This is a genomic window from Neoactinobaculum massilliense (assembly GCF_900604955.1).
In the GTDB taxonomy this organism is placed as follows: Bacteria; Actinomycetota; Actinomycetes; order Actinomycetales; family Actinomycetaceae; genus Neoactinobaculum; species Neoactinobaculum massilliense.
On the sequence record NZ_UWPE01000002.1, the window covers coordinates 173,014 to 288,356 of the forward strand.

77 protein-coding genes, 3 rRNA genes, 1 pseudogene and 1 riboswitch (2 of these 82 only partly in view) are annotated in these 115,343 nt (G+C 62.9%); of the genes and pseudogenes, 32 read left to right on the forward strand and 49 right to left on the reverse strand.

All coding sequences use genetic code 11. The features are described 5' to 3' along the window. The 6 genes and pseudogenes from EIH27_RS07105 to EIH27_RS07130 all read right to left on the reverse strand — a co-directional run. Positions 1 to 785: the 5' portion of an aminotransferase-like domain-containing protein gene (locus EIH27_RS07105; protein ID WP_124040296.1), read on the reverse strand. The gene continues 505 nt to the left of window position 1, outside the view; only the first 785 of its 1,290 coding nucleotides appear in the window; it begins with the start codon at positions 783 to 785; its stop codon lies beyond the left edge, outside the window. Between the two features lie 254 nt (positions 786 to 1,039). Then, complete coding sequence (locus EIH27_RS07110) at positions 1,040 to 1,336, reverse strand: hypothetical protein (RefSeq protein WP_124040297.1); 297 nt, start codon at positions 1,334 to 1,336, stop codon at positions 1,040 to 1,042. Between the two features lie 323 nt (positions 1,337 to 1,659). Beyond that, positions 1,660 to 2,586, reverse strand: a pseudogene (gene trxB / locus EIH27_RS07115) (thioredoxin-disulfide reductase); the annotation flags it as partial. Positions 2,587 to 2,849: 263 nt separating this feature from the next. Beyond that, on the reverse strand, positions 2,850 to 4,940 hold the full coding sequence (locus EIH27_RS07120) for a protein kinase family protein (RefSeq protein WP_124040299.1): 2,091 nt from the start codon (positions 4,938 to 4,940) through the stop codon (positions 2,850 to 2,852). Positions 4,941 to 5,068: 128 nt separating this feature from the next. Then, positions 5,069 to 7,276 (reverse strand): DUF6049 family protein, encoded by a 2,208-nt coding sequence (locus EIH27_RS07125; protein WP_124040300.1) that lies wholly within the window; start codon positions 7,274 to 7,276, stop codon positions 5,069 to 5,071. Next, positions 7,277 to 7,804, reverse strand: coding sequence for an NUDIX hydrolase (locus tag EIH27_RS07130; RefSeq protein ID WP_124040301.1), 528 nt, complete (start codon positions 7,802 to 7,804; stop codon positions 7,277 to 7,279). A 59-nt stretch (positions 7,805 to 7,863) separates the two neighbouring features. On the opposite strand from EIH27_RS07130, the gene EIH27_RS07135 reads away from it, so the two are divergent. The 8 genes from EIH27_RS07135 to rrf all read left to right on the forward strand — a co-directional run bounded on the left by EIH27_RS07135 (position 7,864) and on the right by rrf (position 20,258). Beyond that, positions 7,864 to 9,372: a CCA tRNA nucleotidyltransferase gene (locus EIH27_RS07135; protein WP_241153023.1), complete on the forward strand. Its 1,509-nt coding sequence runs from the start codon at positions 7,864 to 7,866 to the stop codon at positions 9,370 to 9,372. 26 nt (positions 9,373 to 9,398) lie between these two features. Continuing rightward, positions 9,399 to 10,739: an MFS transporter gene (locus EIH27_RS07140; protein WP_124040302.1), complete on the forward strand. Its 1,341-nt coding sequence runs from the start codon at positions 9,399 to 9,401 to the stop codon at positions 10,737 to 10,739. 128 nt (positions 10,740 to 10,867) lie between these two features. Next, positions 10,868 to 12,142, forward strand: coding sequence for an AI-2E family transporter (locus EIH27_RS07145; RefSeq protein ID WP_124040303.1), 1,275 nt, complete (start codon positions 10,868 to 10,870; stop codon positions 12,140 to 12,142). 36 nt (positions 12,143 to 12,178) lie between these two features. Then, positions 12,179 to 13,708, forward strand: a complete 1,530-nt coding sequence (locus EIH27_RS07150) for a transglycosylase domain-containing protein (protein ID WP_164461639.1) — start codon at positions 12,179 to 12,181, stop codon at positions 13,706 to 13,708. Positions 13,709 to 13,741: 33 nt separating this feature from the next. Then, entirely contained in the window at positions 13,742 to 14,473 is a 732-nt protein-coding gene (locus tag EIH27_RS07155) for a hypothetical protein (protein WP_124040305.1), read from the forward strand. Between the two features lie 725 nt (positions 14,474 to 15,198). Then, positions 15,199 to 16,742 (forward strand): 16S ribosomal RNA (locus EIH27_RS07160). Positions 16,743 to 16,953: 211 nt separating this feature from the next. After that, a 23S ribosomal RNA gene (locus EIH27_RS07165) occupies positions 16,954 to 20,060 on the forward strand. A gap of 80 nt (positions 20,061 to 20,140) precedes the next feature. Then, a 5S ribosomal RNA gene (rrf, locus tag EIH27_RS07170) occupies positions 20,141 to 20,258 on the forward strand. The 16S, 23S and 5S rRNA genes sit together here, the layout of an rRNA operon. A gap of 209 nt (positions 20,259 to 20,467) precedes the next feature. Here the strand turns inward: rrf and EIH27_RS07175 are convergent. Beyond that, positions 20,468 to 21,931: a GuaB1 family IMP dehydrogenase-related protein gene (locus EIH27_RS07175; RefSeq protein WP_124040306.1), complete on the reverse strand. Its 1,464-nt coding sequence runs from the start codon at positions 21,929 to 21,931 to the stop codon at positions 20,468 to 20,470. A 1,135-nt stretch (positions 21,932 to 23,066) separates the two neighbouring features. On the opposite strand from EIH27_RS07175, the gene EIH27_RS07180 reads away from it, so the two are divergent. From EIH27_RS07180 to rplI, 7 genes are all read left to right on the forward strand, one after another. Further along, a complete protein-coding gene (locus EIH27_RS07180; protein WP_124040307.1) occupies positions 23,067 to 23,849 on the forward strand; it encodes a hypothetical protein in 783 nt (260 codons plus the stop codon). Next, positions 23,846 to 25,333 carry a hypothetical protein gene (locus EIH27_RS07185; RefSeq protein ID WP_124040308.1) on the forward strand — a complete coding sequence of 496 codons (1,488 nt, stop codon included), beginning with the start codon at positions 23,846 to 23,848 and terminating at the stop codon, positions 25,331 to 25,333. Before EIH27_RS07180 ends, EIH27_RS07185 begins: the two co-directional genes overlap by 4 nt. Before the next feature lie 2 nt (positions 25,334 to 25,335). Then, a complete protein-coding gene (locus EIH27_RS07190; protein ID WP_124040309.1) occupies positions 25,336 to 25,995 on the forward strand; it encodes an ATP-binding cassette domain-containing protein in 660 nt (219 codons plus the stop codon). 747 nt (positions 25,996 to 26,742) lie between these two features. Continuing rightward, complete coding sequence (rpsF, locus tag EIH27_RS07195) at positions 26,743 to 27,030, forward strand: 30S ribosomal protein S6 (RefSeq protein ID WP_124040310.1); 288 nt, start codon at positions 26,743 to 26,745, stop codon at positions 27,028 to 27,030. 15 nt (positions 27,031 to 27,045) lie between these two features. Then, positions 27,046 to 27,633 (forward strand): single-stranded DNA-binding protein, encoded by a 588-nt coding sequence (locus EIH27_RS07200; RefSeq protein WP_124040311.1) that lies wholly within the window; start codon positions 27,046 to 27,048, stop codon positions 27,631 to 27,633. Between the two features lie 266 nt (positions 27,634 to 27,899). Then, positions 27,900 to 28,136, forward strand: coding sequence for a 30S ribosomal protein S18 (rpsR, locus tag EIH27_RS07205; RefSeq protein ID WP_124040312.1), 237 nt, complete (start codon positions 27,900 to 27,902; stop codon positions 28,134 to 28,136). A gap of 12 nt (positions 28,137 to 28,148) precedes the next feature. Then, a complete protein-coding gene (gene rplI, locus EIH27_RS07210) occupies positions 28,149 to 28,598 on the forward strand; it encodes a 50S ribosomal protein L9 (RefSeq protein ID WP_124040313.1) in 450 nt (149 codons plus the stop codon). A gap of 225 nt (positions 28,599 to 28,823) precedes the next feature. On the opposite strand, the gene EIH27_RS07215 is transcribed toward rplI, so the two are convergent. Then, entirely contained in the window at positions 28,824 to 30,164 is a 1,341-nt protein-coding gene (locus EIH27_RS07215; protein WP_124040314.1) for an MATE family efflux transporter, read from the reverse strand. Positions 30,165 to 31,106: 942 nt separating this feature from the next. Between EIH27_RS07215 and dnaB the strand changes: the two genes are divergently transcribed. After that, complete coding sequence (dnaB, locus tag EIH27_RS07220; protein ID WP_164461649.1) at positions 31,107 to 32,441, forward strand: replicative DNA helicase; 1,335 nt, start codon at positions 31,107 to 31,109, stop codon at positions 32,439 to 32,441. 254 nt (positions 32,442 to 32,695) lie between these two features. On the opposite strand, the gene EIH27_RS07225 is transcribed toward dnaB, so the two are convergent. The 4 genes from EIH27_RS07225 to speC form a co-directional block, all read right to left on the reverse strand. Then, on the reverse strand, positions 32,696 to 33,388 hold the full coding sequence (locus tag EIH27_RS07225) for an HD domain-containing protein (protein ID WP_241153024.1): 693 nt from the start codon (positions 33,386 to 33,388) through the stop codon (positions 32,696 to 32,698). A gap of 725 nt (positions 33,389 to 34,113) precedes the next feature. Next, a complete protein-coding gene (gene thiD / locus EIH27_RS07230) occupies positions 34,114 to 34,947 on the reverse strand; it encodes a bifunctional hydroxymethylpyrimidine kinase/phosphomethylpyrimidine kinase (protein WP_124040316.1) in 834 nt (277 codons plus the stop codon). Positions 34,948 to 35,036: 89 nt separating this feature from the next. Further along, positions 35,037 to 36,413 carry a putrescine-ornithine antiporter gene (potE, locus tag EIH27_RS07235; RefSeq protein WP_206424913.1) on the reverse strand — a complete coding sequence of 459 codons (1,377 nt, stop codon included), beginning with the start codon at positions 36,411 to 36,413 and terminating at the stop codon, positions 35,037 to 35,039. Between the two features lie 49 nt (positions 36,414 to 36,462). After that, a complete protein-coding gene (speC, locus tag EIH27_RS07240; RefSeq protein ID WP_124040317.1) occupies positions 36,463 to 38,634 on the reverse strand; it encodes an ornithine decarboxylase in 2,172 nt (723 codons plus the stop codon). A gap of 951 nt (positions 38,635 to 39,585) precedes the next feature. Here speC and EIH27_RS07245 point away from each other — a divergent pair. Beyond that, a complete protein-coding gene (locus tag EIH27_RS07245; protein ID WP_124040318.1) occupies positions 39,586 to 41,949 on the forward strand; it encodes a glycogen/starch/alpha-glucan phosphorylase in 2,364 nt (787 codons plus the stop codon). A gap of 179 nt (positions 41,950 to 42,128) precedes the next feature. Here the strand turns inward: EIH27_RS07245 and adhE are convergent, their stop codons facing one another. From adhE to fbaA, 4 genes are all read right to left on the reverse strand, one after another. Further along, on the reverse strand, positions 42,129 to 44,861 hold the full coding sequence (gene adhE, locus EIH27_RS07250; protein WP_124040319.1) for a bifunctional acetaldehyde-CoA/alcohol dehydrogenase: 2,733 nt from the start codon (positions 44,859 to 44,861) through the stop codon (positions 42,129 to 42,131). Between the two features lie 173 nt (positions 44,862 to 45,034). Next, complete coding sequence (locus EIH27_RS07255; protein ID WP_124040320.1) at positions 45,035 to 45,343, reverse strand: alcohol dehydrogenase catalytic domain-containing protein; 309 nt, start codon at positions 45,341 to 45,343, stop codon at positions 45,035 to 45,037. Between the two features lie 243 nt (positions 45,344 to 45,586). Next, positions 45,587 to 46,816, reverse strand: a complete 1,230-nt coding sequence (locus EIH27_RS07260; RefSeq protein WP_124040321.1) for a tetratricopeptide repeat protein — start codon at positions 46,814 to 46,816, stop codon at positions 45,587 to 45,589. 82 nt (positions 46,817 to 46,898) lie between these two features. Next, positions 46,899 to 47,921, reverse strand: coding sequence for a class II fructose-bisphosphate aldolase (fbaA, locus tag EIH27_RS07265; RefSeq protein ID WP_124040322.1), 1,023 nt, complete (start codon positions 47,919 to 47,921; stop codon positions 46,899 to 46,901). Positions 47,922 to 48,359: 438 nt separating this feature from the next. Here fbaA and EIH27_RS07270 point away from each other — a divergent pair, with 438 nt between their 5' ends. Continuing rightward, positions 48,360 to 49,196 carry an SIR2 family NAD-dependent protein deacylase gene (locus tag EIH27_RS07270; protein WP_124040323.1) on the forward strand — a complete coding sequence of 279 codons (837 nt, stop codon included), beginning with the start codon at positions 48,360 to 48,362 and terminating at the stop codon, positions 49,194 to 49,196. A gap of 139 nt (positions 49,197 to 49,335) precedes the next feature. Here the strand turns inward: EIH27_RS07270 and EIH27_RS07995 are convergent, their stop codons facing one another. Both EIH27_RS07995 and EIH27_RS07280 read right to left on the reverse strand, forming a co-directional pair. Then, positions 49,336 to 49,998: a TrmH family RNA methyltransferase gene (locus EIH27_RS07995; RefSeq protein ID WP_420892149.1), complete on the reverse strand. Its 663-nt coding sequence runs from the start codon at positions 49,996 to 49,998 to the stop codon at positions 49,336 to 49,338. Positions 49,999 to 50,672: 674 nt separating this feature from the next. Continuing rightward, complete coding sequence (locus EIH27_RS07280) at positions 50,673 to 51,476, reverse strand: SDR family NAD(P)-dependent oxidoreductase (protein WP_124040324.1); 804 nt, start codon at positions 51,474 to 51,476, stop codon at positions 50,673 to 50,675. Between the two features lie 237 nt (positions 51,477 to 51,713). On the opposite strand from EIH27_RS07280, the gene EIH27_RS07285 reads away from it, so the two are divergent. Continuing rightward, positions 51,714 to 52,535 (forward strand): exodeoxyribonuclease III, encoded by an 822-nt coding sequence (locus EIH27_RS07285; RefSeq protein ID WP_124040325.1) that lies wholly within the window; start codon positions 51,714 to 51,716, stop codon positions 52,533 to 52,535. A 115-nt stretch (positions 52,536 to 52,650) separates the two neighbouring features. Here the strand turns inward: EIH27_RS07285 and EIH27_RS07290 are convergent, their stop codons facing one another. After that, positions 52,651 to 53,424 (reverse strand): HAD-IIA family hydrolase, encoded by a 774-nt coding sequence (locus tag EIH27_RS07290; RefSeq protein ID WP_124040326.1) that lies wholly within the window; start codon positions 53,422 to 53,424, stop codon positions 52,651 to 52,653. A gap of 398 nt (positions 53,425 to 53,822) precedes the next feature. Here EIH27_RS07290 and EIH27_RS07295 point away from each other — a divergent pair, with 398 nt between their 5' ends. Then, a complete protein-coding gene (locus tag EIH27_RS07295; protein WP_124040327.1) occupies positions 53,823 to 54,623 on the forward strand; it encodes a serine hydrolase domain-containing protein in 801 nt (266 codons plus the stop codon). 89 nt (positions 54,624 to 54,712) lie between these two features. Here EIH27_RS07295 and EIH27_RS07300 read toward each other — a convergent pair whose 3' ends face one another. From EIH27_RS07300 to EIH27_RS07340, 9 genes are all read right to left on the reverse strand, one after another. Then, positions 54,713 to 55,543: an energy-coupling factor transporter transmembrane component T family protein gene (locus tag EIH27_RS07300; protein WP_124040328.1), complete on the reverse strand. Its 831-nt coding sequence runs from the start codon at positions 55,541 to 55,543 to the stop codon at positions 54,713 to 54,715. Continuing rightward, on the reverse strand, positions 55,536 to 57,434 hold the full coding sequence (locus tag EIH27_RS07305) for an ABC transporter ATP-binding protein (RefSeq protein ID WP_164461640.1): 1,899 nt from the start codon (positions 57,432 to 57,434) through the stop codon (positions 55,536 to 55,538). The genes EIH27_RS07300 and EIH27_RS07305 overlap by 8 nt, the downstream gene beginning before the upstream one ends. Position 57,435: 1 nt before the next feature. After that, positions 57,436 to 57,993, reverse strand: a complete 558-nt coding sequence (locus tag EIH27_RS07310; protein WP_124040330.1) for an ECF-type riboflavin transporter substrate-binding protein — start codon at positions 57,991 to 57,993, stop codon at positions 57,436 to 57,438. Between the two features lie 242 nt (positions 57,994 to 58,235). Beyond that, positions 58,236 to 59,096 (reverse strand): SAM hydrolase/SAM-dependent halogenase family protein, encoded by an 861-nt coding sequence (locus tag EIH27_RS07315; protein WP_241153025.1) that lies wholly within the window; start codon positions 59,094 to 59,096, stop codon positions 58,236 to 58,238. A 151-nt stretch (positions 59,097 to 59,247) separates the two neighbouring features. Further along, on the reverse strand, positions 59,248 to 60,825 hold the full coding sequence (locus EIH27_RS07320) for an amidase (protein ID WP_124040331.1): 1,578 nt from the start codon (positions 60,823 to 60,825) through the stop codon (positions 59,248 to 59,250). Positions 60,826 to 60,939: 114 nt separating this feature from the next. Beyond that, positions 60,940 to 63,708 carry an ATP-dependent chaperone ClpB gene (clpB, locus tag EIH27_RS07325; protein WP_124040332.1) on the reverse strand — a complete coding sequence of 923 codons (2,769 nt, stop codon included), beginning with the start codon at positions 63,706 to 63,708 and terminating at the stop codon, positions 60,940 to 60,942. Positions 63,709 to 64,134: 426 nt separating this feature from the next. Then, positions 64,135 to 65,643, reverse strand: a complete 1,509-nt coding sequence (locus EIH27_RS07330; RefSeq protein ID WP_124040333.1) for a flotillin family protein — start codon at positions 65,641 to 65,643, stop codon at positions 64,135 to 64,137. Further along, a complete protein-coding gene (locus EIH27_RS07335; protein WP_124040334.1) occupies positions 65,644 to 66,135 on the reverse strand; it encodes a hypothetical protein in 492 nt (163 codons plus the stop codon). It lies immediately after the preceding gene. 96 nt (positions 66,136 to 66,231) lie between these two features. Further along, entirely contained in the window at positions 66,232 to 67,320 is a 1,089-nt protein-coding gene (locus EIH27_RS07340; RefSeq protein ID WP_124040335.1) for a Cna B-type domain-containing protein, read from the reverse strand. A gap of 286 nt (positions 67,321 to 67,606) precedes the next feature. On the opposite strand from EIH27_RS07340, the gene EIH27_RS07345 reads away from it, so the two are divergent. Together EIH27_RS07345 and EIH27_RS07350 are read left to right on the forward strand one after the other, a co-directional pair. Beyond that, positions 67,607 to 68,740: an Fpg/Nei family DNA glycosylase gene (locus EIH27_RS07345; protein ID WP_124040336.1), complete on the forward strand. Its 1,134-nt coding sequence runs from the start codon at positions 67,607 to 67,609 to the stop codon at positions 68,738 to 68,740. Positions 68,741 to 69,043: 303 nt separating this feature from the next. Further along, positions 69,044 to 70,195 (forward strand): hypothetical protein, encoded by a 1,152-nt coding sequence (locus tag EIH27_RS07350; protein WP_124040337.1) that lies wholly within the window; start codon positions 69,044 to 69,046, stop codon positions 70,193 to 70,195. An 8-nt stretch (positions 70,196 to 70,203) separates the two neighbouring features. On the opposite strand, the gene EIH27_RS08000 is transcribed toward EIH27_RS07350, so the two are convergent. After that, positions 70,204 to 71,391, reverse strand: a complete 1,188-nt coding sequence (locus tag EIH27_RS08000; RefSeq protein ID WP_241153026.1) for a glutamate--tRNA ligase family protein — start codon at positions 71,389 to 71,391, stop codon at positions 70,204 to 70,206. Beyond that, complete coding sequence (locus tag EIH27_RS07360) at positions 71,385 to 72,815, reverse strand: C1 family peptidase (protein ID WP_124040338.1); 1,431 nt, start codon at positions 72,813 to 72,815, stop codon at positions 71,385 to 71,387. The genes EIH27_RS08000 and EIH27_RS07360 overlap by 7 nt, the downstream gene beginning before the upstream one ends. 622 nt (positions 72,816 to 73,437) lie before the next feature. Here EIH27_RS07360 and ybaK point away from each other — a divergent pair. Then, the gene (gene ybaK, locus EIH27_RS07365; protein WP_124040339.1) at positions 73,438 to 73,947 is read left to right on the forward strand and encodes a Cys-tRNA(Pro) deacylase; all 510 of its coding nucleotides are present in this window, start codon (positions 73,438 to 73,440) and stop codon (positions 73,945 to 73,947) included. A 167-nt stretch (positions 73,948 to 74,114) separates the two neighbouring features. On the opposite strand, the gene EIH27_RS07370 is transcribed toward ybaK, so the two are convergent. From EIH27_RS07370 to EIH27_RS07380, 3 genes are all read right to left on the reverse strand, one after another. After that, positions 74,115 to 75,431, reverse strand: coding sequence for a C1 family peptidase (locus EIH27_RS07370; RefSeq protein WP_124040340.1), 1,317 nt, complete (start codon positions 75,429 to 75,431; stop codon positions 74,115 to 74,117). A gap of 373 nt (positions 75,432 to 75,804) precedes the next feature. Beyond that, positions 75,805 to 77,982, reverse strand: coding sequence for a YhgE/Pip domain-containing protein (locus EIH27_RS07375; protein WP_124040341.1), 2,178 nt, complete (start codon positions 77,980 to 77,982; stop codon positions 75,805 to 75,807). Continuing rightward, positions 77,982 to 78,869 carry an ATP-binding cassette domain-containing protein gene (locus EIH27_RS07380; protein WP_124040342.1) on the reverse strand — a complete coding sequence of 296 codons (888 nt, stop codon included), beginning with the start codon at positions 78,867 to 78,869 and terminating at the stop codon, positions 77,982 to 77,984. Before EIH27_RS07380 ends, EIH27_RS07375 begins: the two co-directional genes overlap by 1 nt. Positions 78,870 to 79,039: 170 nt before the next feature. Here EIH27_RS07380 and EIH27_RS07385 point away from each other — a divergent pair, with 170 nt between their 5' ends. Continuing rightward, the gene (locus EIH27_RS07385; RefSeq protein ID WP_124040343.1) at positions 79,040 to 79,798 is read left to right on the forward strand and encodes an HNH endonuclease family protein; all 759 of its coding nucleotides are present in this window, start codon (positions 79,040 to 79,042) and stop codon (positions 79,796 to 79,798) included. 210 nt (positions 79,799 to 80,008) lie between these two features. Here EIH27_RS07385 and EIH27_RS07390 read toward each other — a convergent pair whose 3' ends face one another. Next, the gene (locus EIH27_RS07390; protein WP_164461641.1) at positions 80,009 to 83,230 is read right to left on the reverse strand and encodes an ExeM/NucH family extracellular endonuclease; all 3,222 of its coding nucleotides are present in this window, start codon (positions 83,228 to 83,230) and stop codon (positions 80,009 to 80,011) included. A gap of 515 nt (positions 83,231 to 83,745) precedes the next feature. On the opposite strand from EIH27_RS07390, the gene EIH27_RS07395 reads away from it, so the two are divergent. Further along, positions 83,746 to 84,912: a methyltransferase domain-containing protein gene (locus EIH27_RS07395; RefSeq protein WP_124040345.1), complete on the forward strand. Its 1,167-nt coding sequence runs from the start codon at positions 83,746 to 83,748 to the stop codon at positions 84,910 to 84,912. Between the two features lie 165 nt (positions 84,913 to 85,077). Here the strand turns inward: EIH27_RS07395 and EIH27_RS07400 are convergent, their stop codons facing one another. Together EIH27_RS07400 and EIH27_RS07405 are read right to left on the reverse strand one after the other, a co-directional pair. Beyond that, a complete protein-coding gene (locus tag EIH27_RS07400) occupies positions 85,078 to 86,868 on the reverse strand; it encodes an ABC transporter ATP-binding protein (RefSeq protein ID WP_124040346.1) in 1,791 nt (596 codons plus the stop codon). 748 nt (positions 86,869 to 87,616) lie between these two features. Next, positions 87,617 to 89,224 (reverse strand): MFS transporter, encoded by a 1,608-nt coding sequence (locus EIH27_RS07405; protein ID WP_241153027.1) that lies wholly within the window; start codon positions 89,222 to 89,224, stop codon positions 87,617 to 87,619. Positions 89,225 to 89,625: 401 nt separating this feature from the next. Here EIH27_RS07405 and EIH27_RS07410 point away from each other — a divergent pair, with 401 nt between their 5' ends. The 4 genes from EIH27_RS07410 to EIH27_RS07425 all read left to right on the forward strand — a co-directional run bounded on the left by EIH27_RS07410 (position 89,626) and on the right by EIH27_RS07425 (position 94,666). Beyond that, positions 89,626 to 90,612, forward strand: coding sequence for a 1,4-dihydroxy-2-naphthoyl-CoA synthase (locus EIH27_RS07410; RefSeq protein WP_241153028.1), 987 nt, complete (start codon positions 89,626 to 89,628; stop codon positions 90,610 to 90,612). Next, entirely contained in the window at positions 90,605 to 92,014 is a 1,410-nt protein-coding gene (locus tag EIH27_RS07415; RefSeq protein ID WP_124040349.1) for an AMP-binding protein, read from the forward strand. The genes EIH27_RS07410 and EIH27_RS07415 overlap by 8 nt, the downstream gene beginning before the upstream one ends. 424 nt (positions 92,015 to 92,438) lie before the next feature. Continuing rightward, complete coding sequence (locus EIH27_RS07420; RefSeq protein ID WP_124040350.1) at positions 92,439 to 93,602, forward strand: RodZ family helix-turn-helix domain-containing protein; 1,164 nt, start codon at positions 92,439 to 92,441, stop codon at positions 93,600 to 93,602. A gap of 317 nt (positions 93,603 to 93,919) precedes the next feature. Then, positions 93,920 to 94,666 (forward strand): hypothetical protein, encoded by a 747-nt coding sequence (locus EIH27_RS07425; RefSeq protein ID WP_124040351.1) that lies wholly within the window; start codon positions 93,920 to 93,922, stop codon positions 94,664 to 94,666. A 263-nt stretch (positions 94,667 to 94,929) separates the two neighbouring features. On the opposite strand, the gene EIH27_RS07430 is transcribed toward EIH27_RS07425, so the two are convergent. The 4 genes from EIH27_RS07430 to dnaK form a co-directional block, all read right to left on the reverse strand. Continuing rightward, the gene (locus EIH27_RS07430) at positions 94,930 to 95,532 is read right to left on the reverse strand and encodes a heat shock protein transcriptional repressor HspR (RefSeq protein WP_124040352.1); all 603 of its coding nucleotides are present in this window, start codon (positions 95,530 to 95,532) and stop codon (positions 94,930 to 94,932) included. A 223-nt stretch (positions 95,533 to 95,755) separates the two neighbouring features. Continuing rightward, complete coding sequence (locus EIH27_RS07435; RefSeq protein WP_124040353.1) at positions 95,756 to 96,754, reverse strand: DnaJ C-terminal domain-containing protein; 999 nt, start codon at positions 96,752 to 96,754, stop codon at positions 95,756 to 95,758. Positions 96,755 to 96,988: 234 nt separating this feature from the next. Then, positions 96,989 to 97,723 (reverse strand): nucleotide exchange factor GrpE, encoded by a 735-nt coding sequence (locus EIH27_RS07440; RefSeq protein ID WP_124040436.1) that lies wholly within the window; start codon positions 97,721 to 97,723, stop codon positions 96,989 to 96,991. 2 nt (positions 97,724 to 97,725) lie between these two features. Further along, positions 97,726 to 99,591 carry a molecular chaperone DnaK gene (gene dnaK, locus EIH27_RS07445; RefSeq protein WP_124040354.1) on the reverse strand — a complete coding sequence of 622 codons (1,866 nt, stop codon included), beginning with the start codon at positions 99,589 to 99,591 and terminating at the stop codon, positions 97,726 to 97,728. 698 nt (positions 99,592 to 100,289) lie between these two features. Between dnaK and EIH27_RS07450 the strand changes: the two genes are divergently transcribed. From EIH27_RS07450 to EIH27_RS07460, 3 genes are all read left to right on the forward strand, one after another. Next, entirely contained in the window at positions 100,290 to 101,420 is a 1,131-nt protein-coding gene (locus EIH27_RS07450; protein WP_124040355.1) for an ROK family protein, read from the forward strand. 266 nt (positions 101,421 to 101,686) lie between these two features. Continuing rightward, on the forward strand, positions 101,687 to 102,190 hold the full coding sequence (locus EIH27_RS07455) for a general stress protein (RefSeq protein ID WP_124040356.1): 504 nt from the start codon (positions 101,687 to 101,689) through the stop codon (positions 102,188 to 102,190). Positions 102,191 to 102,370: 180 nt separating this feature from the next. Continuing rightward, positions 102,371 to 103,714 (forward strand): DUF4921 family protein, encoded by a 1,344-nt coding sequence (locus EIH27_RS07460; RefSeq protein WP_241153029.1) that lies wholly within the window; start codon positions 102,371 to 102,373, stop codon positions 103,712 to 103,714. Between the two features lie 227 nt (positions 103,715 to 103,941). Here the strand turns inward: EIH27_RS07460 and EIH27_RS07465 are convergent, their stop codons facing one another. From EIH27_RS07465 to kdpA, 9 genes are all read right to left on the reverse strand, one after another. Continuing rightward, positions 103,942 to 104,904, reverse strand: coding sequence for a GNAT family N-acetyltransferase (locus EIH27_RS07465; protein ID WP_124040357.1), 963 nt, complete (start codon positions 104,902 to 104,904; stop codon positions 103,942 to 103,944). A 280-nt stretch (positions 104,905 to 105,184) separates the two neighbouring features. Beyond that, the gene (locus EIH27_RS07470) at positions 105,185 to 105,811 is read right to left on the reverse strand and encodes an ABC transporter ATP-binding protein (RefSeq protein WP_241153030.1); all 627 of its coding nucleotides are present in this window, start codon (positions 105,809 to 105,811) and stop codon (positions 105,185 to 105,187) included. Then, positions 105,804 to 107,564, reverse strand: coding sequence for an ABC transporter permease (locus tag EIH27_RS07475; RefSeq protein ID WP_124040359.1), 1,761 nt, complete (start codon positions 107,562 to 107,564; stop codon positions 105,804 to 105,806). The genes EIH27_RS07470 and EIH27_RS07475 overlap by 8 nt, the downstream gene beginning before the upstream one ends. Positions 107,565 to 107,573: 9 nt before the next feature. After that, complete coding sequence (locus tag EIH27_RS07480; RefSeq protein ID WP_124040360.1) at positions 107,574 to 108,629, reverse strand: thiamine ABC transporter substrate-binding protein; 1,056 nt, start codon at positions 108,627 to 108,629, stop codon at positions 107,574 to 107,576. A 38-nt stretch (positions 108,630 to 108,667) separates the two neighbouring features. Further along, a riboswitch (TPP riboswitch) is annotated at positions 108,668 to 108,767 on the reverse strand. 106 nt (positions 108,768 to 108,873) lie between these two features. Continuing rightward, positions 108,874 to 109,572, reverse strand: coding sequence for a response regulator (locus EIH27_RS07485; RefSeq protein ID WP_124040361.1), 699 nt, complete (start codon positions 109,570 to 109,572; stop codon positions 108,874 to 108,876). Further along, entirely contained in the window at positions 109,569 to 112,238 is a 2,670-nt protein-coding gene (locus EIH27_RS07490; RefSeq protein WP_124040362.1) for a sensor histidine kinase, read from the reverse strand. The genes EIH27_RS07485 and EIH27_RS07490 overlap by 4 nt, the downstream gene beginning before the upstream one ends. A gap of 6 nt (positions 112,239 to 112,244) precedes the next feature. Further along, a complete protein-coding gene (gene kdpC, locus EIH27_RS07495; RefSeq protein ID WP_124040363.1) occupies positions 112,245 to 112,847 on the reverse strand; it encodes a potassium-transporting ATPase subunit KdpC in 603 nt (200 codons plus the stop codon). Between the two features lie 43 nt (positions 112,848 to 112,890). Beyond that, on the reverse strand, positions 112,891 to 115,128 hold the full coding sequence (gene kdpB / locus EIH27_RS07500) for a potassium-transporting ATPase subunit KdpB (protein ID WP_124040364.1): 2,238 nt from the start codon (positions 115,126 to 115,128) through the stop codon (positions 112,891 to 112,893). Beyond that, on the reverse strand, positions 115,128 to 115,343 hold the final stretch of the coding sequence (gene kdpA / locus EIH27_RS07505) for a potassium-transporting ATPase subunit KdpA (RefSeq protein ID WP_241153031.1). Its footprint extends 1,443 nt past the window's final position; the window shows 216 of its 1,659 coding nt (coding positions 1,444-1,659); its start codon lies beyond the right edge, outside the window; its stop codon occupies positions 115,128 to 115,130. Before kdpA ends, kdpB begins: the two co-directional genes overlap by 1 nt.

Sequence of the window (115,343 nt, forward strand, 5' to 3'; positions counted from 1 at the left end):
AGTGCCCATCCGATTCGAAATCCCGGTGCAAAGGTCTTAGAAAAACTGCCGAGGTATACCACGCCGTCGGGATTGAGTGACTGTAACGCGGGGAGTGGATCGCCGTCGAATCCAAGTAGTCCGTACGGATTATCCTCAACGATCAGTACGTGATGGCGCTGGCAAATCTCAACGATCTGCGGCCGTCGCTCCGCGCTCAGTGACACGCCCGCCGGATTATGGAAGTTCGGGATTGTGTAGAGGAATTTAATGGGACGACCCTCGGCCTCAAGCTTCACGATGGTCGATTCGAGTGCCTCCGGAATGAGTCCGTTTGCGTCGAGTGGCACGTGAACCACGCTGGCCTGATACGTTCGGAACGTCCCCAGTGCGCCAACGTAGGAAAGCGCTTCCGCCAGAATTACGTCGCCGGGATTAATGAAGATTTCTGTGATGAGATCGAGCGCCTGCTGGCTGCCGGTTGTAATCGTGATGTCATCGGGATGGCCGTGAATACCGTCCGGCCGCATGACCTCGGCAATCATTTCGCGTAGCGATTCCTCGCCTTGGCCACCGCCGTATTGCAGGGCGGCGGTGCCGTGCTCGCGTACCAGCTTGGCCATCATGTTCGCTAGAAAGTCGAGCGGAAGGCCCGCAATATTGGGCATACCGCCTGCCAGTGACACCACCTCCGGCCGGCTTGCCACGGCAAAGAGACTTCGGACCTCCGATTGCAGCATTCCCAGTGCGCGATCCGCGTACACGTTGTACCACGGGTCCATTCGCGTTGCTTGAGTGCGAGACATGCTCCTCCTTTCCGAGAACACCTTGGAAATCCTGCCACAGCTGGTGACACGGCGGGTGGAGCAGCCGTACCTCGGAATATGGGGAATGGTCGGAAAATCTACGTATGGTACGACGCCGCTGCGCTTACGTAGTAAATTTACCGGGGTTGTTCGTGGAAGAACTCTGTGGTGGAACCAGGCTGGATGTGAAGGGTTTCGTTTTCCCGGATTTACCTGGCTGGTTTCCGGGGGCCTCGCGTCAGACTCTTTACCGACTAATCCGTTTCGGGTTTCCCAGCGAAAACCGCAAGCAGTTTCCGGCGAATCTCAAGTTTGGGCATCATGCCCTCAAAACGCGCGCACTCGTTTCCCTGCTCGTCCAACGCCACGATGGTGGGTACCCACCGCAAGGTGGGAATAACAGCGGCAAGAGAGGGGTCCGCGGGAGTATCGCCCGGCTCGGTGCCCTCGATTGTCTCAGCGCCACCAAGGTCAATCGCCGCACCCGCAATTTTCACGCCGGGCGCAAGGCGTGCCATATCGATGAGTGTCTCTTCAAAAATACGACTCATGGGTGCCGTAGGAGGGGACCAGGCTGCGCCGAAGAATGCCAACGTATAGTGCGGCCGCGTTTCAGAGGATTCGGCCGCACCAGACAATGACTCCTGCTTTACTCGGCCGAATTTCCAGTGCTGGCAGCGGCACTATTGGCGGATAGCGCCGTATCACCAATGACGGCGCTATCCGGCTGGGAGGCATTGTCCTTTGCCTGCCCGTTCTCCGCCGTCTGCGTATCGCTCGCCGCCGGTGTGCCACCCGTTGTCTGCCCGTCAGCAGAGTTCTGCCCGTCAGCAAGGCTCTGTCTCGCAGCGAGGGCCAGCGCCGACTGCTGCTCAAGATAGTGCTGCGCGTCAAGAGCTGCGCGCGCACCGGTACCCGCGGCGGTGATGGCCTGGCAGTACACGTGATCTACCACGTCCCCGGCGGCGAATACGCCGGGCAGGGAGGTGGCCGTGCCGGGTTCCTGCACCACGATGTAGCCGTGATCATCCAGCTGCACCTGGCCGCCCAGAATGTCCGTGCGAGGCTCCTGACCGATGGCAACGAATACGCCGCCCACCGGCAGGGTGTGCTCTTCGCCCGTCTGGGTGTCGCGTAGCACCACCGCGTTGGCCGAACCACCATCTTCGCCCAGGATATCCACCACCTGGGAATTCCAGTGCATTTCCACTTTCGGGTCCGCCAGCAGCCGGTCCGCCATGATTTTGGATGCGCGGAGCTCATCCCGCCGGTGAATGACGTGCACCTTGCTGGCGAAGCGGGTGAGGAACAGGGCGTCCGTGACGGCCGAATCGCCCCCGCCCACCACGGCGATCTCCTGGTCCTTGAAGAAGAAACCATCGCAGGTGGCACAGTAGGAGACGCCGCGGGCGGAGAACTGCGCCTCGCCATCCAGGCCCAACTTCCGGTACGCGGAACCGAGCGACAGAATGACCGTGCGGGCGCGATATACGGCGTCGTCATCGGTGCGCAGCACCTTGACGTCACCCTCCAGTTGGAAGTCCGTGACGTCCTCGTAGATCATTTCAGCGCCGAATTTTTCGGCCTGCTCCTGCATCTTGGTCATGAGGTCGGGGCCGAAAATGCCCTCGGGGAAGCCCGGGAAGTTCTCCACGGTGGTGGTGCGCATAAGGGCGCCACCGGCGTCGATTGCACCGCCGATCACCAGGGGATTGAGGCCTGCGCGCGCGGCGTAGAGGGCCGCGGTCCAGCCCGCCGGGCCGGAGCCAACAATGATGACATCCCGAATTTCTTCGCTCATGGCTTCCTTTCCTTCGGCACCGGGTATTCCCGGCCCTATTCGACGCCGCACTCGAGCGCCGTCGCTTACGCAACCATATTTGACCGGCCGGTATTCTGTGGCATTCAACGTTAGAAGCGCGCTGCCCGCAACGTGCGTCGCTAACAGTGCGGGCGCCGCTGGTAGCGCGGGCGGCTAGCGGCGGCTGGATACTTTCCGGCGAAGTGACGGCCGGCGCAAGCAGCCGGCCTCATAAGCAGCCGCTCACGCGACGCACGGCCATCCTACTTAACCGTGATCTCCGAAATATCCAGCTGGTACTTGCCCTCGGCATTGGTGGGCAGGTCTGTGACCCAGAGAATAATTGTGTCTGTGGTAATCGGGCTGGAGGCGGTGAGGGTGGTGTCCCCATTCATCGACCCCTCGGCCAACACGGTGCCAGCATTGGGCGCGTCTGCGGTGGTGTCACGCCACTGGATATTTCCGCCGCTACCCTGCACACCCAGCGTGACCGAGCTGACCTGCGCCGGCGCGCTGAGCTTGATCGCGAACCCCATGCCTTCCTTGACCAGGCCGAACTTGGAGTTACGCAGGTAGTAGTAGGTGGAATACACCGTACTTGGATCGCCGTCCACCAGGAGTCCCGCCGTCCCGGGCGAATCCTGGTTGGGATCCGTGGTGAGCGGGTTGAGTACCGTTGCCGATGCGATCGACGCCGTCGCGGCCGCGGTAGGTGAAGGCGTTGCGGAGGGCGTATCCGACGCCGCACTGGTTCCGGGCGCCGAGATCGTGGGTTTCGTAATATTCGGCTGCGCAAGCGGACGGAGCAGTGAGGTCACAGCCCACACGCCGAGCAGGACCACCAGCAGAATCGAACCGACCAGCACAATCCAGGACGGGTTGAAGAGACGTTCGCCGCGTGCATTCTTCGGATAATCGCGTTTGTTGGGGCGGGCAGGATGCGTGGGGCGTGCGCCAGAAGCTGCGGGCTGACTTGCACCCATGCGTTCAGCCACGGGCTTGCGGGTGGGGTGGGTGGCTCGGTCCGACGCCGTCGTACGAACGGAAGCGGGCTGTCCTCCAGGTGTACCCGCGTGCGAATCAGCCGCACGGTTGGGTGCGGAGGCCGGGCTGGATACGGATGCGGTGACCGGCGTGAACACGGCCGTGGGCGCGCCAGTGGCGTCCTCGGTATCGGTGCGCTGATTTTGTGCTGCACCGTCGTGAGTGGCGGCCGAGGCATTCGCGCGATCTTGGGTGCCGGGGGCAGCCTCCGCTGGAGTGGTGCCTGCAGCCTGAAGCGTGTCAGCTGCGCGAGTCTGGATAACGGGTAGCTGCGCGGTGTGTACGGGACTATCCGTGGTGTGCCAATGCGGATGCAGGTCCACCGGTGCCACGGGGACGATACCCAGTTCCGTGTCCGGGTTGCCCGCGCTGCCGCCCACTGCGGGAAGCACCGGCTGGGACATAGATTCTGTGGCGCTGGAATCGGTACCTGCCGCGCCATCGTCCGCATCGTCAGCAGGCTGGCCGGCAGCGGATTGGGCCTTCCTCGTCTGTTCTGCCAGCGCCTCCGCCCTCCCCGCGGCGGCTGCCTGCTCCGCCGTGAATCCAGGCCAGCGGTTCGGGTTGAGCCGCGCCGCGCGTGTCTCGGCAATGACGGCGGGATTTACCGCCTCCCAGGGGGCCAGGACGCGCACCACCTCACCCGGGGAGAGGAGACCTAGGGCGGACCTGGCGCGGTCCATGAGCACGGTGGCCGCACCGGACAAATTTATGTCCGCGGCTTCCTTCAGGACGTTTTCGCTGGTGTGGCCCACCACGAGGGAGGCGAAGAAGGTGGCGAGGCCCTGTGCTTCCGCTTTATCGGCTTCCGCGAAGGTCAGGCTGGATGTGTCCACGCCCGCCAGGACGGCGCGCATGCCCACCCCATCCAGATATACCTCGCCCTGATCGCCAACACGCACCAGGGTGGCGTCCATGGCCAGGTGGCGAATACCGCGCACCGCAATGGAAGAAATAATGGAGGCCACCTCGCCGGTCACGGCGGCTGCCTGCTCCGGCGCCATCGGCTGGCCGCCGGTGAGTGCGGATAGCGGGGTGCCCAGCGGTAATTCGGTGACCACAAAATCGGCGCCGACGGAAAGAATCTGGACCACACGTCCGTCGTCGATGAGGGAGGCGCGCCGCGCGGCATCCAGCACCTCAGCGCGCCGCGGTACATTGCCGAGCGCAATGATACGCACGGAGCGATCCAACACTTCGTCCACGGCGTACCACTGGGTGACTTCGGGTAGCCCGTACTGCTCGGGGAACAATTCGACCAGCTGGTAACGGCTAGCCAGTCGATCCCCCACGCGTCCGATGGTATCCACGCGTCCTCCTTCAATTCGCGGCCATCATACCGACAACGGCACGCGCGGGTGTGTATTCCGTGCGACGCCGGCCGAGATCTCCTGGGCATCACCGCGGGGCGTGCAGCTGGAGGGAATGGCTCGCTGAACTAGAGGGTGGCGTTTCGCGGTTCAAGCGGAGCGGTGGACACCGGCTGTGAACGACGGCCCTTCCGCATGGACTGCACTACGCCGAATACCAGCACGCCGGCCACAATGACCGCGCCAACAAGCATGCCGGTGGACTCCCAGGTGGAGCGCACGCGTACCGTGATTTCCTGGCTACTCCCTAGTTGCTCCCCGCTACTGTTGCTCACGCTGCCGCGCACGGTGAGATTGCCGGAGCCGGCCGCGCGAATGGGGACGGAGGCGCTCAATGTGGAGGCGGGCGGAACGGTGAGCGTAACCGAATCCTGCGGGTCAATACGGAGGTCCGGGGCCGTGAGCGTCACGTTGACCGTCACCGGCATCGGTAAGAGGTTGCGCACATGTACCGGTAACTCGGTATTTTCGGCGATGACGTTGATGGGGGAGGAGGGGCGTACGGACACGGCGGAGGTGAGCCGGCGGCCCTCGACGACGACGGCGTTGCGGAGCTTGCCGCGGGTGGCGGTGGCGTCCCGAAGTGTTGTGGCGAGGGTGCGGTAGAGCGAGGCGTCGTTCGGACCGGTAATCACGGCCGGGTCCGCAAGGATGCTCGCCATTGCGGCGACGCCGGCGTGGGCATTCGCGACCGATTGCTGCTCGGTGGCCGTGGCCTCGCCGCTCTGAGCGGATGTGGCCGGTAGCGTTAATTCGCTGGTCGCTTCACTGTCCAGCAGTTCGGAGACGGTGGACGGCTGGATCCAGGGAGCGGACATGAGCGCCGCGATGGTGGCGCTCATGGATTCGGCGGAGAGCGCCGAATCCGCGCCGGCGCTGGCCGGCGCGTCCGCTCCCCATACGCGCTGATCGGGCCGGTCAACGGTGAGCAGTTGAGCCCGCTGGTCATTGGGCCGTTCGAGATATGCGGACGCGGAGAGCGCCAGCACCATCTGCCGCGCATCGAGTGCGCTGAGTGTCACCTTTGTTCCATCGGCGGTGAGCTGCCCGGCAAGCGCGGCCGACATCTGCGGATCCGCCACGAGAGCGTCCGTGGATGTGCTCGCTGCCGGCGTGCTTGCGGTGCTGCCGGCCGCCGGAGTAGTCGTGCTGTTTGCCGTGCCTGTTGCCGCCTCGTCCGTCGTCGTCCCGGAATCTGCGTTTCCATTGACAAGGCTGTGCGCGTCCGGCGTCCACCACATGTTTTGCGTGTAGGTGCCCTGATTCGCGCCGATAATCACGGCTTTCGTGCCCGCCTGAGTGGCTGCGGATACCGTGGCCGCGTCAGCATTTTGCGGCAGCAGCGCCACATCCGTGCGCCCCGGAATGCTTCGGGCAGCCGTCGCGGCGATCGTGGTGGCCGACGTGAGTAGTGTCCCGTTACCCGCGTGCGTGAGGGCTGCCGCATCGGCGTCGCCGGCGGGAAGGTAGAGCACCTCATTCGTATCGGAGGTGGCGAAGGGGACTAGTGCGGCACGGTAGGGCGAATATGTGTCGGTACTGCGCCCATTGCGGGCCGTTTTTCCACTACCGGACGCGGTGGTGGCAGTAAACAGGGGATCCACAGCCGCCGTGACTCCGGGCTGGGTGAGCGTGGACAATAAATCGGTGAGGCGGCTGGCCGGTTCACCGGACCACGCCTCGCCCTCCGCTGCCTGGTTGACGCCAGCCCACGTGCCGGGCAGAGCGGACAATTCTGCGGCCGATGGCACTACAGGCACCACCACGCCCGCACGTGTGGGCGTGACAGACGTGGGTGCGGCCACCACCACGGAACGATCAGACACCGCCGTGCCCTCCGCCAGTACGGTCACCTGGATACCGTGGGGACCCCACGATTGCGTTGACCACCGCAGATCAGCGCGGGGCACGGTGAAGCTAAGCGTGACGGATTTTCCGGCGGGAACTTTCCTATCGCTGGTTTGCTGTGCCACCGTGGCGAGTTGCGCGCGCCCATCCGCTAGGAAACGCAGCAGGGCCGTGCGGTTTGAGGGCACGCGCGGCTGTGCCTCCAGGGTGGCGGAACTAAGCGTGACCGGATCCCCGCTACCGTTGTGCACGGTAGCCGTGACAGATAAATCCTGGTCCGGCTGCAAAAGCGCATCCCCCACGGAGGTGACGGTGACCGTGAGACTGCCCGTATCCGCCCGCGCGGGCACGGCCATGAGGCCGGCACCCGGTGCGGTGACAAACAGAAGAATCATCGCGGTGAGGGCCAACAGCACGCGGCGTGACATTTAGTCCTCGCCTCCCAGGATCTGCAGTGCGGAGGCAATAATGCGGCGCTCATTGGGGTAGGCCAGGCGTCCACTCACCCTGTCCAACCGCACCCATTCGGCGCGTTCAGCCTCATGATCCGGATCGTTGTCCACCGTGATGGAGCCGGAAAGCGCCTCCATAAGAAAATGGTGGACCACCTTGTGGACGCGGTGATCCGTACCGGAGAACCAATAATCAATGGAGGCGAGATGCATGAGCACGCGCCCCGTAATGCCGGTTTCTTCCGCCACCTCGCGTACCGCCGCCTCCCGCGCGGTTTCCCGGCCCTCCAGGTGGCCTTTTGGCAGGCACCACTCCAGCCGGCCTCCCCGGTTACGCCGGGCGATGACAGCCAGGTAGGCGCGGCCATCCTTAACGGCGACTACTACGCCGCCGGCGCTCGTTTCATTCACTACGGGTAGGGCGTGACGGCGCTCCCGGGCGCGCCGGGACCTACCGGCGATCTTCCCCGCGAGGTTCGAGGGGAGGAGAGCATCTTGAGACATGCCTCAAACATAACAGGTGGACCCGGGCCTACCCGGGAAGGTTGTGGCACCCTGGGAAGGTGACTTCGGACTTCAAACCCAACCGTAAGGCGGCACTACTGCTCTCCGGGCAGCGCACACTGTCCGCCCTCCCACCCGCAATCAGTGAACTGGGACACCTATTTCATGATGCCGGGTTTGAGCTTGCACTAGTGGGCGGGCCCGTACGAGACGCCTTCCTCGGGTTGCCCATTCACGATTTCGACCTCACCACATCCGCTCGTCCCGAGCAGACCCAGGCGCTGCTGGCCCAATGGGGCAATACGTGGGATGTGGGCCGCCAGTTCGGCACCATCGGGGGCGGGCGCGACGGCCTCACCGTAGAAATCACCACCTACCGCCGGGACACGTACACGATCGGCTCCCGTAAGCCGGAGGTGGATTTCGGCGATTCCCTGGAGGGGGATCTTACCCGCCGCGATTTCACCGTTAACGCGCTGGCCGTGCGGCTCCCCGAACTCACCCTGGTGGATCCCTGCGGTGGCCTTGATGACATGGTGGAGGGTCTGCTCCGTACGCCCGTCACCGCCGCCCAGTCCTTTGATGATGATCCCCTGCGCATCATGCGCGCCGCGCGCTTCGCCGCCCAACTGGGCTTTGACGTGGCGCCGGACGTCATGTCCGCGATGGGAGATTTCGCCGAGCGGCTCACGATCGTCTCCCAGGAGCGGATCCGCTCCGAACTGGAACGCCTCATGATTTCTCCGGCGCCCCGCCGTGGCATTGAACTGCTGGTGTACACGGGTGTGGCGGACATTGTGCTCCCAGAAATCTCCGCCCTGCAGCGCACCGTCGATGAGCACGGCCGCCATAAGGACGTCTACCAGCACACGCTGCAGGTGCTCGATCAGGCCATCGCGCTGGAGGATGAGGAGGTGCCCGCCCCCGATTTCGTCCTCCGTTTTGCCGCCCTCATGCACGACGTGGGGAAGCCCTCCACGCGCCGGTTCGAAAAGGACGGCACGGTCACGTTCCGCTTCCATGATGTGGTGGGCGCCAAGATGACATCCGCGCGGATGAAGGCGCTGCGTTTCGATAAACAGACCACCAAGGAGGTATCGCGCCTGGTGGAGCTGCACCTGCGCGCCTACGGGTTTGGTGAGCAGGGGTGGACGGATTCCGCCGTGCGGCGTTTTGTGCGCGACGCCGGACCGCTGCTGCCCCGGCTTCTTCGGCTCATTCGCGCGGATATTACCTCCCATAACCGCCGTCGCGTCACCGTGCTGCAGGCCGCCAATGATGAGTTGGAGCGCCGCATTAAGGAGTTGGCGGCCCAGGAGGAACTGGACAAGGTGCGCCCGGAACTGGACGGTAACCAGATCATGTCCATTCTGGGCCTGAGGCCCGGGCGCGATGTGGGCGAGGCCTACAAGTACATGCTGGCCCTGCGCCTGGACGAGGGCGAACTGGGCGAGGAGGAGGCCACCCGCCGTCTCAAAGCCTGGTGGCAGGAACGCAAGGAACCGCGGGACGCAGCGGCGGACGGCGTCGAAACGACGTCGGAAAACCGGAACGAAAAGCGTAAGTAGAACCGGACCTAAGGAGGGGTGGGCGCATGAAACTGGTTGGTGACCTCAAGTACCTGGCGCAATCGCAAGGTTTCCTCAAGCTGCTGGGCGTGCGCCTCGTCTCCCAGTGCGCGAACGGACTGTTCCAGGCGGGCCTGGCCACCCTGTTCTTCTTCAACCCCTATAGGAGTGCGGACGTCAACGGGGTGGCGCTGGCGCTGGTGGTGATGCTGCTGCCCTTCTCCATCATCGGCCCGTTCACCGGCCCATTCATTGACCGCTGGTCGCGCCGCAACATCCTCATGTGGGGGAACGCGCTGTGCGGGGGCATCACGCTCCTTATCATCGGCGCGGTGGCGGGCAACATCATGTGGGCCCAGTACGTGCTGGCCCTCACCGGCCTGGGCATCACCCGCATTATGCTTTCCACGCTTTCCGCCTCCCTTCCGGTGGTTCTCCGCTCCAAGGAGCGGCTCCTCGTGGCGAACTCCCTGGTACCAACATTGGGCGGCGTCTCCACGGTGGTGGGTGCTGTGCTCGGCATTCTGCTGCGGCTGGTTCTTCCCACGCCGGCGGCCCAGAACCTGGGCTCACTCGCCCTGGCGCTCGTCATCTACCTCATCTCCGTGTGGGTGGTGAAGGCGTGGTTCGCCGAGCGCGCCCTCGGCCCCGAAACCGTGAAGGGCGGCAGCTTCGGCCACGCGCTCGCGGAGGCAGCACGGGATCTGGGCGAGGGGCTGCGCTACCTGTGGCGCCGGGGCACGCCGTCGGCCGCGCTCACCACGATGAGCCTGCACCGCTTCGTGTACGGCATGGAATTCATTACCCTTATCCTGGCGGCACGCAATCTCTATACGGAGCCGACGGACGCGGATCATGGCCTGGCCCTCGCTTCCACGCTGTTTGGGGCCATCCTGCTGGGCCACGCGGTCTCGATTGTGCTCACGCCCATCGCGCACGAGCGCATCGCCCCCTACCAGTGGATCCTTATCTGCCTGGTGGGCGGCACGGCGGGTCAGCTCATTCTGGCACTCACCACAAACTTCACGGCCGTCATGGCGGGGCTATTTATCTTCGGTATCGGTGTGCAGGGCGCCAAGATCGCTGTGGACACGATCGTTCAGAGCGACACGGCGGATGCATTCCGCGGCCGCGCGTTCTCCATCTATGACGTTCTCTTTAACGTGGCCGAATGCGTTGCCGCCGGCGTGTGTGTGGCCGTGCTGCCCACCGTGGGGCTCTCTCGCCCGGTACAGATGGTACTGGTGGTGTTCGTGTGGGCGGTTGCGGCCGGGTATTACGCGCACATCCGCGCTCTCCGCAACGTCCCGCGGGCTGTGCTCCCCGAGGAGTACGACGCCGCCCGCGCTGCCAGCACGCTCGCGTAGGTGGTTGTTGGGACGACGCCGCCCGCAGACGCCGCTGTCCCTCACCGTGGCCTCCGTAATGTGAGGTGGTGGAAAAGCGTTCCGCGACTCCCAGCCACCTGGCAGACTTGCGGAGTAAGGGGGTAGAAATGGCGAATTCGGAGGCCAAGTATCCTGCCGGTCTGCGCATCCTGGTGATCCTGGCGTTGGTGACCGTCATTGGTTTTGGGCTGTATCAGGTACGCGACTGGGTGGCACCCGTGTTTCTCGCACTCACCCTGGTACTGACGGTGCGCCCGATGCACCGTGGGCTTATGCGTCATCATGTGCCGCACTGGGTATCCGCTGTGCTCACGCTACTGCTCATCGCGGTGGTGCTCATTGGAATCATGACGCTCACCATGTGGTCCGTGACCGGCTTCCCGGCGCTGGTGGAATCCTATTCGGACCGCTTCGAAGGCTACATGGCGGATGTGTTCGCCTGGTTGGAATCGCTCGGCCTCTCCTCGAACAGCGTGGAGGATCAGGTAATGAATGCGTTGAGTCCCTCCACCATTGTGGGTGCACTCACGCAGTTGCTCACCTCCGTGATGAACGTGGGCTCCTTCGTGGGCGTGCTGGCGTTTGCCCTATTTTTCCTCACCATCGATTCCCTCCGCACCTCCCAGCGGTTCTCGCTTGCCGGCCACTTTGCGCCGGATCTCACCGCCTCGCTGGCGCGCTTCGAGGGTGCCGTGCGCGAGTACTGGATTGTGGCCACCGTATTTGGCGCCGTGGTGTCTGTGATCGACTACTTCATCCTGGTGATTCTCCACGTGCCGCTGGCGGCCGGCTGGTCCCTGGTAGCGTTCGTCACGAACTACATTCCTAATGTGGGCTTCATCGTGGGCGTGCTGCCACCCGCACTGGTGGGGTTGCTTCACTCCGGCTGGAGTACGGCCGTGTGGGTGATTGTGCTGTACACGGTGGTCAACGTGGTCATTCAGGGGCTTGTTCAGCCAAAAATTGTGGGCGACGCCGTGGGGCTATCCACCATCGTCACTTTTATTTCCCTGGTGTTTTGGACTACGGTGCTGGGGCCAATTGGATCCATCCTTGCCGTGCCGCTCACGTTATTCGCCAAGGCACTGCTGGTGGATTCTTCGCCCCACACGCGGTGGTTGGATGCCTATCTGGCGGGTGAATCGGATGTGGCGAAGCGGTTGCGCAGCGGCCTTTATGAGGGTCTGCCGGCCCTCAGTGCGGCTGGCGACGCGGTGGATACGGCCACGCCGGTGCCCGCGGACGCAGCGGCAGCGGGGGCCACGGCGGCGCGAGGCCGAGTGCGGAACGCAACGGCACGGGCGGGGACGGGTGGTTCGACGTCGTCGTCGCACGCCGTGGAGACGCCACCCACCCTAGGGACGCCGCCTACCCAAAACTAAGGCGCGTGGGATACCATGCCGGTTCCAGGAGGATACATGAGCAAAAAATCCGCGCGCAGGCGCCAAAAACCGAATAGGTGGTGGAACTATCCGCGGCCGAACCTGGGCCCGATCCACCGCTGGATTCCCTCGTGGCGCATAGTGCTGGCGGGGATTCTGGGACTGGTGCTGGCCGGGGTGGTGGCCTTCGTGACGCTCTACCTCACCATTTCTATTCCCAAGCCCGAAGCCTTCGCCACGGCGGAGCGAACCACCGTGTACTACGCGGATAAGTCGGAAATGGGGACGTTCTCGGAATACAACCGCACCTCCGTTTCGCTCGACACCCTTCCCGACCATGTGGCAAAGGCGCTGGTGGCCTCGGAGGATGCCACGTTCTACACGAACAATGGCATTGACCTGCGCGGAATTGCACGTGCGCTGGTAAATAATGTGAAGGGTGGCAGCACGCAGGGTGGTTCCACGCTCACTCAGCAGTACGTGGAGAACTACTATCTGGGTTCCACTCACTCCTACTCGGGGAAAATAAAAGAGGCAATCCTGGCGCTGAAAATTGACCAGAGCCAGTCCAAGGATCAAATTCTCGAAAATTACCTCAACACCATCTATTTCGGCCGTGGCGCCTACGGCATTGAGTCGGCCGCACAGAGTTACTTCGGCGTTCACGCCTCGGAGCTGTCCACCGAGCAGGCGGCGCTCCTGGTGGGAATTATCCCGGCGCCCTCGGCGTGGGATCCGGCGGTCAACCCGGACCGCGCCCAAGCGCGCTTTAACCGTGTCATTTCCCGCATGGTGAAGCAGGGCTATCTCTCCCAGAGCGACGCGGACGGGATGAGCATGCCCTCCACCATCACCTCGGGCAGCACCGGTAACAACCAGATGTCGGGCACGAAGGGGTACCTGCTGGCCTACGTGCGCCAGGAACTGGTGGACACCGGGCAGTTCACGGAGGCCGAGCTGGATCGCGGTGGCCTCAAGATCTACACGTCCTTTGATCCGAAACTGCAGCAGTACGCGCAGGAAACAGTGGACAACCTTCCCTCCAGCCGCCCGGACAACAACTACGTGGGCATGATGTCCGTGGACCCCCGCAACGGCGAAATTCTCATGATGTACGGCGGGGCCGACTACATGACGCGGCAGCGCAACACCATGACGCAGGATCGAGCGCAGGCGGGTTCCACGTTCAAGGCGTTCGCGCTGCTTGCGGCCATGAAGCAGGACATTTCACTGTATTCGCGCTGGGATGGAAATACGCCGCTCACCATCGGTGGCATCAAGGTACAGAATTACGACGGCGTGTCGCGCGGCAGCGTCAACCTCCTCACGGCCACGCAGCACTCCATTAACACCGCCTTTGTATCTCTCAACGAAGCCGTGGGCCCGGCCAATACGAAGGCTGCGGCCATTGAGGCTGGCATTCCGGCTGATACGCCGGGTCTGGATGAGAGCCTAACGAATGTGCTTGGTTCCGCCTCTCCCCGTGGCATCGACATGGCGCAGGCCTACTCCACGTTCGCCAACGGTGGGGCCACCGTGCCCAATCACGCGGTGGTGAAGGTGTAGAATAAAGACGGTAAGGACATTTATGACGCCTCCGTGACCGCTGAACAGAAGGTGGATAAGCAGCAGGCGCTTGAGGTGAACAAGGCCCTGGAGATGACCAATACCTCCGGCGGTACGGGCGCCGTGGTGGCGCGTACGCTCGGGCGGCCATCGGCCGGCAAGTCTGGTACGTCATCCGGCCCGTGGTCCGCGTGGTACGTGGGTTATGTGCCGCAGATGCTCACCGTGGTCAATATGTTCCAGGTGGGGCCCAATGGGGAAGAACAGAAACTCACCCCCTTCGGGCGCTATCCCTACGCGATTGGTGGCAACACATATCCGGTGGACATGTGGGCGGAGTACATGGTGAAAGCCACCGCCGGTATGGAGGTCATGGACTTCGAGGAGCCCGCATCCACCAGTGGTTCGACAACACCGAGCTACGGTTACCAGGCGCCGGTTCAAGAGGCTACGCAGGCTCCGGTTACAGAAGCGCCGACGGCGGAGGCCACCGAGCCGGTGGTACCCGAACCAACCAGCGAAGCCACGCAGCCGGCGGTGCCCGAGCCCACGAAGGACGTACCCGAGCAGCCCGCCCCGGCCGCCACCGAAAACGGACACGGGAGCAGTACTGGGAATGGGTCCGGCAGTGGATCGGGCAGTGGATCCGGGAATGGATCTGGAAACGGCTCTGGCGCCGGTAGTAATTCTGGCGGTGAGGCCGGTGCCGCAGCGGGCACCCGCTATGGCAACAACGGGAGCGGCACAAACAGCGGTGTGAATTAGTCCGGACGCTACGGCACCAGTGGATACGGCTGGCCGAACGACCGGTGGTTTGATTCCACCTGGCCGTAGAGCTGTGTGGTGCTGCGGTGGTGCTGGTCGGTGCCGCCTTGCCGTAACGCGGGGCTGTAGGAGGCGGTGCAACGCAAAGTAGCGGTGCAACGCAAGGCGACTGCACAGAGAGGTGCCGCAATGCGAGGCGGCTGCGCAGAGAGGTGCCGCAATGCGAGGCGGCTGCGCAGAGAGGTGCCGCCGTGTCATAACGCGTGCTGTGCGAGGCTGTGGCGCGGGGCTATGGCACGAGGTAATAACACGCCGGTGCTAACACGATGCCGTGCGGGTGGTTTCTCGGTGGTGTGGTGGGTGGATGGGTTTGTTCATTTTGTGGGCAGGCTTGTTTTCGTATTGTGGAATGTTTTGGTTTAACTTGTGATTAGTGGCATGGGTTTGTGGTGTTGTGTGGTGGTGGGGGTGGTGGGTATGCTTGTGCTTCGTCGCCTTGTGGTGGTGCTTGGTTTTCTCCCTTTGGGGGTGGCTGGGTGGTGCTGTGGGGTGGTGTTTTCTCCTTCCTGTGTGCTTGGGGTTGTTCTGGGTGTGTGGGGTGTGGGGGTGGTGGTTGAGTGCTTGATAGTGTGTTGACTTTTGAGAGTAAGAACAGGCTGGCTGTGCTCCTTTTTGTGGGGGTTGGTTGGTTTGTTGTTTTTGTGAGTCGTTTTGGCTTTCTGGTTTTTGTGGAGAGTTTGATTCTGGCTCAGGACGAACGCTGGCGGCGTGCTTAACACATGCAAGTCGAACGGTAAGGCGCCTCAACTTGTTGGGGTGTACACGAGTGGCGAACGGGTGAGTAATACGTGAGTAACCTGCCCTTCCTTTTGGGATAAGCCTTGGAAACGGGGTCTAATACTGGATATTCTGCGTCCCACGCATGTGGGGTGTTGGAAAGGGTTTTTCTGAGGGGGGATGGGCTCGCGGCCTATCAGCTTGTTGGTGGGGTGATGGCCTACCAAGGCGGTGACGGGTAGCCGGCCTGAGAGGGTGACCGGCCACATTGGGACTGAGATACGGCCCAGGCTCCTACGGGAGGCAGCAGTGGGGGATATTGCACAATGGGCGGAAGCCTGATGCAGCGACGCCGCGTGGGGGATGACGGCTTTCGGGTTGTAAACCTCTTTCGCTGGGGAACAAGGCCTTGAGTGTTCTTGGGGTTGAGGGTACCTGGATAAGAAGCGCCGGCTAACTACGTGCCAGCAGCCGCGGTAATACGTAGGGCGCGAGCGTTGTCCGGAATTATTGGGCGTAAAGAGCTTGTAGGCGGCTTGTTGCGCCTGCTGTGAAAACTTGGGGCTTAACCCTGAGCGTGCAGTGGGTACGGGCAGGCTAGAGTGTGGTAGGGGTGATTGGAACTCCAGGTGTAGCGGTGGAATGCGCAGATATCTGGAAGAACACCGATGGCGAAGGCAGGTCACTGGGCCATTACTGACGCTGAGAAGCGAAAGCGTGGGGAGCGAACAGGATTAGATACCCTGGTAGTCCATGCTGTAAACGTTGGGAACTAGGTGTGGGGTCCTTCCACGGGGTCTGCGCCGTAGCTAACGCATTAAGTTCCCCGCCTGGGGAGTACGGCCGCAAGGCTAAAACTCAAAGAAATTGACGGGGGCCCGCACAAGCGGCGGAGCATGCGGATTAATTCGATGCAACGCGAAGAACCTTACCAAGGCTTGACATCTACTTGGACATGCCAGAGATGGTGTGGCCCTTTTAGGGCGGGTAGACAGGTGGTGCATGGTTGTCGTCAGCTCGTGTCGTGAGATGTTGGGTTAAGTCCCGCAACGAGCGCAACCCTTGTCTCGTGTTACCAGCGGTTTGGCCGGGGACTCACGAGAGACTGCCGGGGTTAACTCGGAGGAGGGTGGGGATGACGTCAAATCATCATGCCCCTTATGTCTTGGGCTTCACGCATGCTACAATGGCCGGTACAGAGGGTGGCGATACTGTGAGGTGGAGCGAATCCCTTAAAGCTGGTCTCAGTTCGGATTGGGGTCTGCAACTCGACCCCATGAAGTCGGAGTCGCTAGTAATCGCAGATCAGCAACGCTGCGGTGAATACGTTCTCGGGCCTTGTACACACCGCCCGTCACGTCATGAAAGTCGGCAACACCCGAAGCTCGTGGCCTAACCCTTGTGGGGGGAGCGGTCGAAGGTGGGGCTGGTGATTGGGACGAAGTCGTAACAAGGTAGCCGTACCGGAAGGTGCGGCTGGATCACCTCCTTTCTAAGGATTGAAACCATGATGGGCTGCTTGGTGTGGCCTGTGTTTGTGTGGTTTGTGTGTGGATGCTCTCTGGTCTTCATGCTGTCAGGTTCTGGGTTACTGGCCCTGTGACTATCCATGTGTGGATGCGCGCGTTATGTGTGTGTTTGTGCGTGGTGTTGGTGTGGTGGTTGTGAATTGTATAGTGGACGCGAGCATCTTTAGATTTTGTTTGTAGGTTGTGTTGGGCGTTCGGTGGATGCCTTGGCATGATGGGCCGAAGAAGGACGTTGTAGCCTGCGATAAGCCTCGGGGAATTGGCTAGCGAGTTTTGATCCGAGGGTGTCCGAATGGGGAAACCTGGCTGGGGTGATGCCTGGTCGCTGCCTCCTGAATTGATAGGGGGGTGGTGGTAACGCGGGGAAGTGAAACATCTTAGTACCTGCTGGAGTAGATATTCCGTGAGTAGTGGCGAGCGAAAGCGGAGGAGCCTAAACCTAGTGTGTGTGTTGAGCCGTCGGGTGGTGCATGCTGGGGGTTGTGGGACGTGTCTTTATCCTGACCGACGTTGGGGTGCGTAGTGATAAACCTGGGTGATAGGTGAAGGGTCTGGGAAGGCCTGCCGGAGAGCGTGAGAGCCGTGTAACTGGAATTGCCTGGGCTGCGTTGATGTGTTCCCGAGTAGCACGGGGCTCGTGGAATCTCGTGTGAATCTGCCATGACCATGTGGTAAGGCTGAATACCTGTTGTGACCGATAGCGGATAGTACCGTGAGGGAATGGTGAAAAGTACCCCGGGAGGGGAGTGAAATAGTGCCTGAAACCGGGCGCCTACAATCCGTCAGAGCTCCTGTGTGGGGGTGATGGCGTGCCTATTGAAGAATGAGCCTGCGAGTTAGTGATGCGTGGCGAGGTTAACCCGTGTGGGGTATCCGTAGCGAAAGCGAGTCTGTTAAGGGCGGTAGTTGCGTGTTCTAGACCCGAAGCGGGGTGATCTACCCATGGCCAGTGTGAAGCATGTGTAAGAGCGTGTGGAGGCGCGAACCCACTTCAGTTGAAAATGGAGGGGATGAGCTGTGGGTAGGGGTGAAAGGCCAATCAAACTCCGTGATAGCTGGTTCTCCCCGAAATGCATTTTGGTGCAGCGTGTTGTGGTCTGCCTTGGAGGTAGAGCGACTGGATGGTGGACGGGCCCTGTCGGGTTACTGATATCAGCCAAACTCCGAATGCCAGGGACAGGTAGCAGCGCAGTGAGACTGTGGGGAATAAACTTCATGGTCGAGAGGGAAACAGCCCAGACCGCCGGTTAAGGCCCCTAAGTGTGTGCTAAGTGGGAAAGGATGTGGAGTTGCTGTGACAACCAGGAGGTTGGCTTAGAAGCAGCCATCCTTGAAAGAGTGCGTAATAGCTCACTGGTCAAGTGATTCTGCGCCGACAATGTAGCGGGGCTGAAGTACACCGCCGAAACCGCGGCAATGATCATCATCCTTGTGGTGGTGTTGGGTAGGGGAGCGTCGTGTTCGAGGTGAAGCAGCCTGGTGATGGGTTGTGGATTGGACGCGAGTGAGAATGCAGGCATGAGTAACGAGAGGCGGGTGAGAATCCCGTCCGCTGTATGACTAAGGGTTCCAGGGGCAGGCTTGTCCGCCCTGGGTTAGTCGGGTCCTAAGGCGAGGCCGTCAGGCGTAGTCGATGGGTGACCAGTTCATATTCTGGTACCGGTAGAGAACCGTCCGTGTGGTCCGTGTTGATGCTAACCACCCCAAACTGTCTGTCCTGTGCAGGATTTTTCTTGTATGGGTGGGCGGGGCGGCGTGGGGTCCGAAGTACGGGTCGCAAGCGTGGTAACAGGTGTGACGCAGAGTGGTAGTTCAGCGTGTCTTATGGCTTGGCACGTTCAAGGGTGTGGCCCGTTTTCTAGGTAAATCCGGGAGACGTGTGGGTGAGGCCTGATGAGGACCCAGTATATGGGGTAGTGAATGATCCTGGGCTGCCGAGAAAAGCATCGACGCGAGGTTTGAACCGCCCGTACCCGAAACCGACACTGGTGGTCTGGTAGAGAATACTAAGGCGTGCGAGTGAATCATGATTAAGGAACTCGGCAAAATGCCCCCGTAACTTCGGGAGAAGGGGGACCTGAGACTTGGCATGCCCCGTGCGGGTATGTGGGGTTGAGGGTCGCAGAGTCTAGGGAGAAGCGACTGTTTATCAAAAACACAGGTCCGTGCGAAGCTGTAAGGCGATGTATACGGACTGACGCCTGCCCGGTGCTGGAAGGTTAAGCAGACTGGTGAGCACTCCTTGTGGGTGTGAGGCTGGGAAGTTAAGCCCCAGTAAACGGCGGTGGTAACTATAACCATCCTAAGGTAGCGAAATTCCTTGTCGGGTAAGTTCCGACCTGCACGAATGGCGTAACGACTTCTCCACTGTCTCGATCATGAACTCGGTGAAATTGCATTACGAGTAAAGATGCTCGTTTCGCGTAGCAGGACGGAAAGACCCCGGGACCTTTACTATAGCTTGGTATTGGTGTTCGGTACGGCTTGTGTAGGATAGGTGGGAGACGGTGAAGCAGTCACGCTAGTGGGTGTGGAGTCATTGGTGAAATACCACTCTGGCCGTGTTGCACTTCTAACCTCGACCCGTGATCCGGGTCAGGGACAGTGCCTGGTGGGTAGTTTAACTGGGGCGGTTGCCTCCTAAAAAGTAACGGAGGCGCTCAAAGGTTCCCTCGGCCTGGTTGGTAACCAGGTGGTGAGTGTAAGTGCACAAGGGAGCTTGACTGTGAGACAGACATGTCGGGCAGGTACGAAAGTAGGAACTAGTGATCCGGCAGTGGCTTGTGGAAGCGCTGTCGCTCAACGGATAAAAGGTACCCCGGGGATAACAGGCTGATCCTTCCCAAGAGTTCATATCGACGGAATGGTTTGGCACCTCGATGTCGGCTCGTCGCATCCTGGGGCTGGAGTAGGTCCCAAGGGTTAGGCTGTTCGCCTATTAAAGCGGTACGCGAGCTGGGTTCAGAACGTCGTGAGACAGTTCGGTCCCTATCCGCTACGCGCGTTGGAGAATTGTGAAGGGCTGTCCCTAGTACGAGAGGACCGGGATGGACGAACCTCTAGTGTGCCAGTTGTTCCGCCAGGAGCACGGCTGGTTAGCCACGTTCGGGAGGGATAACCGCTGAAAGCATCTAAGCGGGAAGCCTGCTTCAAGATAAGTTCTCCTACCAGCCCTGTGGGGTTGGGTGAGGCCTCCTAGAGATGATGGGATGGATAGGCCGGAAGTAGACGCCTTGTAAAGGGTGGAGCTGACCGGTACTAATGGCCGAAAACCTACACGATTCTTTCTTGTTGTTCGCGTCTACTATACGATTCACGGCCCCCACGCCTAGTCGGCAGGGTTGTGGTGATCCATGCTTGTGGCGGTGGGCATGGCTGTGGGGGAACGCCCGGTCCCATTCCGAACCCCGTAGCTAAGCCCGCAACGCGCTGATGGTACTGCACTCGATAGGGTGTGGGAGAGTAAGACACCGCCGCCCACAAACCCCAGAGGGGGGTGCTCATGCGAGCACCCCCCTCTTTTTCACACCCACACCCCAAAAGGGGCGGGGCATCCGGTAGACAAGACCGTAGACACAAGACCCACGAGCCCAAGGGCACGGAAACCAGGAACCAGGACCACCGGTTCCCACACGCCCTGAAACACGAAAAGCGGGGCACTACCACGCGCCCCGCTTCGCCGTCGTACTCATGCCCACGACTGATGGAGCGGACGCCCTTCCTGGTACCCGGATGGGTTCTGGAGCCCGATCACGGCTCGCTCGCGGAACTCCGTGAGGCTGGCGGCGCTTGCATAGGTGCAGGAGGAGCGGATGCCGGCGGTGAACGCGTCCAGCAGATCCTCGACCGAGCCGCTACCGCGCAGGTACATGCGGGACGAGGAGATACCCTCGTCGAACAGCTGCTTGCGGGCGCGGATGAAGGCCTGCTCGGCGGAGGTGCGGTTGGTGACCGCGCGCTTGGATGCCATGCCGAAGCTTTCCTTGTAGCGCCTGCCCTGTTCGTCCACGAACATTTCGCCCGGAGACTCGTTCGTGCCTGCAAACATGGAACCGATCATCACGTTGGAGGCACCGGCAGCGAGGGCGAGGGCGGCGTCGCGCGGGTGGCGTACTCCGCCGTCGGCCCAGACCCGGGCTCCAAGCTTGCGGGCCTCATCCGCGCACTCCACCACGGCGGTGAACTGTGGCCGCCCCACGCCCGTCATCATGCGGGTGGTGCACATGGCCCCCGGTCCGACGCCCACCTTGACGATGTCCGCGCCGGCCTCGACAAGATCCCGGACGCCCTCGCGGGTCACCACATTGCCGGCCACAAGCTTCACCCCGTCTGCACCCTCGAACTTGGGGCCGATCACCTCACGAGCCTTGCGGACGGCGTCGATCATGCGTTCCTGGTGGCCGTGGGCCGTGTCCATGACGATCACATCCGCGCCGGCCTCAATGAACGCGCGCGCCTTGCCGGCCACGTCCCCGTTAATACCGATGGCCACGCCGATGCGCAGCTGGCCCTTTGCGTCCAGGGCGGGTGTGTAAATGGTGGAACGTACCACGCCGGTCTCGGTAATGACCCCTGCCAGCGTGCCATCCTCATGTGTCACGACGGCCACGTGGTGCGGTGTCTCGTGCAGCTGCGTGTAGAGGCCGGCGGGATCGCCATGCGCCTCCTGGTAGGTGACGCGCGGGAAATCGGTGGCGTACAGGCCACCGATTGCCGTGAATGCATCCGTGCCCTGGATTTCCTTCTCGGTGACGGTGCCCAGGGGCTTATTTTCTTCGTCGACGACGACGGCCACCCCGTGCGCACGCTTCATGAGTAGCGCACGTGCCTGCCCGGCCGTGTGGCGGGGCGTGAGGGTAAGTGCTGTTTCAATGAGCGGATCCCGGTTCTTCACCGAGGTAATCACCTGCACCAGGCGCTCACGGGAGAGATCCTGGGGGAGGATGGCAAGCCCGCCGCGGCGCGCCATGGTTTCCGCCATGCGGCGTCCCGTCACGGCCGTCATATTCGAGGCGATGAGCGGCGTGGTGGTTCCAGTGCCGTCATCGGAGGAGAGGTCAACGTCAAAGCGTGAGCGCACGCTGGAACGGGACGGGAGGAAGAAAACATCCTCGTACGTCAGGTCCACGGTGGGAGTGCTGGTGAATCTCATGGTGTCCTTCATTCGATGGGCGTCGCCACCCTCCGGCTTGTCGCCCACGCGTGACGGAGAACCCACACAAATGCCGGGTGCGCATCTCTGCATTCGCCCAGCTCTTACTTTCCTATTATCCGCGCGGTGGCGGGCTGGCGCCAGGACCGTCCGCCATTCGAGAAGCGGGAGCTTGCGGTGTGGATGCGGGTGTTGGGGGGGGGCGGCGGGGAGGTGTGGGGTGGCCTGGAGTGTGGGCGCCGGAGGTGTGGGTGCGGATGCTTGCGGTGTGGATACGGGCGTTTGATCTGTTGGGTCTCGTTTCCGCCTTAAAGGCCTTTAATGTTGTTTGGAAGCCTTTAATTCTGGCTTTGGTGAGCCTCATTCGCATTCACAGGCCTTTAGTGTTCTTTGCAGGTGGCTGGTGCACCTGCAAAGAACACTAAAGGCCTTCTAACTCGGGTGGTGGGCGCAAGCTTCCAACCCGTGCGGCGTCGAAACTTCTTGACCATCGCGGAAATATATATGTATAATAAATACACATTCGTAAAGGTGCGAAGATATTAATAGTGTGATGTAAAGAGTTAGAAGGGTGGTAGCACTATGCCACGCAAGGCTCGCCGTTTTCTTGCACTTTTCGCCGCAGCAGGCGCTCTAATTGCTGTATCAGCGCCCGCCATTGCTAATACAACCTATTCTTCATATAGCACCACTGTTGGATTTGGTGTCAGGCCCTACGGCTATTCTGATTATCAGACGAAAGCTGTTGGAGGAGCGACAGGGACGCTCAAGTCTTCTAATGTTGGCGGGAGCTATGTACTCTCCGCTCGGACCAACTCTTCCAAAAGGGTTGGAACATGGACTGGATATACGGTCAGCGATGGTACAAAGCATGAATTACTGAATTCGCATACTGCCGGAGAGAAGGTGCGTTTACAGTTGAAGAATCGCCCACAGACCACGGTTTCTGTCCAGGCAAGTGGGACGTGGAGAGCGTATTAAGAATAGGTGCCGCAGGCGTGAAAACGGAATGCGATTTGCGCGTGCGGCGCCCATATTAGAGTTCCTTTAGTGTGGCCGGATTGGTCAGTATGGCTGGACCCATAACTAACGACGGCCGGCTCTTTTGTCTATTTGACGCGGTGGAGGTCTCCGGATGAAAATCGATATTCGCCTGATTCATGCGACCGTACGCACCACTGTCTCGTATCCCTCCTACTGGCTCACCTGTTTAGCTCTGATTATTTTGTGGCCCGGCATGGCCTTCTTTGGGCAGAGTTCTGTTGCCTACGATCAGTGGCAGCAGTACTACTACGACGGGAGTGGCTTCGTCGGACTATTCTTTCCGCTCTTTGTCACGCTTCTTGTGCAAATGCCATTGCTTGATGAGTGGTCAAACACCTATTTTCTTCCGACCCGAACGCGTATAGGTAGTTGGCATTACCTGCGTGCGAAGGTTTTTGCGGTTGGCCTTGTGGCGGGCGCGACGATGGCGCTGCTGGTAGTGCTGGCATTTGTACTCGCCAAAGTGACATTCAAGCCGGTGAATCCGCAGGGACTTCTCGATCCGCCGGATCTCTCTCGCTACCAATTCGGGCAGCTATGGGAAAAGTCGGCGCTAGCTTACATAGTGGTGTTTGCCCTATGGGTGGGGATCGTAGCGGCGAGCGAAGCAATTCTTGCGGTGGTTGCGGCAGCCATCATCAGCAACAAGCTCATCGCAATTGCGGCGCCTTTCCTCGTTTTGTTCGTTGTGAACCTCATCGTGCAAATACTCGGTCTCGAGGAGTTTCAGTTACCGCCGCTTCGCACAAACATTACCCAGCAGCCGATGTGGATGGAGTTGCCGGGCTGGTTCTTCATCATGCTGCTGGGCTGCCTGGGCCTTTGGCAAATCCGGAAGTCCAATTACTCCACGCCGGGGCTGGTGCGCTCATGAAGCGCCTCGCTCCCTATCGCCCGTCGATGTGGGTGCTTGGTATTTATGTACTGCTCCTCCTCATAGAGACCGGGTATCAGCGCTTTGTTCCGCATTCCGGTGGTGCGGTACTGCATTCGTACTGGGAGCATGCGCTGACGTATCTCCACTACGGCTACGTCGTGGCATACGTGGTCTTTCCGTTAGCAGCGTGGTGTGTTCTTAGTCAGCTACGGCGCGCACGCAGCACCGAACAGATGATTCGATACCCCACCCGGACCAGGTGGGCGCTGGCTCAGGGCATCAATTCCCTCGGGTGGAGTCTCCCGCTCGTGGCGCTCTTGGCGGTGGCAACGTTGGGCGTTGGGATCGGGTTGCCCTTCCAGTGGGAATGGCCGGATGCCGCGTATTCTGACGAGATTCGTGGAACCGCACCGTGGCTGGCAGCGCATTTTCCGTCGCCGTTTCTTGAAATGCTATGGACCCTTATCGCCATTGTGCTTGTACTGGGTGGATTGACGATCCTTGTTGCCCTCGCAACTGCCTGGACCGAGTCGGAGGCGTGGGTGGCGCTGGCTGTTTTGCTGGTTCTGGCGTGGACATTCGCCACGTTTGGAACCGAGTCAGCTGTCATTTCGATCCTTAGCCCCCTCGCCTACGCGTTGCCGTGCGCATTGGCCGGCATATTTCCGCTTGGAATTTTCAGTGGCCCGGTTATCTTTGTCGCTACTATTGCGCTCATCAGCGTCTGCGTGACCATGCTCGAAGAACGATTCCAGGAGCAGTCCCGGAAACCAAGAAGAGAATTGTCTCCTCTCTTGATGTCGGGGATTGGCGGCGTGGCGCTGCTGGCGATATCCGCGTTCTTGCAGCCACAAACTAGCCCCGGCGAGACGATAGGGGAATTACTAGCTGGGTCCGGCTACGAGTTGTTCTCGGTACTTCCGTACGGCATCGGTGCACTACTGGTAGTTGTTCCCGCTCTAGTTGTCGCGAAAAACCTCACCGAGTCGCTGGAGACGCGCCGGTATCAGGAGATGATCCGTGTAGGGAAGCCGGCGTATTGGCTCCTCGGCGAGTTGCGCCGCACAGTACCGGCGATACTCATGTATTCGATTTCTCTCGGCGCGACGGCTGCGATATTGACGTGGCTAAAGTCCGGTGGAATCACAGCATTTGTTCTTGGCCTCGCGGCGCTTTGGTGCGCTGTGCTCGCGATACAGATCGAGGTGCTAGTGGTGGGTATCGTGGCCACCGTTGTTGCGATGCGGCGTAGTGCAGGTGGGGGATACGCGCTTCTCGGTTATCTGCTCCTGGCGGTACCTCTTGGACAGGCCTCCTACTTCATGCCGGCCGGCCAGTCCTCCGCCTTGCGAATCATGGATGAGGATTCCCAGGTTCTTAGTATGAGTGCGCTGCCCCTGGTGGCAGTACTGGTGTGGCTTCTGGCCATTGCTGGAATTACATGTTTCATCATTAACCGCACCCGCGGAGAACTGGAGTAACTATGAGCATCATTTCGCTACGCGGCGTGGAGAAGTCCTTCCATGGGCGCCCGGTGTTTACCGACGTGAACCTGGACGTAGAGGAAGGGACCGCCGTCGCCCTGCAGGGGGAGAACGGATCCGGTAAGTCGGTACTGTTGAAGATTATGTGCGGCTTTGTTGCGCCCGACGCCGGTACGGTCACGATTGACCCGCGGTACCTGAGTAAGGGACGCACGTTTTCTGAGGGCTTCGGAGTGTTGATCGATCGGCCGGGATATATTCCGTTATTATCGGGGCTGGATAATTTGATGAGCCTGGCGCGCATTCGGAACAAAATTGATGAGCGGAAGGTGCGCGCGACCCTCGAACTGGTAGGGCTGGATCCCGATCTGCCCCAGAAGACGCGCTATTACTCGCTGGGAATGAAGCAGCGGCTGGGTATCGCGCAGGCCATTATGGAGGATCAACCAATCCTGCTACTCGACGAGCCGTTTAACGCCCTCGACGTGGATACCGTAGCGGAGTTCCGCTCGCTCTTTCGCCGGCTTGTTGATAGTGGGCGCACGCTTGTTCTGACCAGTCACAATCAGGACGACATCAATGCTGTTGCCGACGTCGCCTACAGGTTCCGCAGGGAGCATCTAGAACTGGTGCCTGCCCTGGGTGAGGAAGAGAAGTAGTCGGATACGCCGGGTTGGCGGTCCACTTGCCGGTGTTTAAAGGCCTTTAGTGCGGTTTGAAGGTCTTCAATTCTGGCCCGTCCATTGTCCACTTGCGGTTTAAAGGCCTTTAATGCTGTTTGGAGGCCTTTAATTCTGGCTTTGGTGGGTCCCATCCGTATTCGAAGGCCGTTAGGGTTCTTTGGGGGTGGGTGGTGCACCTGCAAATGACACTAACCACCTGCAAACGCGACTTGGGCCTGTCAACCCACCGCCCACTTGCGGTTTAAAGGTCTTTAGTGTGGTTTGGAGGCCTTTAGGTCGATTCACGGCTGGGCGGATCCTGCTGTGCGCGGGTGCTGCCATGTGTTTGAAGGCCATTGATGCTGTTTGGAGGCCTTTAATTCCGGCTTTGGTGGCCTCCATCCGTATTCGAAGGCCTTTAGTGTTCTTTGAAGGCGGCTGGTACACCTGCAAACGACACTAACCACCTTCTAACTCGGGTGGTGGGTACAGGCTTCCAACCCGGGCAGTAGCTACAAGGCGCCCGCGAGGTGAACCTCTTGGGAGGCTAGGCGTCGGGCGCCTGCCGCCAACCACGCGGTACGTGCGCCGTATCGGGGCATCGGCAGCGGCGTCGTACTTCACTGGAAAAATGGCGAAAAACCCGCGTAAACTAAATGATTGCGTCTGCAAAACGGGACGCATCGCATAACCCTCCTGCCACGGAGAGCCCGTGGCCGTTTAGACCAAAGGAGGTGGGTACATATGCGTGACTACGAGATGATGATGATCCTGTCCACCAACGTGGATCAGCGAAACATCAAGCAGGTAGTTGACAAGATGCTGCAGGTTGTTCCCGCTGAAGGCGGTGCCGTAGCGAATGTCGATATTTGGGGCCAGCGCAAGCTCGCATACCCCATCAAGAAGCAGAGCGAAGCCATTTACGTGGTGGTGGACATGAGCACCACGCCGGCTACTGCAAAGGAACTTGACCGTCAGCTCGGCCTCAACGAGTCCGTGCTGCGCACCAAGCTGCTGCGCAAGGAAAAGTAAAGGCTGGAGGTAACCATGGCTGGTGAACCGATTCTGACCGTTGTCGGCAATCTGACGGCGGATCCCGAACTGCGTTTCACAAACGCGGGCGTGCCGGTCGCGAGCTTCACGGTGGCCTCCACGCCTCGGAAGAAGAACCAGCAGACGGGTGACTGGGAAGATGGCGAGCCCATGTTCCTGCGCTGCTCCGTGTGGCGGGATTACGCGGAAAATGTTGCGGAATCCCTCACCAAGGGCACGCGCGTGATGGTAACGGGCCGATTCACGGTACGTTCCTATCAGACGAACAACGGGGAAACTCGGCAGTCCCTTGATCTGCAGGTGGATGAAATCGGCCCCTCTCTCCGCTACGCCAAGGCTCAGGTCACGAAGACCTCGGGCGGCGGGCACGGCGGCCAGGGTGGACGCGGAAACTACGGCGGGAACTACGGTGGTGGTTCCGGCAACTTTGGTGGCAACGGCGGCTACGCGAACGGTGGTAACGCGGGCGGGAGCTACAACTCCGGCGCCTCCTACACCGCTCCTCAGGGCGGCTCCGCCAATGACCCGTGGCAAACCGTGCCGCAGGGTGGTTCCGCGATCGACGACTATCCGCCGTTCTAAACCCGGGTTTTAGCCGAACTGGATTCGAACTGGATTTGGTCATTCTGTCAGTCCCGTTTTAGGCGGCCCTCGTTCTAGCCGGTTTTGCTTTAGCTGGTTCTTGCTGAGACGGTCCGCCGTTTAAAAGCGGACGGGTGGGTAGGCCAGTGCTCGGCGGCCGGTGAGGGTCTCGGCTCGAATGGCCGGACCGTTTGCGGGTTCAACAATTCCGGCAGCACATAACTGCTGCGCTGCATATCGACATAAAAGCTTAAAGGAGAACAACAATGGGTAAGCGCCAACTGCGCAAGCCGAAGCGTCACATCACGCCTCACAAGCCCATCAAGGTGGGCCACATCGATTACAAGGACACCGCGACGCTGCGCCGTTTCATCTCGGACCGTGGCAAGATCCGCGCCAGCCGCGTGACCGGCGTGTCCGTTCAGGAGCAGCGCAAGCTCGCTCGTGCCATCAAGAACGCCCGTGAAATGGCGCTCCTGCCCTACACGTCCAACCACCGGTAAGGAGGCACCGCAATGAAGCTCATTCTGACTCATGATGTTGAGCGCCTCGGCCAGGCCGGCGAGGTTGTGACCGTCAAGGACGGTTACGGCCGCAACTACCTGCTTCCGCAGGGTTACGCCACGCTGTGGACCAAGGGCGCCCAGAAGCAGATCGACGACATCGCCGAATCCCGTCGCCGCCGTGCCATCGCCACCCTCGAGGAGGCGCAGGCTCTGCGCGATCAGCTGCAGGAAGGCGTTATCGAGATTGCCCGCAAGGCCGGGGAGAACGGCCGCCTGTTCGGTGCCGTCACCACGCGCGACGTGGCCGCCGCCGCCAGCGAACTCACGGGCAAGTCCGTGGATCGCCGCACCATCAATCTGGATTCCACCATCAAGTCCATCGGCGCCTACACCGCTAAGGTGAAGCTCGCCGACGACGTCGTGGCCAACCTCCGGATTTCGGTTACGGCTCTGCGCTAGGGCTAGTAGCGGAAGGGCGGCGGGGTTATTCCCCGCCGCCCTTTTGTATATCCAGGATTGCCGATAGGCCCGGGATCCGGATCTAGGCAAGCGGGTCGCGTGGTTGGCCCGGGCGGCCATTCAGGTCGCGGTGCTCTATGAGAGACGTACGCTAGGTGATCTGCCGCGTGGTGATGCTCGACCAGCCGGCGTGGTAGTGCTTGACCGGCAGTCTGGTACCGGGCCTTACGCCCCGAGACGAATCCAGGCGTCCCCGCGGGCGCGCAGATAGGTGGTGAGAGCGCGCATGCCCAGGAACACTCCGGCATAACCGGCCCACACGGCTAGGAATCCGCCAACCGTCGCGGATCCTGCCCCGGCGATCCACACCGCCAACCAGGTGGCAGGTACGTAAACCGCCAGTGAGCCGGCCATTAACCAGGCGAGGGCGACGGCGTCGCCGGCACCGATGAGGACGCCGTCCAGAATGAATGCAACCGCGGACACCGGCATGCACGCGGCGGCCAGCCACGTACCGACGGTGGCGAGATGGAGAACACCGGCGTCGCTACTCATGAGGTGGGGAATAAACGGCGCGAGCACCGCCACGCCCACCCCGAGCACCACACCCACCATGAGGCCGCGGGCCAGGCACCGGGACAGTACATCTCGCAGGTGGCGCCGATCACCCGCCCCGGACGCCTGCCCCACAAGGATCTGCGCGGCCATGGCGAGCGCATCCATGCCGTAGGTGGCGAAATTCCACACGGTCATGGTCACCTGGTTGGCGGCCAGCGCTGCCACCCCGAGCTGTGTGGCCCCGGCGATCTCCACCAGCAGCGCCGCGCGCAGTATGACGGACCGCGCCAGCATCGGCACGGAGGAACGTAGCGCACGCAGTACGCCGAGCCCGCGCGGGGCGAGGGAGGCGCCGTCGTGAAGGGCATGCCTGCGCACCGTCCACCCCAACCACACCGCCATGAACAGTTGCGCGGTGGCCGTGCCAATGGCCGCCCCGCCGATCCCCAGTCCCACCGGGTAGATAAAGACGTAGTTGACGGGCACATTCACCAGTGCGCCGGCGACGGCTGCGCGCAGCGGCGTGCGGGTGTCCGCCAGCCCGCGCAGCGTGCCCGTGGCCGCCAGGACCACGAGCATGCCGGGCAGGCCCACCGCCGAAATCCGTAGGTACGCAGTGGCCTGCGCGAGGGTGGCTCCACTGGCGCCAAACGCGGCCAGGAGCGGCTGCGCGCACACCGCCAGCGCCACGCCCAGCACCACGCCGAGCACGGCCCCTAGCCACATGCCGTCGATCCCATTTTCCAGTGCGCGCCTCGCGTTGCCGGCACCCACCTGCCGCGCGGTGGCCGCGGTGGTGGCGTAGGAGAGGAAAATGCACAGCCCCACCACGGTGGAGAGAATGGTCGACGCGAGCGAGAGACCCGCCAGCGGTGCCGTTCCCAGCTGGCCCACCATGATGGAATCCACGGCCAGCAGCGCCGGTTCCACCAGCAGGGCGCCGAGCGCCGGCCATGCCAGTTCCGCAATACGGCGGTCAATCTGGGTTTTCTGGGCATGGGTAAGCACGCCGGGAGGCTATCACCGTGCGCGGAAGGGTTCTGTGTTGCGGTCGACGCCGTCTGTGCCCCGTTGTTTACCCGGTTTCTTTTCGGTTCTTTTTCCGACGCCGGCGGCGCGAGTGCTACCCGGTTGCGTTTCCGCCGCCTGTGTGCGTTGCCTGGTTTCATTCCCGCCCCGGCGTGCGTATGGCCCGGCGTGCGTGTCTGGCCGGTTGCCTTCCCGCCGTCCGTATGCGTGTTGCCCGGTTCCGCGGTGGGTGGGCTGTGACGTGTGGTTGGTTTTGCTGGGTGGATGGGCGTTGGCTGTGGGCGCGTAACAGCCCGTTTCGGTATTCGGCGTGCTGACTGCGGGTGCTCACCTGTAGCACTACTTCGCGCTGCACGCTACCTGCTATCCCCAGCGACGGGTCGCATCGCCTCCGGCTGTGGATGAACGGCGGGTAAACGACAGGCAAAATTGGTCCCTGTTATGCACAGGTGTGGACAAAGTTGGGGACGAATTGACGCCACTTTGAGGGTTGTGCACGGGAATGTGGAGAGACGGTGGCGGAGTTGTGGATAACTGCGGCTGTTATCCACAGTTCGTGCACGGTTTTTCCACGGGCTGCCCGGCATATTTCCACCGGTTCTTACACAGCTCACTATGACGAGCGATACATCTGTGGATTGCGATTTGCGACCATAGAGGATGTAGGTCCACATGGATCTAGCCGCGCGGGGAAGGGGCCTAGTTCGCGCTGCGGGCGGCTCGCCTAAAGGGGAAGCCCCGCGGGGAAGGGATGTAGCCGCGCGGCGAGGAATCTTTCGGGGCGTGCGGGGAGTCGGCGGGCAGTCTCGCGGCGAGGAGTCGAGGTCACGGGTACGATGCCTCATCTAGGCATTGCGGCGAGGACTGAGAAGACTTGGCGATGAAGGGAGAATTGTTGTGACCGTGGTGAGCAACGGCGGAATGACGGGTTCACAGTATGAGCGCACCCCGCCGCAGAATGTTGATGCGGAGATTTCCGTGCTGGGCGGCATGCTGCTGGCCAAGGATGCAATTGCGGACGTGGTGGGCCTGCTCAAGCCGGACGATTTCTACCGCGCTGCCAACGCCACGATCTACCAGGCAATCCTCAAACTGTTCAGCGCGGGGGAACCGGCGGATGCCGTCACGGTGAGTGCCGAACTCCAGAAAAATGGTGACCTGGAACGCGTAGGTGGGCTCCCTTACCTCCACACGCTGGTGGCCTCCGTCCCCACGGCGGCCAACGCCGCCTACTACGCGCAGATTGTGCGTGAGCAGTCCAAACTTCGCTCGCTGGTGGAGGTGGGTACGCGTATTGCCCAACTCGGCTACACCACGGACGGGGCGGACGTGGACGGCCTCATTAATATGGCGCAATCCGAAGTGTTCGCCATCTCTGAGAATGAGGAGGAAAGCCAGGCGGCTATGATCTCGGATATCTTCCCGGATCTCTATGACCAGCTGGTAGCCAATGAGAAACGGGATAACGGTCTGCAGGGTCTCTCCACCGGCTTTCCCGATCTGGACCAACGGCTCAACGGGCTTCGCCCCGGCCAGATGATTATTGTGGCGGCGCGCCCCGGCGTCGGAAAATCCACCCTGGCCATGGACTTCGCGCGCCAGGCGGCTCTCCATGACCACAAGCCTGTGGCCTACTTCTCCCTGGAAATGAACCGCATGGAGCTGGTGCTGCGTCTACTCGCGGCGGAATCGGGCGTATTCCAGGACCGCATGATCAAGGGTGAAATGACCGCCGAGGACTGGGAGCGGGTGGCCACCACCATGGACAAGGTGGCCGATGCGCCGCTGCTGGTGGATGATTCCCCGAACCTCACGCTGGCGGAGATTCGTGCCAAGGCGCGCCGTCTCAAGCAGCAGAGCGACATTCAGATGGTCATCATCGACTACCTGCAGCTGCTTTCCTCGGGTGGCAAACAGGTGGAGTCGCGCCAGCAGGAGGTGTCCGAGTTCTCCCGTTCCATCAAGCTTCTGGCTAAGGAGCTGGAGATCCCGATCATCGCCGTGGCCCAGCTCAACCGTGATTCGGAGAAGCGCAACGACAAGCGTCCCCAGGTGGCGGACCTGCGCGAATCCGGCTCCCTGGAGCAGGACGCGGACGTGGTGCTGCTCATCCACCGCGAGGATATGTACAACGACGATTCGGAAAAAGCCGGCCTGGCGGAGGTCATCATCGGCAAGCAGCGTTCCGGTCCCACCGGCACCGTGGAGCTCGCCTTCCAGGGGCACTACGCCCGTTTCGCGTCACTGGCTGAGTAGGGATTTGTGGGGGTGAGGTGCGTGCGGCGCGAGTGGTACGACATCGTTCGCTCCGGCTACCCGCGAAGCCGCGGCCCGCGTGCACACCACCCGGCCCGACATCCCGCACGCCACCCGGCCCGGCCCCGCACGCCACCCGGCCCGGCCCCGCATGCCACCCGGCCCGGCATGAAGCTGCAGTGGACCCCGTACAGGGCCGCGTGAAGCTACACCAGACCTCGCACAGCACCGCGCGCCGCGGCGGGGGACCGGCGTTACTTCCGGTGACGATGATGCGTGCGGCGCTGCTCATAGGGCAGTCCGGCGCGCATCTCCCGCTCCAACTGAGCAAAGTAGGCTTCCTGGCGCTCGAGTGCTTCCACCCAGAGGCGCTGGGCTGAGCGGGTGGCGCATTCGTAATGGCCTTCGCGCTTGAGCCGCTGCCGGTAGGAGACGCAGAAATCCAGCTGGTGCTGGAGTGTCATCCGGTCAAAACGGCGGTAGACGAGCGTGTCGTGGATGCGGTAGGCGGAGAAACGGTCAATATTGTCGCAGTCGCCTACGGAGCGGGCCAGCATGCTGGGCTCGTGCGCGTAGTCCTCAATGCCGCGGTAATCCGGAGATTCGGGCGGGTAGTTCCAGCGCCCGTCCGTGTGCATGGCGATACCCTGGCAGATCTCTTCGATCGCCTCCGTATCCAGCCCCTGCTTCTTGAGGAAGGGGCGCACAATCTTTGCGCCCGCCCGCCCGTGATCCACGTGCCAGGTGGAATCAAATTTGCCTATGTCATGTAGCAGGCAGGCCAGTTCCAGCCGATCCGCGTCCAGCCCCTCGGAGAGCGCCACATTGCGTCCGATTGCTGCCACGCGGAGGCAATGCCGGTAACGGTAGATGCGCTTCGCACGCGGCACGTCCGTGTGAGACATATGCTCGTGCACAAATTCTGTTGCAGCCTCAAGAACGGACAATAGGACCTCCCAAACTATGCGGGGCTTGCCCGCTCGCGCCTGGCGCGATACCACCCTATCTATACCGAATATTGGGGTGGCCCGCCATCGTGCCCGTTACAGGTTTCTGCCAGCCTCGACGACGTCGAACGCCACGCCCGGTTGGTAGCCTGTACGCCGCGTATTGTCTGGGCTACCGTGCGGTCCAGGTGGTACGTGGGCAGTGCGCGTTGCCCGGGCAAGGCCCAGCCGAATCGCCCGCGCCTTGCCGTACCGCCTGGGCAAGGCCTGCGTCAAACCGCCGACTCCTTGCCGCCTACCATTCGCCCAGCCGGCGCCCAATAGCGGTGCGGCGGGCGGCGAATATGGAACGCGGTTCGTAGTGAATGGCAGCGCGGCGGGCGGCGTGCGGGCCGCGGTGGTATCAACGCACTCACCTGGGGCACCGCCCCGCGCTGCTCGTGGCGAATGCGGAACACGGCCTGTTGCAGACAGTGCGGCCGATGCCGAAAACACCAGTCAGGACGGTGACTCCGGCGGAACCGTGTCCTTCCGCCAAAAACCTGCCGCACTGTCCGTACCGCGCGCTCGGCCAGTGCCAAGGGAGCGGACGCTGGTGATCTGGCCGCACCACTCGCTCGGACGGTGCTCTATGACCCGGGCGGCGTTCTACTACGCAACTTGTGCGACGTCGTACCGTGGGGCAGCGTGACCCGGGCGGCGTCGTACAAATTCACCCAAAAGCGCTAGCTCAGTGTTTCGGTGGTGGTGGGGGCGGGGGTGCCTTCGGTGTAGGCGCCTTGGTAGATGGTGTCGAAGGGGGTGTGGGCGGAGACGCGGTGGAGGATGCCGATGGTGACCATGTCCTTGGCGATCTTCACGGCCTGGTGGATGTTTTTGCCCTTGGCGAGTTCCGCGGTGATAGCAGCGGCCAGCGTGCACCCGGCCCCACTCACCTTCTCCCGCCCAACCTTCTTCGCACGGTAAATAGTGGCGGCCTGGCCATCCCAGAGCACGTCGACAGCGTCCTCACCGGGCAGGTCCACCCCGCCCTTGGCTACCACATAGCGGGGGCCCTGGGCGGCAATCCGCTTCGCCGCCTCGACCAGCTCCTCCACGGTAGTGATGCTGTCCATGCCGGAAAGCGTCTGGGCTTCAAACAGGTTGGGAGTGGTGACCGTGGCGAGTGGCAGGACCTGGGTGCGGAGCGCGTTATCCGTGTCCAATGCCTGGCCGGGCTCCTGTCCTTTGCAGATGAGGACGGGGTCGAGGACCACGTTGTCCCATTCCTGGGATTTCAGGGCGTCGGCTACCACGCGGATGGTGTCCGGGTGGCCCAGCATCCCCACCTTCGTGGTGCGGATTGTTTGGGAACGGAGTGCGGCCTGGATTTGATCGTGGATCACGGTGGGCGGGACGGGCACGAACCGGTGATTCCAGTTGTTATCCGGGTCCATGCTCACAATGCAGGTGAGTGCGCCTGAACCATAAACGCCCAACTGCTGGAACGTCTTCAAGTCCACCTGATAGCCCGCACCACCCGTCGCCTCAGAACCCGCAATAGTAAACGCAAAATACATGATCTTCTCCTCATTGAGACAGATTTATAAGATGCACGGGGTACCACCCACAAGAATGGTGATACCCCGCACTTAAGCATATGTTTCAGCTAAGAAGTCACTTCGGGCACGGCCGCCTTACCCACCTCCCTTTGTTTCTCCAAACGAGGCGCAATCCAGCCAAATACTAACCAGCCGAAGAATGTAACCAAGGCGCCGCCCATCATTGCAGACTCTCCAGCGGTATACATCGCATAAAGGCTGTAAATACCGGCAACGGTCGCAATAATATTCACAACCCGAGCCTCGTGAGCGGGAACATGCGCCCGCCTTTGTACAATCATTACCGACGCCATACAAAGAATATAAGGCACGACGTTTGTAATCACCGCAAGATTAACCAGCACTTCAAATTGCTTCGACAGTGTCGGGCTAATTGTCATAAGCGATAGTAAGGACTGGATAACCGTGATTGTCACCATTCCAGCAATAGGAGCGCCCGCCTTTGTCTCCTTTGTAAACAGATGTGGCATCATCTTCGCTCTTGCAAGCGATCGGGCAACCTGGGCAATAGTGAACTGCCAAGCAAGTAACGAACCAAAACAGGAAATTACCATAAGTACCAGAACAAATTTACCTGCCACCGGATTCAGCATTTCACTGAATACCAACCCGAACGGACCATTCGAATTGGCGAGTTCCTGATACCCAGTAATTCCGAACATAACATTCGTACTTAAAACGTAAAGCACTGCTGCACCGATACAACCACCCATCACAGCAATCGGGACATTGCGCTCCGGATTCTCAACGGAATCCGAATTTGCTGAAGCAGATTCGATTCCCAAGAATGCCCACAATGTCATGGAAATTGACGAGCTAATAGCAGTGAAAGAATCGAGGTGATGAGGATTCCAAGCATGCGCCCACATTTGAGGGTCAAACCAGAACCACCCAATAATTGATATTCCAACTACAGGAATAATCACACCCCAAATCGTCACCGTCGATAGCCGCCCAGTAATCCGCGCTCCTCCAAAGTTGAGCACCGTGGCGAGCCACAATGTAGCAATTGCTAGAACACCAACGATCAGCGGACCATTTGCAATCTTTCCGGTATCTACATCAGCAAGCGACAGAGCATACCCAACAGCCGATACTGCAATTGCAATATTTGCAATGATTAGAGATACAAAGTATGCAAAATTGGCAAGGAAATTACCACTCTTTCCGAACGCGTACTCTGAGTAACCTCCCATCCCCCCTTCTTTTTTTGAGTACCTTCCAAGCCGGGCGAAGGCATATGCAAGCAAAGTGGCACCGCCCGCCGTGACCACCCACGAGAGAATAGAGATCGTGCCTACCTTCGCCAACTGCGTAGGTAGCATGATGATCCCTGATCCCATCATGTTAATCATTGTTACTACCGTCAATTGAACGACGGTCATCTTCTTCTTTGCCGGTTGCGGCTCTGAAACTGCGTCCATTCAAGATCCTCCATGTCGGACGTCACCAGGCATAAATCGCCCGACTTAATTACTTCTCTCGAATAACGTAGCCATAGGCCCGCTGTGACCCATCGCTCTCAGTACGAAGATGAACTCCTTGAAGCTCCGGGGCGAAACCTGGCAGCAGGTTAATGCCTTCTTCCAAGGCAAGGAAGTATTTCAGAGCTGGATTCTGCCAGCGTTCACCTGGAAGTACACATACGATCCCCGGAGGATACGGCAGGGCACCCTCAGCAGCAATTCGTCCCTCAGCTTCAGCGATTGGGATGAAATCGACATGACCGCGAGTAAACTCAATGTTTCCTTCCGCAGGCGTTAGAACAGCTTCAGGGAAGTACTTTTCACGGAACATATCCTTTTGTAGCTGGGCTACTTGACGGCTCTTGTAGAAATCATGCATTTCCTGGCAAAGCTGCCTGATACTGTATCCATGGTAGCGTTCCTCATGGGCAGCATAGATCTCGGGCAGCACCTCCTCAAGAGACGCATCGTTATCGACTAGTTCTTCAAATCGCACTAGGGCCGCCACAAGATTTTCCATCTTCGGCATTGACTCTGCCGGCGTCATCAAGAACAGAATTGAATTCAGGTCATTCTTTTCCGGAATAATATTCTGCGTACGGAGATAATTTGCCAAAATTGTGGCCGGGATACCAAACTCTTCATACTTAAACGATCCAGGGATATTAACTAAACCGGGCGTCGTAAGCATAAGCTTCATCGGATCAACAAAGTATTGACCGTCCACATAAGCGTCAAATCCGTGCCAACTCTCACCTGGCTTAAACTCGAAGAAGTCACGATTGGACATAATCTCTTCGGTCGAAGCATCCTCCCAACGCACACCATTAACTTCCGGCGGAACAAATGGCCGAACAAGGTGGCAATTCCGCAAGATTAGCTTGCGCGCTTCAATTACGACACGCATCGCTTCGGCCCACATCTTCTCGCCGTTGCCATTAGCATGCATCTGCGCATTGACATCTAGTGCCGCAAACAAAGGATAGAACGGGCTGGTCGATGCCTGCATCATGTATGCGTTATTAAACTGGTCAAAGTTGCAGTACCTATCCTGCCCCTTGATATGGCTATCCTTCTTATGAATCTGCGATGCTTGAGAGAACCCTGCCTGCTGCTTATGGACCGACTGGGTCACAACAATACCCGGATCTTCCGGGCCAAGCTCGAGCTTCATCGGGGAGGAATCCGCCATAATCGGAATCCACTGCTCATAACCAACCCACGCCGAATCGAAGATTATGTAATCGCAGAGTTTCCCGATCTTTTCGACTACCTGCCGCGCGTTGTAAATCGTACCGTCATATGTACCCGCTTGAATGATAGCAGCACGGAAGGGACGCTTTTCCTTTCCTGCGCCCTTCTTAGCTTTCTCTGCACGCTCACGGAGGTATTTCTCATCAAAGCAGTGTGCATCAATACCACCAATGAGACCAAAAGCGTTACGCGCCGTTTCTAGGTAGACCGGAATGCCGCCAGCAATCATCAACGCGCCATGTTCGGCAGACTTGTGATTGTTGCGGTCAAACAGAACCAGATCACCAGGAGAAATGAGAGCAGTCATCGCAACCTTATTTGACGACGACGTGCCATTTAAAATGAACCAGGTGTTATCGGCGTTAAAAATCTTCGCGGCATTTTCGGTCGCCTGCTTAGGTGCACCCTCGTGAATCAGTAAATCGCCCATCGAGACATCGGCGTTGCACAGATCCGTACGGAACAATTGTGGCCCATAGAAGTCATAGAAACGACGACCCGCAGGATGACGGCGATAGAATTGCCCGCCTTGATGACCCGGACAATCGAACTGAGAATAGCCCCGATCGTAGTATTTGGTTAATGCCCCGAAGAACGGCGGCAAGACTTCATTGTCGTACTTTGATGCCGCGGTATCTAACTGACGAGTAAAGAATTCTTCCTGAAGCGGATCATATGTAAGTACTCCCGTCAGCCCAGGAAGCTTCTCCAGAGTCCCCCCCGCTGTCATAAGGAACACGGGAATCTTCCATCCCTTATCAGTAACTCGCTTAAACCATCCCGCTTCAACGTCAGCATCGTCAAGCACGACGACTGCCACGTCAGTTAAGTCAGTCTCACTCAGCTTTTCAACTTGATGCTTCGTAGGAAGCGCCTTGCCCGCCTCAAGCAAGGCGTCGCTATAGGCAATTTTTCCATCGATCATTGTTATACGCCCGGCGAAAGCCAGCCCTTTCATATATTGACCACAAATGTCAATCTTTCTTCCTAACCCTTAAAATCAGGAAGGACTCCTCCATCAGAGTCGTCTTTAACTATGACGCAAGCCTCAAAAAGGTTCATGGGCTGAACGTCCACACTTTCACACCTTTTCAGTGGTATAGAACGAAGTCGATTCTCTCGCAGCAAATACAACTCTAGGAGACGTAGCACGGGCATTAGCAATTCACCGCATAACGAATGCGGCCCAAGTCCTACCCCACACGTTATTCTTTAGCAGTTACCTTGTGAGAGCCGTCTCCTTACGAGAACAATCGATCTACTTTTACCCCATGTTTTCCGCCTCATCTCGAGCGACAATAGCCAGCCGGTGATTGCAACCTACGTGATACTCGGTTCCTAAATCCATCGCATTTGTACAACGCTGACCAGGGAAAATCGTACAGATCCGCTACTTACCAGCCGGTACAGCGCCGTAGATCCAGTTAATCGGTGACGCAGTCGTCCGTATTCTCCTCAAATGCTCACCAACGGTGCGCCACTTTTCCATGTTCCCCTCCAAACGCTAACTACCTCAGACTTTTCAGCCGCCCCACCGCCGTCGTACGGAAACGGCAGCACCACCGCCTGGCACGTCTCCCCCGTGAGCACTGGCCCAGGCGCCCCAGAGCCGGATCACGGCGGCTACTCCCACGCCGCACAGAGTGAGATCCCGGCTACTCCCACGCCCGCTTCGACGTCGTAGCAAACCAAACCGCCACCAGGCCGGCCTTCCCACCAGCCCACCCCGGCGTCGTACGACAACTCAGATCCGCTCACGCAACCCCTCACCCGCCGAAACCATTAGGCTGGTGCCACACGCGTGCCCGGCGTCACAGCATGGCATTCGGGCACGTTCCCCCGCGCAGCCCGCGCGTCCTTACCAGCAAGGAGACACATGTCCACAATCGATCAGCCGCTCGGCGCATTTACGCAGGCGAATTCCGGCGCCTCGGCGGCCGGTTCCTCCCCCAACGATTACTGGTGGGGCCTCTCGCAATTGGTCATGAGCAAGCTCGGTACGAACTGGGAGCATACCCGCGAGCGCTACAACGCCACGCGGCGAGGTTCCTACTTCTCGGCGGAATTCCTCATGGGCCGGGCGCTCCTCAACAACCTGGTGAACCTGGGACTGGTGAATGAGGCTCGGGACGCACTGGCCGCCTACGGCCTCGACCTCACGGAGGTGCTGGAGCAGGAGCCGGACGCGGCGCTGGGCAACGGCGGACTGGGCCGCCTGGCCGCATGCTTCCTCGATTCCACCGCAGCCATGGACCTGCCCGTCACCGGCTATGGCATCCTCTATCGCTATGGTCTGTTCAAGCAGTCCTTCCGGGACGGCTTCCAGCATGAGGAGCCGGACCCCTGGATGGAAAACGGCAACCCCTTCGTGATCCGGCGCGCATCCGAACAGCAGCTTGTGCACTTCACAGACATGACCGTGCGCGCCATCCCCTATGACATGCCCATCACCGGTTACGGCACACACAACGTGAACACGCTCCGCCTGTGGAAGGCGGAACCGCTCGAAGAATTTGACTATGACGCCTTCAATTCGCAGCGCTTCACGGACGCCATTATTGAACGGGAGCGGGTGGGCGATATCTGCCGCGTGCTCTACCCCAATGACACCACCTATGATGGCAAGGTGCTGCGCGTGCGCCAGCAGTACTTCTTCGTGTCCGCCTCCCTGCAGCACCTGGTAGCCACCCACCTGGCCGAGCACGGCGACCTCGCCACATTTGCGAACTTCAACGCCATCCAGCTCAATGACACCCACCCGGTACTGGCCATCCCCGAACTCATGCGCATCCTCATGGATGAGCACGGCTTCGGCTGGGACGAGGCCTGGGAGATCGTCACCCACACTTTCGCCTACACTAACCACACGGTGCTGGCCGAGGCACTGGAAACCTGGGAGCAGTCCATTTTCCAGCAGCTCTTCCCGCGCATCTGGGACATCGTGGCGGAAATTGACCGCCGCTTCCGCATTGACCTGGCGGGGCGCGGCTTCGACCAGGGGAAGATCGATTACATGGCGCCCGTTCATGACGGCCGCGTCCACATGGCCTGGATCGCCTGCTATGCAGCATTCTCCATCAACGGTGTGGCCGCCATTCACACGGAGATCCTCAAGCGGGACACCCTCCATGACTGGCATGACGTGTGGCCGGAAAAGTTCAATAACAAAACGAACGGCGTGACTCCGCGGCGCTGGCTCAATAATTGCAACCGGCGCCTGGCCGGCCTGCTCACGGACGTACTGGGAAGCGACGCCTGGGTCAAGAACCTGGACCTCCTGGCCGGCATCGAGGACCACGCTACCCCGGACGTGCTGCGCCGCCTCACGGAGATCAAGCGCGCCAACAAGGAGGATTTCGCCACCTGGATCAAGGCGCGCGACGGCGTGGACGTACCGGTGGACGCCATCTACGACGTTCAGATTAAGCGTCTCCACGAGTACAAGCGCCAGCTCCTCAACGCTTTCTACATTTTGGATCTCTACTTCCGCCTCAAGGACAACCCAAGCCTGGATGTGGTGCCACGCCTGTTCATCTTCGGCGCGAAGGCCGCCCCCGGATACAAGCGCGCCAAAGCCATTATCAAGCTCATCAACGAGGTGGGCCGCCTGGTGAACAATGACCCGGACACCCGGAGCAAAATCCAGGTCCTGTTTGTGGAAAACTACAACGTCTCGCCCGCGGAGCACATTATTCCGGCCGCCGACATCTCCGAACAGATTTCCACGGCCGGCAAGGAAGCCTCGGGCACCTCGAACATGAAATTCATGATGAACGGCGCCCTCACGCTCGGCACCATGGACGGCGCCAACGTGGAGATCGTGGACGCTGTGGGCCGCGAAAACGCCTACGTGTTCGGCGCACTGGAGGAGGAACTCCCGGAGCTCAAGCGCAACTATCATCCGCGCGACGTCGTAGCCCAGACTCCTGGGTTGCAGCGCGTAGTAGACGCGCTCACGAACGGTACTTTGGACGACGCCGGTACAGGCGACTTCCATGATCTGGTGGACTCCTTGCTCAACGGGTCCTCGTGGGAAGAACCGGACGTGTACTACGTACTGGGCGATTTCGCGTCCTACCGAGAGGCCAGGGATCGAATGGCCGAGGATTACCGCGACGTCGAAGAATGGGCGCGGAAGGCATGGATCAATATCTGCCGCTCAGGGCGTTTCTCCTCGGATCGCACCATCCGGGACTACGCGAACGAGATCTGGCACCTGGCACCCATGCCGGTGGACTAGGAGCTCGGATCGGCATCGCGGCGGGGCGACTGCATTCCCGCTCGGGGCGGTCAGGCTTGATCCCTCCGCAGAAACACAGCCGCCCCGCCGGGAAACACAGCCGATCGCGTAGTGGTTTGTAGCAGGTAGTTGTGGGGCGGCCCGAGGGCCGCCCCACAACTGTTTACTGCAGCGGACTCTTACTTAGCGGATTTCGCACCCACGCCGGCCGTGGCCCGGCGCTTCGCGCGCATCGCTTTACCTTCCTCCTGCGACACACCGTAGTAGGCCGCAATCGCAATGTCCTTCATATCTTCGATTTCGGGAACTCGCGGATTTGCGGGCGTGCACTGGTCCTCGTAGGCGTGATGACCGATTTTATCGAGGTTGCTCCAGAAGAAATCTTCATCTACGCCGGCATCCCGGAAGGACGCGTCCATGCCCAGCCGATGATCACGGTAGTTTTCTACCGCCCGCGCCAGTGACTCCACACCCTCCTCAGGAGTTGCGGCCTTGAGGCCGAAGAGCTTCGCCAGATTCTGGTAACGCTCGGGGGCCACATACTGGGAGTATTTCGGCCAGCACGTTGATTCGGATGGCACCTGGCCGTTGTAGCGAATGATGTAGGGCAGCAGAATGGCGTTCGTATGGCCGTGGACCAATCCGCACAGGGCACCGATAGTGTGCGCCATTCCGTGGCACATGCCAAGGAACGCCGAACCGAACGCCATCCCCGCCATGGTTGACGCGTTATGCATATGCTCTTTCGCCTTGGTGCATTCAGCACCCTCGGGCAGATTAACCGATGGGTCAAGGTTCTCCCACACGAGTTTCGCGGCATGAAGAGCCATCGCATCAGTGAAATCGTTGGCATAAGTGGACACATACGCCTCAAATGCGTGGGTAAGCGCATCAAACCCGGAGTCGCACGCGAGCATCCGCGGCTGGGTTGCCGCGAGAACCGGGTCAACGATCGCCACCGATGGGGTAATCGCGTAGTCCGTAATCGGATACTTGTACCCCGTCTTGTGGTCGGTAATGACCGCGAAAGGCGTCACCTCAGAGCCGGTGCCCGACGTCGTCGGAACGCAAATGAGCTGGGCTTTCTCACCGAGCGCAGCAATCTTGAACGCGCGCTTACGAATATCGAAGAACTTTTCCCGAATATCGGAAAAAGCGATGCCCGGGCGTTCATAGAGCAACCACATAATCTTGGCCGCGTCCATTGGACTTCCACCGCCCACGGCGATAATCGTGTCCGGCTGGAATTCTTCGCGCATCATTTTCGCGCCGCGTTCCACCGTTTCCACGGATGGTTCCGGCTCCACATAGTCAATGACTCGAATGGTCACGCGGTTAGGACGAGCTCGCAGCTGATCAATAATTTTGTCAACTATGCCCAGCTTCTCCATCGTCTTGTCGCATACGATCACAACTCGTTCAATACCGACCGTCGAGCGAAGGTACTTAATCGCGTTCGGTTCGAAGTACGTCTTTGGTGGAATCTTGAACCACTGCATATTGTTGTTTCTCCGTGCCACCCGCTTGATGTTCACCAGATTTCCTACCTGTACATTGCCCGAAACCGAATTACGCCCATAAGAACCGCAGCCAAGAGTGAGAGATGGAGCAATTGCATTGTAAATATCGCCAATACCGCCCAGCGATGACGGCTGATTCCAGATAATGCGTCCGGCATGCATTCGTAGCCCGTATTCGCGTGCAAGCTCATGCGAATAGGTATGAATAACAGCGGTGTGGCCAGCCCCCTCAAGAAGCATCTGCTCACACATTTGGAAACCGGACTCCTGGTCTTTGCAGGTAAGAAGAGCATAAATTGGTGCAAGCTTCTCCTTTGTGAGCGGCTCCTGGTTCCCCACCTCCTTGCACTCCGCCACGAGGACCGTCGTGTCCTCCGGAACCTCAAACCCCGCTGCGTGTGCCAAGAACTGGGGCGACTTCCCGGGCACATTCGACCTCAGCTTTGGCGCCGGAGCCCCCTCATCGGCATAGGCCTCCACTCCGAACACGTAGCGTTCCAGCTTCTTCTTTTCCTCCGCGTTCACGAAGTAGGCCTTGCGGCGCTTCATCTCAGCAACAAGGCGGTCGTAGATTTCTTCACGCGCAATAATCGCCTGTTCCGTCGCGCAGATCATGCCGTAATCGAACCGTTTGGACGTAATCAAATCGTTGACACAGCTCTTGATATTAACATTCACGTCAATATAGGCCGGCGCGTTTCCAGCGCCAACTCCCAGGGCAGGCTTTCCTGAGGTGTAGGCGGCCTTCACCATTCCGGGCCCACCCGTCGCAAGAATTGTTGCTACACCGGGATGCTTCATGAGGAGGTTCGTTGCTTCAATGGCCGGATGCTCGATCCACTGAATGCAATTCTCCGGCGCACCTGCCTTCACCGCGGCGTCACGCACGATACGTGCCGCCGCAGCTGAGCACTTCTGGGCACTCGGATGGAATCCGAAGATAATCGGATTGCGCGTCTTAAGAGTGAGCAGAGCCTTAAAAATGGTGGTTGAGGTCGGATTCGTTACCGGGGTAACGCCCGCAATTACACCAACCGGTTCAGCGATTTCATCGATGCCCGTAACGTCATCAGATGAAATAATCCCGGCGGTACGCAGCTTCGCAATATAATTCGTCACATGCTCGCAAGCGAATATATTTTTCGTCGCTTTATCCTCCACAAGACCGCGCTGGGTCTCGTCGACTGCCATCTGGGCGAGCGTCAAGTGCTCGTGTAACGCAGCAATCGAGGCCTTACCAACGATATAGTCCACTTGTTCCTGGTTAAGGCGCTCAAATTCTTTAAGAGCCACCTGTCCCTTTGCAACAAGTTCGTCTACTTCCTGGGCAGGAGTAGGTACAGCAGCGGAAATATTTTCGTGAGCTGGCTGAGCTGTCGGGTGTGAACCCATGTGTCCCTCTCTTCTTTGTAATGTGCCCACTATGGCCAACGCCTTTATTCGGTTATTCGGCGTGGACGGCATGGGGCACTCGTCTTATTCAAGTTCTCGGACGTCTCATAGGCGTCAAGGATGCAATCAAAAGTGAAGCGGTGCGTGACAAACGGCGAGGCGTCAAGCTGCTTCTAGGCAACCGCCTTGAACAGTCTGCCAAGCGCGTCCATGCTTGCCAGGCCCGTGGTCACCGTATTGTTCTCAATCCACAGGTGATTCATGGGGAATTCCGCCGGGCTGACATGCACGCCCACGCCTTCGTGGCCGAGGACGCTACCCGGCGTCACCTCGGGCGTATCTCCCTTGAGAGTATGCAGATCCGTGCCACAGATCGTGGTGGCAGACATCTTGACGATGCCGTCCGTTGGGTGCCGGATCTGAGGATCCGGCACCTTTTCCCGAGCCTTCTTACCCGGGCCGTGATACACCAGCGCCTTCATGGGATCTCCTTTGCTTCGCAAATCATCTCTGATTCATTTCGAAGCTACCGGCGAGGCCCACGGCGCGATGGTTCCAACGGCCTACAAGACGTAGGGCCCTCGCGGCGCCAGAAATCCTGGGGAATTGTGGGGGTACTAGGAAATAGCCGGCAGGTTGACCGGGTACTAGGAAGCAGCTAGCGAGGTACTAGGAAATAGCCAGCAGCGGGTATTAGAAAGCAGCCAGCAGGTTAAGACGCGGCGTTACGCGCCGGCCACCGCCTTCAACTTGGCAGCAAACTCAGCCAGATCCTCTTGCGCGCGCGTGGTCAACGCAACAACTGCCCGCTCTTGTGACGTGGACGTATCAGAAGCGGTAGCGCCAAATGCCGCGCCGGCCACGCTTTGTTTCCCCGCGGTGGCACGCTTCCCCGCGCTCGCCTGGCCCTCCGCACCGGCCTGGCCGTTTTCGTCCGTAGGATCCGCCTCCCCTACGGACGTGAGGAATTGACGCAGGGCGCGGACGGCGTCGGAAAAGTAATGCGCAGCCTTTTTTGTTTCACCCAACTGGGCATACAAATCCCCCACCAGGCCGGTGGTGTGCGCGGCGGGGACATCCTCACCGGCCGTGCGATACGCGGCAACGGCCGCCTTCATCGGCGCCACCGCCTCCGCTACCTGACCGCCCCGGGCCAGGGCCACCGCCTGCTGATGCCGATAGGTGCCGCGTGCTTCCTGAGATTGCGCCGTGGTGATATGCGCCGCCTCGAGCACGGACACCGCCTGCCCATAGGCCGCCGCCGCGTCCTCCCAACGCTCCCGCGCCGCTAGAGCACGTCCAATCCCAAAGTAGCAATCCGCCACATTCTGCGGATGCGCGCCACTGCGCTGATAGATGGCGGCGGCGCGCTGGAGAGCCTCAGCGGCACCGGCGGCATCGTCCGCATCAAGCAGTGCCGCGCCAAGATTTTGATAAATCGGTGCGTAGGCACCCTCCTGGGCTCCCGGCAGACTCCGTGCCACCGCGAGCGCCCGCTTGAACTGCTGGGCGGCCGTGACCGGATCCCGCTGCGCGGCGTATGAAATACCCAGGTTGAAGTGGGCATTCGCCTCCTGCACGTGGTCGCCGAGCGCTTCATATTGGGAGAGGGCGTCCTCCATGACGGGGATCGCGAACGCGTGCCGGCCCTCGGTGGCGAGCATAAATCCGTACATCGCCGTGGCATTGGCCTTACGCGGGGTGGCCGGTTCCTTCGTGTAGGCATCCAGCGCACGTTCAAGGAAACGCTCCGCCGGCGCCTTGCCGAGCTGGGCGCCGATCACCGCGGCCGCGTGAAGCGCCTGCGCATCCCGCACGCCCTCCAAATCCGCACCCGCCAGTTTCTCTGCATCCGCATATGCGCGGTTTGCCTGCGTTATATTTCCGCGATCCAGCGCGTCAAAACCAAGTTTCAGCTGCGTTTCCGCCTGAGCGATTTCATCCTGAGTGGCCACCTGCCCTACTGTACCGGGTTGGTGCCGGCCTTCCGGAAACCGGGGACAGCCTTCCACACTCTGGAGGCTGCCCCAGCCGCCCCTACTTCATGCGGTGCCCGGCGGACCCAAGCTCCTGGGTGGCCTCAACAACACGAGCAGCCATGCCGGCCTCTGCGGCCTTCCCCCACGAACGCGGATCATATTGCTTCTTGATGCCCACCTCGCCGTCGACCTTGAGCACGCCCGAATAGTGCGTAAACATCCAGTCCGCGACAGGCCGGGTGAACGCGTACTGGGTGTCCGTGTCCACGTTCATCTTGACCACACCATTCTTCACGGCCGTGGCGATTTCTTCCGGGGAGGAGCCGGAGCCACCGTGGAACACCAGGTCAAACGGATGATCCTTACCGTACTTCTTACCCACTACCTCCTGGATTTCGCCAAGCAGCTCCGGGCGCAGCTTGACGTGACCCGGCTTGTACACGCCGTGCACATTGCCGAACGTGAACGCTGCCGTATAGCGGCCCTTCTCACCAAGGCCCAGCGCCTCAACCGTCTGGAGCGCATCCTCCGGCGTGGAGTAGAGCTTGTGGTTGATTTCGTTGGACTCGCCGTCCTCTTCACCACCCACAACACCAATTTCCACCTCAAGGATGGTGCCTGCCTTCTGGGAAAGTGCCAGCAGTTCCTGCGCAATCTCCAGATTCTCCTTGAGCGGCACCGCCGAACCATCCCACATGTGGGACTGGAAATAGGTTTCCTCGCCGCGCGCACGCTGTTCAGCCTCAAGTTCAAGCAGGGGGCGCACCCAGCTGTCCACATTCTGCTTGGCGCAGTGATCCGTGTGCAGCGCCACCGTCACGTTATAGTTCTTGGCGACCTCACGCACATACTGCGCCAGCGCCACAGAGCCAGACACACGATTCTTTACCGAAGGACCGGACAGATATTCAGCCCCACCCACGGATACCTGAAGAATGCCGTCAGATTCCGCCTCCGCAAATCCACGCAGCGCCGCGTTCACGGTTTGAGAGGACGTCACATTGATGGCCGGGTACGCAAAACCTTCGCTCTTCGCGCGGTCAAGCATGGCATCGTACTGTTCACGGGTTGCAATAGCCACTGAAATCTCCTTTGATTCTGCGACGCCAGCCGAGGCATCGCCTCGACAACGCCCGACGTCCTCATTCTACTGAGAGAAAAACAGCACTAGCCTAGTCGAATTCCCGTATCGCTCCTAGAGGTTGCACAGATGCCTACTCAGCATATGATCTGACGACGCCGATACGCGCGGCCCTGAGTCCCATCGCGGTTCGGGGTGGCGTGGTATTCGCAATAGGATTGACATTCCTTGCGGGTGACCTATCACATAGTTCGCGCGCCGCGTCGAACAGAGCCGTGATCCTCCGCGGGACACACCGGCAGATTCCTCCTGCGCCCCAGGAAGCGCGGTCACGCAGGCGGGGCTGAGGCTGCGCCGTGAAGTAGAGGCATTGAGGGGCACTATGGGCCAGGCGCCGGGCGTCTCATTCATGTCGGAGCCCGCGGATACGATGGCCCCATGGACAACGAGGTATCGGCCGAGGCGCGTTCACTCGCCACCCTGATGGCCGGAAAGAAAACAGTAGTGATCTCTGGCGCCGGACTCTCCACCGGTTCAGGGCTGCCCGACTATCGCGGTACGGGCACCACGCAGGAGCCATCCGTAGAGTATGACGATTTCGCGCGCGATCCGGTGTGGCAGCGCTGGGTGTGGCAGCGCAATCAGGAAACCTGGCACGCGGTAGATGCCCTCTCCCCCAACCCGGGGCACCTGGCCATCGCCCGCATGGAGAAGGCCGAGCTCCTCACCGGTATCGCCACGCAGAACGTGGACAATCTGCATCAGAAGGCCGGCTCGGAAAAAGTTGCCGAATTGCACGGCTCCGTAGCGCGGGTAGATTGCACCCAATGTGGCGCCCACTTTGACCGGCGGGAAGTGGACGGTTGGTTGGAGAAGCTCAACCCGAATCTGCCGGAGGATCCCGATCCGCAGCATGTGGCCATTCTGGCGAATCGGGATCGAAAGGCAGCGGAACACTCTACGTTCAAGGTTGCCCCCTGCCCGCGGTGCGGGGGCCTCATCAAACCTTCGGTGGTGTTCTTCGGCGAGTCGCTTCCCCAAACCGCCATGCGCAGCGCCTTCCAGTGGGCGGATGCGGCGGACGTGGCTCTGGTGGTGGGCTCGTCCCTGTATGTGTCCACGGGCATGTGGGTGTTCGCCGAGGCACTCGAGCACGGCGCCACGGGCGTGATCCTCAATATGGGCCCCACCCAGGGTGATCGGTACGCGGATCTCCGCATTAACGCAGATGCCAGCGAAGTACTCAGCCAGGTGGCGGATCTTCTGGGAGTGTAGGGAGCGCTCCCTCACGGCCCCGTGGAACATCCCGGGTGCAGGGACGGTTTCACGCACGTAGGCGCCGCCGCCATGACATCGCCGCTTCGTTCTCCAGAGTGACGTGTACCGGTACTAGTACGCGCCCACAACGACGTCGTCAGAGATGCTGGCGCGCCCACGCATACATGGCAATCGCAGCGGCCGCGGCCACGTTGAGCGAGCGCGTGGAGCCGTATTGCGTGATCTCGACGGCGCTATCGCACGCGGCCAGCAATTCCGCCGAAATACCGGACTGCTCCTGCCCGAACACGAGCACGCAGCGTTCGGGCAGCGCGGTGTGCTCTATAGCCGTGGCGCCCTCCTGATTGTCGATGGCCACCAGCGTGTATCCCGCCGCATCAGCCCAGGCACGCAGGCCTTCCGCATCGGGATGATGAAGCATATCCAGGTAGCGATCCGTCACCAGCGCCCCGCGGCGATTCCACTTGTGCCGCCCCACAATGTGCACACCGCCCGCGTTGAACGCGTTCGCTGTCCGCACAATCGAGCCGATATTGAGGTCATGCGTGAGGTTCTCGATGGCTACGTGGAGCGGAGCACGGCGCGAGGCCAGGTCCGCGCGAATGGCATCCACCGTCCAGTATCGATATGCGTCGACGACGTTACGGTGGTCCCCCTCCGCCAGCAGACGCTGATCCCACCGGCTGCCGTCCGGCAGAGGCGCGTCCGGGTACTCCTCCGCCCACGGCCCCACCCCGGCCGTTGGTTGCTCTGCGTAGGGCGAATGGCCGGGCGTGGCCCGCGCGGTACCCGGAGCAATGGGGCGGAGCTGGGGCGCCTCGCGCAGCGCGAGTGTGCGCGTCGCCAGCGCCGCAACCCGCGGTAATGCGCCGGAGCGGTCCACATAGCTATGGCCGTGGGCACCATCGTCGGCAAGCGCGGCAAAAGCCACCACGGTGCCGCCCGCTCCCTCCACCCAGGCACGCAGCGGTGTATAGGCCTCCCTGCTGGCCACATCCGCGAGCACCACAAAGGCATGGCCGGCCGCCAGATCGGTGTCCGAATCCGGGGTGAGCACCAGCAGTGGTGCGGGATTCTTCGGCGCTACGCCAGCCCCCGGGAGCGCTTCTCTAGCGCCCGCGGCGCCCGCCGGGCCTGCCGTACCTGCCGGGCTGCCCACACCGGCCGGGCCCACCGCAGAGGCTAGGCCCACCGCGCCCGCCGCGCTGGTCGCACCCATCAGACCTGCCGGGCTGGCCACACCCGCCGCGCTCACCGCACCGGCCACCGCGAGCCCGAGGGCCGGGTCCGCGCACACCAGGGCGGTGAAGTCACGGCCGGGCCGGACATTCGCGGCGTCCAGCAGGCCAAGGATCGCGACACCGGACAGCGGGCCACCCTCCGCGTCCAGGAGTACCTGCGCCAGGTCCGGGCCGCCCGCCCGACGTACACCCAGCCGGCAGGCCACTTCAGCAAGCTGTGCAAAATCCGCCATTATGCGCCCTTAATGCCGGCGGTTTCCGGCGAAACAATGCTGCGCCCGGACAACCCCGGACCCGTCACCTTTCGCACCAGCCAGCGCGGCGCCCACTTCAGCGCGACGGCAGCCGCCCGGTATAGCGGGCTGGGAATCACTAGCACGCGGTGATGCCGGCAGGCATCGATAGCCGCATTCGCAACCGTGACGGGTGAATCAATTTCGAAGGACGGCCACTGGGAGGAATCCACGCCGGAACGAGCGTGGAACTCCGTACGGGTCAGGCCGGGCAGCACCGCGGTGACGCTCACGCCCGTACCGGCCAATTCCGCGGCCAATCCTTCAGTAAATGTTTTTACCCAGGCCTTGTGCGCCGAATAGGGACCCTGCGCGGTGAGGGCGGTCATTGAGGCAACATTAATAATCCCGCCGTAGCCGCGCGCTTTCATGACGGGTGCAGCCGCATGGCACAGCACCATGACGGCCCGCACCATAACGTTGAGTGCCTCCTCGTCGCGTTTCAATGAGCCACCTACGAACTCCTGACCCAGGCCGAATCCGGCATTATTGACCAGCAGGCCGATTGGCCGCGTAGTAGAGCGAAGGCGTTCGGCCACGCGCGCGGTGGCATCCGCATCAGATAGGTCCGCCACCAGCACCTCCACCTGTACTCCAGCCACCTGTCGGATTTGCTCGGCTAGTTTCTCCAGCCGCTCGCGCCCGCGAGCCACCAGCACGAGGTCATTACGTTCCGCGGCCAGCTGCCAGGCAAACTCCTTGCCGATCCCCGAACTGGCCCCGGTAATCAGTGCACTTCCCATGGGATGAGCCTACCTGCCCTATCTTCTGTCCTACGCCCCGGTTTCTGGCGCCCGGTTCGACGACGCCGTTTGCGTACCGCCCGAACCGCATGCCCACCGCATCCGGCCCGCGCTGCGCCCGCGATCGGCCGCCCGGCCACCCGCCGGCCAGGCTCGGCTCCGCACCATCCCATCCCAACCACGCCCAGCCAAGCGCATCCCAGCCCACCCACCAACCGCCCGCGCTAGGCTGACTCCATGCGCATTGCCACGTGGAATATCAATTCTGTTCGCACCCGGTTTGAGCGCGCGCTCGGTGTGCTGAAGCGCTGGGACCTGGACGTGCTGCTGCTGCAGGAAACCAAGTGCAAGCCGGAGCAGTTCCCGCGCGAGCCGTTCGAGCAGGCCGGCTACCAGGTGGAGGCGATCGGCCTGGACCAGTGGAACGGGGTGGCCGTGATATCCCGCGTGGGCATCACGGACGTGGCCACGCAATTCCCCGGACAGCCGGCTTTCGCGAAACTGGGTGCGGATGGCGCCCCGGTAAAAACGCCGGTGGTGGAGGCGCGGGCGCTGGGCGCAACGGTGGGCACCACGCGCGTGTGGAGCCTGTACGTGCCGAATGGCCGAGCGGTTACTGACCCGCACTACCGCTACAAGCTTGATTTCCTGAATGCACTGCAGCGTAGTACCGCCGCAGCACTGGCTGAGGCTCCGGAGCAGCGTCTTCTCCTCGCCGGAGATTGGAACGTGGCGCCGCGCGATGAGGACGTGTGGGACCCCGCCTATTTCCGCGATAACGCGGGCGGCCTCTACATCACGGACGCCGAGCGGGAGCACTTCGCCGCTTTCTCGGCGGCCGGAATGCGCGAGGTAACGCGTGATGCCGACGGCGCCGCCTACACGTTCTGGGACTACCAGAAGCTCCGCTTCCCGCGAAATGAAGGCATGCGGATCGATTTCGGGTGGGCGTCCCCGCACTTGGCGGACGCGCTGCTCGCCGCGCACATCGACCGCGACGAGCGGAAGGGTAAGAAGCCGTCCGACCACGTGCCGGTCATCATGGAGTTCGCAGAGTAACGAACAGGACTGGGCACGCAGCCCTCGCTACCCGCGAATTACCCTCGCCGCCCGTGGATTATTGCCGGCATCGCCTTTAGCGGAGGACCGGGCAGGCGGCTACCGAAGCAGCCGCCTACAGCATCTCGACAATGTCCGCGATGCCGCCGTGAATGTAGTCCGGGCGGAACGGGAAACTAATAATGTCCTCGCGCTGCGTGTTGCCGGAGAGCACCAGGTGGGTTTGGAGGCCCGCCTCCATGCCGGCCTGAATGTCCGTATCCATCGTGTCACCGATGAGCGCCGCGGATTCCGAATGCGCATCGAGCAGGTTGAGTCCCTTGCGAAGCATGACCGGGTTCGGCTTGCCCACGTAGTACGGCTGCTTGCCGGTGGCCGCGGTAATCATGGCCGCCACGGCGCCGGTGGCAGGAATGGGCCCCTGCTGCGAGGGGCCGATGAGGTCCCGGTTGGTGGCGATGAATCGCGCACCCTTATCAATAAGGCGAATAGCGGTGGTCAGGGCGTCGATCGAGTAGGTGCGCGTTTCGCCCAGCACCACCACGTCCGGCTTGTCGCTGGTCATCACGAATCCCGTGTTATACAGCGACGTGGTGAGGCCCGCCTCGCCCACCACAAACGCCCGCTTCGAGGGCACCTGCTCCGCGAGGAATTCCGCGGTTGCGGACGCGGATGTCCAAATGTGGTCCTCCGGCACGTCCAGTCCCGACGCCGCCAGCCGCGCCGAGAGGTCCCTGCGCGTAAAGATTGAGTTGTTGGTGAGCACAAGGTAGGGGTAGCCCTTCTGCTTCAGCGTGTCCAGGAACTCCTTCGCGCCGGGGAGCGCCCGGTTCTCATGCACCAGCACGCCGTCCATATCGGTAAGCCAGGTTTTAATTTCACGCGTCATGCCTCTAGGTTACGTTCTTGCTGACGCCACGTGAAATTCCGACGACGCCGTTCACCGCGAGCTTCCAATCACCGCGAGCTTCCAAGTTACGTAGTGAGGTGTTTGTGAAGGGCGCGTAGCCGGTATGAACTCGCACCTCCGCGGCTCTCCCCGCAGGGAAACCGGGCCACCGGACGAACGTTGCACGGAGCGGCCGGTGATCGAGCACAAGACCTCCACCACAAATTCCGCACTGCCTCTCTCCAACCCGATCAGATGCGAGTGGACTATCAGGTAAACCCGGCGGGGGGGAGAATCACATGACAAGCGCTGCACGCAGCCTGCCCGTAACTCACCCCACCACCGCGGACGGGACGGGCGGAACACGGCGTCGTCGTGCGTACGAATAGACTGAGGCCATGACTGCGCCGTTACCCTCCGATACCCTGACTTTCCCGCACGCCTACGCCGTCATTGCGCCCGAGGGCGAGCGGTTTGCCTACGGCGATGTGCACCGCGAATTTTCGCTCGCCTCCGTCACGAAGTCGATTTTTGCGTGGGCGTTGCTGGTGGCCGTGGAGCGCGGTGAGGCGGACCTGGACGACGCCGTCGGGCCGGCGGGCTCCACGGTAGAGCACCTGCTCGCGCATGCCTCCGGCCTGGCCGAGAATGACGGCACCGTGCGCACCGGCGTGGCCACGAAGCGGATTTATTCGAATTTTGGCTACGAAGAACTGGGCCGCTACCTAGCGGCTCGGACGGGCGTGTCCGTACGCGACTACGTGCAGAAGGCTGTGTTTGGGCCGCTGGGAATGGATGAATCCGTGGTACCGGCCAGCCCAGCTCATTCGGGCATTTCAACGGTGGCGGACCTGGAAAAGTTCGCCGGCGAATTGCTCCGGCCACGACTGCTGAGCACCGGAATGGTGGCGCAGGCGCGGGCCGTGCACTTCCCCGGCTTGGCGGGCATTCTTCCCGGCTACGGCCACCAGAAGCAGAATGACTGGGGGCTGGGCCTGGAGATTCGCGATCATAAGCAACCGCACTGGACCGGCGCCGCGTTCTCGCCACGTACCTTTGGCCACTTTGGGCAGTCCGGCTCGTTCGTGTGGGTGGACCCGGAGGCCGATCGCGCCGGCGTGTTCCTGGGTGCCGAACCGTTCGGCCCCGCGCAGAAGGCCGTGTGGCCGGCGCTCACGGACGAAATGCGTGCTATTTAGGCGGCGCGGCACACAGTTACAGCGAAGTGTGCGGCGTTGCTGCGCGAGCGGGTTCCAGCTCAAGGCAACGGCAAAAGGAGAACTACTCGCTACGCGAACGGGTTCCAGAAGCGGCCGCCGTTCACCCGCAGCATCACGATGGCCACCACCACAGCGCCCACCATCAGCAGCACGACGGCCACATCCGCCGGCCGAATACGTCGCGCGGAGAACCAGGTGCGTTTGCGCCCGCGCCCAAAGCCGCGTAGTTCCATGGCCGCGGCGATTGTCTCGATCCGGTCCAGTGTGCCGAGCAGCAGCGGCATTAGCATGCTGGTGGCATTCTTGACGCGCGTCCACAGCCCCACCCGGCGCGAAATATCAATGCCGCGTGCCTGCTGGGCGAGCGATACGGTGTGGAAGTCCCGCTGTACATCAGGGATAAAACGCAGCGCCAGAGCCACCGCATAGGCCGCCTTATAGGGGACGCCCACGCTGTTGAGCGAGGCGGCAAACTCCGAGGGCGGCGTGGTTCCCACGAACACCAGCACCGCCGGTAACACGGCAAAATATTTGAGGGTCACCAGCCCCTGATAAAACAGCTGCTCCTGGCTGAGATCCCACCGGCCGGGCCCGTTGATGAGCACATGAGTGGTACCGAACAGGTCCGTACCGTACGCGGGCGCAAACAGGAAAATGAACAGATTGTTGAGCACCATGAACACGAGGATGAGCGTGAGCACCACCTTCATGTCCCGGAAGCGAAGCCGCGCCGCCACCCACAGCGCAATGTTGAGAACGGCCAGGCCAAGGAGCACGCGGGCGTCGAACGTGATGGCAGCAGCCACAATGAGCCCCACGGATAAAATCAGCTTCGAGGTACCCGTCAGCCGATGAATCGGGCTGCGCCGGTCAATATATCCAAGAATCGGATTAGCCACGCTGCGCCGCCTCCTTGCCGTCCAGCCCGTCCACGCCGGTCGAATCTGCGCCCCGCGAACTTGCGCCGCGGTCCGCAGTCGCGGTACCTTGCGCACCACCGTTTGGTACGACGTCGTTCACACCCGCGGCACCTTCTTCCACGCGTGCTGGATCATCTCCTGCCGTACCACCGTGCTTTGCCCGATCCACCTGTAGGAATCGACGTACCAGTTGTTCGGCGTCGAACCCGTAACGCTGCGCATACGTATACAGGCCCGTGGGCACCAGGTCAGCGCGGGCGGTCACCGCGGGATCCGTGAGCACGCGCGCGGGGGCGGCGTCGGCGATGATTTTTCCGTGCGACATCACCAGGCAGCGCTGAGTGTATTCGAGTGCGAGGTGCATGTCATGGGTAATAAGAAGAACCGTGGTGCCGGCGCGATTCAGTCCGCGGATAAACTCCATGAATTCGGTGTAGTGGCGGAAATCTTGGCCGGCGGTGGGCTCATCCAGAATAAGCACGGTGGGGCCCAAAGCCAGCATGGCAGCAATGGTCAGACGTTTCTTCTGGCCGTGACTCAGCGCGGAGATAGGCCAGGACCGGTACGGCCACAGCCCGCACACCGTCAGTACATGCCGGATAATCTCCCGCGAGCGCTCGGCCTCAACGCCGCGTGCCTTGAGTCCCAGCGCCACTTCCTCCCACACCCGCGGCTGGGAGAGCATCTGCCCGGGCTCCTGCAGTACGAAGCCCACGTGCGCAGCCTGTTCGGCAAGCGACCACCGGGCGGCGTCCTCCCCACCGATGAGCACGGTACCTTCACGCGGCTTCTCGAAGCCGGCCAGCGCTCGGGCCAGGGTGGATTTTCCGGCGCCGTTGGAGCCGACGATACTAACCATTTGACCGGCCGGGATGGTGGCCGAAAGCTGCTCGAGCACGCGATTGTCAGGCTGATCCCCGTTGCCCTCGTAGGCCACGGTGAGGTCGCGAACCTCCACGGCGGCCACGGCATCCGCCGCGATGGATGGCGCCGACACCGGCTCCCCCACCCAGCCGCGCACCCGCGCCACATCCTCCTCGCTCAGTACCGTGTGAGCAGCATTGGACGGGTGCATGGAGGCCCGCAGGTGTACGCCCGCGTAACGTAATGCGGCGGCGTGCAGGGGCGGGCGAATCCCGTTCTCCTCTAGTAGACCCGAGGCCACCAGCTCATCCGGCGTCATATCCGCGATAATCCGGCCGGAGTTCATGAGGACCACGCGATCCACCGGACAGTGGAGCACATCCTCCAGCCGATGCTCCACGATAATGACGGTTTTACCAAGCTCCCGGTTAAGCCGGTCAATAAGCTCCACGGCCGCGCGCCCGGAGGCGGGATCCAGCATGGCCAGGGGTTCGTCAAAAAGCAGAATGTCGACGTCGTCCACCAGCACGCCGGCCATCGCCACCCGCTGCTTTTGTCCTCCGGACAGCGCCTGCGGGGAGGAGGCAAGAAAATCTGCAATACCCACCTGCCGGGCTGCCTTCGTCACGGCCTCCCGCATGTCCCGCTGTGCCACCCGCTGATTTTCCAGTGAAAATGCAATGTCCTCGGCCACCGTCAAACCCACAAACTGGTCAGCCGAGTTCTGCAGCACCGTGCCAACCCGCCGCGATACCTCCACGATTTCTGCCCGCGCGGGATCCACCCCCGCAACGCGTACGCTACCGGCCTCCACAACGCCGTCGTCCTGATGGAACGCGAGCGAGTTCAGCACCTTCACCAGAGTGGATTTTCCGCACCCCGATGGCCCCACGATCGCCACCTTTTCACCGGCGTCGATTCGCAGGTTGATGTCCGTCAGGGTGGCGCTCTCCTGGGTGGGATAGCGGAACGTGAAATCGCGGAGGGAAATCAGCGGCTCGGGCACACTACTCCTCAGCCTTCAGGGAACCCGCGCGCGTGCGGGAGCGGGCATAGATCGCCAGAATAATCGAGCCCACCACGCACGTGGTCACCGAATTGGATACGAAAGCAAACGCGCCCTGCGTGAACACCTTGGAGGCCGGCTCCGAGTAAATGAGGATGTCGCCCAGCGGCGCCACCAGCAGCCAGGACACCGCATGCGCCAGGATGACGGACAGATTAAATCGCAGCGCCGTCCACCCCTTGAAGTCGCCGGCGCGCACATGATTGTGCAGCACCAGGAGCCCCAGCACCAGGCCGAATACACCCGAGGCAATCTCCCACGAAATCCAAATTCCCCAGGTGGCGTCAATGAGTAGGTGGCCAATGAAGCCGCTCAGCGCACCCACCGTTGGCCCATACAGCACGGCGAACAGCGCCAGCACGGCATACTGCAGACTGATCGTGGTATTGGGCAACGGGGACGGAATCGCCACAAACCGACCGAGTACAAAGAAAAGCGCGGCCCCAATACCGGTGGCCACCACCTTCGCTACCGGACTGGGCGTATGCGTAGAACTCACTGGATTCTCCTTTTATTCGGTGGACGCCCCATCTGGGCAGCCCAGTTTACGCGCCGTTTACGGGCGGCCCGCGGCCCGTTGCTTCGGGTGACCGTACGCTACGCGTGACGACGACGTCGACCGCGCCCGCCCACGCAGCCCGCCGGCACCGAAACGCTTGCGCGGCACCAGCGGCGTCGAACCGGACGCCGCGCTATCGTGCCCCGCTCAGTCACCGTGCCGAGCCATCGCGCAGCGGCACCTCAGGCTTCGCCGTCCATTCGTGCCAGCGAAATCTTCCAGTTCGGACCCGTAGAAATATCAAATGCGCGGGCATAGGAGCCCCGATTAATCGCTACGGCCATGCGGTCCAGCGAATTGACATACAGCAGCGATTCTCCCACCTCCACGGAGGCGAAGGAAGGTACGTACACCAGGCGATTGGCGTGAACCGCGCGGCCATCATGGGTGATGTGCACCCGCACGTGGTCGCCCAGTTCAAATCCGAGTGAAAGGAACTGTTCACGCGGAATTGAGGACCACAGCGAGCCGTAGCGGACATCCAGCGCATCCACGATCCCGGTGATCTGACCATCACCCACCTCAGCATCACTGAGTGGCAGCCGCACCAGACTGGCCGGATCCAGCGCCGGCCCCACGCCCTCAAAGGAGATGATGCCCGCAGCGAGCCGAGCACCCGTATAGGCATATACATCCCGCCCGTGGAAGGTGTAGGACGTCTCGCTGCCCTTGCGCCGATTCACCGCCTCGTCGATTTCACGGACGGCTGTGATTCCGTAGATCGATGCCACATGGCTGAGCGTCCCGTTATCCGGTGTCACCACGTAATGTCCGGTGGCCGTCTGCGCCACCACGGACCGGCGGTCCGAGCCCACGCCCGGGTCAATGACGGAAACGAACACGGTGCCGGCCGGCCAATAGGAGACGGTCTGCGCCAACCGCGAGGAGCCCTCCCAAATGTTATAGGGCGGGATGTTATGAGTGAGGTCGAAAATGCGCAGCTCCGGGGAGCAGGAGAGCGCCACGCCATACATCGCGGCCACCGCGCCGTCCGCCAAGCCGAAATCAGACTGGAGTACCAGAGGGTGAGATGTTGTATTCACTTTTCCAAGTGTAGAAAGTGACCGCAGCGCGCCACGGATTGTCCAAGTTGTGAGCAGGGCACGTCCACCGCCACTGGCCACAACTGCCCTGGATCACACAGCCCGGGCACGGGTACGTCCAGCCCGCCTAGAACCAAACGATCGCGGCCGCCTAGCGCGCGGCGCCAGCCGGAACGGTGATGAGCGGCCACGGATCCGCGCGCTCCAGAATGGCAGCGATACGCAGCAGCAGGCCCTCCTGGCCCGCACGCACCCCGCCAACATGAACAGCAAACGGTAGCTCCTGGCCATCCACCTCCGCTCGGTGCAGCGGGACGGACACGGCCGCCGGCCCCCACATATTCCACGTGGACGTCCACGGGCTGGCCACACACTGGCGGCGGAAATCCTCCGCCGGATCCTCCGGTACCTGCGTCCAGCTGGCCAGTGCGGGCGGGATCCCGCTGCCGGGGGTGAGAACGGCGTCGAAGGAAGCAAACGCCTCCCCCATGGTGCGGCCGACGCCCTGCAGTGCCGCCTGCGCGCGCACCACATCCGCGCCCGTGAGCCGCCCGCCCTCGCTCCGCAGCCACCGGGTGAGCGGGGTGAGCGCCGTCTCCTGACCGGCCGGAATACTCATCGCCGCGGCGCCCGCCTTCCAGATGGGCATGAAGGCCGAGTGCCAGCGCGCTGGCGTCAGCGGACGCGGCACCCGGGTGAGGCTGGCACCCGCCGCCCGGAGGATTCGCGCCGCCCGATCCACCGCCGCGAGCGCTGCCGGGTGAATATCCGTGTCGACGTTGAGCGGTTCGGTAAGGATAGCCAGCCGTATGCCTTCCAGCGGCCGCGCGCCGCTCCGCAGTACATCCGCGAGATAGTGCTCGCGGCGCGGATAAGGGAACGGGTCCCCGGGGCGCACATGCGCAATAATCTCCAATCCGGCCGCGAGATCCGCCACTGTCCGGGACAGAATCCCCGGCGTGGTGAGGCCGATTCCGGGCGCGCCGGGCGCCGAGGAGACCAGGCCGCGGCCCGGTTTGATACCCAGCACACCGCATGCGGCGGCGGGAATGCGGATGGAGCCGCCGCCGTCATTCCCCAACGCAATGGGCACAATCCCGGCGGCCACCGCCACGGCCGCGCCACCACTGGAGCCGCCCGCTGTCCGGCGGAGGTCCCACGGGGTGCGGGCGGGCGTCTGGCCAGCGGGTTCCGTATAGCCGGTAAAGCCGAATTCCGGGGTGGATGTTTTGCCGATTGTCACCGTGCCGGCCGCGAGCACGTCCGCCGCCACGCCATCCGTGTGATCGGCAATCTGTCCGCGCAGCAGCGGCGTACCACATTCCAGCGGCAGGCCTTCCACGGCGATGAGATCCTTGATCGGAAATGGCACTCCCGTGAGGTCCGGCCGATTATCACTTGTTTCGACGACGCCGTCGCGCCGCCCGCGTGCGGCCTCCGGTACAAGTTTGGTTGTGTTGAGGGCGGGCGTGGCGTCCGCTACTGCCACGTACGCCTCGGCCGTATTCGTGTTCGCGCTGCGCAGTATCGCCGCCGCGCGGCGGGCCTGGCGCAGTGAATACTCCGGCGCCAGCGACGCAAATGCGCCAAGACCGGATAAATCCCGGGCGCGCTGGAGCACGCGCTCGGTGTGCTCCACGGGATCCACCCGGCCGCTGCGCATGGCTCGCGCCAAATCCAGTGCACTGTAGTAGAGGGGATCAGAGTCCGGGTCCGGATGAGTAAACATGCCTTGACCCTAACGCGGGTTTGTGCGCCGGCAAGGCTTGTTGTGGGCCGCCTAGCGGCCCACAACGGTACATATCGGCGCACAAACCCGATCGGGGGCGCACCGGCGTCGTACTTAGTACGTGGCGCCTTCAGCGTTCTCCTTAGCCTCGACGCTCAGCTCCAGGCCGTACTTGTGCCGTACTCCAGCGCCTCCTGCCGTCCCGGTTCCGGAACCGCTAGCGCCGGTGGCAGCCGTGCCACCACCCACAACGGAAGCACGCGACGCAGGCGAGCTACCGGCGTCGTGCGAGGAGGTCAGCTCCGCGAGATCCGGAGTGGCCGTATCCACCCGCACCGTATCCCCGTCCTGGACCTGCCCGGCCAAGATCATGCGGGCCAGCTGGTCCCCGATCTCCCGCTGCACCAGGCGACGAAGCGGCCGCGCCCCGAACGCCGGATCGTAACCGTCCAGCGCCAGGTAATCGCGGGCACCATCCGTTACGTGAAGCGTGAGCCGGCGGCCCGAGAGCCGCTCCTGGAGCTGAGCCACCTGAAGATCCGCAATCTTGCCGATCTGCTCAACGGAGAGCGGGTCGAACAGGATGATGTCATCGAGGCGGTTCAGGAACTCCGGCTTGAAGTGGCCGCGCACCTCACTCATCACGGCCTCCCGCTTCTGATCCGCGCTGAGTGCCGGGTCAGAGAGCGCCTGGGAGCCCAGGTTGGAGGTGAGGATGAGGATGGTGTTCTTGAAGTCCACCGTACGGCCCTGGCCGTCGGTGAGCCGGCCATCATCGAGCACCTGAAGCAGGATGTCGAACACGTCCGGGTGTGCCTTCTCCACCTCATCGAGCAGGATCACCGAGTACGGCCGCCGACGCACAGCCTCCGTGAGCTGGCCGCCCTCCTCGTAGCCCACATACCCCGGAGGGGCGCCCACCAGGCGGGATACCGTGTGCTTCTCCGCATACTCGGACATGTCGATACGCACCATGGCACGCTCGTCGTCAAACATGAACTCCGCGAGTGCCTTGGCCAACTCCGTCTTTCCTACGCCCGTGGGACCGAGGAACAGGAAGGAACCATCAGGACGGTTCGGATCCTGGACCCCCGCCCGCGAGCGGCGAACGGCGTCGGATACGGCGGTGACCGCAGCTTCCTGCCCGATCACGCGCTTACCCAGCTCCTCCTCCATGTGGAGCAGCTTCTCCGTTTCGCCCTGCATGAGGCGGCCCACCGGCACACCAGTCCAGGCGGACACCACTTCCGCGACGGCGTCCGCGGTGACCCGCTCCGCCACCATCGGTTCGCCCTGCGGCTCCCCGCTGGCTTCCGCCTTCTCCGCCTCCTCGATCTGGCGCTCCACGTCCGGGATATCACCATTCTGAATACGGCCGGCATCCTCATAGCGGCCCTCGCGGATGGCCAGGTCCAGCTTGGTGCGCAGGGCGTCCAGCTTCACGCGCAGGTCACCCACGCGGTTGCGGCCCTTCTTCTCCGCTTCCCACCGCGCGTTGAGCGAGGCGAGCTGTTCAGACTTATCCGCCAGCTCCTTGCGTAGCGCCTCAAGCCGCTCCGCGGACGCGTCATCCAGTTTGTCCCCGTCCGTGTCCGTCAAGTAGGCCTCCTCCATCTTCAGCCGGTCCACCTGCCGCTGCAGCACGTCGATCTCCTCCGGGGAGGAATCCAGTTCCATGCGCAGGCGTGAAGCGGCCTCATCCACCAGGTCAATTGCCTTGTCCGGGAGTTGGCGGCCGGAAATGTACCGGTTGGAGAGCTCCGCGGCGGCCACCAGGGCACCGTCGGTAATGGTCACCTTATGGTGCGCCTCGTACTTGGGTGCGATGCCACGCAGGATCGCCACCGTATCCTCCACCGACGGCTCCCCCACGTAGACCTGCTGAAAACGACGCTCTAGAGCCGGATCCTTCTCAATGTTTTCGCGGTACTCATCCAGCGTTGTAGCGCCGATGAGCCGGAGCTCCCCACGCGCCAGCATGGGCTTGAGCATATTGCCCGCGTCCATGGCACCCTCGCTGCCACCGCCTGCACCCACAATCGTGTGGATCTCATCAATGAACGTGACGATTTCGCCGTTCGCGTCCTTGATTTCCTGCAGCACCGCCTTGAAGCGTTCCTCAAACTCACCGCGGTACTTGGCGCCGGCCACCATGGAGGCCACGTCCAACTGGATGAGCCGCTTGCCGCGCAGACTCTCCGGCACATCGCCGTTAACGATGCGCTGGGCGAGCCCCTCCACCACGGCCGTTTTGCCCACGCCCGGTTCGCCAATGAGCACCGGGTTGTTCTTGGTGCGCCGGGAGAGCACCTGCACCACGCGCCGGATCTCCTGGTCACGGCCGATCACGGGATCCAGTTTGCCGGCGCGCGCCGCCTCCGTGAGATCCTGACCGTACTTCTCCAGCGCCTTGAACGTGCCCTCCGGATCCGGGCTGTCCACCTTCCGGTTTCCGCGTACGTTCGGCAGTACGGCGGCGAGCTTCTCCCGCGTGGCGCCGGCCTGCTGCAGAATCTGCCCCGCCTGCGACTGCGAGGCCGCGATCCCCATGAGCAGGTGCTCGGTGGAAATGTAGCTGTCCCCCAGGCTGGTGGCCTCCTGTCCCGCCGCCGAGATAACGCGCGAGAGCGGCCGGGACGCCTGCGGGTTCTGCACCGAGCTTCCCTCCGAGCGCGGCAGCGCCGCCAGGGCACCCTGCACGCGGCCGGCAATATCCGCCCGGTTGGCACCCACGGCGTCCAACAGCGCCACAGCCACCCCGCCCTCCTGCGTGAGTAGCGCCGACAGTAGATGCAGCGGTTCGACCTGCGGATTGCCCGCATCGGTGGCCAGGCGTATCGCCTCCGCCAGCGCCTCCTGCGACTTTGTAGTCAACTTGTCCATAAATCCTCCCGTTCGGGTACCGCGCGCGGCCCTCCCGGCGCTCCCCGTCTGGTCAAGTAACGTACCCTAGGTTGAGTCTATTCCACTCAAGAGTTCTTGCAACTCAGCTTCGGGGTAGAGGGGACGTTTGGTCCGCTGTTTCCCGCGCGCCGACGCCGTTTTGGGTACGCGGAGGGAAAGCGGGTTGCAGCGCTATCTCAGTGCTGCCTCCTTCCACCGGGCAGCGCCAGCCGCTTGAGGGAGTACCGCCCGTAAAAAACACCAGTGCCCGCTTCCCGGACCTATGAGGACCGAAAAGCGGGCACTAGTCTCAAGCCGGCCGCTGCAACGCAAAACCGGCGGCACCACACGGCCTAGCGAAATCACCTACTCGCTAAGCCTGTGGCGACACACCATCTCAGAGCCACAAAAACCGCCGTGCGCTACCTACTTAGCGGGGCTGGCGGCGTCGCCGGACGTGGTGGAATCATCCGCGGCGGAATCCTGCTTCCCTGCCAGGCCACCCACAACATCCCCGAGGTCCACCCCGGTCAGCGCCTTGACGATGCCACTAATTTCCGTGGCGTTCTTGGTGACCGAGCTGGCCATGCCGTTGGCGGTGCCGTCGTTGGAAATCAGGGTGATGTTGTCCACGTTGCCGTATGCGCCAGCGATAGCGGAAGCAAGCTCGGGCAGCTTCTCCACGATGGACTGGGCAATAGCGGCGTTGCCGTACTTCTTGAGGGCGTCCGCGCGCTTGTTGAGCGCTTCCGCCTCCGCGAGACCAATAGCCTGCTTCGCCTGCGCCTCGGCCTCGCCCTTCTTTGCGGCAATCTCGGCCTCGGCCAGGCCCACTGCCTTCGCGGCGGCGGCGTTGGCCAAACCTGTCTTCTCGGCAATTTCGGCGTCCGCGAGGCCCGTCATGCGGGCGGACTCAGCCTTAGCCTTACCGGCACGCTCCGTCATCTCGGCGTCCGCGTTACCCTGCTCGCGCCGCGCCTCGGCCTGCGCCTGTGCCTGTGCAATCTGCGTGTACTTCTGTGCGTCAGCCTCCTGCTTGGCCCTGTAGTTCTCGGCGTCGGCGGGCTTACGAACCTCGGTGTCCAGTTCCTTCTCGCGGAGCTTAGCCTTCTCCTCCGCGGCTTCCTGCTGCTTCTGCGCAATGAGAGCAGCCTGGGCCGCCTGGGCGAGCGGACCGGCGGCGTCGGCCTGCGCCTGCTGCGTATCCGTTTCCTGCTTAATCTGGGCCTGGTAGATGGCCAGTTCCTTGTTTTTCTCCGCGATCTTCTTGTCCGCCTCAACCTCGGCGGCGGCCGCCTCCTGCTTGGCATTGGCCATGGAGATGCGGGCCTGCTTTTCGATCTCGGAGGACTGGGCCACGCCCAGGTTTTCGATGTACCGGTTCTTGTCCGTGATCTCCTTGATCTGGAGGGTATCGAGGGTGAGTCCCATGCTCCCCAGATCTGACTGCGCGGCGGACGCAACCTTCGTGGCCAGCTCCTCGCGGTCCGAAAGCAGCGCGGAAGTTTCCATGGTGCCGATGATGGAGCGGAGCGAGCCGGAAAGCACGTCCGTCACCGAGGAGCCGATTGTATTCTGCTGATCAGCGAAGCGCTCCGCTGCGGCCAGGATCATGCGCGGCTCACTGCCCACCTTCACCATGGCCACCGCCTCCACATCCACGGGGATGGCGTTCTGATCCACCGCATTCTCCACCACCAGGCGGATCGGAAGCGTTTGCAACGAGATCATGGTGGATGACTGCAGCAGCGGCAGCACGAAAGTACGCCCGCCGGGCATAACCACCTTGCGCTCGCCATTTCGCCCGGAGGAGCCGGACACGATGATTGCCTTATCCGGCGGCGCAATGCGAAGCCGCGATGCGAAGAATGCGGCGGCGAGGATAACGAGGAGGACGACGCCCCCAATAAGGTATGTAAGGTATGTGACGCTCATTTAGCTTCTTTCCGCCTTAATGAACACGTAGGTTCCGTCGGCATTCTGTGAGGTGATGATTACTGACATACCCGACGTGTAGGAATCGGGAAGAAGGGGCGTGGCCACCACCGTCAGCGGCATGCCTGAAAGCGCCGTGGCCACCTGGTAGGTGCCGTTGTGGAGGTCATAGCGAATGGTGCCGAATTTTCCGACGGCGTTTTGGTCACCCAGGTCCTCGCTCTTGTGGAGGGCCCGGTAGATGAGAGCAAAAATAATCGCGATCACAACGCCAACGCCGGCCGAGATCCCCAGCGCCAACCCCGCGGACATTTCATTGGCGCTGGTGAACATGCCCACCAGCCCGAATCCGCAGGCGAAAAATACGATCGTAGTGAATAGTGGTACGCCGTCAAAATCCGGGAAGATGTCATCAAAGAGCCCGTCAAGCAACGTGGTGAGGATGAGAACACCAAACGAGACCGCGGAGACAATGGCGAAGAACTCGAACATGCCTCTAGCTTATGCTCTTTCTGGGAACGGCCGTCGGGAAATGCATAGAAAATGGTCCCGACCAAAATCGGGACCATTTATCAGTTGCAGCGTTAGTTACGCATCGTGACGACGCCGCGCCACAAGCACCGTACCGGCGAGCAGTAGCACCGCAGCAGCCGTGGTGAGACCAGCCGTACGAGCACCGGCGTTAGCTAGCTTCGTCTCGGAAGCGTTCGGAGCGGACGCTTCGGTCCGAGCCGGGGCCAGAGTGGCGGCGGGCGTCACTTCAGCAGCCGGCGTGGTTTCCTCAGCGGCCGGGGTAGTTGCTTTCTCCGTCGGTACCGGCGTGGCCGGGGTGAGCTCGGTCAGCGGGGTCGTTGCCTCCTCCGTCGGTATCGGCGTGGCCGGATCAAGCGTCGCAATCGGGGTGGTATTCAGCCTGTTCACAACGGCAGCTGGGCTGAAAGTAGCCGACGGAACCGTGACAGTGCCCGCAACAATCAAGGACCAGGTCGAATGAGCATCGAAGGTTACGCTCTCGCCATCGAAATGAATGCCCGCCTCCGAGGCCTCCGTCCCGGTCAACACCTGAGCGAACTTGCCGCCGAAACCGTGACCGATCTGCAGACCCACCTGCTGAAGCTGCGCGTCAGTAAGCTTCTCCGGAGACCAGACCGTAAAGTCAGAGCCCTTCTTCACTACTACCCAGGCAGACCCGTCACCGAGTTCACTCAAAGGAATGACCAGATCATTGCCGGGTGTGTATGTCGTTACACCGGTGACGCCACCCCGATCAAAAGAGGTAAGCGCAGGCTGCGTGTAAGAAACCGTGTAGTGGTTCGGCACCACCGCTTCCTCCACCGTGTAGGTAGCCGCGGCAGGCAGGCCACTCACGTCAAACTGGAACGACCCGTCCTCAAGAGCAGACTTCGTGGTGGCAATGACCGTCCCATTTTCGAGGAGATTAACGCTAACCTGCGCATGGGCACCATAGCCATCATCCCAAGTTTTGTGGCCGGTGATAACCGTGCCCGCGGGGAGCGTGTCGGTTGCCACCACCTCAACGGCATCAGCGTGCGCGGGTGTGAGGCTAGTGAGCGTGAAAGCACCAAATCCCAATACGATCGCGGCGATCAGAGCGAGAAGGGCCTTCCCCCCGTAACGCTCAATGTGTCCCTCATGTTTAGTCCTTTCATCTTTCATCCCAGCGCCTTACGTCCACCTTCCGGGACCGGCGTCTTATAACCGAGATACCTGGGAATTACATAGAAATTATGACATGAAATACTGGACACCGTCGCCGCAGTCCGCCATTCGAACGAGTAGATTCACTCACTTCCGCTCGAAAGCTCCCAGCATTCTCCGCAAATTCGGGACCACTGTTCTACCCAGCGTCATCGGCAACACCTGACCATCTACACAACACGCGCCCAGCGAACCCGACAACAGACCGAGGCTGCTGGTCAACCTATGCCACTAGGCTGGCGTCATGCCCGAAGGTCACTCGATTCACCGCCACGCCCAGTTACTCACGTCCCTCTTCATGGGGCAGCCGGTGCGGGTTTCCTCGCCGCAGGGCCGCTTTGCCACCGGCGCCGCGATCCTCAACGGCGAGGTGCCCGGACGCGCCGCCGCGTGGGGAAAGCACCTGTTCGTACCGTTTTACCCGCTAAATGTTTCGGACGACGTCGACCTGGGTGCCACGCGTATTGGACGCTCACCGGCTGCGGTGGGCACGTCACCCGTGGATGCGCCGGCCGCACACTGGTTACACATTCACCTTGGCCTGTATGGACGGTGGCGGTTGGGTGGTCCCGGCACGGCGGGGCTGACGGGCGCCGGCATTACGGAGGCGCCCACCGAGGATTCGGGGATGAGCGGGCCACGGCGCGGCGCCAGCGGTACGAAGGCAGACGCAGGCAATGCCCGCTCAGGGCGTCTCGGCGTCGGAGCGGATTCCGAGGTACAGCGGGCGGACCTTAGCGTTGCGGATCCGGCCGCGAATCGGCCGAAGTTCGGCTCGATCAACCGGGATAACACCACGGATCTGGAGGGTTCCAAGCTGCTCACCCCCACACCCACCACCCGCATGCTCATGTATTCGGAGCGGGCGGCGGCCATGCTCACCGGGCCCACCCGCTGCGAGGTGATCAGCCCGGCCGAGGTAGCGGAGGCGGTGGCCAAGCTCGGGCCGGATCCGGTGCGCAATGAGCCGGGTGATCGGGAGCGGTTCATTGAGGCGGCGCGGAAGCGGCGGGTGCCGGTCGGGCAGATTGTCATGGACCAGGCCGTGGTGGCCGGGCCGGGCAACATTTATCGAGCCGAGTGCCTGTGGCGGACGGGGATTGACCCGCTGCGGCCCGCAAATCGCGTGTCGAAGGCGCGGCTTGGACGGCTGTGGGATGACCTCGCCGAGGAGATGCGGCGCGGCGTACCCACCGGCATCGCCACCACTATTCCGGATGAGTACCGGCCCGACCAGTCCGTAGAAGGCGATGAAGAATTGGACCGCGTGGCCGTGTATCACCGCGATGGGCGGCCGTGTGTGCGCTGCGGTACCACCGTTCGGATGGAGGTGCTGGCCGGGCGGAAGCTGTACTGGTGCCCGGGCTGCCAGCGGTAAGGGCGGAGTGGAAACTATACGAAGCGGCCCGAATGCCACGCTCGTTTCCAGCGCCGGCTCTCACATTGGTGTCTGTGACCCGGCTGGTCTACGCCAGCGGACGCCATCCTTATTGATCGGGGCGCCACACTTGTGCGGAGAAATTGGGACGGCTGGGAGCTCACCCTTGATTATCCCGCGGGAAGGACCCGATAAAGGTTAGCCGGAGGCAATGGATCCTGTATCCCAGCGAAATTCAGAAGAAGTTTGACAATTTTATCGGGGCATACGGTAGAGGAGGAGAGGCTGATGGGTGAAAAAGTAATGACAGATAAGGTGCGGATCGCCTACTACTGCCTGGATTTTATCCGCATGCAAATGGACAACGTGGAAGATGAAGGCCTGCGCCACCGCCTCGCTCCCCGATACAAGATTGACTGGGAAGGCGTGCGCCACGCGTTGGATGAGGCCCGCGGTTATGTAGATGAGCGCAACTGGGAATTCGCCGCCCGTGTTCTTACCAGCCTCGACCAGTACTTCGACACCATCCCCTTCGGCCACGGTGACAACCTCGGAAAAAATGTCAAGGAAGTAGCCCACGCTTTCCAGAACGCCGCCTCCGGCGGCGGGAACATCTGGCGCGCCACCTGGTTTGAAATCACACACTCCTTCCGCCGCAAAGGATCCGTCGGCGTCTCCACCAGCCCGGACCTGTCCAAGTTCATGCTGGTTGAGTTTCTCGCCAACGTGTTCGGCGTCATCACCGGCATCATTGTGCCCATCGTCCAACTGGATGCTCCCTGGTCTCTACTCTGCCTCGGCGTCTACATTGTCATGGCCGGAATTAACCTTGCCGGACTCGCCCTCAAAACCTACGGCCTCCGCCTCACTGTCGGCCTAGTCTCTCTCTTCCTTTTCTATCGGAGTTTTGCTCTCTGGGCCGACCCCACCAACGAACTCGTCGCCCTCTCCGGACTCGGCGGGGCGATCTTTGGCGTCACCGTCGCCACCGGGTGGGCATACAACATTGCCCGCCGCAACGCCACCAAATACGGCCCCTACGCCGCCCTCTGGGCCCGCCAACTCACCAAAAAACACTACGAAGTCATCCTCTATGACTCCGACGGGCTCCCCGTCTGGCGCCGCCACATGAAAGGCCACTTCAACCGACTCCTCGACCTCGTCACCGGCACAGATGTTGCCGATAGCCTTGAGGCACGAGTCCGCCGCCGCGATGCCCAAAGCCCTTACGGGGGTTGGATCCACTGCTACCCCGGACTCATCGGCATCCGCATGCGCGGCCTACGCCGCCGCAACCCCGCCAGCTGGGGCGAAGCCCTCGGCACCACCCCCGGCGTCAACAAGCACAACCTTGACGCATTCTTCGCCCGCCTCACCACACCCCTGCACCCACCCCTCTACGAAGACATCCTCGCCGACCCCACCTACAACGTCGCCCCCAACGCCCCCTGGTAAACCACCAATCAACGGTTCAGCGCCGCCACCGGGCCGTCGCGCAAAGCGGCCGGGTCCACCCGCCAGGGCGCGGTTCCCAGCGCCGCCACGCCGTCCGCGGTAATCTTCGCGAGGCCCGCCGCAAATTCGGCTCCGCTGCGCGCCTCAAACCCCAGCGACCGCGCCAGCAAATCCACCACGTCCCCCGGCTCCCAGCCGAACTTGGCTAGGTCCGCGAGCGTCACGGCACCGTCGCGCTTCTGCAACCGAATACCGGCCATGTTTTCCACCATCGGCACGTGAATATAAGCGGGCGTGGGCAGCCCCAACACCTGCTGGAGGTACACCTGCCGTGGAGTGGACGGCAGTAGGTCGTTGCCGCGCACCACCTCGGTGACGCCCTGAGCGGCGTCGTCCACAACGCTCACGAAGTTGTACGCGAAGGCGCCCTCGCCGCGGCGGATCACGAAATCATCCACATCCCCGGTGTATGCGCCGGCTACACCGTCCTCCACCGTTAGCCGGCGCACAAGCATCGGGGCCTCGGTTGCGTGAGACCGCGGTTCAGCCCGCAGATCCGGCTTGGCCTGCAGGTCCGGCCCACCCGGCGCCGCGTCCGGCCCGTCGGAGCCGCGCGTCCCGCCGGCCAGCACGCCTTCAACCGGCTTTGCCGGAAGCGTCGGCTGTCCCTGCACGGATATATCCAGGTCGCAGCGTAGGCGAACGGCCGGCCCGCGGTTCATGCCAGAAAGCTTCTCGCGCCCCGCCTCACGCTGCGCGGCCGTGAGATTCCTGCACGTGCCCGGGTACACGTCCGGGGCGTGGTTGGGTGCCTGCCCAATCTCACGCAGTTCACGCCGGGTGCAATAGCACTCGTAGGTGGCGTGCGCCGGGAGCCGATCAAAGGCCGCCCGGTATCGCTCCAGATTCTGGGACTGCCACAGCACCGGGCCATCCCACGTCAGGCCGATTGCTTCGAGATCCGCCAGCTGCCGCGCGGCATACTCGGGCCGCACCCGGCTGGAATCCAGATCCTCCATCCGGAGCACAAAGCGCCCGCCAGCGTTGCGCGCTAGCGCCCATGCCAGCAGGGCCGTCCGCAGGTTCCCCAGGTGCAGCGCCCCGGTGGGCGAAGGCGCGTATCGCCCCACCACGGCGTCGCCGGCACCATCCGGCTCGAATCCCGTGGCCTCACGCCCAGCCGTATCGGTCAGCACAGTGTGTCCCAGCGCGGCAGGACGGTGGCAGGCGCATCGAAGGCCGCCTGCACGTTTGCCGGCAGCAGATCCTTGCGCACCACCACACCGAACAGATATTCATCCAACCAGGAATCATTCATGGTGAAAAAGCCCTTCTCGCCGTGCTTCTCACCCCACGAATTCTCCACGCGCCACCGTAGCGGCGCCCCGCTCCCGCTCAGGTCCACGCCTGTGAACGCCATGGCGTGCGTGGGCGAAATCTGGTGGGAATCCATGCGCTGCGTGCGAGTCATGGCCAGGTCCACGCCGTAGAGGCCTTCGTAGTTAAAGAGGTGGGCGTCCCAGATGCCCCGGTCGCGGTCAAACTGACTGCTGACGTCGCAGTCCATCCACACCGGTTCGCCGTCCTTGAGCGTGGCGATTGCCGCCGCGCGTACCACCTGCGGAGATACCACCACGGCGCTGTACTCGTTGCCCGGCATGTTGCCCGCGTGGTCAATGGTGAGGTGAGTGAGCTCAGCGTGACGCGGATCGATCACCACGTAGCCGTACTGGTCCAGATCGCCAAGGTAGCGGGCAGCGAATTCCTGCGGGGTCATGTGCCCGTCGCGGTGGAACTTGCCGTCCTTGTCCCGGTACTGCCACACAAAGTCCGTGGGCGGAGTGCCCAGGTGCATGGCCAGCACGCGGTACACCTGCGCGAGCGCCTCACGCTGGACGGCTTCCACTTCACCCCGGTGGTCATCCACCGCGTTTCCACCGGTTACGGTCCCGACCTTCGCCGCCTCATGTCCCGCGCGAGCTGCTAGATCCGTGTTCGTGCCCCGAGCCGCTGGGGTTACCTGAGCCTCCGAGCCCATGTCTGTATCCCGAGCCGCCGCCTCCCGAATACTGAATGCCGCCCGACGCAGCAATTCGCTCACCACCCTGTCCATGCCCACCGTGTTCGCCGACGAATACGTTTCCGGCATCGCATACTTCGGTACCGCGCCGTACTTCTTGATAAGCCCGGCGAACATGAACCAATAGCCGCCGTCCGAGATAGGCTCTTTCAGCAGCTCGGTCACCAGCCGGTCATCAAGCGGCCGGTCCGCCAGCTCCACCATGGAGGTGAGGAAGTAATTGGCCTTCTCGAGCAGATCCCAGAACTGGGTGTAGGCCTGGGAAAACTCAAACTGCTCCAGCCCCAGGCTCTTCATCACGTCCGCCCGCCGAGTGTTATAGGAGCTAAACATCCAGCACCTGCCCGACTTCTGCTGGTCCGTCACATCCCACTTATCCAAGCGAATGGACGTGACCGGGTTGATCTGATTGATGACCGTCCGATCCTCAGCCACCTGCGAGACCCGCACCTGCGTCAGCGCATTCTGCGCCACCCGCGCGGTGGGATCACCCGCAAAGTTGCGTGCGAAACCGTCCACCAGTTCCTGCGTCACGTCCATATTTCCCTCACTCTCCGACGACGCCGCCCGCCCACGGCCGTTTCCTCCAGCGTACTAGTGTGCTCCGACAGCTTTACTCGGCGGGTGGGATGTGGACAGTCGCGTGTAGTGGGCCGTGTACTGGTCCCGGCAGGTAGATCCGGCGGCGTGGGTGCTAAATCAGTGCACCCTCCTGCCTGGGTGGTTCGTGCGATCGGGTGGATGAAGCGAGAGGAGCGGGGTTTCGGTCGGGATGTGGCCGGCGGTTGGTGGATACGGCCGTGCAAGTGCGAATCCCTACCGGGGTACACCGTGCGGCCAGGGGACTCGGCTGGGGTGAGCCTGCCGGTGAGCGGATGAGCCAGCGCGGTGTCTGGTGGAGCGGGAAGCGAACGTCCACGTGGGGCGGCAGGGCTGGGGATTTCGGTCGAGATACGCCCGGCGGTGGGTGGATGGGGCGGTGCCGGGCTCAATGAGGAGTGGAGCCGGGTGCGCTGAGTTGATGGTTTTCTCTTGAGTGGATGGCTAGTGCCCGGTTAGGGGACTGATTCGGGCCCATAACCGGAAGTTTTCCGTCAACTGAAGAAATTCCTTACCGTTCAGCTTGTTCAGCAGCCGACCGCGGCGCCACTAGGCTAGACGCATGTCCAAGAAGAAGCAGAAGGCCGCCGCCACGCCCGCACTGGCCGCACTCAACCGCGCCGGCGTGGATTACACACTCCTGGAATACGAGCACCCGCTTCACGAGGATGATGGCTGGGCACTCGGCAGCGCCGACGCCCTCGATGTAGATCCCGCCACCGTATTCAAAACACTCATGGTGGAAGTGGATGGCAAACCGGCCATCGGCATTGTGCCGGCCACCGCCACGCTCAACCTCAAGCGAATGGCCAAGGCAGCCGGCGGCAAGAAGGCCGTCATGATGGACGTGGCCGAAGCGGAGCGCCTCACGGGCTACGTGCACGGCGGCATCTCGCCACTCGGGCAGAAGATCAAGGCACCCGTTGTCATTGACGCCTCAGCCGAAACCCTCGCGACCATGCTGGTGTCGGGCGGCAAGCGCTCGCTCTCTATGCGCATCGCCCCGGGGGATCTGGCCAGTGTCACCCGCGCACAATTCGCTGATATCGCCGAGTTTCACACGCACTTCTAGGCGCCCACCCGCACGCACCGGCCGCGCACCGGCACGGATCACCCACCGGGACTCACCGCGGACCGCACCCGCCGCGCGCGCATCACGCCGCCGGCCAGGCACGCAAAAGCGGGCGCAAAGCGCCCGCTTCGTCGTCGTACTGGAGCAGCGAAAAACGAACCCCAGCCCTACGCCAGCGACCCCATCGGATCCCAGGCCGGCAGCACGCCGGGCTCACTATCCAGCGCGGCCACCAGATCCTCGGGCAGCCGGTCCTTGGCGACGGCGATCTCGAACACGTGCTGATCGAACCACGAATCATTCATGGTGAAGAAGCCCTTATCCCCGTGCTCCTCACCCCACGAGTTCTCGATGCGCCACCGCCGCGGCGCACCCTCCTCATCCAGGTCCACGCCCGTGAACACCATGGCGTGCGTCATCATGGCCTCGCCAAAGCGCAGCTCCTCCGCCTTGGACATGGCCAGATCGATGCCGTATGTGCCCTCGTAGTCATACAGCTTGCCGTCCCAGATCCCGCGCTCACGGTCCGACTGCTTGGACGTATCGCAACCCATCCACACCGGCGCACCGTCCTTGAGCGTGGAGATAACGGCATTGCGCAGCACGTCCGTATCCGCATTGAGATAGACCACCGGCTTGGCGCCCACCACGTTGCCCAGGCGATCCACCGTGTACGTCTTGCCGTATTCGTTACGCGGATCGTTGACCACGCACACGTACTCGTCCAGGTTGGGCAGGTACTTTTCGGCGAACTGCTGCGGAGTGAAGGTGCCTTCCCGGTGGAAGTTACCGTCCGTGTCCCGGTACTGCCACACGAAGCTGGTGGGCGGGGTACCCAGGTGCATAGAAAGCACGCGGTACACCTGGCGCAGCGTTTCCTTGCGCACCGCATCCGCGTCCTTCCCTGCCTTGACGGCCGCCCGCACGTCACGTGCACCACGGCGCAGCAGCATTTCCAGCGTGCGGTCCATGAGCTGGCTGTTGGAGGAGGATTCGGTTTCCGGCATGGCGTACTTGGGCACCACGCCCCACTTCTTCACCAGCGCGACGAACATGTTCCACTGCCCGCCGTCCCCGATCGGGTCCGAAAGCAGGTAGTGCACCGTGCGATCATCCACGTCCCGATCCGCCAGATCGATCATGGAGGTGAGGAAGTAGTTGGACTTCTCCAGCTTGTCGTAGAAGAACTGGTAGTTCTGGGAGAACTCAAAATCCTTGAGGCTGGCGGCGGTGATTACGCCCGGCTTCAGCGAATTGAGACCCGAGAACAGCCAGCACCGGCCAGACTTCTTCTGGTTGGTGATAGCCCAGTGGTCCACCTTGATGGACATTGACGGGTCAATCCCGTTGATAATCGCGCGGTCCTCCGCCACCTTGGTGATCGGATTCTGCGTCACCGCATTCTGCACCACGCGCGCAACCGCATCCCGCGCAAACTGATTCGCGAACTCGGCCACCGTTTCCCGAGCAAGTTCGTTCGCCATAACTACCTTTCTCTGAAGTTGTACCCTTCAGTCTAGACCGGGGGTGCGACAAACTTTCCCTCGCTGGAGCCTTGTTCGCATCGTGGTACGACGACGCCGCGCCCAGTCCCGAGCACGGCAGGTAGAGATGGGGCACGCCAGGTTGGGGCGGAATACGGTGAGTAGAGGTGGGGCGCGACGCGTTAAATTACGACGCCGCGGCGCCCAGTCCCGGGTGCGGCACTCGGGGCACGCCGGATAGGGATGGGGCGCGGCCGGACGAGTGTGGACGCGTAATAAGCCGCACCCCGGCCCATGACCCGCGCCACGTACCGTGCCCGCGCTCTCTACTACGCGCGCGGGCGGCGTCGGCCACGAACCCACGCACCCGCCGCTACCGCGGACGGACGGAGAACGCGTAGTCGCCGGTGGACTCGCTGGTAATCATGGGCGGATGAAGCTGCCGCATGGAGAACACCTTGTAACGCCGTACAACAACGTAGGCAATCACCATGGACACCACGACAATTCCCAGTAGTACCGCGACGGCACCCCAGTACTGCTCATTGGTGCCGCCCGAGATTGCCACCCGGAACCCCTCGACGGAGTATCGCATCGGGGAGATCACGGAGATCGCGCGATAGAACGGCACCAGCATGGCCACGGGGAACGTGCCGCCGGAAGCCGGTAGCTGCAAAATGAGCAGCACCAGGAACACGGCGGACTGCGGAGATCCCAACCACAATCGCACCCAGTAGGCAAGGGAGAAGAAGGAGAGCGCCACCACCACCAGGAAGAACAGGTAGCGCCATGGGTGCACGGGATTAATCCCCAGCCACAACCACACACCTATTCCCATGATGAGCGCCGCTCCAACCCCCAGTAGGGCGAACGGACCAAATCCGTAGAGCAGGCTACGCAGCGGGGTGCTGCGCGACGCGGCCGTCCGCCCGGAGAAGGTACGAAGCACCAGGAAGAACGTCACCGTGGACACCCACAGCGCGATGGAGAAGAAGAACGGGGCCAGGCCGCGGCCGTATGTCTGCGCGTCATTATCCACGATGGTTTTCACGGACACCGGGGAGGACATGATCTCGGAGAGACGCGCGGAATCGGACTCGGTGAGTGCCGGGATACTGGCCGCGCCGTCGTTGAGGGAACTGGCCAGCGTGTTGGCACCCTTCTCCAACTGAGGCATGGCTTCATCCAGGCGAGCGATGGCGTCCGTCAACGTGGTAACGCCACTCACGATGCTCGAGAGAGAATCCGTGGAGAAATCTCCCAGCACCTCGTTCAGCTGATCCTTGCCCTGCTGGAGGGTGCCCAGACCGTCCTGAAGTGTTTTCGCGGACTGCCCGATGCCGTCGAGGGACCCGGCCACCTCCTCCGTGGTGCCCTTCAGCGCGGAAAGAGCCGCATCGGCGCCATCCACCGCAGATTTGGCCGCATCGTAATTAATCTGCGCTTCGATATTGCCGGTGAGGGCACCCTGGGCGTTGAGCTGCGCGGAGATATCCCCCTGCGCCTTACTCGCCGCCGAAAGCGCGCTTTGCAGCTCTGCCTTGAACGTGGAATCACCAAGCAGGCTGGGGTTCGCCTCCGCCTTGGCCACCAGGTCCGAAGCAGACTGTAGGGAACTTTGCACCTTCCCCACCACGCCGCCGTCCGCGCCACCGGTCAGGTTCGCGCTGATGTCGGCCAGGCTCGCGGCATTGTCCTTAAGGGAAGGGAGGGTGGAGTTGATGTAGCTGCGCAACGGTCCCAGCGCCTGCTCCACGTTCTTAGTGCCCACGTCCAGCGAACTGGAAATGCCGGAGAGCTCCGCCACCGCACCGCTGATACCGGAGAGGCCGGTGAGCGTTTGGGTAGAGCCCTCATCCAGCACGTCCAGGGCGTCGTGCAGCTTACCGAGTTTGTCAGAGAGATCCGGGAGGCTGGTGTTCTTCAGCCCGGCGTCGATCTGACTGACGCCGTTCGTTGCCTGGGTAAGCCCATCGGCAAGCTGCGCGGAGCCGTCCGCCGCCTGCTGGAAACCGTCCCGTATCTGCCCGAGCGCGCCGAATAGCGCCGTGAAGTACGCTTCCCCCACCGCCGAATTCACGGATTCCTGGATGACGGATTGCGCCTGCATAAGAAGGGATCCGGCAATAAACCCGTTCGCGTCATCACGCCGAAATTCGATGGTGGCGCGCTGCGGCTTGAACTCACCGGCCGCAACCAGGTTCTCGGAGAAGTTCTCCGGGATGGTGACAATCATGTACACCTTGCCCGTGCGCAGCTCCTCGCGCGCTTCGGCCGCGTCCATGAACTGCCAGTTGAAACCATCCTTCTGCTTAATAGCGGTCTCAAACTGACTCCCGGCATCCACCTTCTGCCCCTGGTACGTGACGGGCTTGTCCTTATTAACAATCGCCACGTTCACCTGGTCAATATGCCCGTAGAGGTCCCAGTTGGCGTCCAGGTAGATACCCCCATACAGCAGCGGCACGCTCATAATGAAAATGAGCGCAATGACAGGAATGCCACGGAATCGCTTGAACTCCAGGTTGAGGAGCCTAACGAGGTTGTGCACTACCGTTCCTCCCTGTCGACGCCGTCCTGGTGCTTCCCCGCGGACGCTGCGGTGGTAGCCCGCGTTACGGTCACTTCGGTATCCGATACGTCCGGCACCTCGATGGGTTCGGGAGGCTCGGACGCCACGGAGATATCCGCCGGACTATCCTCCACCGGATAGAGCCGCGAAACGGTACGGGCGGGCAAATGTACCCGCACGGTGCCCTGCGGAACTCCGGTCGCATTGCTGGCGGACACCACAATCACGGACCCATTCAGCTGCGCCAATTTTTTCAACGCGGCATACAGCGGAACCAAATCATCCATCGGAACGTCCGCATCGGCGTCGTCCACAACGGTGATCGCGGAGGGCACCACCAGGCCGAGGGCCGCACACACCACCGTCTTTTCAATGGCAGGCAACTCCTGGTACTGCGCCACCCGGTCCACGCGGTACCCGAGCCACTCCTCGATGCGTTCCGCCTGCTGCTCCGTGGCCGCGGGCGTGCTCCCATCCAGGTAGGCGCGCTCGGCAATGAGCTCGGAAATGGTGAGGCGATCATCCGGCGCCACGTACTGACCGACGCGGCCCACACTGGTGTAGCGCAGCGCCGCGTAGGGATCCGGGATCGCTTCCTTACCGACGATGCGAAGATGCCCGGTTACCCCGCGCATCCGGCCGGTGAGCGCCAACAGCAGCGCGGATTTACCGGAGCCCGTGGTCCCGTACACCACGCACAGGTCCCCCGGGCAAAGCTTGAGATCCAGCGGCCCGAACACCGGGCCGTGCAGCGAGGATAGCGCCAGATGCGAGGCATGAATCACTGAGCCGTCAGGATTGAGCGGGAAATCGGCGTGCTCCGCCTGCGTGGCGTGCCGACGCCTGCGCGCAAAGAATCCTGCCATGCTCTATCCTCACCTCGCATGTTCACGGACACGACGCCCCTGCCGCGTTCATTCGCGAATGCAACCCATTGTATGCGCGGTATGCGCGGCATGTAAATAGCCCGGGTGATTTTCGTCGGCGCAGCAGCCCGCTACGGCCCCGCCGTTACACCACCGCTACCCTGGTACCGATGAATCAAAGGAATTACCGTCACGCACGACCGCCACGCCGTACGGCGGGCGTTATCAGCTTCATTGTGGTGGGTGCAATCGCATTCGCGTGGGCCGGTGGCTCGCGCAACCCCGGGGATACGCCCTCGCCGTCGTCCAGTCCGCAGGCGCTGGTGGAACAAACCGTCTCGGGCAACGCGGTCGCCGTCGCCAAGCAACTGAGCGTGGTGAAACTCGGCAGCGGTAGCGGATACTCGCGGGCGGAGTTTGGGCTGGGCGATGGCTGGCCGGACCTGGACGGAGATAATTGCAATACGCGCAATGAGATTCTGGCACGGGATCTCACGGGCGTGGATTTCTGGAATGGCGGCTCAAACCCACCCAATTGTGTGGTGGGAAGCGGCACGCTGACGGATCCCTACACGGGTAGTACGGTCCGCTTTGATCGGGCCGCGGACCCCGACGCCGTGCAGATCGATCACGTGGTGGCGCTCTATGATGCCTGGCGCAAGGGCGCATCCACCTGGGATGCCGCCACCCGGGTGGCCTTCGGCAATGATCCGCTTAACCTGGTGGCCGTTGGTGGTGAGGCAAACGACGCGAAGGGGCACGCGGACGCCTCCGAGTGGCTCCCCGAGAACGCCGCGTATCGCTGCGATTATGCGGCACGGCAGGTGGCCGTCAAGGCCAAGTACGGCGTGGGCGTAACCGAGGCGAAGCAGAATGCGCTGGTTGCCACGCTCACCCAGTGCGGAGATCCGGAGCTGCCCAAGCAGTAGGCCGGGCGGGCACGGGCGCTAATTAGCCTCGAGGTACTTGGCGATGGCTGCTGAAGAACCACCGACCGGGCCCGCGACTCGCCCACAGCATGCGCCGTGCCTCCCGCCCACGTGCCACCGGATGCAAAGAGGGACCGCGCCTCGTAGCGCGGCCCCTCCGTCGTCGTCACTTTATCCGTGCCGGCAACTGGTCACGAACCGTGCCGACAACTAGCCACGAACCACGAGCGGCGTATCCGTCCCCTCGCCGTTCCAGTCACCCACGAACGGCGTGTCGCCCGGGCGGCCGTAGCTGTCCTGGAATTCGGCCGCGCCACCGCGCAGGTGGTTACTGCCGAGCCACGTGCGCCCGCCGCGGATCACGGTAAACGTGTCCACGCCGTCGCCGTTCCAGTCACCCGCAACCGGTACATCGCTGGACGTACCGTAGGCGAACTTCGAGGCCGTGGCCGCGCTGTGGATGCGACCCTGGAGGTAGAACGTGTTGCCGCGACGCACGGCGAGCTGGTCTACGCCGTCGCCATCCCAATCGCCCACCAGGACGGTGTCTGACGCACGGCCGAAGGAGAAGGTGATCTGCGCCTGCCCGGCCAGGTTGTTGCTCAGCAGGAACGTATTGCCGCGGCGCACACCCACGGAGGTAATGCCGTCACCGTTCCAGTCACCCACCAGCACCTCGTCGCCGGCCCGACCGTACTGGCTGCGGAAGTCCGCCAGCGGAGAGTTCCAGCGGTTCGAGTAGAAGAAGCGGCCACCGTTGTTCGACGCCGGAGCGGCCGGCTTGGTAGTGGGTTCCGTGGTGGGACTAGCGGTCGGCTCCTGGGTCGGCTCCGCGGTGGGTTCGCCGGTCGGATTATCCGTCGGTTGATCGGTCGGGTTATCGCCGGGTGTCACCGCCGTCGTAGTCAAACCCACCTTCGCCGGATCGTGATCCGAGGACCGGAGCGGGGAGGCATCGTAGAAATTCGTGACGTTGTAGTTGTAGCGGGAGTACTCCAGGGCGATGGACTCCATGGCGTTGATGTTCCACACATCCGCGCCGCTCACCAACGCCGCAGCCTCCGCGTTGGCCAGCACGTGATCGAGCGAGCCGACCATACCGTCAAACTGGTAGGTCTGTTTGTCCGGCACGGCCTTCTCCACCACTTCGGTGTAGCCGGCCGCCTCAAGCGCCAGTACCGGATCCTCCTTGGAGTAGGAGTTGAGGTCGCCCACGATGAACACGGGCTTGCCGGCGAACGCGGTGTCCGCCCACTCGGCCACAGCCTGTGCTTCCTTGGTGCGGAGCTGGTTGTTATTGCCCTGGTAGGTATCCGTGTCATTCGCGATCTTCGAGGAGAGCGAGCCCTTGGACTTGAAGTGGTTCGCAATCACCACGAACGCCTTACCGGTGGGCTCACCGTTCGCGTCCACGGCCTGGAAGGTCTGGGCCAGCGGCTGGCGCGCAACGCCGGAGAACCAATCATTGTCCAGAATCTGGGAGCCGCCCCGCGGGGCGACCTCGTCCTTCTGGTAGATGAAGGCCAGCCGGATCACATCCTCATTAGCCGGAAGGTCCGCCGCGGCCGGGGAGGGCACATAGGCCCACTTTTCCGAACCCGCGGCCGCGTTCAGCGCGTCCACCAGATGAGCCAGCGCCTCATCGCGATCCTTGGAGGAATCCACGGTGGCGGAGTTTTCAATCTCCTCAAGGGAGATCACCGAGGCGTCCAGCGTATTAATGGCCGCCACAATCTTGTCCTGCTGACGCTGGAGGGAGGCCTCATCCCACGCGCCGCGCACGGTCCCACTCTTCGTGGTAATCGGGTTGCCCGCGCGGTCCGTGTAAGCACTGGCACCGGCATCGTCCTTACCGAGGCTGGTGAAGTAATTGAGCACGTTGAAGGTAGCGAGCGACACGTTCCCACCCACCTCGGCGGGCGCAGCCGCGCGCGTGTTCTCAAAGGTGACGTAATCAGCCGAGTGGTTGCCGCCCTCCGCCGTGGAGGCCGCGGTGGTGGGCTGCAGGCGCCACACGTCGTTCCGGTAATCGAGCACCAGCGGCTGCTCGAACGTCACCGCGCCGCCCACGCGAAGCGGTGACGTCGCGGAGATGTAGGGCAGCGGGATCGCCGCGTTGTTTCCCACGTAGCGCACCGAGGCGCCATCATCCAGGGTGATAAGGCGCTCCGCGTTCTCCTTCTCAAGCGCCGCGATCTCATCCGGGTTCGCGCTCGGGTTGTAGGCGTCCGAGGGCTGACGCAGCGGCGTAGTGCCGGCCGCGAGTCCCACCTCCCCGTAGAGGTTCGTCTCGTAGTTGTTGGTGACCGTGTAGGGGCCGGTGATATCGAGGAGCATGCCCTCGAGCTTTTCGCGGTCGGCCTCCGCCGCCGGCACCCGGTCCAGCTTGACGGGCACGGCCTTGGCCGTCTCATCAAGCTTGGTGAAGTTGGAGACGGTCAGCTCGGTCATGCTGTAGAACTCGGACACCTTGCCGGTGACCTCGACGTAATCGCCGATCTGGGCACCCTTCGCAATGGTGGAGCCGTAGGCGAACAGGCCGGTGGAGGCGGTGCCATCCCAGCTATCGCCCGGCGTCTGAATGTAGACGCCGTTGAAGCCGCCCTCCGGGTAGGCCGCCGTCACCACGCCGCGCGTGGTCACCGTCTGGCCGGCCATGGGCGACACATCGCCGGTGCCCTGAATCTCAGCGATGGTCACGGTGGTGGGCGCCGGGGTGGTCGGATCCGCGGTTGGCGTCGGGTCCGGCGTTGGCTCCGTGCCCGGATCCGTCGGGTCCGTGGTGGGCTCATCCGTGTTCGAGGCGCCCGGGGTGAGCGCCTGCGCGGAGAAGTCCGCCTTGTTATTGTCCGTGTCCTTACCGCCGGGCATGCGGGAGTAGCCGCTCGTGTCCTGCTGCGCCGTGGTGAGAACGGTGGCTGCTTCGCCCTCGCGGAGTGCTCCCTTTCCCCACCCGACGACGTCGATCGCGTCCGGGTTTCCTGCGACGTCGCCGCCGGTGGCAACGCTGGCAAGCTTGTCCGTCTTCGCCAGTGCAACAGTGCCACCCCCAGCGGCCAAATTCAGGCCGCTCTCCTGGTCCACCGTCAGGTCCGCGGTGCCACCGGATCGGTTGCTGCCAGCTCCAACCACGTAGTAGCCCTTGGCCTCGATGGTGCCGGTGAGGGCAACCGAGGAGGAGATCTTCGTGGGATTCTTGGCGGTGGCATAGCCAAGGCTCAAGCCATCCAGCGAAACGGCTGCATCAGTGGGGTTATAGAGTTCGACGAATTTCTTGTTGAAGGAGGCTCCCGCAGAACCACCGCGCGTGTACACCTCGTTGATGACAAGTCCATCGTCATTGGGTGAGGCAAATACGGCAGGTGCGAACGCGGGAACAGTGAGGGCCGCGGCCACCGCGAGGGTAAGGCCGGATACAACCTTCTTGTTCATGTGCGCCTTTCTGAGTGATGGCGCCCGGGCGTGTCCGGGCATGGTGAGCCCTCTGGCTCACAACACGGCCGAGGCTACAAACAGCGGGTAACGCGCCGGCCCCTAGAAAGTAAACAGAAGGTGAACAGGAAGGATGTGCGGCGGGTGGTTAATGTCGGGGCTGGAGGAAGCTACCTGCTGAAGCCAATGAGAGTTTTTCAAGTGACGCAAAACGTCCGGTTCGCCCTTCACGAGCCCCTCAACCGGGCCTTTCGCGTCAACTCAACAAAAATGCATCACCTCAACCCCGCCCTCACCGTGTTACCCACGCGCCGCGGGTTGCCGCAGCAGAATCGGCTCAACCCCACAGCCCGCCCTGCACCATCCTCCCGCACCCACGCCACGGACTAGTCACCGGCGGCGGAGTTGCCGTAGCCGAATCGACCCGACCCCTACCCCGCCTCAAGCCACCCCTGCAACACCACTCGAATTCCACGCCACCTAATCCACCGGCAGCCCGCGCTACGCTGAACCCCGTGCACTGCTCCTATTTCGACGCCAACATTTGCCGCTCCTGCACCCGCATGGGCGTGGAATTTTCCCGCCAGATCGCGGTGAAGCAGGAACGCCTGGAGCGCATGCTCGCACCGTGGAAGCCAGCATGGCTCGCACCATGCACCGGCCCGGAGTCGTATTTTCGCAATAAGGCCAAGATGGTGGCGGGCGGATCGACCGCCGCACCCACCCTGGGCATTCTCGGCGCCGGGCAGGAGGGTGTGGATCTCACCGGGTGCGGGCTCTATGAGCCGGCGGTGACGGCGTCGTTCGAAATAGTACGCGAGTTTATCCGCCGAGCCTCCCTCACCCCATTTCATGTGCCCACGGGGCGGGGCGAGCTCAAACACGTGCTAGTCACCGCCTCCCCAACCGGCCAGCTCATGGTGCGGTTCGTGCTGCGCTCCACGGAATCAGTGGTGCGGATCCGCAAGCATCTACCCTGGCTGCGCGAGCAGCTACCCACCGCCCGCGTCATTACGGCGAATCTGTTGCCCGAGCGAAAAGCACTCACCGAGGGCGCCGCGGAACTTGTGCTCACGGAGGAGGAACTGCTGCCGATGCCCATCCGGTTGGACGACGCCGATGTCCTCCCGCTGTTCGTGGGGCCGGGCGCGTTTTTCCAGACGAATTCAACGATTGCGAGTGGCATGTACTCGCAGGCGCGCGCCTGGATGGCCGGGCTGGAGGCGGCGGGCCTGACACACGCGAGGGTGTGGGACCTCTACTGCGGTGTGGGCGGATTTGCCCTGGCCCTCGCTAGTCCGGGCAGGCGCTTGGTGGGCGTGGAGGTGTCGGCGCCGGCTGTGGAGGCGGCACGCCGCGGCGCGGAGACAATGCGCGAGCGCGCAGGGGAACCAGCGGGTGGCGCAGAATTCTTTGTCGGGGATGCGGCGGCTGCGGTCCGTGATTTAGGTGGGGTGCCGGACGTGCTGGTGGTCAATCCTCCGCGCCGCGGCCTCACGGATCTTGCCCCCTGGATTGAGCGGACCGCCCCGCGCTATCTGATTTACTCTTCCTGCAATCCGCGCACGCTGGTAACAGACCTGGAGCGGATGCCCGGGTATCGGGTGCGAGAGGCTCGACTGATGGACATGTTCCCGCAGACGGACCACATGGAAGCGATGGTGCTGGCCGAGCGGCGCTAGCGGCCAGTCGAATAGTAACGGCTGACAACACGGCGTGGCGGCCGGCAGAATGGCGCGAAACCCGTACTCCGGACCGCCGGAACGGTGCGAAACCCGCACTCCGGGCCGCCGCCCCACGCTACCCACAACACCGCGCCGCAACCTCTAGCCCGCGCACCGGCGTCATTAGAAGATCTCGTAGCCGCGCAGGCGCTTTTTGGCCGCGCGGGATCCCTCATTTTGCAAGGCCAGCAGTTCCGCGTAAATACCGCCGGAGTGTGCGAGCTCCTCAGGCGTGCCTACCTCATCGATGTGTCCATCCCGGAGCGTAATAATGCGATCCACGGTGGCGATGGTGGAGAGCCGGTGGGCGATAATGAGGGAGGTGCGCCCCTCCATGAGCTTGTCCAGCCCGGCCTGTACCTGGCGTTCCGCCTTGGTGTCCAGGGCGGAGGTTGCCTCGTCAAGAATGAGAATATCGGCGTCCTTAAGCGTGGCGCGCGCTACCGAAATGCGTTGTTTCTGCCCACCGGAGAGTTTGAGGCCGCGCTCCCCAATCACCGTGTTATACCCGTCCTTGAAATGCCGAATAAAGTGGTCCGCGTTGGCCCGCCGCACCGCATGCCGAATCTCCTCATCGGTGGCATCCGGCCGTGCGTAGGAAATATTTTCCCGGATGGTGCCGGAAAACAGCGACGCGTCCTGGAAAACCACACCAATTTCCCCACGCAGTCTTTCCAGCGACAGCGTATTAATATCTCGCCCGAATATTTCTATTTGCCCGCTGGTGGGAGGATAGAAGCCCAACAGCAGCGACGTAATCGTGGTTTTTCCGCCGCCGGATTCGGATACGAGTGCCACCCGCTCACCGGTGGCCACGTCAAAGGAAATATTGTGCAGTACGGGTTCGTCGTCCCCATACCCAAACGTGACATTTTCGAAGTGAATGGCCACATCGGCGTCGGACTTAACCGGAGCGGACGTAACCCGCGGGCGCGGTGCGGGCTCAAGTGCCATGACTGAGAAGTAGTCCTGCGATCCCGCCACCGCATGCTGGGCGGTATCCACGATGTAGCTCATGGACTGAACCGGCTGACGCGCCATGTTCATGAGCTGGATCAGCAGCACCATTTCGCCCACGCTGAATGCCCCGCGCACAGTCTGCACAAAGATGACGGCGTAAATTCCCAGAAATATAAGAGCCATAAATATGCGTCGGATGAAATCCATCCAGTGCCAGTGGCGGGATTGATCCTCGGTGACTCTCTCCGCATGCGTGTACCGCTTCCGGAAACGCACCAGTTCGCGGTGCTCCTGCGTGAAGGATTTGACCACACGCATCTGCGAGATCACCTCATTAAAACGCCCACCGGCCGTATCAATGTCTACATTCTTTACGCCCTCAAGCCGCTGCCACCGCCGCGACGTGAGGGCCGTAAGCCAGGTATATACGGGGAAAATAATGGCCAGAAGCAGCGCCAGCACCGGCGAATAAATCAGAGAGATCACCAGCACCGCCGCCACCGTGAGCAGGGTGGCGAAGAAATTGTTCGCGAAACTCTTGACGAAATTCGTCACTTCCATAATGGAGCGGTTGAGGCGCGAAGTGATTGTGCCCGTCAGCTCATTATCAAAGTAGGTTTGCGGCAGGGTGAGGAGCTTGTCGAAATACCGCACGGAAAGGATAGAGCGCATTTTCTGGCTCATGATGTCCCCGTAGTATCCGCCAATCGAGGAGACAATCACCGAGGCCGTTTCCAGTACAAAGAATGCAACGGCCAGCAGAATCACGGTATGAATGGCCGCGGCCGTGGGAACGGTGCCGCTGATCGCGCCCACCGCCTGGTCGGTAGCCTGCCCAATGACAAACGGAATGGCAATATTGGCCGCCGCGACCAGCACAGACGCAATTGCCACAGCCACGTAATACCGCGACAGTTTCGCCGTGAACCGGAAAATCCTCACTAAAGCACTCACATGCTCAGGCTACCTGCAGGCTCCGACAAAAATGGAGCCGGGCAAGTGCGGGCGAATGGGGTGGTTGATCGGAAGCTGGGCGAGTAGGCGGTGCCGGCGGCCGGTGGCCGACAGTCAACGGCCAGCGGTCAACGGCCGGCGGATCCTGCGGCGCGGGCAGATCACCTCGCCAAGGCACGGGCAGCCGAGCCGATCACGCGATGTCGGCGCGCGCCGCCGGGCCCAACGGCTGGGTGAATCACTCCGCCAACGTGCGGGGCGGCCGGCGGCCGAGCGGATCCTGCGACGGGCACCCGCTGAGTTGACGATTATTTCTTGAGCTGACGCAGAACTTCCGGTTGGCCGCCCAATTTGGCCCCCAAAGCGGTAAGAATCCATCAACTCAAAAGTTCTCTTACCGTTCAGCGAACCCCTCCCACCAGAGCGGGCCGGGCACCAAAGCACATGGGCCCGAGGATGACCAGCGGCGGGCAGATTCGCCGATGCGAGAAAGCGGGCGAGTGGGCGGAAGCAGTTAATCGGGAACTGGGCGACCAGACAGATCACCTCGCCAAGGCACGGGCAGCCGAGCAGATCACGTGGCCGGGCGGATCCTCCGGCCCGGCGCAGGCAACCGGGCGGATCAGGCAGCGCGGGAGCCCGGCGGCCGCCCCCAGCACACAAAAAGGTGCCGGGCCCACATGGGACTCGGCACCCCGCCAAGGCGCGGCTGGTCACCACAAATGCGAGCCAGCCGCCGCCCGCCTTACTACTTCTCCGGCACCTGCTCCTCGGCGATGCGCTCCAGGGTGGACAGATCCAGCGCGGAGAGGCGGGCCAACACGGCGGCCTTCGCCTCGTCGGGCGCCACCTGAGGCTGCGGCTCCGGGGACTCTTCCTTGCCCGTCTTGCTGCCGCCGCCCTTCGGAATGGTGGTGACGATGGACACGATGGTGAGCAGCAGGAACACGAGGGATACGCCCAGGGCCACCATGGCGGCAAGGCGCACGCTCGCATTATCCGTGCGGCCGGCCATGGTAATAATGTCCGGCACCGGCTGGTTCTGCAGCCCGTAGTACACGGCCAGGGAGATGGCCGTGCCGATGGCTCCGCCAAGCGAGGACGCCATCTTGTAGATACCCGAGCCGGCACCCGCCTGCGCGGCCGGCAGGTTGGCCAGCGCCGCATCCGTGGACGGCGTGGCGTAGAAGGCCAAACCAATACCGAACAGGCAGTAGGCGATGATCGCCAGCACCACGTAGCCCGTGATCAGCAGATGCGTGCACATGAGCAGCAGGCAGGAGATGATGCAGATGATCGCGGCCCACAGCATCGGCTTACGCGGTCCGAAACGCTGCAGCAGCTTCTCGCCCACACGGATGAAGGCGATGATGAAGATGCCGTAGCCGATGGAGAGCAGGCCGGCGTCCAGTGCGGTGTAGGCGCTGCCGTCGGCCTTACGGCCCGCCATCTGGATCACCTGCTGGGAGATGATGAGCATGGCGATGGTGCCATTCATCAGGAAGTTTGAAAGCGTGGCGCCGCGGAACGTGGTGTTCTTGAACAGACCAAAATCAATAAACGGATTATCGCGGTGCGCCTCGATGCGAATAAACACGATGTAGCCCACAATCGCGATCACCGCGAGGGTAATGGTCAGCACGCTCGCCCAGCCGAACTGGGAACCGTAGAGCAGCACCAGCATGAGCGCCAGCGTGGCCACCACAAACACGATGAATCCGGGGAGGTCGAAACGCTTGCTGCCATCCTTTGCCACGCGCGATTCGGGCGTGCCCAGGATCATGAGGAAGGCGATGGCCGAAATAACGATGGACGCGATAAAAATACCGCGCCAGCCCACGTACTGGACTACCACGCCACCGAACACCGCGGAGAGGCCGGAGCCGCCCCAGCTACCGATGGACCACATGGATACGGCGCGCTGACGGTCTTTGCCGTCCCAGTACGCCTTCACCAGCGCCATGGAGGCCGGCATGATGCAGCCGGCGGCAAATCCCTGGATGGCACGGCCCGCAATGAGAAGCGGAAGCGCGGCGCCGCCCATGGCCAGCACCACCAGCAGCGAGCCCAGCATGTTGAGGCCCACACCGGTGAGGGTGACGCGCACGCGCCCGAGCCGATCCGCCAGCCCACCAAACAACACAATAAATAGGCCAGACATCAGGCCCGTAATGGATACCGCCGGGTTCATAGACGAGGTATCCAGATAGGGATGATTGGCGTTAATATCCGCGAGAATCTGCGGCGCCACCGTCCCTGCAGTTCCGGCGAATAGCCAGAAAGTAAGCACTGCCAGCACAATGCCCCAGAGCAGCTTTTCCGTGCCCTGATAATGCTGGGAAGTTTGCTGTGACACGAGCCTTCCTTTCCTCATTGCTCACCGCGCTTAGCACGGATTTGGGCACGCCGTGGGCGAGTCCGCGAGCATGCCATAATTCTATCGAGATGGCAGCAGGAATTCGGCGCCAGAAAGCCGTGATCACGGATGCCAACGCGGGAATATTACGCGCGCTGCAAGGCTTGGGAGCCACGGAGTTACGAACGCCACGACGACGTCGCCACGGCCGGGCAGCACCTCGCGTAGTTTGCGGCGCGGGTAGTGACGACGTCGTACACAGCCCGGCATACTCAAAACCCGTGCATGCCGCCGAAAAATTCGACACCGCCGGCCCGCACTTCGGCGTCGTACAAAAATCACGCCCAACCGCACCCAGCCCCGCCCTACCCGGGCGCACCCAACCCGGCTATTCTGGCGGCGTGCTATCACCACTGCCGAACAAAGTTTCTGATGTTTTTGACCCGCGCAAGTGGCGCTCCGTGGATGGCTTCCCGGATGCGGACGTCACCTATCACCGCGGTGTGGAGCGCACGTTCGCCGAAGACGGTACCGTGCTCACCGAACGCGATCTCCCGGTGGTTCGCATCGCCTTCAACCGGCCGGAGGTGCTCAACGCGTTCCGCCCGGAGACGGTGGACCAGCTCTACCGGGCGATCGACCACGCACACCTGACCATGGAGATCGGCACCGTCATCCTCACGGGCAACGGCCCCTCCCCGCGCGACCCCACCCAGTGGGCATTCTCCAGCGGCGGCGACCAGGCCGTACGTGGGGCGGACGGGTACCGGTATGGGGGTTCGTCGGACAAGGCGGAAAATAAGCGCACGCGGGACTCCGTGAACCCGGCCGTCCCGGGCCGTATGCACATTCTTGAGGTGCAGCGCCTCATGCGCACCTCGTCCATGATTTTCATCGCCGTTATTCCGGGCTGGTGCGTGGGCGGCGGCCACTCGCTCAACGTGGTGGCTGACCTCTCGATTGCCTCCCGCGAGCATGCACGCTTCCAGCAGCTGGATGCGAATGTGGGGTCCTTCGACGCCGGCTACGGCACCGCGCTCCTCGCCAAGCAGACGGGTGACAAGCGCGCCCGCGAAATCTTCTTCCTCGGCCAGGAGTACAACGCCGAGCAGGCCGAGCGCTGGGGTGTGGTCAACGCAGCCGTCACGCACATGGAGATTGAAAACAAGGCGCTGGAGTGGGCGCGCATCATGGCCACCCGCTCCCCGCAGGCGTTGCGCATGATGAAGTTCTCCTTCAACATGGCCCAGGACGGGCTGGCCGGCCAACAGGTGTTCGCCGGCGAGGCCACGCGCATGGCCTACTCCACCGCCGAGGGCCGGGAGGCCCGCGACGCCTTCCTCGAAAAGCGCCACCCGGACTTCCGCGATTTCCCGCACTATGCGTAACGGGGCTGAGGACCCCGGAACGAGCGAGGACAGCGCCGCCCGCTCGCATGGAGATAGCGAGGGCGGTACCCGGGACGACGTCGTCGCCCCGCACAGTACCGGAGCCGCGCCCCGGGATCGCGTAGTACACGCCGCGCCGCTGGTGATTCGCTGCGGGGAGGCGGATGATGCCGACCGCGTCGCCGAGGCCGTGCGCCGCTCGCTTCGGGCCTACCGCGCGGGTGAGCCGTTTCCGCCAATCTTCCCGGTCGGGCCGGAAACTGACCCGGCAAGCGCGAGCGCCGAGGTGGCCGCGCTTGGCTACCCCGCCGGCACCGCGCTCCTCATGCGGACATCCGGCTCCACCACGGGGACGGGCAAGATCGTGGCGCACGGCTGGGATTCGGTGCTAGCCTCCGGGCGGGCCACGGCGGCGGCGCTGCGCGGCCCGGGCGCGTGGACCGGCCATCTGCCGCTCTTCCACATCGCGGGCTTTCAGACGATTGTGCGCTCCGCCGTGGCCGGCGCGCCGACGCGGATGATTGACGCCTCGGCCGAGTCACTGGCCGCCTGGCTGCGGGAAATGGCGGACCAGCCGCACCGGTATGTGTCATTGGTGCCCACGCAGGTCATCCGGGCACTGGAGGATCCGGCGCTGCTGCGGCTGCTTGCCGGCACCACGATTCTGGTGGGCGGGCAGGCCATCACGCCGGCCACTCTGCGTGCCGCACGCGCGGCCGGGCTGGAAGTGGTCACCTCCTACGGCATGACGGAAACCGCGGGCGGCTGCGTGTACAACGGCCGGCCCATCGGTGACGTGCAGATTAGCCTCGACGCCGCCGGGCGCATTTCCCTGCGCGGGAGCGTGGTGGCGCGCGGGTACCTGGGCGGAATGGATCCGGACGCGTTTCTTCCGACGACGCCGCGCACCCACGTGACGAAAGATGTGGGGCGTCTCGTGGGTGCGCGGGAGAGCGCGCCGGTGGCTGGCGCGGGCGGTAGCGCGGGCGTCGGCCACGCGCCGGAGAGCTTGCAGGTGGTGGAGTTGGCCGGTGGCACGGAGCCGGGCGGCGCGCGGCTCGAAGTGCTCGGACGGGTGGATGACGCCATTAATACCCGCGGGCTGACCGTGATGCCCGCGCTGATTGAGGCGGCGCTGGCGGAACTCGGCGTGCCGGATGCGACCGTGGTGGGTGTGCCGGATGCTGAATCCGGCGAGGCCGTGGTGGCGGTGACGCCGGGCCCCGTGGATGGGCCCGCGCTGCATCGGGCGGTGAAGGCTCGGCTTGGCGCCGGGTGGGCCCCGGCCAGATTCGTGGTGCGGGCCGAGCTGGACCCGGCCTGGCGGGACGCCTGGCCACTAACGGATTCCGGCAAGGTGGACCGGCGTCAGGTGGCGAAGGCGGCGAGAAAGCTGGGGTAGCCGCCTGCGAGGTGGTCAGGTGCCGGTAGGAACTAGCCCCTGACAGCGCCCGCACCCTGCGGCCTCGTCCACCCGCGGCCTCGTCCACCCGCCGGCGGTGTGCCCGCCGCCTGATTCGCCCGGCCGTGGGGGTTTGCCCGGCGGGGTGGGCTGCTGAACGGTAAGGAATCTCTTCAGTTGACGGAAAACTTCCGGTTATGGGCCCGAATTAGCCCCCAAACCGGGCACTAGCCATCCACTCAAGAGAAAACCATCAACTCAGCGCACCCCTCCCGCCCCATCCACCCATCGCCGGGCACCGCGCTGGCTCATCCGCCCGGCCGCAGGGCACGCCGGTCCGGCGCCACTCATCGCCGGGCACCACGGGCCTGAATTCTGCGTCGCAGGTCACCTCCGACAGGTACGCTCAACTCAGGAGGTGCCCATGGCCAAACGCAAGCACAACCAACAGCAAGGCTCCGCGTGGGGCATCAGCGATTTTGACAGGAAAGGCACGTCGGCCTGGCAGGAACCCACCGCCTTCGACGGCCCGGACGCCAAGTGGCAAAGCCAGCAGGAGCAGGAATTGGACGCGACCGAAGCGCAGGCCGCGGGCCAGGCCGGTCAAAGCTCCGCGGGCCCGGGCAACCAGTCCTCGTACTCCGAGCGGTCCTGGCCGGTCGAGCCGTCCTCCGTCAACCTCCGCGGACCCGCGAGCGCGCCACCCGCCAGCCCGCAGACTGCTGGCACGCACACCGCCAGCCCGGTAAGCACGCCAAGCACGTACGCCGCGCCCACCGACTGGGCGACCACGGCACCATCGGCCGGTACACAGTTGGCCGCGACGCCGTCGGCCTACGGCCCCGCCGCTTCGGCGACTCCCACCTTTACCTCACCCACCAATGCGCCGGCCATGCCGCCCACCGCGCGGGCCGCCACGGCATCAGCCGCGTCCCCGGCCAGGCCCGCTACTCCTGCGCCCACCCCACCAGCCACTCAGCCGCCGTCCGCCGCCTCACCAAGCCCCGCCGCCTACGCGCCACCGACGCAGTTCCCCGCGGCCCGGCCCACCTCGGCGCCCGCGTCACCCACCGCGGCTTCCACCGAGGCCGCCGCACGCCTCGCGGAACCAGCCGCAGGCGAGCCCGCGACGTCGTCGAACAAAAAGAAGGCGAACAACAGCCAGCGCGTCACCAAAGCGCGGTCCCGCAAGCGCGCCAAGAATTCGATCACGCCGCCGACGAAGCCCGCGTCACCCGCACCCACGCCCGCACCCACGGGCACCACGCGCACGCTCGACCAGGTGATCCTCGCCCTCGGCCCCCAGCTCAAGCGGCCGCGCAACTTCCCCAAAGACCTGCCATTCCCCGATACCATGCCGCACACACGCGAGGCCGCCGACGAGCTCGCCCTCGCCGTCATCGCCTACCCGAGCCACTACGAGCGCGCGCTGCGCCACAACAATTTCGACACCAACGGCAAGCGGCTCACGTTCTTCGGCAAACTTGGGTATTACGCCTGGATGACCCTGTTCTGGAGCGTCTTCATTGGAGTCCCGCTCGTTATCTATCTCTTCTTCGCCTGGATCCTCCCGGACCCCAGTTTCTAGGCGTGGTCACGACGACGCCGGAGAAGCACGAGGCTGCGAAAGGCCGGGCTACTGGTTGCACGACGCCAAAGCGGTGCGGGTCTGCGCAGTCACGGTGGCCGCCGGGATCGCGGGCAGTTCGACGCCGGAGCACAGGCCTACGTAGTGGGCAGTGCGGACGGGTACCGATTCGACGCCGGTGCGCCGGGTACCTGCAACCCGGTGCCGAGCCACGGCGGGCGTTGCCTGATGCGTACCGGGGTCGAAAGTCGGCACCATGGATAGCGGCTGAGTTATGTGCACCGCATTCGCAGGTACGCTAAATCTGGGAGGCGCCGATGGGAAGAGAACACGGGCAGAATCGCCAGCAGGGCACATCGGACGTGAACAACTTTGGCGAGAAGGACATGCCGGGCCGGCAGAAGCCGGCCGCGAATGACGACGAGCAACGCTGGGAACAGCGGGAGCCCGAGCTGCAGGACCAGGCGAGCGCGCAGGACGTGGCGACCGCTGCGCCACTACCCGCTGCGGCGACGCCCACGGGGACGATCGCGCCTCGATCGACACCGGCAAGCCCGGCGCCGGGCGTATCTGCCACCGGCCAGACGGCTCTGCCCACTTACGGACAACCGGGAAACGGCCAACCGATGGGTGGCCAGCCGGCGGGCGCTCACACCGGCCAGGTGCCTGCCGCCCAGCCGGACGCAGGCGCTCAGTCAATGGGGGCTCGGCCCGATTCGCAGCCGGCCTCCGGCCAGCCACCCGTCACTCTGCCACCCGTCACTCAGCCGGCCGACGTCTCTGCCCCAGCCGGCTCCAAGCACCCCGCGTGGTGGCCGGCCGACGTGCCCTATCCGGATCCGGTGCCGACCTCGCAGACCGAACGCGAGGCCATTGTTGCCGTCGCCATGGAGCACCTGAAAGCGCAGAAGAAAGCCGAAGAGGAGGCACAGAAGCGGGAGGACACCGCCAAGAGTGATTCGAACACATCAGCACCGGGCGTGTTCGGCGGCTGCCTCATGGAGATCGCTCTCGTCGGCATCATCGGAATCGTGATGGCGATCATCGTCCACTTCATGCTGTAATCCCCGGCTGCCCGCCCCGGCGGGAACCAGGCCCCAGCCCAGCCTGGCAGCCGTGGCCCACCCGCAATGGGAACCACTATGGCTAGTGTGGATCATTACGCTAAGCGCCCCGACCCATCCGCCGTTCGCTACCGAGCCACCGGCAGGAACTGCCTACTGACGACACCCGCAACCCGCGGCCTTACCCAGTCGCCAGAACCAATCCAGCCGACAATCCAGCCGCCGGACCCAGCCCTACCGCCAGGCCCGACCCCACTGCCTGCCTACCTTTCGGTCCACACCACCAGTGCCGTGGAGTGCGTGAGCGGCCGAATCGCGTATCCGCCACGGTAGCGTCCGCCAGCGTTGGCGTTTCTGCCTGCGTTGAAATTCCCGCCGACATCACTCGCCACATCAGCCCCGCTAGCCTCAGCAGCCCCACCAACACCACCAGCGGCCCCGGCATCTGCGTCCATGCCACCGCGCAGCAGTTCGCGCAGTTCCTCGCGGGTTTCCGCCACGCGCACGTCTCCGCGCGGCCCGGCTGCAAAGACCCGCCGCGCCCTCCGGTCGATCGCCTCCAGTTGCGCCTCCCGCGCCCGCAGCCGCGCCCGCGTCCGCTCGAGCGTGCGCTGCAGCCGCTCCAGCTCCCCTTCGAGTTCGAGAATCCGCGCAATACCCGCCAGCGAAATGCCCTCATCCTGGCTCATCTTCTGCACGCGCTGCAACTTTTCGACGTCCCGCAGCGAGTACCTGCGCCCGCGCCCCGCCGTGCGATGCGCCTTGACCAGTCCCAGCCGGTCATACTGCCGCACGGTCTGAGGGTGCATGCCCGCCAGCTCGGCCGCCACGGAAACGGTCAGCACCGCCGCATCTCTCGCCGTCATGGTCCCCCTTCCGCGCGGATCGCGCTTGTTGTTACGTTCTGTTCAATTCTGTCCGACGCCGTAGCCACCCTCCGGGACCCGGTTCGCCCAGGCTTTCGGTCCGGCGGGCTCCCGAGGCCTGGTGCCGACGTCGTCGTCGCCAGTTAGTACCCGAAGCCCGCGGTACTAGCTAAACCGGCACAGGGCCGGGCGAACCGAAACCTGCTCGCCCGGCCCTCAGCCCTTAGCTGGCCGCCATGCGCCGAAAATCAGCGCGCGGGTCCGCCTCCGCCGTGGCCGCAACGAAGGCGCGGACAGCCTCGGTGGCGTCGCGCCCCATCTTGCGAGGCACCACCACCTTGAGCCGAACATACAGATCCCCGGCTTTGCCGCCCGAGCGCTGCGCCGGCACACCGTGCCCGCGCACCCGCAGCAGCTTGTCCGTGGAGGACCCGGCCGGCACGCGCACGCGCACCGATCCGCCGTCAAGCGTGGGCACATCGACGTCGCCACCGAGCGCCGCTTCACCGAAGGAGACCGGCACGTTCACGTAGATGTCGCGCCCGCGCATCTCATACACGGGGTGCTTCTCCACGTGGACGGTGATGATGATGTCCCCGTTCGGCCCACCGTTGGCACCCGGCGCACCCTTGCCGCGCACGCGGATCTTCTGGCCGTCCTCCACGCACGCGGGCACCCGCGCCGTCAGCGAATGACCGTTGGCATTGAGCTTAACCGTGGTGCCGGAAACCGCCTGCCGCAGCGGCAGAGACACGGAGGCGTGCTGATCCTGCCCACGCTGGGCCTGCGGTTGCGCCTGGAAGCCGAAACCTCCCTGGTTGCCGCCGCGCCCCGTGAACATCTGAAACACGTCGTCGAAGCCGGCACCGCCGGAGCGGAACGTGGTGCGCCCCGCGCCGCCTCCCCCAAACATCTGGGAGAAGATGTCGTCAAAGCCGCCATTGTTGCCGCCACCGCCGGCCGTGAAACGCGCTCCGCCGCCACCCAGCGCACGGATCGCGTCATATTGCTTGCGCTGATCCGGATTGGAGAGCACGGAGTAGGCCTCGCCGGCCTCCTTGAACTTCTCCTCCGCGGTGGTATCACCGGGATTACGGTCCGGGTGATACTTGCGGGCGAGCTTGCGGTAGGCCTTCTTGATCTGCTCCTGCGAGGCGTCCTTTGATACGCCCAGCACTTTGTAAAAATCCTTAGAAATCCAGTCCTGACTCGCTCCAGCCATCTCTCACCTCCTTACGACGCCGAACGCCACGCCCAGCGCCGCCCTTTATCCCGATTCCACCTGCCGCTAGCGGGTGCCGAACAGGGCGCCCGGCACCCGCTAGCGGACATGCGGCATAGCGCCACACATGCCGAAGACCGCGCGGCGCCGACCCGTACCCGGCAGACGCAGCGCGGCGCATACCATCCGCGTCCCGCCGCCCCGTGTCAGCCACGGCGCCGCCCGGCATTGTGGTTACTCCTCCGGGGACACAACGCCCACGCGTGCCGCACGCAGCACCTTGCCATCCACCTTGTAGCCCGGCTGGACCACCACCTCCACGGATTCCTCGGTGGCGTCCGGGGAGGTGCGGTGCATGAGTGCCTCATGGATGGCCGGATCAAACGGATCCCCGGCCGCCCCGAACCGCTCCAGCTTGAAGTTGGAGAACAGCGTGTTTTCCAGGTTTTCGGCGATGAGCGACACGGCGCCATCATCCAGATCCCCGTGCTGACGAGCCAGCTCCACCGAATCCAGCACCGGCAGGAGCGCCTCAAGCACCTTATTAATACCGTGTAGGCGCGCCTCGGACTGCTGGGACTTGGACCGCTTGACGTAGCCGTTGTACTCGCGCTGCAGGTTGTAGAGGTCAGCATTATGCTGCTTCGCCTCGGCCTCCAGCTTGGCCACGGTTTCCAGCGCTTCGGTGAGCGGATCGGCTGCTAGCTGTTCCGCCGCAGCCGACGCCGCATCATCCGCCCCGGATTCACCCGCGCTAGCGGGTGCATCGGCCTGCGTGGCGTCGGGGTTGGCGGCCGCGGCGGGAGCCGAATCAGCGGAATCTGCCGCGGAGGAATCCGGCCCCGCGGCGGGAGCGGACGTCGAACCGCTGTCCGCTCCCGCCGCGCCGGCGTCGTGCGAAGCGCCCGGAACCCCGGAACCCGAGTTAGGCGGAGTGCCCGCGGCTGCCGCCCCGTTTAACTCCTCCATACTCACTTGTTCTCCTTGTTGTCATCGTCATCCACAACCTCAGCGTCCACGATGTTGTCATCAGAACCCGAGGCCGCACCATTCGCCTGCTCCGAGGACGGCGCCGCCTGCTGCGCCTGCGAGTAAAGCTCCTGGCCAATCTTCTGGGACGTCTTGTTCAGCTCGTCGAGCGCGGCACGCACCTCGTCGGTGTTGTCCGTGCCCTTGAGAGCCTCCTTCACCTTGTCTACAGAAGCCTGTACTTCGTTCACCACGGCGTCGGACAGCTTGGACTTGTTCTCCTCCATCAGATGCTCGATGGAGTAGACCGTCTGCTCGGCCTGGTTGCGGGTATCCGCCGCCTCGCGGGCCTTCTTGTCCTCCTCCTCATGCTCCTGAGCTTCCTTCACCATCCGGTCAATCTCATCCTTGGACAGCGCCGAGCCGCCCGTGATGGTCATGGACTGCTCCTTGCCCGTGGACTTGTCCTTCGCGGAGACGTGGACAATGCCGTTCGCATCGATGTCAAACGTGACCTCGATCTGCGGCACGCCGCGCGGAGCCGGGGCAATACCCGTCAGGTCAAAAGTGCCCAGCGCCTTGTTATCCCGGGTGAACTGACGCTCACCCTGGAACACCTGGATGGACACCGACGGCTGGTTATCCTCCGCCGTGGAGAACACCTCGGAGGCCTTCGTGGGGATGGCCGTGTTGCGCTCAATGAGCTTGGTCATCACGCCACCCTGGGTCTCGATGCCCAGCGAAAGCGGCGTCACATCAATGAGCAGCACATCCTTGCGGTCACCGGTGAGCACACCAGCCTGCAGCGCAGCGCCCACGGCCACCACCTCATCCGGATTCACGCCCTTGTTCGGCTCGCGGCCGCCGGAGAGTTCCTTGACCATCTCCACCACGGCCGGCATACGGGTGGAACCGCCCACCAGCACCACGTGGTCAATGTCGCTCACCTTGATGCCCGCATCGCGGATCACGTTCTGGAACGGCGTGCGCGTACGCTCCAGGAGATCCTTCGTCATCTCCTCGAACTTGGCGCGAGTGAGGGTCTCATCCACGTGGATAGGACCGGACTCGCTCATCGAAATGTAGGGCAGGGAAATCTGCGTGGAGGTGGAGGCGGACAGCGCAATCTTCGCCTTCTCCGCGGCCTCCTTCAGACGCTGCAGCGCGATCTTGTCCTTGGAAAGATCCGCACCGGAAGCAGCCTTCACCTGGCCAACCAGCCAGTCCACGATCCGCTGATCCCAGTCATCGCCACCCAGGTGGTTATCGCCGCTGGTGGCCTGCACCTGGATGGTGGAGAAATCATCCTCATCCTTGCCGACCTCCAGCAGGGACACATCAAACGTGCCGCCGCCCAGGTCGAACACCAGGATGGTTTCATCCTCCTTGCCCTTCTCCAGGCCGTACGCCAGCGCCGCCGCCGTGGGCTCGTTGACAATACGCTTGACGTTGAGGCCGGCGATCTTGCCCGCATCCTTCGTGGCCTGACGCTGGGCGTCATTGAAGTAGGCCGGCACCGTGATGACGGCGTCCGTCACCTTTTCGCCCAGGTAGCTCTCCGCGTCCTTCTTCAGCTTCTGAAGCACGAAAGCGCTAATCTGCTGCGCGTTGTAGTCCTTACCGTCAATGGTCACCTTCCAGTCCGTGCCCATGTGACGCTTCACCGAGGCGATAGTGCGATCCACGTTCGTGACGGCCTGACGCTTGGCGACCTCACCCACCAGGACCTCACCGTTCTTGGAGAAACCCACCACGGACGGGGTGGTGCGCGAACCTTCCGCGTTCGCGATCACCGTAGGCTCCGAGCCCTCCAGCACAGACACCACGGAGTTTGTAGTACCCAGATCAATTCCAACTGCACGCGTCATTACATTTCCTCCCAAAGTTCCTCGGCCTTGCGGCCAGCCATTCAAGTGTGAACCACCGGAGAACTTATGTCCAGCCGGCTGGCCTCTTCTTGAGTCCACCTAGCTCAACTTCGGGAGGGGTGATTCTATTCCCGGGCAGCACGTGCAGGTAGGCGGGGCGCAGGTGCAGGTAGGCGAGTCCGCGAGCGGGGGAGTGAGTGGATGAGTAAGTGGATGAGTGAGTGAGCCGGCGAGTGGGTACGGCGAGTAGGCCAGCGAGTCCGCGAGCGGGGTGGGCAGGTGGGTGGCGTGGCGCGTATTCGTGGGCACAGCACCATTTTCCGACGACGTCGAACGCAGCACGCTACCCTCCACTCTTTCCGGGCGCCTCACTGTGGCAAGCGGGAGGCCCCGGTGGGGAATCACGCGCCGACCAGGGAGCGCGCCGGGTGCTCTACCCACCGTGGAGACCTCACAGCCCAATCTCCTCGCCCGCACGGCCCGCCCCGCCCGAGTCGCCCGCTGAACGGTAAGAGGACTCTTGAGTTGACGAAAAACTTCCGGTTTCAGGCCCTCCCAAGCCCCCAAACCGGGCACTGAGCATCAACTCAAGAGAAAACCATCCACTCACCACGCCCCACCGACCCATCCACCCGCCGCCAAGCAACCCGCCGCCCGGTCCCATCACATTGTCGGGCCGCGAGTGAGAGAATTCCGCCATGAGCAGCACTACCGCCACTTCCACGAACTCCACAGCGGCCAACCCAGCCGCTGCCACCTCCACCGCAAACCCCGCCGCTGCCATCCCGGCGCCCGACTCCGCGATCACCATCGGCGTCGACATCGGGGGCACGAAGATCGCAGCGGGTGCCGTCACCGCCGACGGCACCATCCTCGAGCGCCTCCGCGTCCCCACCCCCACCGAGTCAGGCGCGGCCATCGCCGCCGCGGTGTCTGACCTGGTCCGCCGCCTTACCAGCAACCTCGGCACCCCAGCCTCCTCCGCCACCCCAGCCACTTCCTCAGTAACCCCCGCATCCACTCCCACGGCGGTGGGTATCGGATCGGCCGGTTTCGTGGGTGCGGACCGCAACACCATCTCGTTTGGACCGAACAACCCCTGGCACGGCGAACGCCTCGGCTCGCTGGTGAGCGAAGGGACGGGGCTGCCCGTCGTCGTCGAAAATGATGCGAATGCGGCAGCCTGGGGTGAGTACCGCTTTGGCGCCGCGGCGGGATCCCGTTCTGCCGTGGTAGTGACGCTGGGCACGGGCGTGGGCGGCGGCGTGATCCTGGACGGTCAGCTGATCCGCGGAGCGAACGGATTCGCCGGCGAGATCGGGTATATTACGCTCTCGGAGAACGGGCCACTGTGCGGATGTGGGCGCCGCGGATGCTGGGACATGATGGGCTCCGGCCGCGCGCTCATCCGTTACGCCACGGACCGCCTCGCAGCGAATCCGGCCGCGGGTAGGCGGGTGCTTGAGCTCTCCGGCGTCACCGAGCCGCTCGCGGAGATCCCCACCCCCTCGCCGATTAAGGGCACGGCCATTACCGCAGCCGCGACCGAAGGGGACCCGCTGGCACTCGGCGCTTTTGCGGATCTTGGTCACTGGAATACGCGCGGCATCGCAACGCTGGTGGCCATGGTGGATCCTGAGGTTGTGGTTCTGGCGGGCGGAGTCGCCGAGGCGGGCCGCGTGGTGCTGGATCCCGTGGTAGCCGGCCTTCCCGCAGAATTGCCCGCCACGGAGTTCCGCACGCTTCCGTCGGTTCGCCTTGCCACGCTGGGGAACGACGCCGGACTGGTCGGCGCCGCCGATCTGGCGCGGTCCGCCCTCGCACGGTAGGGGGTTGGGTGAGGTGCCGGGCGCGGGTTCGGTGCCGGGTGCGGGGCGTCGCTGAACGGTAAGGGAATTCTTCAGTTGACGGAAAACTACCGGTTTCGGGCCCAGATCAGCCCCCAAACCGGGCACTGAGCATCAACTCAAGAGAAAACCATCAACTCAACAGCGCCCTAACAGCTCGGCGGCGAATCCGCCCGACCGGGCCCGTCACGCGCTCCGCGAAGAGACTGATCCCGGAATCTGTCGGCACGGATCGATATGGTTGGACTATGACTATGAACACAGGGCCGGCGGCCGGCCGCCCGGGCAACCTCGCGGACGCCCGGGATTACCGAGTAATTGACGAGGTGCGCTCATACGAGCAGGCGGAGCATGAGATTGACACGCTCTCCGACGCCGGGTTCCCCGTGGAGAACACCCGCATTGTGGGCGTCAACCTAGAGCAGGTAGAGCAGGTAACAGGCCGCTTATCCGTGGCAAAAGCGGCAGCCTCTAGCGCGCTGGGCGGTGCATCTTTCGGACTGTTCGTGTCTCTCTTCTTCCTACTTTTCACCCCGTCCATCAGCTACTGGCGCGTACTCCTCTTTGGCGTGCTAGCCGGTGCCATTTTTGGCGCTGTCTACGGTGCCATCGTTCAGGCCATGCAAAGCGGCCGGCGTGACTTCGCCTCAGTGCGGAGCCTGGTGCCTAATAGCTACGAGATCCAGGTGCGCTCACAGCATGTCAATGAATCAATTGCCATTCTTCAGGAGGCCGGCATTCTGGCGGTTTAGCAGTGCGAATAGCGAACAGCCTGGCTGGTCTCGCAGTACGAATAATCCGGCTGAGCAGTGCGAATAGTCTCGCGGTTTAGCAGCGTGAAGAAGTGGGCGCCGAACAGGCACAGCCGCCTGAGCCCCACAGTTAGCCACCATCAATACCCGGCGCCAGGAGCGCCATGAAAGAAGAACATCGTGGATCCTCGAATCGCGCAACCACTCACCACCCTCGCGGACGGCACCATCAAGCAGATCAATCCATTCTCCGGCACAGAGGTATGGACGGTACCGGGACGCGCGGATAGGCCTATCGAACTCGAAGATGAGCACGTGCTCACCCTGGATACACGGGAGGATGGTTCGCCGCGGCAGGATTACTGTGCCTTCTGCGCAGATCGGGTGCTGGAAACGCCGCCGGAAAAGGCACGCGTGGTAGGTAACCCGGATACCGGCGCCTACCGCATTCGCCAGGACACCCCCGTGGATAATCTGGCGGATCCGTGGGATTTCCGGCGCATCGGCAATCTGTTTGAGATTCTGCCCTACTCCTACTGGACCACGAATTACGGCTACCAGATGCCGCACGCCAAACGCGCCCGCATGGACCAGTACGTGGCGGATCCGGCCGGTCGGGCCCACGTTCTCTCCGTTCTCCGCAATAAGGCTCGCGCCGCACACATAACGCGCGAACAGTGGGATGCGGAGGATGAACACGCCCATCTCGAAGATGCAGCACCGTTTTTTGGCGGCGGGCATGACGTCATTGTGGCACGGCGGCACTACGTTGACGGCGCCACCAATTCGGCTCAGCGCGCCTCCTCCGGCACGCTCACTTCGAATGAGCACTACTGGTACTTCGCGCTCACCGTAGACGCCATGCATGATCTCTACGAATCCAACCGCTATGTCCGCTACGTGCAGGTATTCCAGAACTGGTTGAAGCCCGCCGGCGCTTCCTTCGGCCACCTGCATAAACAGCTGGTAGCCATTGACGAGTGGAGCGGGGACGCCCGGTCCGAAGTGCTGCGCCTGCGTGAAAACCCTAACCTCTACAACGAATTCGGCCCGAACTATGCGTCGTATCAGAACCTCGTCGTAGCCGAGAACGAGCATGCCGTAGCCTTCGCTGGTTTCGGCCACCGCTACCCCACGCTTGAGGTGTGGTCCCGCTCCGAGGCCACCCAGCCGTGGGAGCACACGCCCGCGGAGCTCCGCGACGTCTCGGATCTTGTGCACGCCATGCACGCCGCCACCGGCCCCGCCGTCCCCGTGAACGAGGAGTGGTACTCACGCCCCATCGATCAGACTGAGCCTGCCCCGTGGCGCGTGCTCCTCAAGTGGCGCGTGTCCACGCTAGCCGGGTTCGAGGGCGGCACAAAGATCTACGTGAACACCATCGACCCGGGCGGGGTGCGGGACCGAGTCGTGCCGCGGCTACTGGAGCTGCGTGCCGAAGGCAAACTGGCCTCCGGCATCAATATCGGCACCGAGTGCACGAACCGGCTCAACTCACTGCGCTACGTCGACGCACCGCAGTAGGTGCTCTCCGGTGCCGCAAAGCGCAAATCTGCACACGACGCCTGCATGCATGGTCAGCCGGTGCCGCGAAGTGCAAGCAGCTACTGCCGAAATCCCGCGAGGCACAGATAGTTGACGGCTGAGTCCCGCGCCAGGCGCCCAGCCCGCTAGATACCTCGAATCCCTCAGGCACGCGGGGGCTATCCTGTGCCGCCCGGCCCAGTCCAGCCCGGAACTTACCGCATGCCTTACCGCACCGCGTAGCTTTCGCGCGCACGCACAAACCCGGCGGAGGTAAAAATCTGCTCGGCATGGGTATTGGTGGCTACAAGCGGCACGGACATGAACGTGATGCCCTCCAGGATGAGGCTGGAAGAGAGCGCCGAGAGTGCCGCACGTGTCATGCCGCGGCCCTGAAACTCGGGGTACACCAGGAGATTCCAGATCCGGACGCGCCCGCCGTCCGTTTCAGCCCATAGTCCGCCGGCCACGCGCCCGTCCGCCACGATGGAGAGCAGCAAATGGCCGGGGGTGGAGACGCCGTCGGGCAGCTTGCGGTCCGCCCGCGCCCGCGCCCGCACCGCAAGCTCCCGGTGCGACGTGCCCGGATGCGTTGCCTCCTGCTGGGCAGCCAGTTCCTCCGCCGTCACCCGCAGGAAATCATAGAGGTCCACTGACGACATAGCGCGCAGGCTCACCGTGGAGCTGTGATGCTCATGCCAGGTGATGGCCGGCAACTGCGCCACCAGCTCCATGGACTTCAGCCGCGCATCGACGGCCCCCGCCAGCGCCGTGGAGGCCGCATCGCCGCGGAACCGGGAAAACTGCAGCTCTCCACCCGGCGCGGTAGCCACCGCCACACCGGCGGAACCAGCCAAACCCTCCCTCTGTACGACGCCGCCAGACGCACGCGAGCCCACCGGCACCTCTGCTGCTGCCAGCCGGTGCGTAAGCTCCGCCCATTCGGCCGGATCATCAATGTCCACGGCGCAGATCTTGCCGGGCATATACCAGAGCCAATGGCCCGCTTCATCCAGAAACACGCGCGCGCCACGCGGTAGCCCCGCCGTAAAACGCCGGAGTTGCCTACTTTCCAATTGACGCGCAAGCGCCTTATCCACCAGCCCCGCCTGGCATCGCACATGCGCCATACGCGCGGAGGCACGGACAGCCCAAGAGCGCACTTCGGTTGGTCGGATCTCACGGATCATGCCGACCAGTCTAATGCAGGCAAGGTCCAAGGTCCCCGGAACATGAATGTTGGGCGACGCTACACACTCGGCCCACCGCACTGGCTTCTCCACTTACCTACCGGACCCGTGAACGCAAGTACGCGAGTGCTGCTACACACACCGCGTACCTGGCACCGGACACCTACGGAGTAAAAGTGACGCCGGAGCCACGCCGCCTATGTGAGCGCACGCCCGCAAAGAATGCACATAGGACAGAACGCCCCGTACGTACGGTCCCGCCACGACGTCGTCCCAAAGCTCAGTCCACGAAACGACCGGCATCCATGTGGAGCACGCGGTCACCGACGACGCCGGCTTCGTCGCGATTGTGCGTCACGTAGAGCGCGGTGGTGGACGTGTCCGCAAGGATGCGGCGGACGATGCGGGCAAGATCCATGCGGAGGTCCTCGTCAAGAGCGGAGAGCGGCTCATCAAGCAGGAGCACATCCGGGCGCGCAGCGAGCGACCGCGCCAGGGCGACCCGCTGCGCCTGCCCGCCGGAAAGCGTCTGAACACGCCGGTCCGCGAAGCCCGCAAGGTCGATCAGCTCAAGGTAGCGGTCCACGTTCACGTGCCTGTCGCCGTAGGCGATGTTCTGGCCCACGGTGAGATTGGGGAAAAGCTGCCCGTCCTGGAACACCATGCCGACGCCGCGCTTGTGCGTCGGCACACGCGTCACGTCCCGCACGTGACCGTTCGCGGCGGACACGCGAACACGTCCGCCGCTCGTCTCGAGGCCTGCCACACCCCGCAGCAGGGAGGACTTGCCGCAGCCGGACGGGCCCAGGATCACGGCGATCTGGCCGGTCTCCACGCGCAGGCTCACGCTGTGAACGGCCTCAAAACCGTCCGCGTAGGCCACACTGAAATCCTCAAGCTCAAGCACGCTGATTCCTTTCCATTCCGTGCGGCGCGCGTTCCAGCACATCGCCGGCACGCTGCACATCACCGGCCATATCAGAGAGCAGCACCACCAGCCCGGCCAGCACCGCGAGCACCACGGCCGCCGCCATGGCCATCCCATAGTTCTGGCTGCCGGGACGGCCGAGCAGTTTAGCCACCAGCACGGGAAGCGTTTCCGAATCCGCCGTAGCCAGGAACGAGGTGGCGCCGAACTCGCCCAGTGAGATCGCGAAGGCGAACCCGGCGGCCACCCCGAGCCCGCGCCACATGGCTGGCAGGTCCACCGTGGCCATGACTCGCCACGGGCTTGCGCCCAGCGTGGCAGCCGCCTCCCGCAGGCGCAGATCAATAGCCAGCAGTGTGGGCGAGACGGCCCGCACCACCAGCGGCGTGGCCACCAGCGCCTGGGCCACCGGGATCAGCATGGAAGGCTCCGACACCCGCAGCCGCAAGGTAATAAAAATGCCAAAACCCAGTGTCACGGCGGAAATACCTAGCGGGGCAAGTGCACCGGCGTCGAGCAGGCGCTGGCACCACCGCCCAAACCCGGACCGCGCCGGACGTACGGCCGCCACCACTACAAGTAGGCCCACAGCCAGGGCCAGCAGGGCGGCCTCCGCACCGATGCGCAGGGAATTAACCATCGCCTCCGCGGGCGTGACACCGGCGTTGAACGTGCCCGGCGTCACCAGGTCCACGTAATTCGCCACCGTCCACGCCCCACCGCGGTGGAAGGAGGCCACGATCAGGCTGATGATCGGCGCGGCCACCAGGCCCACCACGAAGATCAGCGTCATCGCCACGGCGGGAATGGCCGCGCGACCTGGACGCCGCGCACGGCGCGAACCCAGTTTGAGCCCCACCTCGGTGCGACGCGTCGCTATCCCGCTCACCCAGATGGCCACCAGCACAATGACAGCCTGAAGTAGCGAGAGTACAGCGGCCGCCGGCAGATCCAGGAACGTGGTGGTTTGAATAAACACCTCGGTTTCCAGCGTCCCGTAGCCGGGCGTACCCAGCGTGACCACCAGGCCGTACGAGGTGGCACAGAACAGGAACGCCAGCGAGGCGCCAGCCGCAATTGCGGGCACCAGCTCGGGAAGCGTTACCGTCAGAAAAGCACGCGCCGGTGAAGCACCGAGTGTGGCCGCAGCCTCCTCATGCGGAGGCAGTTTTTCCCACACGGTACCGGTGGTGCGCGCCACCACAGCCGCGTTGAAGAACGCCATCGCGCACACCACGGCGGCATTGGACTGGCTGAGCCCCAGCGCACCGTAGGGGCCGGCGGGGTCAAAAAGAGCGCGGAAGGCACCACCCACCACCACGGTGGGCAGTACAAAGGGAATCATGGCGGCGGCGCGCGCCACCCGCCGCCCGGGAAACTCCAGCCGGTAGAGCACAAAGGCCAGTGGCACGCCGAAAAGAACCGATGCGGCGGTCCCGGCGAATGCCAGCCACACCGTCTGCCAGGCGACCCGCCAGGTGCGGGCTGCCGAAAGGTTCGTGAGGAACCGGCTAGCGTCCAGGCCGCCACCCTCACCCATCACCCCGCGCACCAGCATGGCCAGGATGGGCCACACAAAGAACACGGCGAGGAACAGGGCGGCCGCCACCCCGGCAAGCACCCGCACGGCCGGCACCCACACCGGCCGCGGGGGCGCCTGAACCGAATGCGGCTGTGCCTGAACCGTCTGCACCTGCCGCGCACGCCGTGTTTCCCGCGCGGAATCGCTCATTACCACTGATTACTGGTCGGTGGCCTCGCGCCACATGCTGATCCACTGCTTGCGGTTTGCGCCCGCCTCCTTGGGGGTGAGCTCCACGGGATCCGTCGGCGCCGGAGCCAGCTTGGCCCAGCTGTCAGGCAGCGGCACGTCCGCCACCGGATACATGTACATATTCTCCGGAATGGACTTCTGCACGTCGTCGGAGAGCATGAAATCGATGAACGCCTTCGCACCCTCGGGGTTCTTGGCGCCCTTGAGCACGGCGGCGTACTCCGTCTGCTGCACGGCGGTACCCGGCACATTCACGTTGTTGCCGCCCTCAGCCGGCGAGGAGGAGTAGGACACCACCAGCGGGTAGTTGCCCTTCCCGTCCGCGCCCGAGAAATCCGTGTAGTAGGCGTCCTGCCAGCCGGCCGCCACCCGCGAGCCGTTAGCGATGAGCTGCTGCCAGTACTTCCCGGCCGCCGTATCCACCGTGGCGTTATCCGTGTTGCCATTGAGCGCCTTCACGCTGCCCGCCAGGAACGCGAGCCCCGGGGAGGAGGCGGCCGCGTTCTCCGTCACCAGCAGCTTTGCGTACTCCGGCTTGGCCAGGTCCGCAAAACCGTTAGGCACGGCCAGATTGTGCTCATCAAAGTAGGTTTTGTCCGCGTTGACCTGCACGAAGCCATCGTCGATCGGGTTGAGTTGTCCCTCCACGGCCTCGCGCCCCTTGGGCAGCGCCGGCGACTGGTAATCCTCCAGCACACCCGCATCCACCGCCTGGTACGCCGAGAACGTATCGATGCCGTACACGGCGTCGGCGCCCGGCTTGCCGTCCGCCAGCACCAGCTGGTTGACCACCGTACCGGCATCCCCCGGCGAGGTGGTCTTCACCGTGTAGCCGCTCTCCTGCTCGAACTTCTTGATGAGATCATTGGGGACATTAAACGAATCGTGGGTCATCACCGTGACCACGCCACCGTTACCGGAGCTTGCGCTTGCACTGGCCGAACCGGCCGCGCCGCCGGTCCCTGAGCAGCCCGCGAGCGCCAGCGCTCCCGCGGCAAGTAGTGATGTGATGCGGAATTTCATTGTTCCTCCTACCGGAGGGCCCATGCCCCGCTGTGAGGCACGGGGAGAGCTCGACTTCCTTCGCCGGCATTGCCCGGATCAGGTGCGAGGGTCTGCAGATGCACTCTCAGCGCTTAACGCGCTCCCCTGTCGTCTTCGGCAGTTTACACCACTTGTAGGATGAGTTTTCGGGCGGTTGGTGGGCGCGGCGCTTAAACACCCCGGCGAAGAACGGCGTCTATCGGGATCTATCGGGTGCACGGCTCTACCCGGCATCCTCCAGGTGCTCAAGCCGGTACCCCATCCCGGGCTCCGTAATGATGAAGCGCGGCCGGTGCGGATCGGCCTCAATTTTCTTCCGGAGTTGCGAGATGTAGAGGCGCAGGTACCCCGTATCCTCCACGTGCTCGCTTCCCCAGATCGAGGTCAGGAGCATTTGCCGGGTCACCAGTTTGCCGCCGTTACGGATGAGAATGTCCATCACCTGCCACTCCGTGGGCGTGAGGCGGATCTGCTCGAACCTGCCCGCGGTTTTCCGGCTCACGGACCTGGTGGCCAGATTGAAATGAATGTTCCCCAACCGCACCGAGGGCATCGCCTCGGCGTGCGGCAGGCGGCGGGTGAGGGCGCGGATGCGAGCCAGTAGTTCATCGATCGAGAATGGTTTCGTGATGTAGTCGTCAGCGCCAGCATCCAGAGCCTGTACCTTATCCGCGGAGCCGGAGCGGCCGGATACCACCAGAATGGGCGCATCAGACCAGCCGCGGATCGCGTGAATAACGTCAATGCCGGTTAGCTGCGGCATGCCCAGATCGATGAGGTACAGGCTGGGGCGGCGGCTTGCCGCCAGCCGCACGGCCTGGGCGCCATTTCGCGCGGTGAGCGCCGTGTACCCCTCGGCCGTGAGGGTAATGCGGAGCGCCCGGAGGATCTGCGGATCGTCGTCCGCTATCAGGATGATCATGAGTGCTGCGCCGCCTTAGTCGCGGTGGCCTGTGGATCGGAGATTCCGCCACCGGGGGATCCCGCCCGGCCAGCTGGCCCACCAGCATCAGTGGGCCCACCAGCACCGGTCATTCCACCAGCGCCCGCCGGCCCACCACCCGCCGGCCCACTGGCCCCAGCCGGCTCAGCCATGTTCCCGGTGCTATCCGCCTTCGCCAGAGGCAGCGAAATCACCATGGTGAGTCCACCGCCCGGGGTGGGCTCAGGTACCAGCGTGCCGTGCATTGCCTCCACAAATCCCTTCGAAAGCGCGAGCCCCAACCCCAGCCCCGTACCATTATCGGTATCGCCCAGGCGTTGGAAGGGCACGAACATGTCCTCGTAGTGCCGCCGATCCACGCCGGGCCCGTGGTCAATGATGCGAATCTCTAGCCGGTGGCTGAACGTGCTGGTGGTGAGTGCTACCGGTGCGCCAGAGGGCGAGTGCCGCCGCGCATTCGCCAGCAGATTTACCACCGCGCGTTGCAGTAGACCGGGATCCGCCGCGGCCAGCGCGTCCCCATGATCGAAGGACAGCCGGATATCCCCGGGCATCAGGTCCAGTTCCTCCAGGCTTTCCGCCACCACCTCCGCCGGATCCGTGGGGCGCGACGCCGCGGTGAGCGCGTCCGCACGCAGCCGGCTCATGTCCAGTAGGTCGCCTATAAGCTTGCCGAGCGAGTCGAGGCTCTGTTCGGCGGTTTCCAGCAGTTCCCCGCGATCGGAAGCGGATAGATTTGGCCCCGCCATGCGCAAGCCCCCGACGGCGGCCGTGGCCGCGGCGAGCGGGCGCCGCAGGTCATGGCTGAGCGCGGAGAGCAGTGCGCCGCGGAGTTTATCCGAGGCCGCAATCGGTTGGAACGCGCGCTCGCGGTCCGTCATACGGCGTCGTTCCAGTACGACGTCGATCTGCGTGGCGACCACGCGCAGCAGCCTCCGGTCCGAGGCCTCCAGTTCCTCGCCGTACACGTCAAGGTGAGCACCACCCACCAGTGAAAACGAATCGACGGGTGGGTCCCCGGTGGGTAGCCCGGCGTTCGCGATCACAAACTGGCCCTTCTTCACCTGCACATTCTTCAGGCTGAAGGCCTCCAACGTGCGATCAATCATCGCCTGGATAGCGTCATCACCCCGAAGTACACTCCCGGCGATGGTCTGAAGCAGCTCAGATTCTGCGCCCACACGCTGGGCAACCCGGGTGAAGCGGGCGGAGCGATCCACCACGAAGCTGACAAGCGCCGCAACAATCATGTAGATAAGCAACGCCCAAATGTGCAGAAGACTTTGGATCGTAATGGCGCCCGTCGGTGCCAGGAAAAAGTAGTCGAGAGCAAAGGCGGAGAGCACAGCCGTGAAAAGGGCCGGCCAGATACCTCCCACCAGCGCAATGACCACAACAAGTAGCTGATAGAGCAATGCGGCGGCGGTGAGCGTCTCATCCGAGGAAAACGCGCCCAGCGCGGCGGTCAATGCCGGTACGCCAACAACCGCCAGCACAAATCCTACGATTCTGCGAACGCGAGAGAGACCCGCGCGGATGTGCGGCAGGGTGAAGGGGCGGCCGGCAGCCGCATGGGTCACCATGTGCACGTCAATGTCGCCGGATTTTCGGATGACGGATGCGCCCACGTCCGTGCCGGTCAGCACCGCGATCATGCGGCCCCGCCGGCTTGCACCGAGCACCAGCTGGGTGGCGTTGACGGATCGAGCGAATTCCACCAGCGCCGTAGGAATATCCGCCCCCACCACCTGATGGTAGGTGCCGCCCAGACGCTCGACGAGGCGCCGCTGCTTAGCTAGCGCGTCCGTGTGACTGCTGCGCAGCCCATCCTGACTGGTGACGTGCACAGCAAGCAGTTCCCCACCGCCGGACCGCGCCGCGATGCGCGCACCGCGCCGGAGCAGCGTTTCGCCCTCCGGTCCACCGGGGAGAGCCACCACCACCCGTTCGCGCGCCTCCCACGTGGTGTCAATGTCATTGTCCGTGCGGTACTTGCTCAGCGCCTCGTCCACATTGCCGGCCAGCCACAGCAGGGCCAGTTCGCGCAGCGCCGTCAAATTTCCCAACCGGAAATAGTTGGAGAGTGCGGCGTCCACGCGCTCCGCCGGATACACCAGGCCGTTGCTCAGCCGGTTGCGCAGTGCCTGCGGGGACAGATCAATAACCTCAATGTCATCCGCCCGCCGCAGGAACGTGTCCGGCACCGTTTCGCGCTGCGGGATGCGGGTGATCCGCTCCACCACATCATTGAGCGATTCAATGTGCTGGATGTTGAGCGTGGAGATCACGTCGATGCCGGCCCGGAGCAGTTCATCGACGTCCTCCCAGCGCTTCGCGTGGCGAGAGCCGGGCGCATTCGTGTGTGCCAGTTCGTCCACCAGCACAACTTCCGGGGCCCGACGCACAATCGCGTCCACATCCATGTCCTCCAGCGTGATACCGCGGTAGAAACGCCGCAGACGTGGAACGATGGGGATGGTGCCGATCATGCGCGCGGTGGCCTTGCGTCCGTGTGTTTCCACGACGCCGATCACCACGTCTCGCCCGTCGTCCAGTAGTTGCTGTCCCTCTTTTAGCATGGCAAACGTTTTGCCCACCCCGGGAGCAGCACCTAGCAGGACGCGAAGCCGACCAACTGCGGCCACTAGTTCCTATCCTTTCTGCCTGTCCAGCGCCTCATTCAACGTGACCACGTTGACTACCGGTTCACCAATAAAGCCAACATAGGGCTGCGTGGTGTGTTGCGCCACCAGCTTCTTCACCGTGGCGAGGGATAGGTGGCGCGCCCTGGCCACTCGTGCCTCCTGAAGCGCGGCATACCGGGGACTGATGTCCGGTTCCAGGCCGGAGGCGGAAGCGGTGAGAGCGTCGGCCGGGATGCTAGCTGGTGCCACCCCATTGAACCGTGCAATCTGGTTGCGGCGTTCTTTGATGTCCCGAATGAGCGTCGGGTTCTCCGGCCCGGCGTTGCTTCCACCGGACTTCTGGGCGTCATACTCCGCCGCGGAGGGGCGCGGCTGGAAGTACCGGGCGAGCGGGGCGCCATCGGCGTCGGAAAATGATTGGCCGATGAGGGAGGAGGCAACTACCTGACCATCCGCGTTGCGGATGAGAGATCCGTTTGCTCTGTCGGGAAACGCGATCTGCCCGATCGCGGTGATAGCTAGCGTGTACCCGATCCCGAGTATCAGCGTGAAGGCGAGCACCATTCGTGTGGCCACCCACAGCACACGGCCGCTAGTACGAACAGACATGATTTTCCTTTTCTGTGCAATGAGGATTTTCTATGGCCTGGAGCTAGAAGCCCGGGATTAGCCGGACGAGCTGGTCAATGAGCCAGATACCGATGAACGGCGCTATCACCCCGCCCACGCCGTAGACGGCCAGGTTGTGGCTGAGGATCTTGGGCGCCGCCATGGGCCGGTATTTCACGCCGCGGAGGGCGAGGGGCACCAGGAACACAATGATGAACGCGTTGAAGATGACCGCGGAGAGAACCGCGGACGCCGGCGAATGCAGCCCCATCACATTGAGCACCGCGAGCCCGGGAAATACACCCATAAAGATCGCGGGAATAATGGCGAAGTACTTGGCGACGTCGTTCGCAATGGAGAACGTGGTGAGCGCACCGCGCGTGATGAGCAGCTGCTTACCGATCGCCACAATGTCAATGAGCTTGGTGGGATCCGAATCGAGATCCACCATGTTGCCGGCTTCCTTCGCCGCGGAGGTACCGGTGTTCATGGCCACGCCCACGTCCGCCTGCGCGAGTGCGGGAGCGTCATTCGTGCCGTCACCTGTCATCGCCACCATGTGGCCGCCCGCCTGCTCCTTCCGGATGTAGGTGAGTTTCTGGTCCGGGGTGGCCTCGGCCAGGAAGTCATCCACGCCGGCCTCCTGGGCAATGGCCTTGGCGGTGAGCGGATTGTCACCCGTCACCATGACCGTGCGAATGCCCATGGTGCGAAGCTGCCGGAAGCGCTCGGCCAGGCCGTCCTTGACGATGTCCTTGAGATGGACAACGCCGAGTACGCGGCCGGCACCGTCCGCCACCCGCACCGCAACCACCAGTGGCGTGCCACCGCTCGTGGAGATGCCCTCAACGCACTCGCGCAGCTGCACGGACACGTCCACGGGAACAGGACTGCCCTCCTTTTTCAGCCAGTCCATGACGGCGGATCCGGCCCCCTTCCGGATCTGTAGGCCATTCGGCAGGTCCAGACCGGACATGCGAGTTTGTGCGGTAAACGGCACCACTGTGCCCTCTGAGTGGGTGGCCTGAACGCCTAGCTCGCGGGCCAGGTCCACGATGGATTTGCCTTCCGGCGTGGGATCCGCCAGGGAGGAGAGAGCGGCCATGCGCACCAGCTCCTCCCGGGTCACGCCCGCCAGCGGAACGAAGTCCGTAGCGCGGCGATTGCCGTAGGTGATGGTGCCTGTCTTGTCGAGTAGCAGCGTAGTCACGTCCCCCGCCGCCTCCACGGCACGGCCGGAGGTGGCCAACACGTTGTGCTGCACCAGCCGATCCATCCCCGCAATGCCGATAGCGGAGAGGAGCGCGCCAATAGTGGTGGGAATCAGGCACACCAGCAGCGCGATGAGGATGGTCAGAGACACGGGCTTGGCCGGGTAGGACGCAATCGGGTTGAGCGTCAGCGCCACCATGACGAACACGATGGACAGCGAGGCCAGCAGAATATTCAGCGCGATCTCGTTGGGGGTGCGCTGCCGGGATGCCCCCTCCACGAGGGCAATCATGCGATCCACAAAGGTCTCGCCGGGTTTCGACGTAATTTTCACAACGATACGGTCCGAGAGCACGCGGGTCCCGCCCGTCACCGCGGACCGGTCCCCGCCACTTTCGCGCACCACCGGAGCGGATTCACCGGTGATGGCCGATTCGTCAATGCTGGCAATGCCCCACACGATGTCGCCATCGCCGGGTACTAGTTCACCAGCGGATACGACGACGACGTCGCCCAGCCGCAACTCCGCTGAGGAAACATCCTCTAGGTCCGCCTCCGCAGCCCCGGCGTCCGAATCTGGCATGTAGGAGCGCACGCGGTGGGCCACCGTTGATGTACGGGTTTTTCGCAGAGAATCTGCCTGCGCCTTACCGCGTCCCTCCGCCACCGATTCGGCCAGGTTCGCGAAAATGACCGTGAGCCAAAGTAGCAGGGCAATGAGGCCGGTGAACGCGGCGGGCACGACGATGCCCTCCGCCGACGTAGACGTGCCGAGGAAAGGCCCGATGATCGTCAGGGCCGTGGTGAGCACAGCTCCCACCCACACAATGAACATGACGGGATTGCGCCACTCATCCCGCGGATTGAGCTTGCAGAAAGCACCGGGTAGGGCGGCACCTAGCTGCCGCCAGCTCAACCCCGAACGCGGTGTCCGAGGCGTGCCGGAACGCCGAGAGTCAGCGGCGTCGTCATGTTCCACCGAGGCCGCACGCCGAGCGTGCGCGTCCACGCCAGAAAACTTGTCCACATGCTGCTGATCCGGGATTGACACCGGAAATTCTGTAGTCATCAGAGAAGCCCCTCTGCAACAGGACCGAGAGTAAGAATCGGGAAGAATACAAGCGCCGTAACAAGCAGCGCAGTAGCGATCATGAGCGCCACAAAGAGCGGCCGGTGCGTGGGAAGTGTGCCCGCACTGACCGGCACCTTGTCCTGCGCCGCAAGTGAACCCGCGAGCGCAAGCACCAACACGATGGGTAGGAAGCGACCCAGCAGCATGGCGAC

Coding starts and splice junctions, on each gene's coding strand:
- EIH27_RS07150 (WP_164461639.1), top strand. CDS start 12,179: ATGAGCAAAAAATCCGCGCGCAGGCGCCAAAAACCGAATAGGTGGTGG.
- EIH27_RS07185 (WP_124040308.1), top strand. CDS start 23,846: ATGAAGCGCCTCGCTCCCTATCGCCCGTCGATGTGGGTGCTTGGTATT.
- EIH27_RS07270 (WP_124040323.1), top strand. CDS start 48,360: ATGGACAACGAGGTATCGGCCGAGGCGCGTTCACTCGCCACCCTGATG.
- EIH27_RS07130 (WP_124040301.1), bottom strand. CDS start 7,804: ATGTCTCAAGATGCTCTCCTCCCCTCGAACCTCGCGGGGAAGATCGCC.
- EIH27_RS07345 (WP_124040336.1), top strand. CDS start 67,607: ATGCCCGAAGGTCACTCGATTCACCGCCACGCCCAGTTACTCACGTCC.
- potE (WP_206424913.1), bottom strand. CDS start 36,413: ATGGACGCAGTTTCAGAGCCGCAACCGGCAAAGAAGAAGATGACCGTC.
- EIH27_RS07370 (WP_124040340.1), bottom strand. CDS start 75,431: ATGGCGAACGAACTTGCTCGGGAAACGGTGGCCGAGTTCGCGAATCAG.
- EIH27_RS07420 (WP_124040350.1), top strand. CDS start 92,439: ATGGCCAAACGCAAGCACAACCAACAGCAAGGCTCCGCGTGGGGCATC.
- EIH27_RS07485 (WP_124040361.1), bottom strand. CDS start 109,572: ATGATCATCCTGATAGCGGACGACGATCCGCAGATCCTCCGGGCGCTC.
- EIH27_RS07280 (WP_124040324.1), bottom strand. CDS start 51,476: ATGGGAAGTGCACTGATTACCGGGGCCAGTTCGGGGATCGGCAAGGAG.
- EIH27_RS07140 (WP_124040302.1), top strand. CDS start 9,399: ATGAAACTGGTTGGTGACCTCAAGTACCTGGCGCAATCGCAAGGTTTC.
- EIH27_RS07110 (WP_124040297.1), bottom strand. CDS start 1,336: ATGAGTCGTATTTTTGAAGAGACACTCATCGATATGGCACGCCTTGCG.
- EIH27_RS07290 (WP_124040326.1), bottom strand. CDS start 53,424: ATGACGCGTGAAATTAAAACCTGGCTTACCGATATGGACGGCGTGCTG.
- EIH27_RS07390 (WP_164461641.1), bottom strand. CDS start 83,230: ATGAACAAGAAGGTTGTATCCGGCCTTACCCTCGCGGTGGCCGCGGCC.
- rplI (WP_124040313.1), top strand. CDS start 28,149: ATGAAGCTCATTCTGACTCATGATGTTGAGCGCCTCGGCCAGGCCGGC.
- EIH27_RS07425 (WP_124040351.1), top strand. CDS start 93,920: ATGGGAAGAGAACACGGGCAGAATCGCCAGCAGGGCACATCGGACGTG.
- EIH27_RS07145 (WP_124040303.1), top strand. CDS start 10,868: ATGGCGAATTCGGAGGCCAAGTATCCTGCCGGTCTGCGCATCCTGGTG.
- EIH27_RS07175 (WP_124040306.1), bottom strand. CDS start 21,931: ATGAGATTCACCAGCACTCCCACCGTGGACCTGACGTACGAGGATGTT.
- dnaK (WP_124040354.1), bottom strand. CDS start 99,591: ATGACGCGTGCAGTTGGAATTGATCTGGGTACTACAAACTCCGTGGTG.
- adhE (WP_124040319.1), bottom strand. CDS start 44,861: ATGGGTTCACACCCGACAGCTCAGCCAGCTCACGAAAATATTTCCGCT.
- EIH27_RS07320 (WP_124040331.1), bottom strand. CDS start 60,825: ATGTTTACTCATCCGGACCCGGACTCTGATCCCCTCTACTACAGTGCA.
- rpsF (WP_124040310.1), top strand. CDS start 26,743: ATGCGTGACTACGAGATGATGATGATCCTGTCCACCAACGTGGATCAG.
- EIH27_RS07440 (WP_124040436.1), bottom strand. CDS start 97,723: ATGGAGGAGTTAAACGGGGCGGCAGCCGCGGGCACTCCGCCTAACTCG.
- EIH27_RS07125 (WP_124040300.1), bottom strand. CDS start 7,276: ATGTCACGCCGCGTGCTGTTGGCCCTCACCGCGATGATTCTTCTGTTT.
- EIH27_RS07285 (WP_124040325.1), top strand. CDS start 51,714: ATGCGCATTGCCACGTGGAATATCAATTCTGTTCGCACCCGGTTTGAG.
- thiD (WP_124040316.1), bottom strand. CDS start 34,947: ATGTATTTTGCGTTTACTATTGCGGGTTCTGAGGCGACGGGTGGTGCG.
- EIH27_RS07450 (WP_124040355.1), top strand. CDS start 100,290: ATGAGCAGCACTACCGCCACTTCCACGAACTCCACAGCGGCCAACCCA.
- EIH27_RS07255 (WP_124040320.1), bottom strand. CDS start 45,343: ATGAAGGCGCTGGTGTATCACGGCCCGGGTAAGAAGGCTCGGGAAAAG.
- EIH27_RS07360 (WP_124040338.1), bottom strand. CDS start 72,815: ATGGACGTGACGCAGGAACTGGTGGACGGTTTCGCACGCAACTTTGCG.
- speC (WP_124040317.1), bottom strand. CDS start 38,634: ATGATCGATGGAAAAATTGCCTATAGCGACGCCTTGCTTGAGGCGGGC.
- EIH27_RS07180 (WP_124040307.1), top strand. CDS start 23,067: ATGAAAATCGATATTCGCCTGATTCATGCGACCGTACGCACCACTGTC.
- EIH27_RS07415 (WP_124040349.1), top strand. CDS start 90,605: ATGCGTAACGGGGCTGAGGACCCCGGAACGAGCGAGGACAGCGCCGCC.
- kdpB (WP_124040364.1), bottom strand. CDS start 115,128: ATGACTACAGAATTTCCGGTGTCAATCCCGGATCAGCAGCATGTGGAC.
- EIH27_RS07455 (WP_124040356.1), top strand. CDS start 101,687: ATGACTATGAACACAGGGCCGGCGGCCGGCCGCCCGGGCAACCTCGCG.
- EIH27_RS07465 (WP_124040357.1), bottom strand. CDS start 104,904: ATGATCCGTGAGATCCGACCAACCGAAGTGCGCTCTTGGGCTGTCCGT.
- rpsR (WP_124040312.1), top strand. CDS start 27,900: ATGGGTAAGCGCCAACTGCGCAAGCCGAAGCGTCACATCACGCCTCAC.
- EIH27_RS07190 (WP_124040309.1), top strand. CDS start 25,336: ATGAGCATCATTTCGCTACGCGGCGTGGAGAAGTCCTTCCATGGGCGC.
- EIH27_RS07340 (WP_124040335.1), bottom strand. CDS start 67,320: ATGAAAGATGAAAGGACTAAACATGAGGGACACATTGAGCGTTACGGG.
- EIH27_RS07245 (WP_124040318.1), top strand. CDS start 39,586: ATGTCCACAATCGATCAGCCGCTCGGCGCATTTACGCAGGCGAATTCC.
- EIH27_RS07330 (WP_124040333.1), bottom strand. CDS start 65,643: ATGAGCGTCACATACCTTACATACCTTATTGGGGGCGTCGTCCTCCTC.
- EIH27_RS07385 (WP_124040343.1), top strand. CDS start 79,040: ATGAATCAAAGGAATTACCGTCACGCACGACCGCCACGCCGTACGGCG.
- EIH27_RS07295 (WP_124040327.1), top strand. CDS start 53,823: ATGACTGCGCCGTTACCCTCCGATACCCTGACTTTCCCGCACGCCTAC.
- EIH27_RS07480 (WP_124040360.1), bottom strand. CDS start 108,629: ATGAAATTCCGCATCACATCACTACTTGCCGCGGGAGCGCTGGCGCTC.
- EIH27_RS07350 (WP_124040337.1), top strand. CDS start 69,044: ATGACAGATAAGGTGCGGATCGCCTACTACTGCCTGGATTTTATCCGC.
- ybaK (WP_124040339.1), top strand. CDS start 73,438: ATGTCCAAGAAGAAGCAGAAGGCCGCCGCCACGCCCGCACTGGCCGCA.
- EIH27_RS07475 (WP_124040359.1), bottom strand. CDS start 107,564: ATGAGCGATTCCGCGCGGGAAACACGGCGTGCGCGGCAGGTGCAGACG.
- EIH27_RS07380 (WP_124040342.1), bottom strand. CDS start 78,869: ATGGCAGGATTCTTTGCGCGCAGGCGTCGGCACGCCACGCAGGCGGAG.
- EIH27_RS07430 (WP_124040352.1), bottom strand. CDS start 95,532: ATGACGGCGAGAGATGCGGCGGTGCTGACCGTTTCCGTGGCGGCCGAG.
- EIH27_RS07200 (WP_124040311.1), top strand. CDS start 27,046: ATGGCTGGTGAACCGATTCTGACCGTTGTCGGCAATCTGACGGCGGAT.
- EIH27_RS07435 (WP_124040353.1), bottom strand. CDS start 96,754: ATGGCTGGAGCGAGTCAGGACTGGATTTCTAAGGATTTTTACAAAGTG.
- EIH27_RS07335 (WP_124040334.1), bottom strand. CDS start 66,135: ATGTTCGAGTTCTTCGCCATTGTCTCCGCGGTCTCGTTTGGTGTTCTC.
- dnaB (WP_164461649.1), top strand. CDS start 31,107: ATGACGGGTTCACAGTATGAGCGCACCCCGCCGCAGAATGTTGATGCG.
- kdpC (WP_124040363.1), bottom strand. CDS start 112,847: ATGTCTGTTCGTACTAGCGGCCGTGTGCTGTGGGTGGCCACACGAATG.
- clpB (WP_124040332.1), bottom strand. CDS start 63,708: ATGGACAAGTTGACTACAAAGTCGCAGGAGGCGCTGGCGGAGGCGATA.